Origin of the sequence: Nonlabens marinus S1-08, assembly GCF_000831385.1 — a bacterium.
In the GTDB taxonomy this organism is placed as follows: domain Bacteria; phylum Bacteroidota; class Bacteroidia; order Flavobacteriales; family Flavobacteriaceae; genus Nonlabens; species Nonlabens marinus.
The window spans coordinates 1,036,877-1,152,219 of sequence record NZ_AP014548.1; the positions used below are offsets into that span (position 1 = coordinate 1,036,877).

Annotated in this window: 94 protein-coding genes, 3 tRNA genes and 1 pseudogene (2 of these 98 running past the window's edge); 44 read left to right on the forward strand and 54 right to left on the reverse strand. The window is 40.3% G+C overall.

Annotation, left to right across the window (positions count from 1 at the left end):
- The 4 genes from NMS_RS04900 to NMS_RS04915 form a co-directional block, all read right to left on the reverse strand.
- Nucleotides 1-1,588: the 5' portion of a CocE/NonD family hydrolase gene (locus tag NMS_RS04900; RefSeq protein WP_052476730.1), read on the reverse strand. It extends 323 nt beyond the left edge of the window; only the first 1,588 of its 1,911 coding nucleotides appear in the window; it begins with the start codon at nucleotides 1,586-1,588; its stop codon lies off the left edge, out of view.
- Between the two features lie 90 nt (nucleotides 1,589-1,678).
- Nucleotides 1,679-3,757: a M13 family metallopeptidase gene (locus tag NMS_RS04905; protein ID WP_231862360.1), complete on the reverse strand. Its 2,079-nt coding sequence runs from the start codon at nucleotides 3,755-3,757 to the stop codon at nucleotides 1,679-1,681.
- Nucleotides 3,758-3,983: 226 nt separating this feature from the next.
- On the reverse strand, nucleotides 3,984-7,340 hold the full coding sequence (locus NMS_RS04910) for a T9SS type A sorting domain-containing protein (RefSeq protein WP_041495700.1): 3,357 nt from the start codon (nucleotides 7,338-7,340) through the stop codon (nucleotides 3,984-3,986).
- 269 nt (nucleotides 7,341-7,609) lie between these two features.
- On the reverse strand, nucleotides 7,610-8,104 hold the full coding sequence (locus NMS_RS04915) for a nuclear transport factor 2 family protein (RefSeq protein WP_041497481.1): 495 nt from the start codon (nucleotides 8,102-8,104) through the stop codon (nucleotides 7,610-7,612).
- Nucleotides 8,105-8,148: 44 nt separating this feature from the next.
- On the opposite strand from NMS_RS04915, the gene NMS_RS04920 reads away from it, so the two are divergent.
- Genes NMS_RS04920 through NMS_RS04930 form a run of 3 tightly spaced genes read left to right on the forward strand, consistent with a single transcriptional unit; the run spans nucleotide 8,149 to nucleotide 9,935 of the window.
- Nucleotides 8,149-8,724, forward strand: a complete 576-nt coding sequence (locus NMS_RS04920) for a DNA-3-methyladenine glycosylase I (protein WP_041495701.1) — start codon at nucleotides 8,149-8,151, stop codon at nucleotides 8,722-8,724.
- A complete protein-coding gene (locus NMS_RS04925) occupies nucleotides 8,711-9,295 on the forward strand; it encodes a hypothetical protein (RefSeq protein ID WP_041495702.1) in 585 nt (194 codons plus the stop codon). Before NMS_RS04920 ends, NMS_RS04925 begins: the two co-directional genes overlap by 14 nt.
- Entirely contained in the window at nucleotides 9,276-9,935 is a 660-nt protein-coding gene (locus NMS_RS04930) for a DUF2490 domain-containing protein (RefSeq protein WP_041495703.1), read from the forward strand. The genes NMS_RS04925 and NMS_RS04930 overlap by 20 nt, the downstream gene beginning before the upstream one ends.
- Here NMS_RS04930 and aat read toward each other — a convergent pair.
- The 3 genes from aat to NMS_RS04945 form a co-directional block, all read right to left on the reverse strand.
- Nucleotides 9,927-10,574: a leucyl/phenylalanyl-tRNA--protein transferase gene (gene aat / locus NMS_RS04935; protein ID WP_041495704.1), complete on the reverse strand. Its 648-nt coding sequence runs from the start codon at nucleotides 10,572-10,574 to the stop codon at nucleotides 9,927-9,929. The two genes, NMS_RS04930 and aat, sit on opposite strands and share 9 nt — an antisense overlap.
- 95 nt (nucleotides 10,575-10,669) lie before the next feature.
- Nucleotides 10,670-11,041, reverse strand: coding sequence for a DUF3127 domain-containing protein (locus NMS_RS04940; RefSeq protein WP_041495705.1), 372 nt, complete (start codon nucleotides 11,039-11,041; stop codon nucleotides 10,670-10,672).
- 2 nt (nucleotides 11,042-11,043) lie between these two features.
- Nucleotides 11,044-11,859, reverse strand: coding sequence for a flavin reductase family protein (locus NMS_RS04945; protein WP_052477051.1), 816 nt, complete (start codon nucleotides 11,857-11,859; stop codon nucleotides 11,044-11,046).
- Nucleotides 11,860-12,032: 173 nt separating this feature from the next.
- On the opposite strand from NMS_RS04945, the gene NMS_RS04950 reads away from it, so the two are divergent.
- A complete protein-coding gene (locus NMS_RS04950) occupies nucleotides 12,033-13,178 on the forward strand; it encodes a sensor histidine kinase (protein ID WP_041495707.1) in 1,146 nt (381 codons plus the stop codon).
- Nucleotides 13,179-13,186: 8 nt separating this feature from the next.
- Here NMS_RS04950 and NMS_RS04955 read toward each other — a convergent pair whose 3' ends face one another.
- The 9 genes from NMS_RS04955 to NMS_RS04995 form a co-directional block, all read right to left on the reverse strand.
- Nucleotides 13,187-13,579 (reverse strand): hypothetical protein, encoded by a 393-nt coding sequence (locus NMS_RS04955; RefSeq protein ID WP_041495708.1) that lies wholly within the window; start codon nucleotides 13,577-13,579, stop codon nucleotides 13,187-13,189.
- A 62-nt stretch (nucleotides 13,580-13,641) separates the two neighbouring features.
- Nucleotides 13,642-14,877: an ATP-dependent Clp protease ATP-binding subunit ClpX gene (gene clpX, locus NMS_RS04960; RefSeq protein ID WP_041495709.1), complete on the reverse strand. Its 1,236-nt coding sequence runs from the start codon at nucleotides 14,875-14,877 to the stop codon at nucleotides 13,642-13,644.
- 101 nt (nucleotides 14,878-14,978) lie between these two features.
- On the reverse strand, nucleotides 14,979-15,656 hold the full coding sequence (locus NMS_RS04965; RefSeq protein WP_041495710.1) for a ClpP family protease: 678 nt from the start codon (nucleotides 15,654-15,656) through the stop codon (nucleotides 14,979-14,981).
- A gap of 86 nt (nucleotides 15,657-15,742) precedes the next feature.
- The gene (tig, locus tag NMS_RS04970; RefSeq protein WP_041495711.1) at nucleotides 15,743-17,071 is read right to left on the reverse strand and encodes a trigger factor; all 1,329 of its coding nucleotides are present in this window, start codon (nucleotides 17,069-17,071) and stop codon (nucleotides 15,743-15,745) included.
- A 77-nt stretch (nucleotides 17,072-17,148) separates the two neighbouring features.
- On the reverse strand, nucleotides 17,149-17,496 hold the full coding sequence (locus tag NMS_RS13670) for a phage holin family protein (RefSeq protein WP_084217613.1): 348 nt from the start codon (nucleotides 17,494-17,496) through the stop codon (nucleotides 17,149-17,151).
- Between the two features lie 85 nt (nucleotides 17,497-17,581).
- Nucleotides 17,582-19,105, reverse strand: coding sequence for a lipase (locus NMS_RS04980; protein ID WP_041497482.1), 1,524 nt, complete (start codon nucleotides 19,103-19,105; stop codon nucleotides 17,582-17,584).
- A 10-nt stretch (nucleotides 19,106-19,115) separates the two neighbouring features.
- Nucleotides 19,116-20,363 carry an OmpP1/FadL family transporter gene (locus NMS_RS04985; protein ID WP_041495713.1) on the reverse strand — a complete coding sequence of 416 codons (1,248 nt, stop codon included), beginning with the start codon at nucleotides 20,361-20,363 and terminating at the stop codon, nucleotides 19,116-19,118.
- Between the two features lie 102 nt (nucleotides 20,364-20,465).
- Nucleotides 20,466-21,230 carry an alpha/beta fold hydrolase gene (locus NMS_RS04990; RefSeq protein WP_197539477.1) on the reverse strand — a complete coding sequence of 255 codons (765 nt, stop codon included), beginning with the start codon at nucleotides 21,228-21,230 and terminating at the stop codon, nucleotides 20,466-20,468.
- The gene (locus NMS_RS04995; RefSeq protein ID WP_041495714.1) at nucleotides 21,227-21,940 is read right to left on the reverse strand and encodes a pyridoxine 5'-phosphate synthase; all 714 of its coding nucleotides are present in this window, start codon (nucleotides 21,938-21,940) and stop codon (nucleotides 21,227-21,229) included. The genes NMS_RS04990 and NMS_RS04995 overlap by 4 nt, the downstream gene beginning before the upstream one ends.
- Before the next feature lie 91 nt (nucleotides 21,941-22,031).
- On the opposite strand from NMS_RS04995, the gene NMS_RS05000 reads away from it, so the two are divergent.
- The 12 genes from NMS_RS05000 to NMS_RS05055 all read left to right on the forward strand — a co-directional run bounded on the left by NMS_RS05000 (nucleotide 22,032) and on the right by NMS_RS05055 (nucleotide 33,838).
- A complete protein-coding gene (locus NMS_RS05000) occupies nucleotides 22,032-22,688 on the forward strand; it encodes a CBS domain-containing protein (RefSeq protein WP_041495715.1) in 657 nt (218 codons plus the stop codon).
- Nucleotides 22,688-23,563, forward strand: a complete 876-nt coding sequence (locus tag NMS_RS05005; protein WP_041495716.1) for an NAD kinase — start codon at nucleotides 22,688-22,690, stop codon at nucleotides 23,561-23,563. Before NMS_RS05000 ends, NMS_RS05005 begins: the two co-directional genes overlap by 1 nt.
- Before the next feature lie 67 nt (nucleotides 23,564-23,630).
- On the forward strand, nucleotides 23,631-24,356 hold the full coding sequence (gene porG, locus NMS_RS05010) for a type IX secretion system protein PorG (RefSeq protein ID WP_231862361.1): 726 nt from the start codon (nucleotides 23,631-23,633) through the stop codon (nucleotides 24,354-24,356).
- Nucleotides 24,357-24,358: 2 nt separating this feature from the next.
- On the forward strand, nucleotides 24,359-25,093 hold the full coding sequence (locus NMS_RS05015; protein ID WP_041495718.1) for an isoprenyl transferase: 735 nt from the start codon (nucleotides 24,359-24,361) through the stop codon (nucleotides 25,091-25,093).
- 4 nt (nucleotides 25,094-25,097) lie between these two features.
- The gene (bamA, locus tag NMS_RS05020) at nucleotides 25,098-27,674 is read left to right on the forward strand and encodes an outer membrane protein assembly factor BamA (RefSeq protein ID WP_041495719.1); all 2,577 of its coding nucleotides are present in this window, start codon (nucleotides 25,098-25,100) and stop codon (nucleotides 27,672-27,674) included.
- 33 nt (nucleotides 27,675-27,707) lie between these two features.
- Nucleotides 27,708-28,550: an OmpH family outer membrane protein gene (locus tag NMS_RS05025; RefSeq protein ID WP_041497485.1), complete on the forward strand. Its 843-nt coding sequence runs from the start codon at nucleotides 27,708-27,710 to the stop codon at nucleotides 28,548-28,550.
- Nucleotides 28,551-28,608: 58 nt separating this feature from the next.
- Complete coding sequence (locus NMS_RS05030; RefSeq protein ID WP_041495720.1) at nucleotides 28,609-29,130, forward strand: OmpH family outer membrane protein; 522 nt, start codon at nucleotides 28,609-28,611, stop codon at nucleotides 29,128-29,130.
- A 91-nt stretch (nucleotides 29,131-29,221) separates the two neighbouring features.
- Nucleotides 29,222-30,007 (forward strand): glutamate racemase, encoded by a 786-nt coding sequence (gene murI / locus NMS_RS05035; protein WP_041495722.1) that lies wholly within the window; start codon nucleotides 29,222-29,224, stop codon nucleotides 30,005-30,007.
- 94 nt (nucleotides 30,008-30,101) lie between these two features.
- Nucleotides 30,102-32,720 (forward strand): DNA mismatch repair protein MutS, encoded by a 2,619-nt coding sequence (gene mutS, locus NMS_RS05040; RefSeq protein WP_041495723.1) that lies wholly within the window; start codon nucleotides 30,102-30,104, stop codon nucleotides 32,718-32,720.
- 104 nt (nucleotides 32,721-32,824) lie between these two features.
- Nucleotides 32,825-32,896: transfer RNA gene (locus NMS_RS05045), tRNA-Gly, on the forward strand.
- A 38-nt stretch (nucleotides 32,897-32,934) separates the two neighbouring features.
- Nucleotides 32,935-33,020: transfer RNA gene (locus tag NMS_RS05050), tRNA-Leu, on the forward strand.
- Between the two features lie 281 nt (nucleotides 33,021-33,301).
- Nucleotides 33,302-33,838, forward strand: a complete 537-nt coding sequence (locus NMS_RS05055) for an EF-hand domain-containing protein (protein ID WP_041495725.1) — start codon at nucleotides 33,302-33,304, stop codon at nucleotides 33,836-33,838.
- Between the two features lie 198 nt (nucleotides 33,839-34,036).
- On the opposite strand, the gene NMS_RS05060 is transcribed toward NMS_RS05055, so the two are convergent.
- From NMS_RS05060 to NMS_RS13675, 8 genes and pseudogenes are all read right to left on the reverse strand, one after another.
- Nucleotides 34,037-34,450, reverse strand: a complete 414-nt coding sequence (locus NMS_RS05060) for a DUF6691 family protein (protein ID WP_041495727.1) — start codon at nucleotides 34,448-34,450, stop codon at nucleotides 34,037-34,039.
- A gap of 3 nt (nucleotides 34,451-34,453) precedes the next feature.
- Nucleotides 34,454-35,011: a YeeE/YedE family protein gene (locus NMS_RS05065; RefSeq protein ID WP_041495728.1), complete on the reverse strand. Its 558-nt coding sequence runs from the start codon at nucleotides 35,009-35,011 to the stop codon at nucleotides 34,454-34,456.
- A 55-nt stretch (nucleotides 35,012-35,066) separates the two neighbouring features.
- Nucleotides 35,067-36,395: an MBL fold metallo-hydrolase gene (locus NMS_RS05070; RefSeq protein ID WP_041495729.1), complete on the reverse strand. Its 1,329-nt coding sequence runs from the start codon at nucleotides 36,393-36,395 to the stop codon at nucleotides 35,067-35,069.
- A gap of 58 nt (nucleotides 36,396-36,453) precedes the next feature.
- Nucleotides 36,454-36,849, reverse strand: a complete 396-nt coding sequence (locus NMS_RS05075) for a rhodanese-like domain-containing protein (RefSeq protein WP_052476731.1) — start codon at nucleotides 36,847-36,849, stop codon at nucleotides 36,454-36,456.
- Nucleotides 36,850-36,903: 54 nt separating this feature from the next.
- The gene (locus NMS_RS05080; protein ID WP_041495731.1) at nucleotides 36,904-37,701 is read right to left on the reverse strand and encodes a sulfite exporter TauE/SafE family protein; all 798 of its coding nucleotides are present in this window, start codon (nucleotides 37,699-37,701) and stop codon (nucleotides 36,904-36,906) included.
- Nucleotides 37,702-37,762: 61 nt separating this feature from the next.
- Complete coding sequence (locus NMS_RS05085; RefSeq protein WP_041495732.1) at nucleotides 37,763-38,389, reverse strand: Crp/Fnr family transcriptional regulator; 627 nt, start codon at nucleotides 38,387-38,389, stop codon at nucleotides 37,763-37,765.
- A gap of 190 nt (nucleotides 38,390-38,579) precedes the next feature.
- The gene (locus NMS_RS05090; RefSeq protein WP_041495733.1) at nucleotides 38,580-38,795 is read right to left on the reverse strand and encodes a hypothetical protein; all 216 of its coding nucleotides are present in this window, start codon (nucleotides 38,793-38,795) and stop codon (nucleotides 38,580-38,582) included.
- A 65-nt stretch (nucleotides 38,796-38,860) separates the two neighbouring features.
- Nucleotides 38,861-39,004, reverse strand: a pseudogene (locus tag NMS_RS13675) (DUF4130 domain-containing protein); the annotation flags it as partial.
- Between the two features lie 70 nt (nucleotides 39,005-39,074).
- Between NMS_RS13675 and NMS_RS05095 the strand changes: the two are divergent.
- Nucleotides 39,075-41,981: a T9SS type B sorting domain-containing protein gene (locus NMS_RS05095; RefSeq protein ID WP_084217615.1), complete on the forward strand. Its 2,907-nt coding sequence runs from the start codon at nucleotides 39,075-39,077 to the stop codon at nucleotides 41,979-41,981.
- Between the two features lie 19 nt (nucleotides 41,982-42,000).
- Here NMS_RS05095 and NMS_RS05100 read toward each other — a convergent pair whose 3' ends face one another.
- The 6 genes from NMS_RS05100 to NMS_RS05125 all read right to left on the reverse strand — a co-directional run bounded on the left by NMS_RS05100 (nucleotide 42,001) and on the right by NMS_RS05125 (nucleotide 50,037).
- Nucleotides 42,001-42,786: a TIGR03915 family putative DNA repair protein gene (locus tag NMS_RS05100; protein ID WP_041495735.1), complete on the reverse strand. Its 786-nt coding sequence runs from the start codon at nucleotides 42,784-42,786 to the stop codon at nucleotides 42,001-42,003.
- Nucleotides 42,786-44,045, reverse strand: coding sequence for a putative DNA modification/repair radical SAM protein (locus NMS_RS05105; RefSeq protein WP_041495736.1), 1,260 nt, complete (start codon nucleotides 44,043-44,045; stop codon nucleotides 42,786-42,788). The genes NMS_RS05100 and NMS_RS05105 overlap by 1 nt, the downstream gene beginning before the upstream one ends.
- A gap of 67 nt (nucleotides 44,046-44,112) precedes the next feature.
- Nucleotides 44,113-47,244, reverse strand: a complete 3,132-nt coding sequence (locus NMS_RS05110) for a DNA polymerase III subunit alpha (RefSeq protein ID WP_041495737.1) — start codon at nucleotides 47,242-47,244, stop codon at nucleotides 44,113-44,115.
- Nucleotides 47,245-47,516: 272 nt separating this feature from the next.
- Nucleotides 47,517-48,731 carry a DNA polymerase IV gene (dinB, locus tag NMS_RS05115; protein ID WP_041495738.1) on the reverse strand — a complete coding sequence of 405 codons (1,215 nt, stop codon included), beginning with the start codon at nucleotides 48,729-48,731 and terminating at the stop codon, nucleotides 47,517-47,519.
- 182 nt (nucleotides 48,732-48,913) lie between these two features.
- A complete protein-coding gene (locus tag NMS_RS05120; protein ID WP_041497488.1) occupies nucleotides 48,914-49,198 on the reverse strand; it encodes a hypothetical protein in 285 nt (94 codons plus the stop codon).
- Between the two features lie 11 nt (nucleotides 49,199-49,209).
- Nucleotides 49,210-50,037 carry an SOS response-associated peptidase gene (locus NMS_RS05125; RefSeq protein ID WP_041495739.1) on the reverse strand — a complete coding sequence of 276 codons (828 nt, stop codon included), beginning with the start codon at nucleotides 50,035-50,037 and terminating at the stop codon, nucleotides 49,210-49,212.
- 132 nt (nucleotides 50,038-50,169) lie between these two features.
- Between NMS_RS05125 and NMS_RS05130 the strand changes: the two genes are divergently transcribed.
- Nucleotides 50,170-50,943 carry a LexA family transcriptional regulator gene (locus NMS_RS05130; protein WP_041495740.1) on the forward strand — a complete coding sequence of 258 codons (774 nt, stop codon included), beginning with the start codon at nucleotides 50,170-50,172 and terminating at the stop codon, nucleotides 50,941-50,943.
- Nucleotides 50,944-50,974: 31 nt separating this feature from the next.
- On the opposite strand, the gene NMS_RS13880 is transcribed toward NMS_RS05130, so the two are convergent.
- The 3 genes from NMS_RS13880 to NMS_RS05140 form a co-directional block, all read right to left on the reverse strand.
- Nucleotides 50,975-51,142, reverse strand: a complete 168-nt coding sequence (locus NMS_RS13880; RefSeq protein WP_158448961.1) for a hypothetical protein — start codon at nucleotides 51,140-51,142, stop codon at nucleotides 50,975-50,977.
- Nucleotides 51,143-51,153: 11 nt separating this feature from the next.
- On the reverse strand, nucleotides 51,154-51,381 hold the full coding sequence (locus NMS_RS05135; protein ID WP_041495741.1) for a hypothetical protein: 228 nt from the start codon (nucleotides 51,379-51,381) through the stop codon (nucleotides 51,154-51,156).
- Nucleotides 51,382-51,500: 119 nt separating this feature from the next.
- On the reverse strand, nucleotides 51,501-51,722 hold the full coding sequence (locus NMS_RS05140; RefSeq protein ID WP_041495742.1) for a hypothetical protein: 222 nt from the start codon (nucleotides 51,720-51,722) through the stop codon (nucleotides 51,501-51,503).
- Between the two features lie 120 nt (nucleotides 51,723-51,842).
- Between NMS_RS05140 and NMS_RS05145 the strand changes: the two genes are divergently transcribed.
- On the forward strand, nucleotides 51,843-52,505 hold the full coding sequence (locus NMS_RS05145) for a DUF2461 domain-containing protein (RefSeq protein ID WP_041495743.1): 663 nt from the start codon (nucleotides 51,843-51,845) through the stop codon (nucleotides 52,503-52,505).
- On the opposite strand, the gene NMS_RS05150 is transcribed toward NMS_RS05145, so the two are convergent.
- On the reverse strand, nucleotides 52,502-53,476 hold the full coding sequence (locus NMS_RS05150; RefSeq protein ID WP_041495744.1) for a peptidase associated/transthyretin-like domain-containing protein: 975 nt from the start codon (nucleotides 53,474-53,476) through the stop codon (nucleotides 52,502-52,504). The two genes, NMS_RS05145 and NMS_RS05150, sit on opposite strands and share 4 nt — an antisense overlap.
- Nucleotides 53,454-54,728 carry a 3-deoxy-D-manno-octulosonic acid transferase gene (locus NMS_RS05155; protein ID WP_173405815.1) on the reverse strand — a complete coding sequence of 425 codons (1,275 nt, stop codon included), beginning with the start codon at nucleotides 54,726-54,728 and terminating at the stop codon, nucleotides 53,454-53,456. The genes NMS_RS05150 and NMS_RS05155 overlap by 23 nt, the downstream gene beginning before the upstream one ends.
- Nucleotides 54,729-54,828: 100 nt before the next feature.
- On the opposite strand from NMS_RS05155, the gene NMS_RS05160 reads away from it, so the two are divergent.
- The 3 genes from NMS_RS05160 (at nucleotide 54,829) to NMS_RS05170 (ending at nucleotide 58,179) form a co-directional block, all read left to right on the forward strand.
- Nucleotides 54,829-55,962 (forward strand): DegT/DnrJ/EryC1/StrS family aminotransferase, encoded by a 1,134-nt coding sequence (locus NMS_RS05160; RefSeq protein ID WP_041495745.1) that lies wholly within the window; start codon nucleotides 54,829-54,831, stop codon nucleotides 55,960-55,962.
- Nucleotides 55,963-56,033: 71 nt separating this feature from the next.
- A complete protein-coding gene (locus NMS_RS05165) occupies nucleotides 56,034-57,317 on the forward strand; it encodes a metal-dependent hydrolase family protein (RefSeq protein ID WP_041495746.1) in 1,284 nt (427 codons plus the stop codon).
- A gap of 31 nt (nucleotides 57,318-57,348) precedes the next feature.
- Entirely contained in the window at nucleotides 57,349-58,179 is an 831-nt protein-coding gene (locus NMS_RS05170; protein ID WP_041495747.1) for a M23 family metallopeptidase, read from the forward strand.
- 70 nt (nucleotides 58,180-58,249) lie between these two features.
- On the opposite strand, the gene NMS_RS05175 is transcribed toward NMS_RS05170, so the two are convergent.
- The 3 genes from NMS_RS05175 to NMS_RS05185 form a co-directional block, all read right to left on the reverse strand.
- Nucleotides 58,250-59,590 (reverse strand): ABC1 kinase family protein, encoded by a 1,341-nt coding sequence (locus NMS_RS05175; protein WP_041495748.1) that lies wholly within the window; start codon nucleotides 59,588-59,590, stop codon nucleotides 58,250-58,252.
- 129 nt (nucleotides 59,591-59,719) lie between these two features.
- Complete coding sequence (locus tag NMS_RS05180; RefSeq protein ID WP_052476735.1) at nucleotides 59,720-60,403, reverse strand: TetR family transcriptional regulator C-terminal domain-containing protein; 684 nt, start codon at nucleotides 60,401-60,403, stop codon at nucleotides 59,720-59,722.
- A 216-nt stretch (nucleotides 60,404-60,619) separates the two neighbouring features.
- Complete coding sequence (locus tag NMS_RS05185) at nucleotides 60,620-60,976, reverse strand: toxin-antitoxin system YwqK family antitoxin (RefSeq protein WP_041495749.1); 357 nt, start codon at nucleotides 60,974-60,976, stop codon at nucleotides 60,620-60,622.
- A 231-nt stretch (nucleotides 60,977-61,207) separates the two neighbouring features.
- Here NMS_RS05185 and aspS point away from each other — a divergent pair, with 231 nt between their 5' ends.
- Nucleotides 61,208-62,959: an aspartate--tRNA ligase gene (aspS, locus tag NMS_RS05190; RefSeq protein ID WP_041495750.1), complete on the forward strand. Its 1,752-nt coding sequence runs from the start codon at nucleotides 61,208-61,210 to the stop codon at nucleotides 62,957-62,959.
- Nucleotides 62,960-62,980: 21 nt separating this feature from the next.
- A complete protein-coding gene (locus NMS_RS05195) occupies nucleotides 62,981-63,253 on the forward strand; it encodes a hypothetical protein (RefSeq protein WP_041495751.1) in 273 nt (90 codons plus the stop codon).
- On the opposite strand, the gene NMS_RS05200 is transcribed toward NMS_RS05195, so the two are convergent.
- Nucleotides 63,250-63,699 carry a nucleoside deaminase gene (locus tag NMS_RS05200; protein WP_041495752.1) on the reverse strand — a complete coding sequence of 150 codons (450 nt, stop codon included), beginning with the start codon at nucleotides 63,697-63,699 and terminating at the stop codon, nucleotides 63,250-63,252. The two genes, NMS_RS05195 and NMS_RS05200, sit on opposite strands and share 4 nt — an antisense overlap.
- A 107-nt stretch (nucleotides 63,700-63,806) precedes the next feature.
- On the opposite strand from NMS_RS05200, the gene NMS_RS05205 reads away from it, so the two are divergent.
- Nucleotides 63,807-65,573 (forward strand): 1-deoxy-D-xylulose-5-phosphate synthase, encoded by a 1,767-nt coding sequence (locus NMS_RS05205; RefSeq protein ID WP_041495753.1) that lies wholly within the window; start codon nucleotides 63,807-63,809, stop codon nucleotides 65,571-65,573.
- A gap of 1 nt (nucleotide 65,574) precedes the next feature.
- On the opposite strand, the gene NMS_RS05210 is transcribed toward NMS_RS05205, so the two are convergent.
- Together NMS_RS05210 and dgt are read right to left on the reverse strand one after the other, a co-directional pair.
- A complete protein-coding gene (locus NMS_RS05210; protein WP_041495754.1) occupies nucleotides 65,575-68,385 on the reverse strand; it encodes a T9SS type A sorting domain-containing protein in 2,811 nt (936 codons plus the stop codon).
- 65 nt (nucleotides 68,386-68,450) lie between these two features.
- Nucleotides 68,451-69,782, reverse strand: a complete 1,332-nt coding sequence (dgt, locus tag NMS_RS05215) for a dGTP triphosphohydrolase (protein WP_041495755.1) — start codon at nucleotides 69,780-69,782, stop codon at nucleotides 68,451-68,453.
- A 156-nt stretch (nucleotides 69,783-69,938) separates the two neighbouring features.
- Between dgt and NMS_RS05220 the strand changes: the two genes are divergently transcribed.
- The 3 genes from NMS_RS05220 to NMS_RS05230 all read left to right on the forward strand — a co-directional run bounded on the left by NMS_RS05220 (nucleotide 69,939) and on the right by NMS_RS05230 (nucleotide 76,385).
- Nucleotides 69,939-72,677 (forward strand): TonB-dependent receptor, encoded by a 2,739-nt coding sequence (locus tag NMS_RS05220; protein WP_041495756.1) that lies wholly within the window; start codon nucleotides 69,939-69,941, stop codon nucleotides 72,675-72,677.
- A gap of 81 nt (nucleotides 72,678-72,758) precedes the next feature.
- Complete coding sequence (locus tag NMS_RS05225) at nucleotides 72,759-73,907, forward strand: autotransporter outer membrane beta-barrel domain-containing protein (protein WP_041495757.1); 1,149 nt, start codon at nucleotides 72,759-72,761, stop codon at nucleotides 73,905-73,907.
- Nucleotides 73,908-74,120: 213 nt separating this feature from the next.
- Nucleotides 74,121-76,385, forward strand: coding sequence for an inorganic phosphate transporter (locus tag NMS_RS05230; RefSeq protein WP_041495758.1), 2,265 nt, complete (start codon nucleotides 74,121-74,123; stop codon nucleotides 76,383-76,385).
- Between the two features lie 217 nt (nucleotides 76,386-76,602).
- On the opposite strand, the gene NMS_RS05235 is transcribed toward NMS_RS05230, so the two are convergent.
- The 4 genes from NMS_RS05235 to NMS_RS05250 are packed head-to-tail and all read right to left on the reverse strand — an operon-like array spanning nucleotide 76,603 to nucleotide 83,307.
- Nucleotides 76,603-80,112 (reverse strand): efflux RND transporter permease subunit, encoded by a 3,510-nt coding sequence (locus NMS_RS05235; RefSeq protein WP_041495759.1) that lies wholly within the window; start codon nucleotides 80,110-80,112, stop codon nucleotides 76,603-76,605.
- A gap of 5 nt (nucleotides 80,113-80,117) precedes the next feature.
- A complete protein-coding gene (locus NMS_RS05240) occupies nucleotides 80,118-81,317 on the reverse strand; it encodes an efflux RND transporter periplasmic adaptor subunit (protein ID WP_231862362.1) in 1,200 nt (399 codons plus the stop codon).
- Nucleotides 81,310-82,692 (reverse strand): TolC family protein, encoded by a 1,383-nt coding sequence (locus tag NMS_RS05245; RefSeq protein WP_041495760.1) that lies wholly within the window; start codon nucleotides 82,690-82,692, stop codon nucleotides 81,310-81,312. The genes NMS_RS05240 and NMS_RS05245 overlap by 8 nt, the downstream gene beginning before the upstream one ends.
- Nucleotides 82,693-83,307 carry a TetR/AcrR family transcriptional regulator gene (locus NMS_RS05250; protein ID WP_041495761.1) on the reverse strand — a complete coding sequence of 205 codons (615 nt, stop codon included), beginning with the start codon at nucleotides 83,305-83,307 and terminating at the stop codon, nucleotides 82,693-82,695.
- A gap of 129 nt (nucleotides 83,308-83,436) precedes the next feature.
- Between NMS_RS05250 and NMS_RS05255 the strand changes: the two genes are divergently transcribed.
- Complete coding sequence (locus NMS_RS05255) at nucleotides 83,437-84,420, forward strand: polyprenyl synthetase family protein (RefSeq protein WP_041495762.1); 984 nt, start codon at nucleotides 83,437-83,439, stop codon at nucleotides 84,418-84,420.
- A 4-nt stretch (nucleotides 84,421-84,424) separates the two neighbouring features.
- Nucleotides 84,425-84,724, forward strand: a complete 300-nt coding sequence (locus NMS_RS05260) for a hypothetical protein (RefSeq protein WP_041495763.1) — start codon at nucleotides 84,425-84,427, stop codon at nucleotides 84,722-84,724.
- 33 nt (nucleotides 84,725-84,757) lie between these two features.
- Here the strand turns inward: NMS_RS05260 and NMS_RS05265 are convergent, their stop codons facing one another.
- Both NMS_RS05265 and NMS_RS05270 read right to left on the reverse strand, forming a co-directional pair.
- Nucleotides 84,758-85,813: a hypothetical protein gene (locus NMS_RS05265; protein WP_041495764.1), complete on the reverse strand. Its 1,056-nt coding sequence runs from the start codon at nucleotides 85,811-85,813 to the stop codon at nucleotides 84,758-84,760.
- A gap of 179 nt (nucleotides 85,814-85,992) precedes the next feature.
- Nucleotides 85,993-86,544: a hypothetical protein gene (locus tag NMS_RS05270; protein ID WP_052476737.1), complete on the reverse strand. Its 552-nt coding sequence runs from the start codon at nucleotides 86,542-86,544 to the stop codon at nucleotides 85,993-85,995.
- Between the two features lie 110 nt (nucleotides 86,545-86,654).
- Between NMS_RS05270 and NMS_RS05275 the strand changes: the two genes are divergently transcribed.
- The 4 genes from NMS_RS05275 (at nucleotide 86,655) to NMS_RS05290 (ending at nucleotide 93,201) form a co-directional block, all read left to right on the forward strand.
- Complete coding sequence (locus tag NMS_RS05275) at nucleotides 86,655-89,411, forward strand: 2-oxoglutarate dehydrogenase E1 component (protein WP_041495765.1); 2,757 nt, start codon at nucleotides 86,655-86,657, stop codon at nucleotides 89,409-89,411.
- A 4-nt stretch (nucleotides 89,412-89,415) separates the two neighbouring features.
- Nucleotides 89,416-90,750: a 2-oxoglutarate dehydrogenase complex dihydrolipoyllysine-residue succinyltransferase gene (odhB, locus tag NMS_RS05280; protein WP_041495766.1), complete on the forward strand. Its 1,335-nt coding sequence runs from the start codon at nucleotides 89,416-89,418 to the stop codon at nucleotides 90,748-90,750.
- Between the two features lie 398 nt (nucleotides 90,751-91,148).
- Nucleotides 91,149-92,618, forward strand: a complete 1,470-nt coding sequence (locus tag NMS_RS05285; RefSeq protein ID WP_148311337.1) for a hypothetical protein — start codon at nucleotides 91,149-91,151, stop codon at nucleotides 92,616-92,618.
- Nucleotides 92,608-93,201: a DUF6705 family protein gene (locus tag NMS_RS05290; protein WP_148311338.1), complete on the forward strand. Its 594-nt coding sequence runs from the start codon at nucleotides 92,608-92,610 to the stop codon at nucleotides 93,199-93,201. Before NMS_RS05285 ends, NMS_RS05290 begins: the two co-directional genes overlap by 11 nt.
- Before the next feature lie 130 nt (nucleotides 93,202-93,331).
- Here the strand turns inward: NMS_RS05290 and fabD are convergent, their stop codons facing one another.
- Both fabD and NMS_RS13680 read right to left on the reverse strand, forming a co-directional pair.
- Entirely contained in the window at nucleotides 93,332-94,222 is an 891-nt protein-coding gene (gene fabD / locus NMS_RS05295; protein ID WP_041495769.1) for an ACP S-malonyltransferase, read from the reverse strand.
- A gap of 179 nt (nucleotides 94,223-94,401) precedes the next feature.
- On the reverse strand, nucleotides 94,402-95,328 hold the full coding sequence (locus tag NMS_RS13680; protein ID WP_052476739.1) for a dihydrofolate reductase: 927 nt from the start codon (nucleotides 95,326-95,328) through the stop codon (nucleotides 94,402-94,404).
- A gap of 54 nt (nucleotides 95,329-95,382) precedes the next feature.
- Between NMS_RS13680 and NMS_RS05305 the strand changes: the two genes are divergently transcribed.
- The 4 genes from NMS_RS05305 (at nucleotide 95,383) to NMS_RS05320 (ending at nucleotide 101,041) form a co-directional block, all read left to right on the forward strand.
- Entirely contained in the window at nucleotides 95,383-96,471 is a 1,089-nt protein-coding gene (locus NMS_RS05305) for an aminotransferase class V-fold PLP-dependent enzyme (protein ID WP_041495770.1), read from the forward strand.
- A complete protein-coding gene (locus NMS_RS05310) occupies nucleotides 96,455-98,572 on the forward strand; it encodes a T9SS type B sorting domain-containing protein (protein ID WP_231862363.1) in 2,118 nt (705 codons plus the stop codon). The genes NMS_RS05305 and NMS_RS05310 overlap by 17 nt, the downstream gene beginning before the upstream one ends.
- 186 nt (nucleotides 98,573-98,758) lie before the next feature.
- Nucleotides 98,759-99,232: a hypothetical protein gene (locus NMS_RS05315; RefSeq protein ID WP_041495771.1), complete on the forward strand. Its 474-nt coding sequence runs from the start codon at nucleotides 98,759-98,761 to the stop codon at nucleotides 99,230-99,232.
- Nucleotides 99,233-99,469: 237 nt separating this feature from the next.
- Nucleotides 99,470-101,041 (forward strand): family 16 glycosylhydrolase, encoded by a 1,572-nt coding sequence (locus tag NMS_RS05320; RefSeq protein WP_041495772.1) that lies wholly within the window; start codon nucleotides 99,470-99,472, stop codon nucleotides 101,039-101,041.
- 124 nt (nucleotides 101,042-101,165) lie between these two features.
- On the opposite strand, the gene polA is transcribed toward NMS_RS05320, so the two are convergent.
- Nucleotides 101,166-104,003, reverse strand: a complete 2,838-nt coding sequence (gene polA, locus NMS_RS05325) for a DNA polymerase I (RefSeq protein ID WP_041495773.1) — start codon at nucleotides 104,001-104,003, stop codon at nucleotides 101,166-101,168.
- Between the two features lie 319 nt (nucleotides 104,004-104,322).
- Entirely contained in the window at nucleotides 104,323-105,588 is a 1,266-nt protein-coding gene (locus NMS_RS05330) for an MFS transporter (protein WP_041495774.1), read from the reverse strand.
- 352 nt (nucleotides 105,589-105,940) lie between these two features.
- On the opposite strand from NMS_RS05330, the gene NMS_RS05335 reads away from it, so the two are divergent.
- Together NMS_RS05335 and NMS_RS05340 are read left to right on the forward strand one after the other, a co-directional pair.
- Entirely contained in the window at nucleotides 105,941-107,158 is a 1,218-nt protein-coding gene (locus NMS_RS05335) for a metallophosphoesterase (RefSeq protein WP_041495775.1), read from the forward strand.
- A gap of 101 nt (nucleotides 107,159-107,259) precedes the next feature.
- A complete protein-coding gene (locus NMS_RS05340; RefSeq protein ID WP_041495776.1) occupies nucleotides 107,260-107,559 on the forward strand; it encodes a thioredoxin family protein in 300 nt (99 codons plus the stop codon).
- On the opposite strand, the gene NMS_RS05345 is transcribed toward NMS_RS05340, so the two are convergent.
- Nucleotides 107,556-108,173: a polysaccharide deacetylase family protein gene (locus tag NMS_RS05345; protein ID WP_041495777.1), complete on the reverse strand. Its 618-nt coding sequence runs from the start codon at nucleotides 108,171-108,173 to the stop codon at nucleotides 107,556-107,558. The genes NMS_RS05340 and NMS_RS05345 overlap by 4 nt on opposite strands.
- Nucleotides 108,174-108,175: 2 nt before the next feature.
- Nucleotides 108,176-111,529 (reverse strand): glycosyltransferase family 117 protein, encoded by a 3,354-nt coding sequence (locus NMS_RS05350; RefSeq protein WP_041495778.1) that lies wholly within the window; start codon nucleotides 111,527-111,529, stop codon nucleotides 108,176-108,178.
- A 144-nt stretch (nucleotides 111,530-111,673) separates the two neighbouring features.
- On the opposite strand from NMS_RS05350, the gene NMS_RS05355 reads away from it, so the two are divergent.
- A tRNA-Gln gene (locus tag NMS_RS05355) sits at nucleotides 111,674-111,744 on the forward strand.
- A 166-nt stretch (nucleotides 111,745-111,910) separates the two neighbouring features.
- Here the strand turns inward: NMS_RS05355 and NMS_RS05360 are convergent.
- A complete protein-coding gene (locus NMS_RS05360; RefSeq protein WP_041495779.1) occupies nucleotides 111,911-112,747 on the reverse strand; it encodes a glycerophosphodiester phosphodiesterase family protein in 837 nt (278 codons plus the stop codon).
- A 277-nt stretch (nucleotides 112,748-113,024) separates the two neighbouring features.
- Between NMS_RS05360 and rimP the strand changes: the two genes are divergently transcribed.
- The 3 genes in view from rimP to infB are tightly spaced (at most 28 nt apart) and all read left to right on the forward strand, a layout consistent with a single transcriptional unit that may run on beyond the window.
- Entirely contained in the window at nucleotides 113,025-113,492 is a 468-nt protein-coding gene (rimP, locus tag NMS_RS05365) for a ribosome assembly cofactor RimP (protein ID WP_041495780.1), read from the forward strand.
- Between the two features lie 9 nt (nucleotides 113,493-113,501).
- Nucleotides 113,502-114,734 carry a transcription termination factor NusA gene (nusA, locus tag NMS_RS05370; RefSeq protein ID WP_041495781.1) on the forward strand — a complete coding sequence of 411 codons (1,233 nt, stop codon included), beginning with the start codon at nucleotides 113,502-113,504 and terminating at the stop codon, nucleotides 114,732-114,734.
- Nucleotides 114,735-114,762: 28 nt separating this feature from the next.
- Nucleotides 114,763-115,343 carry the 5' portion of a translation initiation factor IF-2 gene (gene infB / locus NMS_RS05375; protein WP_041495782.1) on the forward strand. It continues 2,251 nt past the right edge of the window, so 581 of the gene's 2,832 nt are visible here — the first part of the coding sequence; it begins with the start codon at nucleotides 114,763-114,765; its stop codon lies beyond the right edge, outside the window.

Sequence of the window (115,343 nt, forward strand, 5' to 3'; positions counted from 1 at the left end):
ACTGCTGGTATCCTGCTAAAGTGATTCCTTCAGGAGTCTTTGGGTCATTTTCCATATCGTCTGGATATACGTCAATCACCTTTACAATAAAGTCTGCATCAGTAATATCTTTTAAGATGACTTCTAGGTTTGCTTGAATTTCTCCAGCCAATCGGGTGTTCTCTTCTAAAATGTCTGTTTGGAATGTCAAAACATCGGGTCTGCGGGAAGCGTGGCGTTGATCGTCTGTCATATAAGCTCTAGGCGTAAACGTCACTGGAGTCACTTCACTACGGAAAGGTACTGGCTTTGCTGGGTCACTTACATAACTAAAGCTAGTATCATCGTCGCTTTCTTCATTGATTAACAACTCTCCATTTTTTCCAAAACCAAAAACAATCTGCTCTTGTTTAGGTGGCCAGACAGAAAATTTCTCCCATTGTTTTAGACCAGTATCAAACATATAAGCTTCAGGAAGTTCTGGGTTTTTCTTTCCTTTTAAGTGGTGCTCAAAAAACGGAGTTTCTATCTCTTTCTGGTAAAATGTGGAAATACTATCACCAAAAACGATGTGATTTACCATCTGGGTTCCAGGCTCTCTAGCCCAGTTGCCATGGCTCCAAGGTCCCATTACTATACTGTTATTTTCATTCTTTGGATTGTTGCGCTCTACGTTTTTGTAGATGGTTAATGGGCCATACAAATCCTCTGCATCAAACCAGCCGCCAACGGTCATTACCGCATGGTTGACATTGTCCAAATGGTTGACGATGGATCTTTTTTGCCAGAACTCATCATAATTAGGGTGTTCTGAAACCTCTTTCCAAAACTCATTGTCTGGATATATGTTTTCAGTTACATTTTTTAGAGGGCCTATTCCCATATTGAAAGCATAGGAATCTTTAGTGTTTCCAGCGGCGCGCATCGCATCCCATTTATCTGTGTACCAGCTCTCCGTTGTTGGTCCTTCCGTTTGATGACCGAAAACGGGATAAGCCATAAGGTAACTCTGCAGCGTGGCTCCCATGTGGTGGAAGTCATCAAAAAAGAAATCACCAATAGGTGCTTGTGGGGAAGAGGCTACTAACGCAGGATGCGCATCAGGCAAAGCAGCCGCGGTGTAAAACCCAGGGTAGGAAATTCCCCATTGACCTACTTTCTTATTAGAGTTTTTCAAGTTATTGACCAGCCAGTCTATAGTATCGTAAGTGTCAGAGCTTTCATCAATATCCTTTTTGTTTTTGACATTGTTACCTGGAATATTGGGTGTCATATTAGTGAATGTTCCTTCACTCATCCATCGACCACGCACGTCTTGATAGACAAAAATATAGCCTTCTTCCATCATGTAAGGGTTTGGGCCTAGAGCCGTTTTATATTCGCCTTCACCATAAGGTGCCACACTATAACAGGTGCGCTGTAGCATGATTGGATATTTCTTAGAGGTATCCTTAGGCGCATAAATGACTGTATAGAGTTTTACGCCATCGCGCATGGTAATGTATTGGACGGTTTTAGTGTAGTTGTCTTTTACATATGTAGATGAAGATTGCGCTTTCGCGAAAGCGAACCCCACCACAAACATCACAGCAACAAATAGATTTTTCATAAAAGTAAAGTTATCCTCTAAAGATACAGAAGTCCACAAAAAAAGACCTCCCGAAATGGAAGGCCTTTTTGAATAAATTTTCTAGGGTGTTTACCAGATGATCACTCGATCTTCTGGTTTTACATACATTTTGTCACCTTCCTTGATATCAAACGCATCGTAAAAAGCTTGAATGTTTTGAAGCGGCACATACCCACGGTACATTCCTGGGGAGTGGGTGTCACCCTTGATACGCTGCTGCAAGGCTTCATCGCGCATTTTAGTGCGCCATACGGTCGCCCAGCTTATGAAAAAGCGCTGTTCTTGTGTATATCCATCTATCTCTTCTTCTGGTCGACCTTTGTCGTCCAACCACATTTGTAAGGCATCATAGGCGGCATTCACACCTCCTAAATCGCCAATATTTTCACCTAGTGTAAACTTTCCATTGATAAATACATCTGGCATTACTTCAATAGCGCTGTATTGAGTAGCAAGGTTATCTCCCAATCCTGTGAACTTCACGTTATCTTCATCTGTCCACCAATTGGTCATATTACCAGCAGCGTCAAATCGAGCTCCACTATCATCAAAACCATGTGAAATCTCATGACCTATCACAGCTCCCATCCCACCGAAGTTGATCGCAGCATCTGCATTATAATCGTAAAATGGTGGCTGTAAAATAGCAGCTGGAAAAACAATCTCGTTGTAATACGGGTTGTAATAAGCATTTACCGTTTGTGGAGACATGAACCACTCACTCTTATCTACTGGCTCACCCAGGTTATCAAGGTTATCCTCACGATTCCATTTGATTACCGCCATCATGTTATTGAACAAGTTCCCGCCTTTTTCAGGGCTAGTGATTTCCATGGCGCTGTAATCTTTCCACTTGTCTGGATAGCCTATCTTGATAGTCATTCCATTCAATTTGTCGATGGCCTTCTTCTTAGTGTCTGCGCTCATCCAGTCTAAGTTATTGATACGCACTTCGTATGCTTTCTTCACGTAGTCAATCATTTCAAGAGCTTTTTCTTTCGCTTCCTTAGGAAACTTTTGCTCCACATACAATTTGCCTAAAGCTTCTCCAACCGTTCCGTTCACAATACCTAAAGCACGCTCATCCATAGGTTCTTGTTCTACTGCTCCACGCATGGTTTTAGAATAGAAATCCCAGTTAGCATCTTCCAGTGCTGTAGAAAGGGAACCAGATGCTTGATTGATCATAGTCCATTTCAAATATTCCTTAATTACAGGAAGATTCTTTTGAGTAAGCATGGGTTGTAAGGCCTTCAAGTAATCAGGCTGAGAAACAATCAGGGTGTCAAAATCCTTTACTCCTAAAGTCTTAAAATAGGCGTCCCAATCCATTGCAGGAACTAATTTCTTGAGGTTGGATTTAGCCATCGGGTTATAGGAAAGCAACGGGTTGCGGCTTGCAACTTTATCCAGTCTTGGCTTGGCTAGTTTGGTTTCAAATGCTACAATGTTTGCCGCTATAGAACGTGCTGCAACGCTATCTGTTCCCGTCATGGACAACATGCGAGCAATGTGTTGTTGGTATTTTTCAAGCTTTTGCTTGCTGTCTGCATCCTGCTCTACATAATATTCTCTAGCCATTCCTAAGCTTCCTGCGCCTAGTTGAGCCACGTTCATGTTAGTATCCTTAGCGTCTGGACCAACTCCAAAAGAGATAAGACCGTTGACACCGTATGCGGCTAACTCACCTAATAATAAAGGTAACTCCTCCATTTTTCGTACCTCATTGATCTGTTGTAAGAAAGGCATCAAAGGTTGGTAACCAGCCTTGTTACGGCTCTCTGTATCGAGAATAGACTGGTACACGTATACCGCTTTGGCTTGATCTGATTTTGGATCTAGGTTCTTGTCGTCCTGTGCTTTATTCAGGATAGCAAGAACATCAGCATCTGTGTCTTTACGTAGTTTGTTGAAACCACCCCAAACCGTCTGGTCTGCGGGAATTTCAGTAGAGTCAATCCAGGTACCGTTTACATAACGGTAAAAATCGTCTTTAGGACTCACCAGAGTGTCCATGGCAGAAAAATCAATTCCTGGGTAGGTTTTATTTGCTGCTACATCTGTTTGTTTGTCGTCTTTACACGATGTAAAAACTGTAATTGCTGCCAGAATCAAAACTGATTTCATAGCTGTCCAATGGTTATTCATTGTATTGATTTTTAGAATAGTAAATTTAATTTGTTTTCAAAAACTACAGCAATATCTTCTTTCAAAATAGAGAACTACTGTTGCTATTGATGTAATTGTTTTGAAGTTCGCTTTCGCGAAAGCGAGCTCTTTTACATCAGTAGCTCTATTTTTAAGTTTGTTACAAAAAAAGGCTCTATCATAAAAAAGATAGAGCCAGGGTACTGTAGAGTAAATAATGGGTTTATTAACGGACGATCAGCTTCTTAGCTGCTGAAGTCCCGTTTGATGTGATTTTTAAAAAGTACATTCCTGTCGCAACACCTGTGAGATCCATCTGTGAAGTCTTAGCATTGCTATTGTCAGATTGTAAAATGATTTTTCCAGTAAGATCACTAACGCTATAGGAGTATTCTGCCTCCATTTGCCATTTGATATTGAACACACCGTTGGAAGGATTAGGGTATACGCTAAAAAGAAGATCTTGTTTAGCAGATTTTTGAGCGGACTTTCCAGTAATCATCACGTTGTCTAGAACTACACCTTCTTGATTGATGGACTGGTCTGAATGGAATACAAAACGAAATACAACACTTGAATTTCCTTCTAGGTCTTTCAACGAAGTCTTGTAATTCTGCATTTGTGTATCAGTTCCAGTCCATTGCCCGCCTTGACAGTTGAAGCAGTTGTTCCCTTCACTATCGCGATTTGAGTTATACCAGTTGTCTTCATAACTTGACCCTAGTAAATTCCAGGTGGTTCCTTTATCGATGGAGTATTGTACATAAAACACATCCCAGTCTTGCTCTAGATCGTAAGCCATGTCAAAAGAGAATTCAGCATCTGTAACTTCTTTCAAGTCATAACAACCCGTATATAGGTAGGCAAGAGTAAGATCAGTATAGTTACCGTCTAGGTTTGTTGCATAAACATTTTTACCACTAGCGGCGTTTTTTAATTGACGGCCATTAGGCATTCCACGTTCCCACAATACGCTGGAACTTTTATCATTCAATGTCACTAATGCGTCATCTTCAAACTCATAGCTTTCACCTACCACCGCATGGCTGTTTTGAAGTAAGCTAATGCTTTTAAAGTTGTTGCTTAAAAACTCATCTTGATCTGTAGTTACATTCAATTTGATTGAGTAAGCACCTGGCTGAAGGTTCAAATCTTTAATGGTGATCTTTGACTCATTTTTAGGTGCTATGTTTACAGAGTAGTCTACAGAAACTTCAGTTCCCTCATTGATGCTATAGGATAGCGTTACTTGAGAAATGGTATTCATACCTGTATTCTCTAATGCAATTTCAATGTCACTCTCTCCACAATCAACAGTTCCACCGGTCCCTTGTGCAGACTTTAAGCTTATATCATTCATAGGTTGTACAAAGTCAATAGCTGTTTGCCACACCCCACGACCATAAGTTCCTGCAGTCATGATCATGTCATTAGGGTTGATCTCTAAATCTCTGACATTGACGTTTGGCAAATTGTTTGAGAAACGCTCCCAGACACCATAAGCATCATTATACTTAAAAACACCTAACGTTGTTCCTACGAACAAAGCATTGTCCGCACTATTTGCAAGGTGTGCTAAAGTGTTTTTTCCTAGATCAGGAAGGTTTGAAGTAATGTCGATCAAATCGGCACCCATATTATCACTGCGCAGCACTTTACCAGTGACAGTGCCTGTAGCAAAATAAACAATGTTGTTATTGTTATTATTCACCTCTATTGCGGTGATGTCTCCTGGAAGTTCTTTGATCCATGTGAATTCTTTCCCTGAATCCGTACTTCTGAACAATTGATTGTCTACCCCTACATACATGATAGCTTCATTGATCGGGTCAATTTCTAAGACATCTATGTTACTATTAAAACTTGAAGAAACTGGAATAAAACTCTCTCCTTCTACTTTATATAATTTTTTATAGCCAGCATATATCGCACCAGTGCTGGTCGTTTTCAATGGGGTGATCCAGTTGCCTTTAGAAGGACCATTGATTCTTCTGGTCAAGCTGTTGCCATCCTCAGTAATAAATAACCCACCACCAAATTGTGTAAAACTGTAACGCAGGTTGGAATCATTTGGATCAATACCAGCTTCCATCCCATCAGCACCGTGAAAGTTTTTCCAAGTATTGTTGTTGCGGGAATAGCCACCGTTGTCTTGCAAACCACCAGCTATATTAGCACTGGATTTTGATCCTACAGCGATACGGTAAAACTGACCTATTTGAAGTCCCCCTGTCAGGTCAGTAAAAGATTCCGCATCATTGCTGCTTCTGTAGACACCGCCATCCGATAAGACAAATACCTCGCCATTAAATTCTCTGATTTGGTGAATGTCAGCATGTGTATACGTAGTAGATTCTGGTGCATCCCATGAATTTACTTGTTCAAAACTAGCTCCTGAATCCATAGATTTCCATACGTTCAAACAACCGGTATAGATAACGTCTGCATTAGTTTGAGAAACTTCTAAGGCTAGATTATACCAGGCTTGAGTCGTTTCGATGATGTCAGTTCCATTGTCCTTTTTAGTAAATGTAACTCCAGCATCATTTGACTGATAAAGGCCTAATAATAAGTTTTCAACTCCTACAGCTAGTATGTATACTCTAGAGAAATCAGCTTTAGTAACTCCTATTACCATTCTAGAAATTCCAGCAGGTAAACCAGAGCTTACCGCATTGAAGCTTTCACCACCATTCTTAGAAATTAGGAAAGATGAAGTGGTTGCTAAATAAATGGTATTGGAATCACCTGGCATCAATTTGATGTCTTTTACGTTACCGTTAAAAGTCTTTTTTGCAGTCAATCCCCCATTAGTGGACTTATAAAAACCTTGATTAGAGGCTACATATAAGGTATTGGTATTGGATGGATCTACGTACACTTCGCTTATGTTAGCTGACGGTCCGTGGAAGGTTATGGCTGTTGTACTGAAATTCTCTCCACCATCTGTAGATTTCAAGACACCTATACTTGCAGAGTCTCCAGCGTCGTCGTCCCCTGTTCCTATATAAACAGTATTTGAGTTGCTAGGATCAACTGCAATGGCGCTGACACCTATTTGTGATAAAAAATCAGTTTGTGGTTTCCAGTCTTGCCCACCATTCGTAGATTTCCACAGCCCACCAGATGGAGCGCCTACATAGTAAGTGTTAGAATTATTAGGATCGACCGTTATAGTATTGATTCTACCTTGACCTGGAGACCAAGAGGTAGAGTTTTCATAATGAAAAGGACCTACAGGATTCCAATTTGAATGATCAGTAGGAGAAGGAGCTGGAATTGTTTTAGCTAACTGAAAAGTTTGTAATGCAGCTTGAACTTCTTCAGGAGATTGAATAGTACCGTCTGCTTTTAGGTAAGGCTTTGATCGCTCCAACCATCTTAGAAATGGCTTGTACCCGCTACCTTTTGCTGATTGATTATGAGTGGACCAGTATTGCTCGCCAGCTTCTTTGATTTGTTTAAAGGTCAGCTCACCAGTACTTTTTTCTACGGCAATATTCTGCATCCATGGCGCATCCGTGCCCAGTTGAGCTGCGGTGGTGATCGTGATCAGAAAAATTGTTAAAGTAATGATTTTCATACGCGTACTGTCCAGTAATGCTGTAGCAAGATAACAGGACAATTAGTTGTACTACGTAAGTATTCTATGGACGGTCGTCATCTAGGTCGAGCGTGTCTTTTACTCGTTTAACGGTTATTGATCATCGCTTTTAATCGGTGTAAATAAGTGTTAAAATGTGTTAATGGAATATATAACATCTCTCGAAAGTCCATTAAATAAGGGAGTTAAGCCCATTTTAGTAAATGCGTCACTTATCGATTCGCAATCATCAATAAGAGGAACGACCTTTACTGATTCCTTAGTTGATCGATGTACTGCATATCCCAATTCTTTTTCAAGGCAGTTAGATTCTCTACATTATCATTAGGTACTGCAATAGAAAGAACGTAGTGTGCAATTTTGTACTTGCCATTTTCTTTGATCAATACACCGCTGCCGCGACAAATACCCATTTGAGTATCTAGCAATTCGTCAAAATAGACCACTTCATTCTCTGAATACACATTGCGTTCTAAAGAGGTAAAAGACCAAGCTTTACCACGATCAAAAAACGGTTGAGCAAAAGCTTTAAATTCTGCAAGTTGCCAGTTTTCAGTAGCGTCCGTTCCTATAAATACCGCGTTGCTAGTCATTAACCCGAAGTATTTTTCAAAGTCAGCCTGCGCGGCAGCTTCATGCCACTGATCGATAGTTTCTTCAACTGCCTGCTTAGGTATCTCCTGATAGTTGGCACAGCTTGTGATTAAACCTGCCAACACTGCTAAAAAAATGAAATTCCTCATAATGTAAAATTGATGTTCAATATAAATAATCCTATTTTCATAAAATGCAAAAGACAAAATTAAAGCAACGTTGTGGTTGGTGCCTAGGCGATGATTTATATGAAGAATACCACGATAATGAATGGGGCAAGCCAGTTTATGATGATGATATTCTTTTTGAATTTCTTATTTTAGAAACCATGCAGGCCGGTTTGAGCTGGATCACAATACTTAAAAAACGAGAAAACTATCGCAATGCACTTGATGGATTTGATTCAATCAAAATTGCTAATTATGATGCAGATAAGGTAGCGGCGTTATTGCTTGATCCTGGGATTATACGCCACAGACTAAAAATCCAAAGCATTATCAACAATGCTCAATGTTTCCTAAAGCTTCAGGAGGAATATGGCAGTTTTTCAAAATTTTTATGGAAATATGTACACTCTAAGCCTATTGTGAATCACGTGAAAGATTATAAGAATGTGCCAGCGACCACCGCATTATCAGACCAACTGGCTAAAGATCTCAAAAAGCGAGGCTTTAAGTTTGTGGGCAGTACCACAATCTACGCCTTTATGCAGGCCGTCGGGATGGTTAACGATCACGAAATCTCATGTTACCGTTATGATGAAGTTTAAAATACTGTTGGTAGTTTTGTTCGCTTTCGCGAAAGCGAACTTCACACAAGCGCAATCCCCAACTCTCAAATTTGAAAAAGAAGAGCGGGTCAAAAAGGAAGAGTTTCCAGCGGATGCATTGCCGTACATTCAGCAACTTGCAGATGGAAGCCGTATCAAATATTATCGGGAATTTGATGGAGAACAAACCAGCTATGAAGCCAAGTTTAAAACAAACAGGAGAAAATACAGTATGGAATATGACCGCGATGGTAACCTAGAAGACATAGAAATCGAAGTCTCAAAAAAGCTGCTGCCAAAAACGGAATGGGAAATAATTCAAAGCAGGTTGAATACATACGCAAAGCGTTGGAAAGTTGAAAAAATCCAGTTGCAATATGTCAACAACAACGATGATAATGACCACTTAACGCTACAGATAGCGAGGAAGAATTATGAGAATATTGAAATGATTGTTGCTTTCAAAGATCAACGTAACATATATAGGAAAGAACTTCTTTTTAATAGAGCAGGAGAGATCTTAAAAGAACGTGATGTAAAACGCAGGGTTTATGACTTCCTATTGTTTTAGAACCCTCATTTTTCTACTACCAGCTTTTGCTGCTGCGCAATGGGTCGATCAAGTTTTAGTGGAGCCGGCAATGAATGTTTCCTGGAACACCAATTCTAGATGGAGTTTAAATACCACGATTGCACAACGCACCCTTACTTATGATAGTATTGATGCTTTACACGTTCAAATAGCGCAGTTTGCTCAATATGAAATAGGGTTTTATTCCCAACTGGGGGCAGGAGTAATGTATAGGGAAGTATCAGAACAAGGTGCTCCAGAAGAGTTGCGGACCACCCAGCAGTTTGTCCACACAAAAACCTACAACGCATTACAAATAGCACACCGGTTGCGCTGGGATCAACGCTGGCGAGATGACCTATTAACACATCGATGGCGTTACCGCATTTCAGGTTCTATACCGCTTGATGGGGCGGTGACTGATGCGTCAGAGTACTATCTTACCGCTGGAGTTGAAACCTTATTCATTGCTGAAATGAACAAACGGCCAGCATATGACCAGCGCATAACTGCTGGGATAGGGAAAAAATTAGGGTCTTCATATAAATTACAGTTCACTACACAGTACCGGTGGGAAGATTTTACAGCTGTTAATGAGAGGCTGCTTTTTCTAAATCTATCTTTATACTATTCACTGTAAATAGGAAAGAAAAACCTCCCGATCGATCTCTACCGCACCTAGACTTGCCAGGTGATCATTATACAGCTGGGCGTCAATAAGGCGATACCCACGAGACTTCAATTGTTCTGTCCAGTACATAAGGGCTACTTTACTGGCGTCTGTACTTTTTGAAAACATACTTTCACCGCAAAAAATACCTGATTCACTCAAATCCACGCCGTACAGTCCCCCTACTAAAATGTCCTCTTGAAAAACTTCAACGCTTTTAGCATGTCCTAATTTGTGCAGTTGTAAGTAGGCAGCAATCAAATCTTCATTGATCCAAGTGCCCGCCTCTCCAGACCTGGATACGTTCATGCATTCCCGCATGACCGCTTCAAAAGAAGTGTTCTCCCGAATCTCATAACCTCGATTGCGCTGACTTTGCCGTAGTGATTTGGAAATCTTCATAGGCTCTGCTTGACTCAAATCAAATACCATGCGTGGATCTGGCGACCACCAGCAAATGGGCTCACCATCGTTGTACCAAGGAAATATTCCAGATTTATAGGCCAGCAGCAAGCGTTCCACGCTCAAATCACCACCTATCGCCAGCATTCCATGTGAGGGAGCTAGGTTAGGATTGGGGAAAATAAGCTGTTTGTCGAGCAAGTACATGAAAAGGGGAAATCGTTTATTCTAAAATAGCGAATGCAGAAAAAATCCCAACAAAGAATTGTTAGGATTTTAAATAATAGTATTTCAGTTATTTCCTAAAAAGGAAGGTCATCATGATCCTCGTCACTAGAATTAGTGATAGGGTCATACTCGTCAAATGGAGGTACATCACCAGCCGGTGCAGTTCCAGTGCCCATTTTTTCAATACGCCATCCAGTAATAGAGTTAAAATATTTAGTCTCACCTTGCGGACTTTGCCATTCACGGCCGCGCAAGTTGATTCCTATTTTTACAGCGTCACCTACATTAAAAGCATCCAGCAGGCTGGTTTTGTCTTGCACAAACTCCACCATGATGGGTTGCGGGTATTGCTCCTCAGTTGTAACTACCATTTCACGTTTCTGGAAACCGTTAGAACCGTAAGTTTTGGTTTCTCCTATTACTTTGATTTTTCCTTGTACTTCCATAGTTATGATAATAAAATTTTCCAGGCTTCGGCAATGGAATTGTTTGCAATTAACTGCTGGGCCTTAAGATGTTTGTCATTAATTGATAAGTGATATAGATTTTCCGCTTTCGCGAAAGCGAGGACTTCATCAGCCTCTGGTACTTTATGAATATTCCCTAATTTTCCTAGATCGTTGCCAGTCAAAACCTGACTATTTCTAGCAAGTTCAGGTAAGGCATCTACACCTACACCATGATTGCGGCTAGGCTTCTCTACCTCAAACATGGCATCTTTGGAACGGCAGTACCAGTTGCTGCCCATACGAGCCACAGTGTCTATTTTGAATGGATCGATGCTTTGATTCTCATCTAGAATCGCATCATTGATATGCATGCAGACCACCTCGCAAATCACGAGATTACCGGCACCACCTTCTGTCCCTAGTTCTTTGATATCTATGACCTTGCATTCAAATTGCACAGGGCTTTCCGCCACTCGTGGGGGTTTGACCACATCACTAGGCACAGCGGTCAACCCAGATTTTACAAATTCATCGACGCCTGTATCATACTCTGTACTAGAAAGTGACATTTGTTGTACGATATCAAAGTTGACTATGTTTATCACTACCTCGCCAGTTTTTTGAACATTGCGCAAGGTGTCCTTGATGGTATTATCCCTACCACGTCGCACTGGAGAAAAAATCAAAACAGGTGGATTTGCACTAAAGACATTAAAAAACGAATACGGAGAAAGGTTGACGGTCCCATGTTCATCTACTGTACTTGCAAATGCAATAGGTCGCGGTTGCACAGCACTTACCAGGTGGCCGTACATTTGTGCATTCTCGATGTCTTCTGGTCTTATTTTCACGGGATTATTGCAAGATTTCAAAGGTAGTATTTCTAGCGACTCCTTCCAATACGATTACCTGGCAATAGGTGTACTTTATGCTAAGATTTCACGTTTAGGGAATAGTTGTATTTTTAAAATTGAACTGAAGCTTCTTCATGAATTTTACCTCAAATAAAAACCTGTTGCGATGGATCATCATCGTTTTTGCAGTTTTAGTGACCTCGCTTATTCTTTGGAATACTTTTATTTTCTTTCAGAAGCTCAAGAACCTAGAGAGGAGAAACATCCAAGAATATAGTATTGCTTTCAAGGATTTAGCAAATCAACCTCTAGATGCTGACTTAGGCGATCTGGGTTATACCGTGATGGGCAATACCACTGGACCAATGATTTTAGAAAATGTGGATGGAAAATTAGAAGCGCGAAATCTTCCTGAAGATATAGTTTCCGATTCCACAAAACTCCGTGAGCTTTTGATAAAGTATCAAGAGCAAAACGAGCCACTGGTAATTACCTACCAGGGGAAACCCTTTACCACTGTTTATTATGGCGATAGCGAGGTGTTGACTAAGTTGAAATACTATCCGCTAGCGTTGTTGTTGATTATGTTCTTATTCGGTGCGGTGATCTTATTTTTCTATAGATCTACTAAAGCCGCAGAACAAAACAAACTCTGGGCTGGAATGGCTAAAGAGAGCGCGCACCAAATAGGTACGCCTTTATCGTCACTTGTAGGCTGGACTGCCATATTACGAGATTCGGAAATTGATCCCACTTATGTGGATGAAATGGAAAAGGACATCAACCGCTTGCAGATGATTACCGACCGATTCTCCAAAATCGGATCCATTCCTAAACTTACAGTGCTTGATATAACAGATCAAACCAGACAAGCCGCTGGATATATAAGTTCCCGCTCTTCAAAACTAATTCAATTTCACATTGAAATACCTGAACAACCCATCCTGGTAGCGATGAATGAGCAGCTATTTGCATGGGTAATTGAAAACCTTATTAAAAATGGTATTGACGCTATGCGTGGCAAGGGAACCATAAACGTGCGTTTGAAAGAAGATGCGCGCCGGGTTCACATTACCGTTTCTGATACGGGAAAGGGCATACCTAAAAGACTTTGGAAACGCATTTTTACCCCAGGATATACCACTAAAAAAAGAGGTTGGGGTCTTGGATTATCACTTGCTAAAAGAATCATTAATGACTATCACAACGGCAAGTTACAAGTAAAGGAAAGCAAGATTAATAAAGGAACAACTTTTGAAATCGTATTGAATAAAGTGTAGACCCGCACTTAATCGACAGGTAAATCTACAGTTTTGAATGCAGTGGGGCTTGATTTAAATCTTATTTGATAATCTCCTTTCTCTCTAGGTGTAAAAGTGTAATCTGCGGTTATTGTTTTAATAGCTTGAGTGCACATACCGTCTTTATAGGATGCTTTTACCTCTAAAGTTATAAGTTGGCCATCTTTTGTTTCTTCAAACTTTTCAAACATTCCACATCCATTTCGCACTTCGAAACTTACATTGATGTTGACTGGCTCATTGACCTTTACAGATGTTGGGGCATCTACCGCGGTTACATAAGCTACTTCATAGGAGTTAGACTCCTCTTTTTCACCGCAGCTATTCACAACTACAAGAGCTATGAAGGTCATTGCTACTAGTACTAGTTTAGCGTTCATTTATATCATTTATGAATGAAAAACTTATCCAACAAGTTTTTCTAAATTAAACTCTATCCTTTTTAAGAAACTGCTTTCAGCTTCTGGATTCCGCTTTTGTCTAATTTAGACTCAGCGTAATGCTTAGTGACTTTAAATTCTTTAGTATCACCTCCAGGCATTTCAAACATGGCGTCTGTCAAAATAGCTTCGCAGAGGGATCGTAATCCTCGAGCACCTAGTTTGTACTCAATAGCTTTACCTACGATGTAATCTAAAGCATCGTTTGTTACCGTAAACTTTATATCGTCCATTTCAAACAGCTTTTCATATTGTTTGATAATGGCATTTTTAGGCTCTGTAAGAATCGCCCTGAGCGTATTTGCATCCAGCGGATTCATATGGGTTAATACTGGTAAACGACCAATGATCTCTGGGATCATCCCGAAATCTTTGATGTCTTTAGGAATGATGTATTGCAAAAGGTTGTCCTTTTCCACTACTTGGTCATTTGACATACTCGCTGAGAACCCTACCGCTTGCATATTCAATCGCTTGCGTATTACTTTCTCGATACCATCAAAAGCACCACCCGCAATAAATAGAATATTCTCTGTGTTTACCTCAATGAATTTTTGGTCTGGGTGTTTGCGACCACCTTTAGGCGGGACGTTTACTACAGTTCCTTCAAGAAGTTTTAATAAGCCTTGTTGTACACCTTCACCAGATACGTCTCTAGTAATAGAAGGGTTATCACTTTTACGAGCAATTTTATCGATCTCGTCTATAAAAACAATACCTGTTTGAGCTTTCTCCAGATTGTAATCAGCAGCTTGTAGTAATCGGGTCAAGATGCTCTCTACATCTTCTCCTACATATCCGGCTTCAGTTAAAACGGTGGCGTCCACTATGGCTAGCGGTACGTTCAACATTTTAGCAACCGTCTTTGCGATTAAGGTTTTACCTGTTCCCGTTTGTCCCACCATTAAGATGTTGGACTTTTGGATCTCAATGTCATCGTTAGAAGATGGTTGCAACAATCTTTTATAGTGATTGTATACGGCTACAGACATTACTTTTTTAGTGAACTCTTGACCAATGATGTACTGGTCTAGAAAATCCTTAATGGCTTTGGGCTTTTTAAGCGTCAAATCTGCTTTGGAAACTCCGTTTTCATCTTCCTTGCTATCCTCTAAAACGATTCCATGTGCCTGCTCTATACAACGGTCACAAATGTGCGCGTCGAGTCCAGCGATCAACAAATTCGTTTCCGCCTTGTTGCGCCCGCAAAAGCTACATTCTAATTGTTCCTTACTCATTCCTCTGATTTTATACCTTCCTGCTATATGAGCTGTGAGGTAAGATGTTGGTGGGGCTTTTTCGCTTTCGCGAAAGCGAACTAACCCTAATTAACGTGCTTCTATTTGTCTCTCTTTAAGACTTCATCAATCATACCGTACTCTAGTGCCTCGTCTGCACGCATCCAGAAATCACGGTCACTATCTTCATTAATTTGTTCATAGGTCTTACCCGTATGTTGAGCGATGATTTGATACAATTCTTCTTTCAATTTGATCGTTTCTTGTATCGCAATTTCAATATCAGACGCTTGTCCTTGAGCTCCACTAGATACCTGGTGGATCATGACGCGGGAATGTGGCAATGCGCTACGTTTCCCCTTTTGTCCTGCACATAATAGAACGGCTCCCATACTGGCTGCCATTCCTGTACAGATTGTTGCGACATCTGGTTTGATGAATTGCATGGTGTCGTAGATCCCCAATCCTGCATAAACGCTACCTCCTGGCGAGTTGATGTAGATTTGAATGTCCTTATTAGCATCTGCACTTTCCAGAAAGAGCAATTGTGCTTGTATGATGTTTGCCACTTGATCGTTGACCCCTGTACCCATAAATATGATACGGTCCATCATCAACCTGGAAAAAACATCCATGGCCAAAACATTCATTTGACGTTCTTCTATGATATTGGGAGTGAGATTATTAGGATACATATTCCCCATAATCTTATCGTAATACATCGGGTTCACACCGCGATCTTTTACTGCGTATTTTTCAAATTCCTTAGCTATATCCATAACCGTAATATTACTTTTTCTTATAATAAAAAGGCGTTAACCTAGTTGTAAAAGTCAACGCCTAAATATAGTGATTATAGAAGGGCTTAGGCGTCGTAAGCTTCTTTTATGAAGTCCTCGTATGTGACCTCTTTAGTTTTCAACTTAACGTTGTCTTTGAAGAATTGGAGCATTTTCTCATTCTGCAATTGCTCACTCATTCTCTTTACCTCTTCTTGATTTTGCATGATGCGCGCGACAATCTGGTCTACTTCTTCATCAGTCGCATCCATATGACCGTACTGCTTCATTTGTTCTCTAATCTGAGCGCTGGCATAAGCTTTCAATTCTTCAAACTTCAATTGCAAGTCTTCATTTGACTTTAAAATGTTTGATTCGATCAACTGGTATCTCAACCCTTTTTCAGAACGCTCGTACTCTGCAGCTGCTTCTTCTTCAGTCAATTCTTTCTCTCCATTATTTGCGATCCATTTTTTAAGGAAATCTGCTGGAAGATCGAATTTTGTGTTCTCGATTAAAGTCTCCGTTACATCAGTCAATAGCTTCTGATCTGTCTGTTGTGCGAACTGCTTTTTAGCATCTTCTCTCAATCGCTCTCTAAGTTCCTCCTCACTTTTGATCACATCTGGACCGAAAAGCTTATCAAAAAACTCCTGGTTCAGGTCTGCTTTCTCACGTTCGTTTACTTCAGTGATTTCAAAACTTACTGTGATATCTAGATCATGAGCTTGATCGTGTTCAATCTTCAAGAAGTTCATCAAGTCGTGATCGTCATTGAAAAGACCCTTAGTGTTCAATTCTAGCGTATCTCCTTTTTTAGCTCCAATGAATTTTTTCTCATTCGTTTTCCCTTTGATCTTGTCAATGGTAAATGTAGCATCAGTATTGATTCCTTCATCATCATTGCGGAAGATTCCAGTCACCTGATCTCCTGCTTCAACTTCAGTCTTACTGATTAACTTACCGTATTGCTCTCTGATGCGGTCAATCTGTTTGTTGATGGTCGCATCATCAGTCTTAATTTCATAGTGGGTAATGGCTTTCTGGCCTTTTAGATCTACCTCAAACTCAGGAGCCATTCCTATTTCAAAATCAAAACTATAATTTTCAGAATTCCAGTCGATTTCACCTTGCTCTACAGGTAAAGGATTCCCTAGCAAATTGAGATTCTCTTTAGAGATGTAATTGTTCAATTGCTCTTGAATCAATTTATTGATCTCTTCTACTAGTATAGGAGTGCGGTATTTCTTATTGATCAAGCTCGCTGGTACGTGGCCTTTTCTAAATCCTGGAATGGTAGCTGTCTTGCGGTAATCTGCAAGAATCTTGTCTACTTTCTCTTTATAATCTGCTTGTGCAACCTCAATAGTTAGGGTGGCAGTAAGTGCGTCGTTGTCAGTGCGCTTGATATTCATTTAAAGACTTTTATGCTGTTAAATTCGGGCTGCAAAATTAACCTTTATTTCCCTCTTAACAAAACTAGATTAGAGTCTTAGCGACCCTTGTCCTCTGTTGTTTTGATTAGGATGGATCTTGCGATAGCTAGTAACAAGGCAAAGATGAGTGCATACCATATGTTTTCTACTTCAAACCCACTCACGAGCCAGTCTGCCATCATTATGATAAATGCATTGATAAACAGTAAAAAGATGCCTAGGGTTAATACTGTTATCGGCAAGGTCAATATGACTAGGATTGGTCTAACGATAAAATTAAGTACAGACAAAGCTAATGCTACCCATACTGCGGTTAAAAACCCATCTGTAGATACCCCTGGAAGTAGGTATGAGAGAAGGATTACTAAAATAGCCGTGAGTAAAAGATTGAGAAGAAATTTCATAGGTCGTTCAGTTTTGCCCAAAAATAAAACATCCGCCAGGATCAAAGTCTTAGCGGATGCTTAATAAATTAGATTATTTGATGTGCTATAAGCCGTTACTAGGTTGTACAGACTTGTATTGTCCTATGTTAACTGATGGGACATTAGAGTTGTACGTGCTATTGATAGCGTTCAAAATAGTGTTTGCAGTAAATGCATAACCTCTAGGTGTAGGATGAACTCCATCAAGAGAGAATGCACCTCCAGAAGCATACGTGCTGGTAAGTACTCCTCCGTTGAAAGATACTCCTGTATCAGCTACAGTTCTCAATGCTGCTTGAGCATCTACTAAAGCTAACCCATTTGCTGCTGCTAGAGCTGCAATAGTCGCGTTGTAAGAATCTTGAGCCGCTTTTACACGAGCTTGTTCTCTTACAGTTAAAACATTTGCATTTGCTAATGGTACCGCAACACCTCTAACCGATGTAGGGTCATTAGGGTTTGCAAGGGTACCTAGAATAGAAGCTGTAGGGAACGTGATTAAATCTTGAGCCGTAGCTTGACGCAGCTTAGGTAACATTTGAGATGGGTTTGCCGGATTAGGTAAAGCGGTAAGGTCATCATCAAGAATTACCACGGCATTTTGACCAGCAGCAAAATTGATTCTTCTTGCGGCAGCTTCTTCAGTAGAAAGTAACGGCGTTTGACCATAACCAGCTATAGCTGCATTATAATTTGCATAACTCTGGTTCACAAAAGCGGCCGTAGGCGCATCTAATGGGATGGCGTTAAAAGGTACCGTTGTAAAGAAAGGAATTGAAGTCACATCTGGTATGTTTATTAAAGCACCCTTAGCTCCATTAGCAGTCAACGCGGTCACGTATCCTGAATAAACACTAGCAAATACATTTGCGTTAGTGATGTCATTACCTCCATAAACAGCAGGATTAAGATTTTCCGGTGCATTAGACGCATTCCGGTTTACACCTGATCCTCCAGAAGTTGCATAACTTAAGATATCATTATTACCTATCCACAACGTAAAGAAAGTCCCATTTGCAGCTGCAGCATCACCAATAACGGTTGCATTCTCATCACTTGCAAAACGCGCATAATAAGGGTTTGCTCTACCTGTAGCTACTCCAGCAACTGAGCCATAGCCAGCAGCTCCCAGGTGAAAACTTTTAGCCCCAGGTACACCGAAGTTATTTAAGGGTCCAGTAAATTTATTGGTTACTTCAGTAGTAGGGGTCCCATTAAGTACAATTGGTCCTGCTGGAATTCCACCATTCGCAGCAAGTACAAACCTGTTTTGAGTGATTTGAGTTCCATTGAGCAATAGACCACCTAAGTTATCATTTACTAAAGGTTGATTGAAAACTCCACCACCTACAAGCTCAAATTGTTGGGCCATGATGTTAGGGAAAGAATTTTGCTGCCCTTCTACATATAAAGCGGCATCTGCAAATCCTGAGGTTAATGAATTACCTACAGCTACATACTTAGAGAAATCAGCCTCTCCAGCAGTATACACATCTCCATTTTCAACAGAGTCTTCAAACTCATTTTCACAGCTCACAAATACAGCGGCAGCTGCAAAAAGAGCTAGATATTTAAAATTGTTTTTCATTTTCATTTTTTTACATGCTATAAGTGATACCGATTCCAGGAATCAGTGCTCTCGATTTATATGTCCCGCGGAATGGCGCTGGTGCCGCACCTGGGTCTGAATAGAAGTCATAAGACTCTGTAATTTCCTTAAATCTCAAATAAAGGAAAGAGGCATCAATGGCAAATCTTGGCGAGAACGCATAAGAGAAGCCGAACGTATAGCCATTAGAATCATTACGTGGAGTCTCTGGAGCAAAAAATCCAGATTGTACTGGAGACTCGTCAAAGTAATATCCAGCACGCAGTGTTAATGCGTCCGTTGCTAGGTATTGCACACCTAAACGGTAAGCAGAAGCATCTTTGTAATTTCTTGGATTGATAGATTCACTACCATCTGCAAACACGATATCTAAGTTTTCATACTCACTCCAGAAAGCACGGTTGTAATCAAAGGCAAACAACCACTTTTCGGTAGTGTATGCAACACCTAAAGTAGCCTCAGCTGGTAAAGGAAGAGTAGCTGTGAACCCTTGAGTTCCATTTGCTGGAACTAATGGGCTGTTAGGGAAATTGCTAAATGTGGCCTCACCATCTTCACTCTCAATGTCTATTAAAGAACGGTAGTTAAACCCAATACTCAAGTTGTCAGTAGGTGTGAAAAGGATACCTGCATTCCAGCCGATACCAGTAACGCCACTATCGCTAATTGCCACGTTAGAACGGTTTCCTTGCTCATCAGTTAAAGAACGGGAAGCGTTTCTATTGAAATCAACGCCACCAATGGCGATCATAGCACCAACACCTAAACTTACGTTTTCAAAGATCTGGTAAGATAAAGTAGGTTGAATGTAGATAGCTTGAAGTTCGATCTCATTTACTAGGTGTGAACCTTCCCAGTCTGTAGGCCAGGTAACGTTACTACCATAAGGAGTGTAGATCCCAAGACCTACTGCAAAGCTGTCGCTCACCGCATAACTGGCATAAGCATAGAACGGAGTTCCTACTGGACTATCAGTCTCAGCAAATGCTCCAGTATTTTCGTTTTGATAATTTACATCAGAAAATACACCGAATCCTCCAACGCTCACATTGAGCTTGTTCTCTAGGTGTACCAACCCAGCTGGATTGAAAAACAGCACATCTGCACTGTTAACCACAGCAACACCAGTATGACCCATGGCCAACTGCTTGTTACTCTGTGTGCTGACACGATATCCACCAGCATAAGCTGCTGCTGATATCAAACAAAGTACAGCGAAAACTTTTAATTTGTTCATATTCAAACGTTTATATAATGAATTTAGTAAAGAGTGGTCAAATTTAATATTAAATTGATATTACGCAAGCGTTTTCGTAATCATTATGCTAGCATAATAAATTTATTTTACGAATTCTTCAACTAGTTTGTTAAACTCCTCCGGTTTCTCTGCATGTAGCCAGTGTCCTGCATTGGGAATGGTGCGAAGTTCCGCTTTCGCGAAAGCGTAATCAATAGCAGGTTTATCAGCATCTAGAATGTATCCAGAATTGCCGCCACGTATGAATAAGGTCGGGATGGTAATAGGTTTATCGATAGCATCGTGCATACCTACATTAGACTGTGCTACGGCTAATGCTGGCAAATTGAACCGCCAGTCGTAGGTGTTTTTAGATTTTCTATAAAGGCTTTTTAATAAAAACTGGCGTGTACCGAAATCCTTGATTCCCTTTTCCAGGGACTCGTCCGCATCGCTCCGAGATTTCAAGTTTTCTAGATTCACCGCCTGTAGGGCGTGGATGATATCGCTGTGATGTGGCGGGTACGCTTTTGGAGCAATGTCTGCGATAATCAGCTTATCGATAAGCTCTGGAAACAAAACGGCACAGCGCATAGCCACCTTTCCACCCATACTGTGCCCTAATAGTATGATGTTGTCTAGTTGATGCTCTTCGCAATAATCTTTGACATCTTGAGCCATCTGATTGTAGTCAAATCCATCGGAATGAAAACTACGTCCATGGTTGCGTTGATCTAACAAGTGGACTTGAAACCCATCCTCGCTCCATTGGGTTCCTAAGGTTTTCCAGTTGTCTGCCATTCCTAAAAACCCATGGAGGATAACGAAGGGTTGTCCTTCTCCTAAAATGATACTGTGAAGAATCATGACAAGCGGTGTTTGTACATATTAACCACATTTTCTAAGCCTAAATAGAGGCTTTCTGCAATTAAAGCATGCCCTATGCTTACTTCTTTTAGGTCTGTTAGTTTCTCGTTGAAGTATTGAATGTTTTCTAGGGAAAGATCATGGCCAGCGTTTATGCCCAGATCTAATTCCGTCGCTTTATGAGCTGCCTTTATATAAGGAGCAATTGCTTTCTCTTTATTATCCGTGTATTGTCTGGCATAATCTTCCGTATACAACTCTATCCGGTCCACGCCTGTTGCTGCAGCGCCTGTAATCATAGCTTCTACTGGATCTACAAAGATGCTGGTACGTATACCTTGATTTTTAAAATGGGCTACTATTTCTTTCAGGTAATCGGCGTGCTTGATCGTGTCCCAGCCGGCATTGGAAGTAATGGCATCAGGAGCATCTGGAACCAGCGTGACTTGTGCCGGCTTGACTTCATCGACTAGAGCAATAAAGCTATCTATAGGATTACCTTCAATATTCAGCTCTGTAGTCACTATTTTTTTTAGGTCGCGTGCATCTTGATATTTGATGTGACGCTCATCTGGACGTGGGTGAATGGTAATTCCTTGGGCGCCAAAACGCTCTAAATCCATAGCAACTTTTAATAGATCTGGAACATTTCCTCCACGAGAGTTGCGCAATGTGGCAATCTTATTGATGTTTACGCTTAGAATAGCCATAGGGTTTGTTTGAGTAACCAAAAATACAAACTAAGGCTTCAAGCTATAAGTAGAGAATTGATTAATTTGCAGGAAAAGTAAGTAAGTAAGGATGGATATCAGAGAGTACATCATCAATGACGTAGAACCACTGGAGTTAAAGGACAGCGTGCAGCATGCTAAGAAGATATTCCAGCAGCTCACCTTTTCTCACATGCCGGTAATGGATGGGGAACTGTATGTAGGTTGCGTGTCTGAAACTGATGCGCACTGTTTTGAAGCCGGTCAAAGTTTGACTGATGTGAAGTATGCCTTTGATGTATTTATGGTCAGAGAAGACACGCACTGGCTAGACGTGCTGGAAGCTTTTGCGCAGCACAACTCAAACGTGATGCCCGTACTGGATGAGAAAAATAAGTACTTGGGATATTATGAGCTTAAGGACATCATGCAGCACTTCAGTGATTCTCCTTTTTTATATGAATCAGGGGCAGTGATTGTTATTGAAAAAGGATCCACGGATTATAGTTTTAGTGAAATTGCACAAATCGTGGAGTCTAACGATTCTAAAATCTTTGGGTTTTTTGTAAGTAATTACAGAGATCATATTAGTGAAATTACCTTGAAGATAAGTCCGGCAAATGTTAATGCGGTACTGCAAACCTTCAGAAGGTATAGTTATGATGTTGTAAGCGCTGCAGAGGATGATTCTTATTTAGACGCCCTTAAAGAACGATCTGACTATCTAGATAAATATTTGAATATTTAATGAAGAAAATTGCTATTTACGGGCAATACGTGCACGATGATGCGCTTTCAACGGTGCAGTCTATTGTTGTGGCATTTGTCAAAGAATCTTGTCAGGTACTCATAGAGTCCGAGTTCTATGAGATGTTAGATGGAATAGAGTTGCCAGAAAGCGTTGCGGTCTTTGAAAAACTAGATTTACACTTTGATATGCTGATCAGCATAGGAGGTGATGGGACCATTTTACGGGCGGTTGCTTACATAGGGAGGTTAGATATTCCTATTCTAGGAGTGAATACCGGCAGGCTAGGCTTTCTTGCAACTGTACAACAAGACGAAATTGACAAAGCTGTACAGCACGTTATTAACGGCAGGTATACATTGACAAAGCGTACCTTGATTACGGCTACCTCAAACCATCCCAATAACCACCTGCCGCCTAATAACTTTGCACTAAATGAGGTGACGGTAAGCCGTATGAATACGACCTCGATGATACAGATCGAAACGCATCTTAATGGTGAGTTGCTTACTTCCTACTGGGCAGATGGATTAATTATTTCTACACCCACAGGCTCCACAGGGTATAGCCTGAGCTGTGGTGGTCCAGTGATTTCCCCAGACACAGATGCTTTTGTCGTCACACCTATTGCACCGCACAACCTCAATGCAAGACCTTTAGTTATTCCAGATCACACCACCATTAAAGTTAAAATTATAGGAAGGGAAGAAGAGTTTCTTGCCTCCCTCGATAACCGTATCGCCTCTTACCCTAATGCTACTGAGATTACACTTAAAAAGGCTGATTTCACCATAGATTTGATCGAGCTACACGATCAAAGTTTTATTAAAACACTTCGTCATAAATTACTGTGGGGAGAAGATAAGCGCAACTAGACAATAATTTGATATTTCAATTGTTCTATCAAGGGGCACAATGCTCCTTGTTTACTCATGCCGCCTAATGAGAATTGTTATATTTGCACGTTTTAAAAAATCCATGCGATTCGTCCTTGCGTTTCTATTTTGTATTGTTTTCGCTTTCGCGAAAGCGCAAACCTATGAATTAGGAGTGTGGGCTGGAGGGTCGAATGTCATAGGAGATGTGGGGAGTACTAATTATGTGAGTCCAAATGCCCTTGCGGTAGGTGGAATCTTTAAATGGAACCGAAGCAGCAGGCACAGCTTTAGAGCAACATTGATATATTCCCAATTAAGTGGAGATGATGCAAAGAGCGACGATAGATCTAGAGAATTGAGGGGATTGAGTTATGAGTATAATGCGCTAGAAGCATCTGTAGGTATTGAATATACTTTCTGGGATTGGGAATTGTATTCTGGACAGCAACAAATTACTCCTTATATGTATAGTGGGATTACCGCTTTGCGACATGGTTCAGAAGCGCTAAATAATAATGGTGAATTGGAGGAGTATGATAAAGACATCACGTTTGCGATACCATTTGTGTTAGGGGTTAAATCTAACCTTACTCAGCACCTGATTCTAGGAGCAGAAATAGGGGCAAGGTTCAGTTTTACGGACAATCTTGATGGGAGCAACCCTACGGGAGAGTTGGAAGATCGAGAAGACTTGAAATTTGGAAACAAGAGTAATAAAGATTGGTATGTATTTAGCGGGATAACTTTGACCTACACCTTTGGTCGCAAACCCTGTTATTGTAATTTTTAGAAATGGAAGAAACTCTACTTGACCCTGCAAAACTGCCACAACACATTGCTGTCATCATGGACGGGAATGGTCGTTGGGCAAAAAATCAAGGATTGATGCGAGTGCGAGGTCATGAAAAAGGGACAAGAGCAGTAAGTCAAACCGTAGAGACCTGTGCTGAATTAGGTATAAAATACCTGACATTATATGCTTTTAGTACAGAGAATTGGAAGCGGCCTAAGCTCGAGGTGGACACGCTTATGAAGATATTGGTATCCAGTTTGCGCAAGGAATTACCTACCTTAAAAAAACATGGAATTTCCTTGAAAGCAGTGGGTTCTCTGCACCTATTACCCCAAAAGGCGCAACGAGAATTAAATGAAGTTATTGAGTTGACTAAGGACAATGATAAGATGGATTTAACCTTAGCACTTAGCTACGGTTCCCGCGAGGAACTCACAAACGCGGTTAAACTAATAGCGCAAGAAGTGGTCACAGGTGATCTAGAACTAGAAGATATTCAAGAAGCCACCATTAACAACCACCTATTTACCAAAGATATGCCAGATGTTGATCTTTTGATCCGTACCAGCGGTGAGCATAGAATCAGCAATTTTTTGTTGTGGCAAATCGCTTATGCAGAATTATATTTTACAGAAGTGCTGTGGCCAGACTTCCGAAAGGAAGATTTCCTGGAAGCATTAAAGAACTATCAGGATCGCGAAAGGCGATTTGGTAAAACGAGTGAACAATTATAACGAGATGACAAGACAGTTAGCACAAAAGCTACTTTTAGTAATAGCCCTATTCATAAGCGCTATATCCTTTTCCCAAAAACCTGGTGACATACCAATTGGAGAATCTACAGAATACATCATCGGTGACATCACGGTTACTGGAGCTAAAAGTTACAATCAAAACACGGTTGTAGCCTTTACCGGTTTACGTAAAGGAGACCGTATCTATGTTCCAGGAGAACGCTTAAGCAATGTGGTTAAAAAATTGTGGGAACTCAAGCTTTTTAGCGATATACGAGTGTATGCTACGGGTATCAAAGGAGATCCAAATGATGGCATCATCGACACCATAGACTTAGAATTCAATATTATTGAAGTTCCTACTTTGAAGTCTATTGAAATAGACGGTTTGTCAAAGAATCGTAAGAAAGACTTATTAAAAGAATTGAATCTTACTAAAGGAACTAAGGCAAACGAAAACCTAGTTACCACCACCAGAAACTTTATTGAAAAGAAATATAAAGACAAAGGTTTCCTTTATGCAGATGCTTTAGTACGAGTACGAGAAGTAGAAGACACCTTAGGAAATAACTTAGTCGACATGAAGATTGAGATCGACAAAGGTGAAAAAGTCAAAATTGCCGAAATCAACTTTGAAGGTAATGAGCAAATTTCTGATAAGAAATTGCGCAAGGCCATGAAAAATACTAAGGAGAAAAACTTCTTGCGTGTTCTAAAAAGATCCAAATATGTTGAAGCAGATTATCAAGAGGATCTAAAATCTGTAGTGAACACCCTAAAAGAAAACGGCTTTAGGGATGCGCGTATCATATCTGATACCTTGACACGTATTAATGACAAAACTATTGCCTTAAATATTAAAGTAGAGGAAGGGGACAAATACTATTTTGGAGATATTAAGTTTGTGGGGAACACCGCCTATACTGATCAGCAATTACAACGTATTCTTAAGGTTGAAAAAGGGGATGTTTATAATGGGGTTGCATTTGACAATCAAATTTCAGATCCTACTGATCCAGATGCGCGTAGTTTAGAGAACGAATATCAAAATAATGGGTATCTATTTTCTCGCATCAATGCTGTAGAAACCAGGGTTCAAAACGATACCATTGATTTTGAAATACGTATTGTAGAAGATAATATTGCCTATTTCAACAATATCTCTGTAAAAGGAAATACCCGTACGAACGATCATGTGATTTATCGTAACATAAGATCTAATCCAGGCGAGAAGTATTCCAAGGCTGCTATTATTAATTCTATTCGAGAATTAGGGCAGTTGGGCTTTTTCAATGCTGAAAAAATCAACCCACGTATTTTAAACCCTTCCCAGCAAGAAGGAACTGTCGACGTGGAATATGAATTAGAAGAAGCAGGAGCTAGCCAGATTGAATTACAAGGTGGTTATGGTGGTGGTGGATTTGTTGGAACCTTAGGTTTAAAGTTCAACAACTTCTCTCTAAGAAATATCTTTAATAAAGAGGCATATACACCGGTACCTCAAGGGGACGGTCAAACTTTAGCGCTTAGAGCGCAAGCCAGTACCATTTTCCGTACCTACTCATTAAACTTTACAGAGCCGTGGTTGGGTGGAAAAAAACCAGTTTCCTTCAATGTATCCTTATCCCGTAGCGAGCAATTCCGCGTGGATGCAAGAGACTTTAGACAAGTGGATAGAAATCAGAAATTCATCATCTCTGGAGCAACAATCGGTCTTGCTAAGCGATTGGAATGGCCTGATCCTTATTTCCAATTCTCACAAGCACTTTCTTTCCAGCACTATAATTTGCAAAATTACCAAACCCGATTGTTTAATTTCCCGAACGGGTTCTCTAACAACTTTGCCTATACGGTAGGTTTGGTACGTGATGATGTGGGTGTCAACCCTATTTTCCCTACCTACGGTTCTAAGTTCTCCTTAACCGCCAAAATGACCTTACCCTATTCCTTATGGAATGGAACTGACTATGAAAACCTAGAGAATAACCCTGATTTTCAAACGAATGGGATGCCAGATCCAGCTAAAATTGATCAAGAACGCTTCCGTTTCTTAGAATATTATAAAATTAAGTTTGATGGTACCTGGTACACACAGCTTTATGATAAATTAGTACTGCAAACTAAAACTGAATTTGGTTTCCTAGGAGCTTACAACAACGATCGTGGACTGGTTCCATTTGAGCGCTTTTTTGTAGGTGGTGACGGGCTAGGAGCATTTTCACTAGACGGTCGTGATATCATTAGAATGCGCGGGTATGAAAACAGCGCCTTGACCACCAGTGGTGATGGAGATACAGTGTATAACAAGTTCTCTCTAGAAGCTCGCTATCCTATCACATTAGAGCAAGCAGCATCGATCTATGTATTGACATTTGCTGAGGCTGCTGGTTCATACGATACTTTTAGGAGTTATAATCCGTTTGATGTACAACGATCTGCAGGTGCAGGGCTACGAGTGTTTATGCCGGCATTTGGTTTGTTAGGAATTGACTTCGGTTATGGGTTTGATCCAGCGCCTTTGTCTAACACATTAGATCCTAGCGGCTGGCAGGTGCATTTTATAATCGGGCAGCAGTTTTAGAATGGCACGGTTATTTCTTTAAAACCTTAGATGATGAGAAACAAGATTTCGTTTTTATTGATGCTGACTTTGTTGAGTTTCGCTTTCGCGAAAGCGCAAAGAGGAATCCGTGTGGGTTACGTCGACATGAATTATATCTTGGAGAGCGTACCTGAGTATCAAAAAGCATCCGACCAGCTGGAGCAAAGAATGCAGTCTTGGAAAGTGGAGATAGAGAAAATGGAGTCTGCTATCAGTCAAATGGAAAATTCATTGAAGAATGAACGCGTGTTATTGACTAAAGAACTGATAGAAGAGCGTGAGGAAGATATCGACATTAAGCGTCAAGAGCTGAGTGATTACCAGCAAAAAAGATTTGGCGCACAAGGGGATTTTATAAAGCAAAAACAGCAATTGATCCAGCCAGTGCAAGATCAAGTGTTCAATGAAATGCAGAAAATTGGACAGCAAAAGAAATACGATATTATTCTAGAGCGATCTGAAGTGACTATGTTGTACAGCGACGATCGTCACGATTTAAGTGACGATGTTTTAAAGGCTATAGGTAGAACAGGAAAAGCAAAAGATCGCGCAGAAGCTAGAGCTACTAAAAATGGACCACCAACTGAGGCTGGAGATGAGCCTTACATGTCAGTTCAAGAAGCAGCAGATGCACAAGAAAAAATCATTGCTAAGCAAGAAGTGGTGGATGAGCGAGCAGCCATAAGAGCAGAGAAAATAAGAGTTCGCGATAGTATTAAAGAGGCTCGAGCACGAGAGTACAAAGAGCGTCGAGAAGAATTGATAAAAGAGCGCGCCCGTAAGAAAGATAGTGTTCTTCAAGCTCGTAGGAAAGCTAAAGAAGATAAGAATAACAACCCACCAGGAGGTAATTAAACCTTTGGAACTCATTATATTTGCAACCCTTAAGTAATAAAAAACAAGAAAATTGAAAATGAAACAAGTGAAGAATTTAATAGTAGTAGCCGCTTTCCTTTTATTAGGATCCACTATAGCAAATGCACAAACTTCTACTTCTAAAGTTGCGCATATCGCATCTCAAGAACTAGTAGAATTATTGCCTAAAGCTAAAGCAGCTGAAAAGCAGTTGAGAAACTATGCAAAAACCTATGAGGCAGAATTAGTTAACATGGACAAGGCCTTGCAAACTAAAGCTCAGGAAGCTCAACAAAATGCTCCAAACCGTTCTAATGAAGAGAATCAGCGTATCCTTGCACAAATTCAAGAAGACCGCAAGAAAATCGAAGACTTTTACACTAAGTCTCAAGAATCTCTTTCTCAAAAAAGAACTGATTTATTGAAGCCAGTTTACAATCAGGCTCGTGAGGCAATCTTCAAAGTAGCTCGCGCAAAAGGTTTTGATTATGTACTAGATTCTACTACAGGAACTGGATTGATTATGGCTGATGGTTATGACCTAATGGCTGACGTTAAAAAAGAATTAGGGATCAAATAAGAGTCTCTTTTCAAATAATATAAAAACCGTCTCTAGTTTCTAGGGGCGGTTTTATTTTTGAAGTACATTGGAAGTTCTAAATAAACTTAGATTGAGTACAGCAGCAATAGGTTTCTTTGATAGCGGTGTGGGAGGTACTTCCGTATGGACGGAAGTTATTCATTTGCTGCCACATGAGAATACCATCTATCTCGCGGATTCTAAGAATGCTCCTTACGGTATTCGTTCTAAAGACGAGATCATTTCTTTAAGCGTTAAGAATACAGATTATTTAATATCTCAGGGTTGTAAACTTATTGCAGTTCCTTGTAATACCGCGACTACAAACGCTATTGATTATCTAAGATCCCACTATGACATACCATTTATAGGGATAGAACCAGCAATCAAGCCAGCAGCTTTACAATCGGATACTAAAAAGATTGGGATTCTCGCTACTAAAGGCACCTTGTCCAGTCAATTATTTAAAACCACACAAGAGCGCTTTACACAAGATATTGACACTATTGAGGTTGTAGGCACCGGTATTGTAGAGTTGATCGAATCTGGAAAGACCAACAGCCTTGAAATGCGGCACTTACTCAAACGCATAGTAGAGCCTTTGCTTATTTCTAACATCGATTACCTGGTATTGGGTTGCAGTCATTATCCGTACATCAAGCATTTACTGAAAGAAATGCTTCCTAATAACGTAAAAATCATTGATTCAGGTACTGCTGTAGCTCGTCAAACCCTCGCGATATTACAAGAACACCAATTGCTGAATGAAAGTAGCGAGTTGGGTCAGCACAGGTTGTATTCTAATGCAGATCTCACTGTCTTAAAAGATATTGTCGGGATGGATGAGTACCGTCAAGTAGCTTATCTAGATTTTTAGAAACCCGCAAAAGATGTTGAAAAGTCACTCTTTTGATTTCTAGGCATCCCTACCGTAAATCGTATTTTTAAAGTTCATCAAAATCACTTAGAATTTGGCATCCACAAGCAAAAAGGTGACCCCTTTAATGCAGCAGTACAATAAGATCAAGACTAAATATCCTGATGCTTTGTTGCTGTTTCGCGTGGGTGATTTTTACGAGACCTTTGGGGCAGATGCCGTTAAAACGGCGCGCATCCTCAATATAGTCTTGACCAACAGGAACAATGGCGGTGAGCGTACAGAGCTGGCAGGCTTCCCTCACCATTCTTTAAATACCTATTTGCCTAAACTCGTTCGCGCTGGCGAGAGAGTAGCCATCTGCGATCAATTAGAAGATCCTAAACAAACTAAAAACATTGTCAAACGTGGGGTGACGGAGTTAATCACTCCTGGCGTGTCGCTCAATGATGAGGTGCTACAGTCACGATCTAATAATTTTTTAGCCGCTGTATCGCTTTCGCGAAATATTTATGCCGTGGCCTTTCTGGACATATCGACTGGGGAATTCCTGATCAGTCAAGGAACACAAGAAGAAGTCGACAAGCTCCTTCAAAATTTTAACCCGAGTGAAGTCCTCGTTTCCAGAAGTAATAAAAAGCAATTGGCTAAGGACTTCCCATATGACTTGCCCTTTTTCTATTTAGAAGACTGGGTCTTCCAGATTGATTATGCTCGAGAAAGCTTGCTGAAACATTTCAAGGTCAATTCCCTAAAAGGCTATGGAGTGGATAAGCTGGATCAAGCGCTTATTTCGGCAGGTGCTGTACTTCATTATCTAGCCGAAACCCAGCATCATAAAATTGATCACGTCGCTACTATTTCTAGAATAGAAGATGACAGCTTTGTCTGGATGGACCGGTTTACGGTGCGCAATCTAGAGTTGTATCAGGCGCTCAGTACCGGCGCGGTAACCTTGATCGACGTTATTGATCAGACAACCACGCCTATGGGCGCGCGATTGCTCAAGCGCTGGATGGCTTTTCCTCTAAAGAATCTAGAACAGATCAAAAAACGTCACGATGTAGTGACGTATTTCAAAGCAGAAACAAAAACGAGATCTACGATCAAGTCGCACCTCAAGACGATGAACGATTTGGAGCGTTTGGTTTCTAAAGTTGCTGTGGGTAAAATTTGTCCGCGAGAGGTGATTCAATTGAAAAACAGTTTACAAGCTATAGTGCCTATAAAGGAGCTTGCTATAGATGCAAAAGACTCCTCTCTAAACACTTTGGGCGAAAGCCTAAACAACTGCACCCACCTCATAGAAATCATTCAAGAGCGTGTGGATGAAGAAGCTCCTGTAAATATTTTAAAGGGAAAGACGATTGCAAGCGGTTACCATGAAGAATTGGATGAGTTGCGAGACCTAGCGACATCAGGAAAGGATTATCTGGACAAAATGCTGGACAGGCATTGTAAAGAAACGGGAATATCAAGTCTTAAAATCTCGAGTAATAATGTTTTTGGATATTATATCGAGGTGCGTAATTCTCATAAGGATAAAGTACCAGATAGCTGGACCAGAAAACAAACCTTAGTAAATGCTGAGCGTTACATCACTGATGAGCTTAAGGAATACGAGGCTAAAATTTTAGGAGCCGAAGAACGTATATATGCGCTTCAACAAGAGTTGTTTGAAGTAGTAGTTCAAGAAATACTGCCTTTTATAAAGCCGATTCAGAACAACGCACACTTAATAGGTCAATTGGATTGCTTGATCTCATTTGCAGATCATGCGGTGGCTTCAAATTATACAAGACCAGAATTATTAGTAAGCGACGAGCTCATCATTAAAGGAGGTCGCCATCCAGTCATTGAAAAAATGTTGCCGGCAGATCAACCTTATATCCCTAACGATGTTCAACTGGATCGTGAAGAACAACAAATCATCATGATTACTGGACCTAACATGAGTGGTAAGAGTGCGATTTTGAGGCAGACTGCCTTAATCGTTCTACTGGCTCAAATGGGAAGCTTTGTCCCAGCAGATGAGGTGAAAATGGGGATAGTCGATAAAATATTTACCAGAGTAGGAGCGAGCGATAACATCTCACAAGGAGAATCTACATTCATGACAGAGATGAATGAGAGTGCCAGCATTTTGAATAATGTCAGTGATCGCAGCTTGATCCTGCTGGATGAAATAGGCCGTGGCACCAGCACTTATGATGGGATTTCTATTGCATGGGCGATTACAGAATACCTGCACGAGCATCCTTTTAAGGCAAAAACATTATTTGCCACTCACTATCACGAGCTCAATGAAATGACAGAACAGTTTGAGCGCATCAAAAACTTCAACGTTGAAGTAACAGAATTGAAAGATAAGGTTCTTTTTATGCGCAAGCTGATTCCAGGGGGGAGCCATCACAGTTTTGGGATTCATGTCGCCAAAATGGCTGGAATGCCGCAACAAGTTATTCGCAAGGCACAGAAGATGCTGAAGACATTAGAGAAATCTCATAAAAGAGAAGAGGCTACAGCCGCTATGAAGTCGAGTCAAGAGGAAGAAATGCAGTTGAGTTTTTTCAATCTTGACGATCCATTGCTGGAAGAAATCAAAAATGAGATCATTCAAGTAGATATTAATACGCTCACTCCAGTAGAAGCATTGATGAAATTAAATGAAATCAAAAGAATGCTGGTAGGAACTGATAAAGGCACGCGATAATTTTACAAATTTTCCTTTGTGGAATAGGGAAAGTTATTAAATTTGCATCCGCTTTGAAATTCTTATTTCAGGTGATCGTTCTTTAGTTCATAAGAATAAACAATGCGAAAGTAGCTCAGCGGTAGAGCACCACCTTGCCAAGGTGGGGGTCGCGGGTTCAATCCCCGTCTTTCGCTCTTTTTTATTACCAATTTTGTGTGCCGCTGGTACATAAGCTCGAGTGGTGGAATTGGTAGACACGTTGGACTTAAAATCCAATGGGTAGTAATGCCCGTACGGGTTCAAGTCCCGTCTCGAGTACTGAAATCCCTTATAATCTTTTGATTATAAGGGATTTTTATTTTATACAGTATTAGGGTTCTTTTTACTTCATTTCAAAAACTCCGTACCGACCGCACTGAGAATAAACTTTTCCATAGAATATTCTTTCACTTGATTTATAAGTTTTAAGAATTTGACAATATTTAAGATAAAAAAATTCAAATACCTGGTTAAAAAGCCGTTAAACTAATAATATCAATAAAGTAGAGAGGTCATTTTTTTTAAATTGAACTAACGTTTAACTATTAAAATTAAATACAATGAAAACTTTAAAATTGATTTTAAGCGCCTTTATTATTTTAGGAACAACAAGTCTGTTTGCTCAGCAAAACTTTGACAATTGGGACAAGGACGGAGATAACCTAATAGAAAAAGAAGAGTTTAAGGATAAGTTTATTAAGGAATATTACTCTCTATGGTCTGAAGGAGCTGAACCTACAGGAATAATAGAAGAAGGATTTTTCAAAGAATCGTATGCAGGGCTAGACACAGATAATGATGGCTTTCTTACCGACGAAGAATGGCTGTTGGGTTACAACTACTTCTATGATGATTATCTGATAAACGAAGAAGTGGGCATGATAGATGTAAATAATGACGGTACCATCGATTATAATGAATATTACGACGTCATTTATAATACTGAATACTTTACAGATGTCGATTTAGACAGTGACAACTTTATCAGTCAATATGAACTTGCTGAATTCGTATTTAATAATTGGGATACTGATGATAACGGTGTTTTAAGTAAATATGAATGGAATAGCTTTAAAGCTTATTATCTAGACGTATAGAAAGCTAGATCATATCCATGAAAAGAGACAATCATTTGATTATGATTGTCTCTTTTTCTGTTATAAGTATTGTCTAAATTCTACTTAGAGTTTGCTAAAGTTATTAAGCCAGTAAGGTATTTAATCAAATATATGAGTCACTTGATAATGGCTAGATTGCACTCTATTATTGTTAAAAGCGACAATATCAGCCAGTAGCTAATGTGGCAACTTACTCCTTAAAAGTCCATATACAAAAGTCCCAAGAAGCGCTCCAACAATTACAATCAATATTGGGGCATAACCAGCACCAGCTAGCACATACATGGGGCCAGGACAAGCTCCAGCAAGAGCCCAGCCTAAACCGAAAATAATCCCGCCTATGAGGTATCGAGCGATTCCTTTGTCTTTAGGTTGCAACTTCAAATTATTTCCTCCGACTGCTTTGACATTTTTAATTTTGAAAAGCTGAATTCCTAGGATACCCAATACTAAAGCAGATCCTATAATTCCATACATATGAAAACTTCCAAACTGGAACATTTCGTAAATACGGAACCAAGACGCAGCTTCTGACTTGAACATAACGATACCGAAGAAAACCCCAACGGCTAAATAAGTGATATATCTCATCTTCTAAAATATTAAGGGATAGAGAAAGTGTACCATTACCAGTCCACCTATAAAAAAGCCGACCACTGCAATGAGTGACGGCAACTGTAAGTTGCTAAGACCAGATATCGCATGGCCTGAAGTACAACCGCCGGCATAGCGAGCTCCAAAACCAACCAAAAAACCACCTACCAACAAGACTCCTATGACAAATGGGTTTGATAATGCTTCTAATGAAAACAACTCTGGCGGCATGTAGCTCGTGCCTGCACTTTCAATCTGATAATCTGCGGCGAGTTGCTGCGCCACCTCAGGATTGATCTCGACAGTATTGTCGCTCATATAGTTTGAGGCAATATACCCGCCTATAACTGCTCCTAGCACCACCATGAGGTTCCATCGTTCTGCTTTCCAGTCAAATTTGAAGAAATCTGCGGCTTTTCCTGCTCCTATGGCAGCACAGGTGGTGCGCAACGGTGAAGACATGCCAAATTGCTTTCCTATCAGCAACAGTAGAAACATGACTAACGCTATTAAGGGGCCTGCAACATACCACGGCCAAGGTTCGTAAATCCAATTCATAATACTAATTTTTGTAAAGATCTCGCTTTCGCGAAAGCGAAATCATTCATAGCTTTTATTTAAAATCCTGTATATCATCACTCAAGTCATACACGGTGACTCCTTCTAATTTATCTTGAAGGATGCTGCTCCCTGCGGCGCTGCGGTAGCCACCGGCACAATGCACCACAATAGGTTTATCAGTAGGAATCTTGCTGGCAGTGTCTCGCAATTCGTTAAGTGGATGTGGTAACGCGTTTTTAAAGAATTTACCTTCATTAATCTCGCTTTCATTACGTATGTCCACAATAGTGTAGCTGCCTGGGTTGTTCTTGAAATGGTCGAGATCTAACTTCTCGGTAGTTTGAAGGTTTTCTTCTGCTAGAGTGATCACTTTTTTAAGGAGCTTTTCATAGCCTATTTTGGCGACTCTTTTTACCAATTTGTCTTTGTTCTCTGGACTATCAATGACCAGTGTGAACTCATCTTCAGGAGTCACGATCGCACCCAGCCAGGTTTCAAACTTGGCAGTATCAGATACTGCTTGAATATTGAAACTCCCTTTTAGGTGCCCTTTTTTAAAGGCTTCCTCGTCTCGCATGTCAATAATAAGACCATTTGCGCTGGAACGTTCCTCAAACGGAACCTTAGCCACGGCAACGTCAAGACTTGCTGCGCCAGCCTTGTTCATGTCCACATCATAACCGAAGTAAGACGGAATGAAAGGTTGTCCATCTAGCAAGGTGCTCATAAATTCCTCTTTGGATTGTTTTTTAAACGCCCAGTTGTGGCGACGTTCATCGCCTAGCGTGCTGCTATTTGCATCACTCATTCCTTTACCACACAAGGATCCCGCGCCATGTGCCGGATATACGATTGCATTGTCTGGCAAGCCGTTGTATTTGTTTTGCATGGTGTTGTACATCATTTCAGCTAGTTCCTCGCGCTTAGCTTTCATGTTTCCAGCGCTTTCTCTTAAATCTGGTCGTCCTACATCGCCAATGAATAGCGTATCTCCTGTAAATAGAACGGTATCTTTTCCATCAGTGGCAACAATGGTAATGCTGTCTGGTGAATGTCCTGGCGTGTTGATTGCCTTTAAAGTAGCGTCACCTAAAACAATGCTGTCCCCATCATCAAAAGATGTATGGGGGTAGTCTGCGCCTAGTTTCTCGCTATTGTAAATAGTAGCACCAGTAGATTTGTGCAGTTCTAAATGAGAACTTACAAAATCGGCATGAGGGTGTGTCTCTAGGATTGCTACGATTTGTGCATTGTTCGCTTTCGCGAAAGCGAAATATTGCTCAGGATTACGTTCTGGATCGATCACTGCCATTTTCCCGTCGCTCACGATAGCATAGGAATAATGCGCTAATGGTTTATATTCAAATTGTTTGATTATCATAACAAATGGTTTTTAATTAATTCTAGCAGCCAAAGAAACTTCATGGCTCCATTATCTTTTATTCTTCAATCTCTTTATATGGCCAGGCCATAAAGCCTCCTTTTAAGTCATAGATTTTTTCAAAACCCATATCTAGCAATCGATTGGCTGCTTTATTACTTCGGTTTCCTGAACGGCAGTATAAAAACACGGGCTTGGTTTTATCTAGTTTTTCGAATTGAGCCTTGAACTTTTCTTCTTCAAAATAGTCGATGTTTCTGGCGTTTTTAATGGCACCTTCTTCAAATTCTTTGCGGGTTCTTACATCAATAAGTTGGACATCATCGTTTTCAATAGCAGCTTTAAATTCTGTCACGGTCAGTACTTTTAATATTCGGTTTTCTTGAGCGTTCAATGTCGCTATGCTTAAAAAGACAAGACTTGCTACTACTGTTTTGATCCAATTTAAATTCATGATATCTAATTTTTATACAAAAAAAAACTTCTTTTTCTTTAAAGGTAACTCCTGTTACCCAGCCAGTTCCTTAAAAATAATATAGATTCCCATAATGAGTACAAACCATCCAAATCCCTTTTTCAACTTCTTACCATCGATGTACCTGTTTAGCCACATACCCAGAAATATTCCAACCACCGAAATGGCAGAAAAGGATACTAAAAACACCCAGTTAATAGCAATATTTTGAACATCGCCCAGGAACCCGATGAGTGAATTGATTGCAATTATGAATAAGGAGGTTGCTATTGCCTTTTTGATAGGAAGTCCAGCTAAAAAGAGCAAGGCGGGTACTATTAAAAATCCACCACCGGCACCTACTAAACCTGTAATGATTCCAATACCAAAAGCCTGTACCATTAAAATGATGTAAGAAGTGTTGTGTTGCTCCTCAATAGTGCTAGTCTTTTTATTCCTGATCATTGAAAGAGAAGCCATCAACATGATCACTGCAAAAAGCACCATGATAAAAAGGTCTTTAGTAACCTCAAAGCTGCCTAGGTAGAATAAGCTATCAGGTATGGCAGGAATTAGAAATGCCCTAGTAAGGTAAACCGCGGTAAAGGCCGGAATTGCAAAAAGAAGGGCGACTTTATAGTTCACCATTTTCCTTTTCATGTGTTGTATAGACCCAGCAAGTGATGTGGTTCCCACTACAAATAAAGAATAACCTGTAGCCACTACTGGATCGAGTGCTATTGCATACACGAGTATAGGAACGGTAAGAATAGAACCACCACCGCCTATAAGTCCCAATACCAGACCTATAAATAGTGCTCCTATATAAGCGAGTAATTCTACGAGTTCCATGGGTTTCAATTGCTTGTAGAACAAAAGTAGAGGACTCTCCCGCTATGTTGAGTAACTATTGTTACAGGACCTCAATAAAACTGCGATGAAGCTTTATCAACTCGTTATTTTCCATTTTTTTGAGTAACCTAGAAACTACCACTCGACTGGTATGCAAGTCATCGGCAATCTGTTTGTGGGTTGTGTAGAGGTGCTTACTATTCTGAATCTTTATTTTTTCATTTAGATAATTTGCCAGTCGTTCATCCATATTGTTGAAAGCTATATTGTCAATACTCTCGAGCAATTCCATCATACGTTCATGGTAACTATTGAAAACAAAATTGCGCCAGGTTTTGAAGGTACTGGACCACTCTTCCATTTTAATGATAGGAATCATGAGCAGTCGAGTAGGGGTTTCTGTAACGGCATGGATTTCACTTTTTGTATTGCCCAAGCAACAAGTCATGGTCATGGCACAAGTGTCGCCTTTTTCAAGGTAATAGAGTAAGAGCTCGTCGCCATCAGCATCTGGTCGCATTATTTTAATGCTACCCGACAAAAGCAGTGGCATGGATTTAATATATTGTCCAGGACGTATAAGGTCATGATTTTCAGGCACCTCTATATAATTGGATGCTTTTTCGATCTCTTTTAATAAATCAGGTTCAAATTGAGAACCATAGGATTGCTTAAGTAGGTCGATCATGTTTTGATTTTGATGCAATTTCGACACTTTATTTTTAACGAGATTATCTCCAACTATCTAAGCTATAGATATCCGTTGAAAATTGACTAAAAAAGAAGCCACTAAAAAACCGTAAGTTTTTAGTGGCTTGATACTAATTTAACGAAGAATATTAAATTTTACTCACGCAAAATTAAAATCTTCAGCTTGACTACATGTCGTCAGCGTCGTTAACTTCGTCTTCAACTTCTTGTTCCATCTCTTCACCTGCAGCTTCGATCTCGTCACCAGCAGCTTCTAAGTTATCTTCTGTGTCTTCAGCAGCAGATTCAATTGTAGTTTCTGCACTTTCTTCTGTTGTTTCACGACAAGAAGTAGTTCCAATTAAAAGACCTGCAGCCGCGAACGTTAATAATACTTTTTTCATTTTTAATAGTTAAATGTGAGTGGCAAATATATTTTATTTTATGGAAATACCACAGTTAACATTTGTTAAGCTACTTTCTCACTCAAATATTTCCAATACCTTCTTGGAACGTGCTGTAGATGCAGCTTCATGTTTTTACGAGACTCAATGTTAGTACTCTTAAAGTACTGATTCCATAGGTCTCTGTAGTTGTTTTCGCTTTCGCGAAAGCGAATGAATGCAATTAGGAAAATTTACCGACTTAGTTTTTTTTGATAAATTGCTATATAGTTGAGCCCTATGATGAAAATACTAATATATAGCATCCTTGCTTTAACCTGCTTTCACACTACTGCGCAAAAAGAAGCTGACAATTGGTACTTTGGTAAAAATGCAGGAATATCATTTACTAATGGAGCTCCAACGGCACTGTTAGACGGTAAAATTGAGGTCGTATATGAAGGTAGTGCTACGATTTCAGACGCTACGGGCAATCTATTGTTTTATTCAGATGGATTGACAGTATGGAATAGAGACCACCAGGTCATGCCCAATGGAACTGGATTGAATGGACATATCTCGAGTTCAAATTCTGCCATGATTGTAAAAAAGCCTAGTTCTGAAACCATATATTATGTTTTCACTCTGGTAGAACAGGGTTATGATGGAGGATTACAATATTCTGAAATCGACATGTCATTGGACGGTGGTCTTGGTGACATTACCAGTGTGAAAAATATTTCTTTAAGAACTAACACGACAGAACATGCAGCCATATTTAAAGTAAAAAATGAAAATGCGTATTGGCTAATAGTCCACGATTGGGATAATGCAAACTTTTTGAGCTATAAAATTTCTTCATCTGGTATTAATGCCACCCCCATAGTTAGTACAACTGGAGTTGTTTTAGGTATGCCTGACAGATTGGAAGCAATTGGACATATGAAAGTGTCGCCTAGAGGAGATCAATTGATTATGACAAGTCCTAAAATTAACTTGGTTCAGTTGTTTGATTTTAATGATCAAACTGGTGTACTTTCCAATGCACAGTCAATTTCTCAGAACTCCTTCAGCGACCCCTATGGAATCGAGTTTTCACCCAACGGCAACCTTTTCTATATTTCAAATACCCTAAATCAAATCAATCAATTTGATCTAAGGGGGTCAATAGAACAAATAAAGAATTCACAATACAACTATGGTAATGACGATCTCATCAACGGAAGCCTGCAATTAGGTCCTGATGGGAAAATATATTTAGCTCAATACGGTGCAGAATACCTCAGTGTTATAAATAAACCTAATGAAAGAGGAGAACAAGCAGATTTCGTAGAAGAAGGTGTCTATCTAGGTGGGAATAACGCTTATTTTGGATTGCCTATTTTCAATCAGGAGATTTTTTACAATGGCTTTCAAACTACGAACAACTGTTTAGGGAGTAACACAGAGTTCGTACTTGGGGATTCAATCGATACATTAGATTCTGTGATGTGGGATTTTGGTGACGGTAGCACTTCCACCACTGAGAATCCAATTCATATGTTTCAGAGCACTGGGACATATGAGGTATCTCTAACACTTTTCTACAACGGTAAATCAAACGTAGAATATCAAAAGATAAAGATTCTTAATGCGCCAGTTGCCAATAATGTTGAGGATTTAAATGTTTGCTCCACTGATGGTTTTCAAATCTTTGATTTGACCACTTTAAAAAGTACTGTTTTGGGTTCACAAGATCCGGACATATACGATGTGAAATTTTATGCGAGTGAAGAAGATCTTGAAAATAATAATCCCATTAATGAGCCCAGCAACTATCAAAATGCAAATGCTTTTCAAACTCAAGAAATTTACGCGACTGTATCTACTGGATCAATAGATTGTACGGACTCAACCTTGTTTAGGATTAACGTATTTGAATCCCCTTCATTACCTGTTGTGCTACCAGAGATGGTAGTCTGTGAAGATGGTGAAGAGATAAGAGATGCTAATGGTGCTATTTTATATGACTTGGATGAGATTGATAAAATGCTTCTCGATTTCTTTACTACTCTTGATTTTGATTTCACTTATTTTTCGTCTGAAATGGATGCTACAAATAGGACCGATCCGCTTTTGGGTATTTATCCATTATCTAGCTCAAGTGTGAATGTTTTTGTAAGAGTAGCAAATCGTCTAAAACCAGATTGTTATGAAATACGACCAGTATCGATCAAAACATACGACACACCATTAGCATATCAAGTAGATACATTGGAGCAGTGCGCGTCTGAAGATGGAGGATCTGTTACCGTAGATCTTACCTTACAGAATCAAAACATTTTAAATGGACAAAGCACTACTGATTACGCGGTAAGTTATTATTTAACTCAAGACGATGCGCTAAGTGCAACAAATGTTTTATCGCAAGGTATTCTGGAAACTAGTGAAACTAAAGAGGTGTATGCCAGAGTGGAGAATGTCCTATCTGATCAATGCTTTTCTATAACCTCCTTCATAACGGAAATAGTTGAACGACCAATTTTAGAATTGGAGGAACAATATTTACTTTGTAATAATATAGGGACATTAGAAATTCAATTAGAAGATCTATACGATAGTATCAGGTGGTCTAATGGTACAACTGCCAATAATATACAAATCAATCAGGCTGGTGTTTATACGGTTACGGTTTATAAAGAATATGACTCTGTTGTTTGTGAAACCTTCAAAGAATTTACAGTTATTGAATCAACACCGCCTCAAATAACAGATTTAACAGTACGCGAATTCTCGCAAAACAGGAATTCAATCGAGGTAATAATGGGCAATACGGGATCATTTGAGTATTCCATTGACAATGTTAATTTTCAGACATCACGGGTATTTCAAAATGTGGAAGCTGGAACTTACGAAGTAATTGCACGGGATGTTTCAGGATGCGGAATTTCAACTCAACTTATTCAAATACTTGATTATCCTCAATTCTTTACCCCCAATGGGGATGGCTATCATGATTTTTGGCATATCAAAAACTCTATTTCAGACCTTGATTCCCTAGTGTTCATTTATGATAGATATGGCAAACTAATTAAGCAATTAACACCTCAAGAGGAAGGTTGGAACGGCACATCCAACGGTGTGCCAATGCCTTCATCTGATTACTGGTTTGAATATAAGAAATCAGATAATACCAGTATTAGAGGACATTTTTCTCTTAAACGTTGATGCTTATCTAGATATGATCTTAAGCCACCTTTTCACTCAAATATTTCCAATACCTTCTTGGAACGTGCTGTAGATGCAGCTTCATGTTTTTACGAGACTCTATGTTAGTGCTCTTAAAGTACTGATTCCATAGGTCTCTGTAGTTGTTTTCGCTTTCGCGAAAGCGAGATTCCTTCAAGCCGCCCGTGTTAACGATGCCGCGCTGCGACCTGGGATCCTTGAAATTGATGGTAACTTCTACTACTTCATGAAGATCGTAGGAGATGCCGAAATCTCTTTTAAGATCATAGATCACCCATTTCTGGTCGGCATAGCGGTTTTTGAAATGTGAAGCGATTAAAGGCAGAACATTGAAATCTGGCTCACAGTTCGCATAATACAAATCGTCCTCAATTAAGTGAAAACGTATAAAAGCTTCCATGCGGTGTTTCTCGCGGCCCACCATTTTGGCGGCTTGGGATATTTTAAGAATGATGCTGTTCCCATAATCACCAGAGGGTGCTTTTCCTGCTTCAAAAGTTTGTTGGCAATATTGAAACAAGGTGTTTTCTATACCGATGACCTCACTTAAAAAAGCTTTGTAAAACTCCCTCATGTCCTGTGGTGTGCTCAGTTCATTCATGCGTTTCAAGACACGATGGGCCTTTTCAGGTTCTGTAATCACCTCATGAGCAGTCCCGAAAATGCTGCTTTGTTGCTGTGCAGGTGCTTGGATGATTGGGCTCTTGATCTTGTGCTGGTAAATGGTAAAGATGGTAGTCAACAAACCATCAAAACTTCCGTCATATTGTAAAACGCGTTCCATTAGAAAAGGCTTAATTGGTTAGTGAAATTTTTACTGTATTTGCTGCTCCCAGATAATAGAATCTGACTCTTGATCTGTATAGGCGTCAAGTCGCGGCTCTCAAATTCTCTAGAACTGCAGGTAATAAAATATTTAGACCGATTCATGGAAATACCTATTGCCTTCAAGTGATCCCAGCCCAATTTTCTATAACGACGGGCACTTAAAATCTTGCCTACAGACTTCATTCCCACTCCTGGAATGCGTGCTAGCATTCGTTTTTCCGCTCTATTGATGTCAATGGGGAATTGATCCAGATTGCGTAATGCCCAAGAAAGCTTAGGGTCGATATCCATATCCAGATTTTGATGATGTTCGTTTAGGATCTCTCGTACATCAAACCCATAAAATCGCAGCAGCCAGTCGGTTTGATAGAGTCGGTTCTCTCGCATCATAGGAACTTCAGTACCTATAGCTGGTAATCTGGAATCGTCTGCCACGGGTATGTAACCCGAATAGTACACCCGCTTCATCTGAAATTTATTGTAAAAGAAGTTGGCACTGTACATAATATCCCGATCGCTTTCTCCAGTTGCACCTACAATCATCTGGGTACTTTGGCCTGCTGGCGCGTAAATAGGAGTGCTCTTGATGATCTCCTTTTCAGATTTATACAGGTCAATGGCATTCTTTACCGCCTTCATAGGCTGTATGAAATCTTTGTGGTCTTTATCTGGCGCTAGGAGTTTTAATCCTTCTTTAGTGGGAATTTCTATATTGACAGATAAACGATCTGCATACAATCCAGCTTCTTGCATCAGTTCATCACTGGCGCCTGGTATAGATTTCAAATGAATGTAGCCATTGAAGTTTTCTTCTAGGCGCAGTTTCTTGGCGACTCTTATCAGGCGTTCCATCGTGGCATCTGGACTTGTAAAAATCCCAGAGCTTAAAAACAATCCCTCAATATAATTGCGTCTGTAAAAATTGATGGTAAGATCCACCACTTCCTGTACCGTAAAACCAGCACGTTTGATATCATTAGATTTACGAGTCACGCAGTAGGCGCAATCAAAAATACACACATTAGTAAGCAAGATCTTGAGCAGGGACACGCAACGGCCATCTTCCGTATAGCTGTGGCATATGCCCATACCACTGGAATCGCCCAGTCCTTTATTTTTATTTTGCCGTTTGCTGCCGCGGCTGCTACAACTCACGTCATACTTAGCAGCATCTGCCAGTATTTCTAACTTCTCTTTTATTCTTTCGTAGTTCATAATTCTAATTCTATTGTCATGGCGCCGTAAGACGGTATCAATCGTATTTTCTTAATTTCCCTGGCTCTTATTCTCTAACTTTTCCAGGTTTACGCGAGCCGCCTGGCTGATGTATTTCTACTTTTTCATGAGGTAACTCCTGCCTGCGATACCCGTTGCCGTTACCCATGCGGCGTTCTCGCAAACTGGCTTGTTTGTCCAGACGCTGCATGGTCTGCGGGTTATCCTCTGCATAGCGTGGATCTTGTATATAATCTGCCTTCTCCATGTTTTGTACTTCAATCGAGTAGAAGTAAAACTCTTCTACCACTTTCCCATAGACGGCATAAATACCGCTTCCGCGAAAGGTGATTCTTGCCGCCACCGATGGAAACATCACGGTATCAAAAAAATGACCATCACGATCTATAAATGTCCCGAACTGCATACGCATACCCTTTCCTGTATGGGTAGTTTTTATATTGATTACATATCCATAAATAAGGATCATACTATTGAGGTGGGCCTTGAGATCCTTACGGGTCTTATTGTTGCGAGTCGGGCTTGCCAGTAAATCAAAATGAGAACACAAGGGAAAACCGAGCAGCTCAATTTGCTCAAAAGCTAGTTCTTGCTGTGTTGTAGTAAGCCGCGGTATGTGAGATTCTTTATATTTAGGAACAAACAATTGTTTCTGAATCACCTTTTTGGGATTTTTATCCATTTTAAAAAGTGCCTGCCACAACAGTTCATACCTATCCATGCCGGTAAAGCGGAAAGCGTTGATGCGTATCAATATGGAAATCTGATCCACACTTATCAGCACCCGATTTATAAAATCTTCTAAGGATTGAAAAGCACCATCTCGCCATCGGGCCTCGACAATGTGTTTCATGGTTTTATGCTCCAGTTCCTTCAGGTAGCTGTACCCTAAGTAAATGGTTGTTCCTTCTATGGTATTAGCAATATCGCTGTGATTGATGCAGGGCGCCTCGATGGTGGCACCACACATTTTGGCTTCATGAACGTAGAGTTCTGGGCGGTAAAACCCACCACCATTGTTTAGTGTTGCGGTCATGTACTCTAGTGGGAAGTACCGTTTTAAATATAAACTTTGGTAGCTCTCTACGGCATAGGAGGCGCTATGACCTTTCGCGAAAGCGTAACCCGCAAAACTCTTGATTTGATTCCAGATTTCTTGAGACTCTGCTGGATCGTAACCTTGGTCAAGGCAGTTTTGATAGTATTTCTGTTCTACTTTTTGAAACTCCTCTCTAGACCGGTATTTACCGCTCATACCTCGTCGTAATATGTCTGCCTCGCCCAGATCGAGCTTTGCATAATAGTGCGCCACTTTGATCACATCTTCTTGATAGACCATGATGCCATAAGTTTCAGGCATGATGCTTTGCATGATGGGATGCGCCTCTGCACGTTTTTCTGGGTAACGGGTGCGCAAGATGAACTCGCGCATCATCCCACTTTGTGCCACACCTGGTCGTATAACAGAGCTTGCCGCGACAAGACCTATATAATCGTCAGTGGCTAGCTTGCTCAATAACATGCGCATGGCAGGCGATTCTACATAAAAACAACCGATGCATTTTGCCTGTGAAATCATAGCATTAATGCTCGCGTCTTTCATGAATTTTTTAGTGTCCCGGCGCACATCTGCTACCTGTGCCTCTGGTTGATTCTTTTTGATGATCTGTATCGCATCTCTAATTTTCCCTAGTCCGCGCTGGGCTAAAATGTCAAATTTGTGGATGCCGGCATCTTCTGCAATGTGCATGTCAAATTGTACGGTAGGGAAACCTTTAGGCGGTAAACTGGTAGCACTGTAATAATGCAATGGTCGCTCTGTAATAAGGATTCCGCCAGCATGAATGCTCGTGTAGTTGGGTTTATCCTTGATGTGATGAGCGTACTTCAATACCAGGCGATGCATTTGATCGAGCTTAGAATGCCGCAAGTCTCCAGTACTCAGCTGGTCAATATCTGCCTTAGGCAACCCAAACACTTTGCCCAACTCTCTAATTACTGCACGGTATTGAAAGGTGTTGTAAGTGGCGAGTAGCGCTACATTATCAAAACGATCAAAAATGAAACGCGTTACATCCTCACGATCATCCCATGAGAAATCCAGATCAAAATCTGGTGGACTGCTGCGGTAGTCATTGATAAACCGCTCAAAATATAGATCGAGTTCTATAGGATCTACCTCAGTAATCTGTAGTAAATAAGCGAGGATGCTGTTAGCCCCACTGCCTCGACCTACATAGAAATAGCCTTTATCACGAGCGTACTTGCAAATCTCCCAATTAATTAGAAAGTAGGCGACAAATCCCTTTCTAGCAACTGTGGTAATTTCCTTTTCAATACGCTGTACAATGTCTGGAGTTGATTGTTCATAACGGTAAGGAATCCCTTCTTGTGCGAGTTGCTTCAATAGCTCTAGATCTGCAGCAACATTATTGGCGCGGTCGCGATGGTATGTTTTCTGATTAGCATTGAGCAACGATTTGTCATAGTCAAAACAGATGCTGCACTCTTCCAGCAATTGAGTCGTATTTTTTAGGATATAGGGATACTCCTCAAATACTTTTTCTAGATTAACTAGCGGTATCATCTGGTCTTGTATTGATCCTTGCTGGTCTTCCGGCAATTGACTCAGCAGAATGTTGAGGTCAATGCATCGCAGCAAACGGTGCGCATTGAAATCCCTTTTATTACGGAAACTCACAGTTTGCAGCACCACCAGTTTGTCTTTCAACTTAATATAATCGGTAAAAGGTAGTTTTCTTAAAGCTGCAATGGAGATGCCTATGAATTCGCTTTCGCGAAAGCGAATTTTCTTCATCTCCATCACTTTCTTCAATGGATAGATGACAAAAGAGTTTTCAAATTCAGGCGCCTGATCCGGTATGGGAATTTTGTTCTCTAGGTGGAAAGAAAGGTGGCTGTTCATTTCCTGAAACCCAGCGTTATTTTTTGCAATGGCAACGTACAACGCTTGATGATCCCTGCGGAAGTCAATGCCTATCACAGGTTTTTGAGACTTTCCTTCCAGCAGTCGTACAAAATTTAGGCAAGCGCTGGTGTTGTTGATATCTGTCAGCACAATGGTTTGTAGCCCATTTGCCACTGCAAGATCGATCAGCTCTTCTTCTTTAAAAGTGCCGTATCGCATGGAATATTCTGTGTGGTTATTGAGGTACATATTTAAAAACAAAAACAAAAACAAAAACAAAAACAAAAACAAAAACAAAAAAAGAGAAAGACCAGCTTTAAATCACAACCTATTAATAGTGTTGATTTCCTTCTGAAATCTTTTATTGCGGATCACCTATTACTATTAAAAACTTCATTTATTCTCCTAACTCCTAACTCCTAACTCCTAACTCCTAACTCCTAACTCCTAACTCCTAACTCCTAACTCCTAACTCCTAACTCCTAACTCCTAACTCCTAACTCCTAACTCCTAACTCCTAACTATTGCTTCCTATGCGCCAGCACCACCGGCGGTAAGCCATTGAATGGATTTGTCATGCGCCCTATGGTTTTAGCTCCTAGCCCAGAGGCTCGCACCACGCTGCGGTCACCATATTTCTCTCTCATTTTGTCTAGTGCATTGTACAAGTTCAAGGCACTTTCAGTATCGTCAAAAAGATTGATCTGATAATTTCCACTTACTAAATGGGAGAAGCGGATGCCTATCAAACGCACCAGTAATCGCCGATTATAAAGACGTTCGAACAGATCCAGAATCTTTGGAATCAAGATGTGGTCTGCACTGCCGTAAGGAACTCGCAATTGTTTAGAGTAGGTGTTGAAGTCAGAGTATTTAATCTTGACATTGATGCAGCCGGTAAGTTTATCGCCTCTTCTCAGTTGGAACGCCAGGTTTTCTGTCATGGCGATCAATATAGATTTCAATTTATGGACGTCGATGGTATCTTTATCAAAGGTCCGCTCTGTACTAATAGATTTACGTTCATTGAAAGCGACGACGGGCCTATTGTCCACACCTTGCGCCCGTCGCCAGATCATGCTCCCATTTTTTCCTAGTACCCGTACCATCATATCTTCTTGCATTTCTTGTATGGTTTGTATTTTACGTACGCCTAGATGTCTTAAGGTTTGATAGGTTTTATCACCCACTTGCGGAATCTTTTTGATGGAAAGCGGTGCCATAAACTCTTTCTCACAACCGTCATTGATCATGAGCTGGCTGTCTGGTTTTGCCTCGCCTGTAGCAATTTTAGAGACTACTTTATTGATGGAAAGACCGAAGGATATAGGCAGTCCGGTTTCTTTGATGATCTTATTCCTTATTTCTGTGGCTAGTTTATAGCAACCGTAAAACCGGTCCATACCAGTAAGATCAGCATAGAACTCATCGATACTAGATTTTTCAAAAAGAGGTGTTTCTTGTTTGATGATTTCAGTGACCTCATCTGAATGTTTAGAGTAGGTTCCTGCGTTGCCTCTTATAACAATAGCTTCTGGGCACAGTTGTTTTGCTAATTTCATAGACATACCACTATGAACACCATAACCTCTAGTTTCATAACTGCAAGCCGCTACCACGCCACGATCACTAGTACCTCCTACAAGAAGCGGCTTGTTCCTAAGGCGGGCATCCATTTTACGTTCTACGGAAACGTAAAATGTATCTAGATCCAGATGTATGATTTGCTTTTTCATGAGGTTTATACTCCTTTAGTATTGATTGATGACCGAACCGAGGTCCTTAAGATCACCTGCTTTATTTCTTTAATTCTACTGTTAGTGGGGCTTGTGGCTTTTTTAAATCTAGTGGTTAAAAAACCTCACGAGGTTTCCCTGTGAGGTTGAGTTGGTTTCAAGATGAATATTATACTATATGGCTAATCTTCTATATTTCGTAAGACGATATCATGCACCGTTGGCTCTAAATCACTGATTAAGCTATCGTATTCTAGAGAGTTGGTTAGCTGTATGCCATTGCACTGCAAGACTTCATTTAAGGTATCGTAAACTTTTTTAATAAGGTCTTCCGTGTCAGCTACTTTGTCATGCCAGCTTTTTACAATCGCACTGCTTTGAGATCCTTTTGTCATAGATTGCTTTCTAGAATCCATTACTCGTTGAACTCGTATGGCGAGATCTTTTTTTATTTTTTCAATATTCATGGCTTTCAATTTTAAAAGAGTACAAACTGGTCACCCTCTACCAGGCGCTCTTCTCTAATGTTCAAGGTATCTTCACTGGTATATTTAAGACGCTCATAAAGACATCTATCGTAATCTTTAAACAGCTTTTCACCTATAGGCTTCAATAACTCTAATCCATTCGCATCTGGATTTTTAATTTTTTGTGAGATCGGATAGGCGTTGAACCCTTTAGAGTTGAATGGCTTCATTATAGCAGATAGCTCTTTTACAGAAAGATCCTGATCTAGCCATTGTTCTTCTTGTTCTCTAGAGAGTACTAAGGGACCGCGATGATGTCCTATACGTTGTGTCAACCTGTTTGAACCAGTTGTTACAATGGCAACAGTATGATGCAGCTCTCCAGTTAATGGGTGTTGCCACGTGTCATATATACCAGCTAGGGCGAAAGGTCCACGATCTCTATTAGGATATACTAAATAGGGTTTGTTGAGCTTTTCTTGTTTCGGACCCTCAATAAATGCGTCTACTAACACAAGACACCGCTGTGATTTGATGGCATGCCGAAACATTGGTTTTTGAAAAATGCCCATTGGACCTGTGTAGGCTGGATCATTTTCTGGATTGTAACTTCCTTCCGCACGGGCATTAATCATGTAGGTTTGCTTGTGTGCCCAATGAGGAGTGTATCCTAGCGTAAATGTTTGTATGTGGTTAGGCATAGCGCTAGTGATCACTGGTATTTTATTACCTGCGCTGATGTTTACATTCTCTTCTAGATGAACCCCTTTCGCGAAAGCGGCATTAAAACGTTTCTCTAAAAGTGCTTCTGGTGTTATTACGGACGCTCTACCACACATAATTTTTTTGTTTTAGGAAATATTCCAAGTCTTATTCCTGATTGAGTTTCAAAAGTATGGAATAATTCCTAATAAATGGAAATAATCCAATGTTAAAATTGGAATTATTCCTAAAAAGAATATATTTGTCTCATGGCACAAGACATCTCAACTGAGGCAAAGCGATTCAAACAGGTACGTGAGGATCTAGGAAAAACACAAAGTGAGTTTGCAGACTTACTTGATGCAGGGAGTACAACGGCAGATATTGAACGCGGTAAAAAGAAAATTACCGGTAAGATCGTAACAGAACTGTTACGGCAGTTTCACATCAATCCATTATGGTTGTACGGTACTAGTTTCAATAAGTATTTAGAGACGAGTCAGAATACGGCGCCTAAGATTATTACTATGGACGCCAGTGAAAGGGAAAACATGATTATGGTGCCTATCAAAGCCAGTGCAGGATATGCCAGTAATGTACTAGATACAGACTGGTATAATGAGCTTCCCGCATTTAATATTCCTTTACCTCAGTACAAGGAAGGAAGTTATAGAGCTTTTCAAGTGAATGGTGATAGTATGTTGCCAGTGCTTCAACCTAATGAATGGGTCATGGCGCGCGCTGTGGAAAATGTGCGACAAGCAAATGACAATAAAATTCATGTGGTGGTGACACCAGATACTGTAGTTGTAAAAAAGCTGCGAAAAACAGAGTCCCCTGAAAGTATATTGTTAATATCCTTAAATAGAGATTATCCAGTAATTGAACAAACTGTGGCTGAAATCAATGAGCTTTGGGAGGTCAATTCAAAACTAAGCTTTGATTTAGATGTTTATGAGGGACAAGAGGCGATGATTTCGCTCAAGCAGGGTCTAGATAGTTTAAGAAGTGAAATTGCCAGCATAAAAAAAGGAACCGTTTAAGGTTCCTTTTTGAAATATGCATGGAAATCAATCAATCTGGGTCACCAGCAGTAGGATTGGTATCATAACTTTCATCATCGTCGCTATCTTCAGCGTCTGGCGCTAGTTCTTCAACCTCTACAGTCTTTTCTTCGCGACAACTAGATAATGTAGGTATTGCGATGGCAATAATTGCCAGTGTTAAAATGATTTTTTTCATGTTATTTTAATTTATGCACCTTCTTCAGTGCTCATTTCTGTGTCTTCCATGTCGTCTGCTGCGTCTTCCATATCGTCAGCTGCTTCTTCCATGTTGTCTTCCATATCGTCTGCCGCATCTTCCATGTCGTCAGCCATTTCTTCCATTTGCTCTTCAGCAGATTCGTTTTCTTCTCTACAAGATGTAGTAAACATAGATACCGCGAATAAAGCAATAAATACTAGAGTTAATTTTTTCATTATTAAAAGTTTTTAGGTTAAGGGGTTAAATATAAAAATGATATGGTGTAAACCATAGCTTTTATGAGAAAAAGCTACTTGAGTATCACCATTTTAATTAAAAAGGTGGATAAACTCGATTAGTTATCGTCTCCTATCTTGTCAATCTCTTCATTGATTTCTTTGTTGACTTCATTGTCAACTGCCTCGCCAGCTCTTTCTAAAACACCACCTGCTTCATCAGTAGTGTCTTCTGTAGTTACTTCAACTTCCTTGATGATAGTTTCTGTTTCTTTTTCAGATTCACGGCAAGAAGTGAATGCAGCAGCTCCTATTACTAGAGCAAATATGATTTTTTTCATGGTTAAATGATTAAATGGTTAAGGCGGCAAAAGTATTTTTTTAGCAGATCCCAAATACTAATGTTCTTATAATTTATTAACAATGCAACTGTCTCATTTTTATATTTATAGAAAAATAATATGAGTTTTCACAAAATGTTTTCTTTCTTGAGAGCACTTCAAAAAAATAACAACAAAGACTGGATGGATGAGCACCGGGATGAATATCATGAGGTAAGGGATTGGTACATCTCATGGTTAAATGAATTGGATGGCAAATTAGGTAAGGTAGATCCCGACTATCACTCTACTACGGGCAAGCGTGCTATCAATCGTATCAATAACAATTTAATGTTTCATCCTGAAAAGCCGGTTTATAAAGATCACTTTGGTGCTGGGATGGATATATCAGACAATGGAAAACAAGGTGATTTTTATATTCATCTGGGAACTAACGGCTCTTTTATTGCCGGCGGATTTTATAAACCGAAGAAGCAAATACTAGATTCTATTAGAGATGCCATCGATTATAACGGCAAAGAATTGAAAAAAATCCTCAATAAATCATCGTTTAAAAACACATTTGGAGAATTGATCGATGATGGGGACTCTCTAAAAACCTCTCCTAAAGGATATTCAACAGATCATGAGCATATTGATTTGTTAAGGCGCAAGACCTTTGCAGTGCAACACGATGTCACTCAAAAAGAGGTCATGCAAGAGGATTTTCAGGCTAAATGCGTAGAAATCTATAAAGAAATGCTGCCCTTTAGAAAGTATCTGAACAAGGCAGTCACTGTTTAATCTCTAGGTTCGTACACTTTAAGTACAGCCCCCATACCGTAATTATCATGCCCTGATCGTACCAGTTTGCTGTTGGGATTGTAGGATAATTCGAACAATTGCCAGGTTTTATTATTGAAAAAGATTCGTCGTACCCAGGTTTGCTGGCCGTTAATCTCGTCCGTAAAGGGTAATAAAGGTCTATACGTGGTAGACACTTTTTCCATTCCACTTCTAGTACGAATTTCTCTGTATTTTTTGGCGTCAATGAGTCTGCCGTCAGGATAGGTATAGCCCAATACTTGGATGGCTGCAAAAATACCTTCTTGGGGGATTTGAATACCTAATTCTTCTACATCTAATTCGTAAACCTCTTCACTCTTTTGAGTGATAATGAAGGTTTGTGTCGGGTAGGAGGACTTTTCCATAGGAGCTCCAGCAGTATTTACATTGTAAAATTGCATCCTAAAAAGAGTAGAAAATGCGCACAGCTTCCCTTTTTTACTGCTTTGGCTTTCTTCCAGTACAATAGGGATCAACAAAGTCTTGAGCTTAGTCGGGTTGCCATCCACACGCTCAAACTTCACAGCAATTTCAGATTCTACTGTAGGCAGCCAGCAATCAAAATAATTATCGTGAGCAATGGCATCTATATCTTCTTCTTTAAACTTTCCATCAAGTCGTGCCTGTACCACCACCGCTTCAAGTTCTGCGGTTGACGGATTCAAATATAAAACGGGAGCAATTCCATTCGTGGCCACAGTTAAGTCTTCATAACCTATGGAAGATATTGTTAGTGAATCCACGTCTGGGTATCGCTTTCGCGAAAGCGAAAAAACACCATCGCCATCTGCAAAGGTTCCAAGTCCATTACCGAAACTAATGGTTGCAAACGAAACCGGTTCTTTAGAATCCCGATGGAGTAAGGTGATTTTTTGAGCCGTGGTGGACCAAAAGACCATAAATAGACTAAGAAATAAGAAGCTCTTCATCAATAGTTTTTAAGTGTTCCAGTACAAGATCTGTCGCGCCCGTATTGCTGTTGACCCAGTGCCCACAAATCATGCCTGTTTTATCTCTTAAAAAATCATCCTTAAAAAGACGATCCATAGTTTCTTTGAATTCAGTAGGATTGGTAACCGAAAATAGACCGCCTAGATCTTCTAGTTTTCCAGCTTCTGGATATTTTTCGTAGTTCTTGCCTATCACTACTGGTACTCCAAAAGTAGCTGCCTCAAGTATGTTATGTAAACCAGAGGACCCCATAGAACCTCCCACATAAGCCACATCTGCATAACTGTATGCTTTAGTTAAAAGTCCAATGGTATCAATAATCAAAACACTGGTATTAATGTTCAGCAGTTTTTGATGCTTCCTTGTCTCTGTCCAGCTGATGGTGTCAAAGGGGAGCGATTGTTCTAATTCATCGATTTGTTCTTCACCCACCTCATGCGGTGCGATGATTACTTTAATATTTTTAGTCTTGTCATTTTCTACAAGCCAAGATTTCATCACTTCGATATCTTTAGGCCAACTACTACCAACGACCAGGCAAGGCTTCCCTTCAATGAATTCCTCCAATTGTGTAACGCGATTGTCGCGCTCAATAAGCTGGCTGGCGCGATCAAAACGAGTATCCCCACTGACGCTTGCATTTTCAAAGCCTAGTGCTTTTAATTCTCGTAGAGAAGATTCATTTTGAAGGAAGAAATGTTGGAAAGCTTTTAAAGAGCTGGTCATCCAGGAACCGTACCATTTATGAAAGCTCATCTTTTCGCGGAAGATCCCGCTTACTAGTAAGGTGGGAACCTTGTTAGCCTTGAGCGCATTTAAATAATTGGGCCAGAATTCGTATTTCACCATAATTGCCAGTGACGGGTCAACCAGTTGCATGAATTTTGAAACGTTAGAAACGGCGTCTATTGGTAAGTAGCAAACGACATCTGCCAGCTTGGTGTCCTTTTTATTTTCATAGCCAGAGGGCGAGAAAAAGGTAAGGACGACTTGATATTTCTTTCGGTTGAACTTTTCCAGTACGGGAACAATTTGCTCGTATTCCCCTAGAGAAGCGACATGCACCCATATTTTAGGTATGGTGCTCTTTACTTTGGTGTCTAGAATATCCCAGGAACGCTCCCGCCCCTGAGAACCTAGCTGCAATTTCTTGTTAAAGAAACCGGCTAATGGTAGGCTCGCTTTCGCGAAAGCGGAACCCGTATCGTAAATACTTTTCAAAATAGGCATAGTTCCAAAAATAGCACAAATTAGCCGTTGGGCGATGCGATACTTATATCGTACTTTTACAAGAATACCGCTGTTTACAGCTATAAACTAGATAAAACCCATGCGTAAAATCCAGATGGTGGACCTCAAAGGTCAATATGAAAAAATAAAAAGTGAAGTTGATGCAAATGTCATGGAGGTCATCGAGACCACGGCGTTTATCAATGGCCCTGAAGTTCACGCATTCCAAAAAGAGTTGGAAGATTACCTGAATGTAAAACATGTGATCCCTTGTGCTAATGGTACAGATGCCTTGCAAATTGCTATGATGGGTTTAGGCCTTCAACCAGGTGACGAGGTTATTACTGCAGATTTCACATTTGCGGCTACCGTTGAAGTCATTGCTCTATTGCAACTAACTCCAGTTTTAGTAGATGTGAATCCGTTTGATTTTAATATAGATATTGACGCGGTAAAGCGAGCCATTACTCCTAAAACTAAAGCTATTGTACCGGTACATTTATTTGGACTTGCTGCAAATATGGATGAAATCATGAAACTGGCAGAAGAGCATGAATTGTATGTAATTGAAGATAATGCTCAAGGTATAGGTGCAAATTACATGCACAGTAATGGTTCCAAATCTAAAACAGGAACTATAGGCCATGCGGGAACAACCTCATTCTTTCCTTCTAAAAACCTAGGCTGTTACGGTGACGGTGGAGCGATTTTTACTAACGATGACGACCTCGCCCATACCATTCGTGGGATCGTAAATCACGGAATGTACGAGCGCTATCACCATGATGTTGTGGGCGTGAATTCGCGTTTGGATTCCATGCAAGCAGCCGTGTTGCGCATCAAGCTGCGCAATTTGAATGATTACAATACGGCCCGTAGAGATGCCGCACGCAAGTATACGGCAGCATTTGCCCAAGAGGAAAAGATCATCACACCTCTCATATGTGATAATTGCGATTGTCATGTTTTCCATCAGTACACCTTAACTGTAAAGGGTACAGACCGCGATGCGCTAGTAAAGCACTTAAATGAAAATGAAATTCCCTGCGGTGTTTATTACCCGATTCCATTGCACAAGCAAAAGGCTTATCAGGACGAGCGTTACAACGAGGCCGACTTCCCGGTAACTAACCGTCTGGTTAAAGAATGTATCTCTTTACCTATGCATACAGAGCTGGACGATGATCAAATCGAATTTATTACTAAAACAATTATAGAGTTTGTTAACCGGTAGGTAGGCCTTTCCGCTTTCGCGAAAGCGAAATTCAACTCAAATTCATTACAACCTTGAAAACATCGAGCACCATGAAAAAGTTATTCGTATTAAGCCTTGTTATTTTAATGAGCTTCTTGACATACGCACAAGAAACCACCACATTCATTCATGCGGGTCATTTACTGGATGCCTCTACTGGAAAATGGATGGATGAAGTCACTATAAAAGTGAATGGATCAGAGATCACCGATGTTTCAAAAGGTTATACGACCATCCCCCAAGACGTCAAATATTTTGATTTGAAGAATCAATGGGTATTGCCAGGACTGACGGATATGCATGTGCACATGGAAACCGAGTACAATCCGCAGGCTTACATCTCAAAATTTGTGGATGACCCAGCAGATGTGGCTTATAACAGCGTCGCATTTGCAGAAACTACCTTGATGAAAGGTTTTACCACCGTAAGAGATCTAGGCGGGAGCGGAATTAATATTTCCTTACGAGATGCTATCAATAAAGGAAAACTAATAGGTCCACGCATATTCACTGCCGGCAAGTCCATTGCAACCACGGGCGGTCATGCCGACCCAACTAATGGAGGTAATGCAGCATTTATGGGTGATCCAGGACCGCGAGAAGGTGTGGCAAATGGAACGGATGAGGCTAGAGAGGCAGTACGGCATCGTTATAAAAATGGCGCCGATTGTATCAAGATCACTGCTACAGGAGGAGTATTAAGTGTTGCAAAAAATGGAAGCAATCCACAATTTACCCTAGAAGAAATAAAGGCAATCACTAGCACTGCGGCAGACTATGGATTCCATGTGGCTGCACATGCTCATGGTGATGAAGGAATGCGCAGAGCGGTAGAAGGTGGTGTTAAAACGATAGAGCATGGAACTTATATGAGTGAATCTACCATGGACTTGATGAAAAAAATGAATTGCTATTTAGTTCCAACCATAACTGCAGGAAAAGAAGTAGCACTAAAAGCTGAGGAAGAAGGCTTTTATCCGGATATCGTTGTTCCTAAAGCTCGTGAAGTAGGACCTCAAATTCAAGGAACATTTGCTAGAGCTTATAAGCGTGGTGTCCCAATTGTTTTTGGAACTGATGCTGGAGTTTTCAAGCATGGTAAAAATGCCATGGAGTTTGGTTATATGGTGGAAGCTGGAATGCCAGCCATGGAAGCGATTCAAAGCGCAACTATTACACCAGCAAAAATCCTTCAAATGGAAGGACAAATAGGTCAAATAAAAAAAGGCTTTTTTGCCGATATTATTGCTGTATCTGAAAATCCAGAGAAAAACGTGAAGGCATTAGAAAGCGTGAATTTTGTAATGAAGGACGGGAAGGTTTATAAGAACTGATCAAATAGAGTTCTGTTAGAATAAAGGTACTATGAGAATATTTTTAAGTATTTCATGTCTTCTAATTTGCTTGCAAGTATATGGGCAAAAAAATGCATGGAAGAATAAATCTGAAGCCAGATGGGAAAATTTTGAAAATGGAACAAGGCTATTAGCGTCTAATGATAATTTGCTGCCGGTCACTTACATCGTTGATGTTAAAATTAAAAACCTTAAGCAAAGCGTTTCAAACGGGACTCTGGTAGTTATACCTCCTGGAGCTTCAGATTCTGTAGTTTTTGAATTTATAAAAATTGACCCTAAGAAAGGTTGGGATGTAAAAAACAACACGTTGAGTTATTATGGCGATTTATCAGATACCGAATACGACGCTGATTATGTATATGACTTGCCTTTTGAAAATGGTGCCTCATTTAAAGTGGCACAAGGTTACGGCGGCACAATTTCACATCAAAATAAGTTTGCTATTGACTTTAATACGCCTGTGAACACAACGGTACATGCAGCAAGAGAAGGCCTGGTTGTTGAGGTGGTAGAGAATAACGTTAGAAGCTGTGATCAACCTAGTTGTGCAGATTTTAATAATTATGTGAAAATCTTACATAGCGACGGCACTATTATGCAATACCTACACCTAAAGAGAAATGGATCAGCGGTTAAGGCTGGAGAGATGGTTAATAAGGGAGACTTAATCGGTTATAGTGGTAATACCGGTTGGAGTACAGGGCCACACCTACATATCGATCTGTACCTGACGGGTAAGGATAATAAATATCAGACACTAAAGACCAAGTTCAAGATTCAGAAAGGTGAGATTTCAGAAGAGCTGATTAAGGGAGAGATCTATACCAAAGACTACTAGAAGAGTTCTTCTTGTTGTAATCAAAAACGCCGCTATCAGCGGCGTTTTTAGTTTGTTCATATTTGTAGTTCTACAAAGCAGGATGATTACTAAAACCTTTCTCCTCTAAGTACTTTACATAATCTCTAGTATTTACAGTTGCTTTCAGATCATGCAATAAATTATAAAGACCAAAGAATGTACGGTTGATGTATAAGAAGTGCTTGCTCCCGCGATTTCCATTCATTTTTCGCAACTCTTTATCGTTACTGTACTTTTCACTCAGTGAACTGATTTGATCCCAGAAAGATTCATCTGCAAAATCGAATGTTTTTTCTTGAAACGGCTTTGTGAATAAACTCAGCATTTCATGAAAAAGGGTGGAAAAATAGTTGATTTCCTTATCGCTATCCTCTTTACGTAAAATTTCCAGTTGGAATAATTTCTCTCTGAAGATCTCTGGATTATTGATGCTCGCAGGAACAGCTAGTTCAAAATATGGGACGTAAAACTCATCCGGTATTTGCTTGATACAGCCGAAGTCAATCGCGATTAATTCTTCCTCTTTAGAGATCAAAAAATTCCCTGGATGTGGGTCCGCATGGACTGCCTTCAACCCGTGCATTTGGAACATATAAAAATCCCACAGCGTTTGGCCTAATTTGTTCCCAGTTTCTTGAGAGAATTCAACAGCTGCAAATTCGCTCAAGTGTTGCCCATTCATCCAGTCCATCGTGATGATGCGTTTGCTGGACAGATCTGGGTAATATTGCGGGAATTTTAGATTAGGGATATGAGAACAAGCCTCAGTCATAGCGATACTTTGTTCCACTTCCAGTGTGTAATCCGTTTCCTCTAAAAGCTTGTCTTCTACCTCAGCAAAATAGCGTTTGGAGTCCTCTCCTTTAAGGTTGAACATTTTGATGGCTATTGGTTTGACCATCGCAAGATCGCTACCTATGGAGTCTGCTACACCAGGATATTGGATTTTAACCGCCAGCTCCTTGCCGTTTTTAGTAGCTTTATGAACTTGGCCTATGCTTGCTGCATTTACTGAATCTTTAGAGAATGTATCATAAATCTCTTCAGGAAAAGCCCCTTGGTATTTCTTAAAAGTCTTACGTACTAACGGTGCAGACAAAGGCGGCACGCTAAACTGTGCTAGACTAAACTTCTCCACATAGGCTCCAGGAAGCAAGCTTTTATCCATAGAAAGCATTTGAGCTACTTTCAAAGCACTGCCTTTTAGGTTTTTAAGTCCGTCATAGATATCGGTAGCATTGTCTTCGTCCAACTCGCTGCGATCCATTGCTGGATTCACGGCTTTCTTAGAATAATATTTCAAATAGTTCCCGCCTATTTTGACACCAGTTTTCACGAGCTCAGTCGTGCGGCCTATTTTACTGGTAGGAATTTTATCTAATGTTTTCATGATTCTAGTTGAAATTCAGAAACCTGAATGCTACGATTTAGTGAATAGTTATTTCGCTTTCGCGAAAGCGAAATAACTATTCATAAGATGCTGCTCTAGGCTCATTTTGAACTTGGCAGCGTTTTTATTTTATGCTTTACGTTCCTTCCAAAGGAATTTTCCGAAATCCAACACCGCATCTAGAGGAGTATTATCAAAAACATCAAATATGGTGTTTACAGATTTCTCTATAGCCATATCAGTTTTTTCAAACCCAGCGCTGTCGTCGTCCATCCAAAACTTGAGTAAGAATAGCATTTGTACCCATGCACCCTCACTATAAATGGTTTCAGACCGCTCCAGTAGGATGTTGGTCTTGCTTTCATTGCGCTCTTGGATCAATTCCTTTGCAAACCCTTTAACGTGTTTGCGCAGGCCTTTAAGTTGCTCCATTTTACTCATCATGTGCTGGTTCTCTTTCAAAGTATAAAGCACATAGCTACGGTTGAGTGTCAATAATTCAAAGAAGGTGTAGAAGAACGTCAACATTTTCTCACGGTTGGAGAAACTGTGGTATTCATCGCTTTTATGAGCTACATCCATAGTCATAGTGAAGAATGTGTTCCATATTTCCTTGCGCAATCCATCAAAACTCCCGAAGAAATTATAAAATTCCTGCTCGGTCATATTATTATCCTTTGCAAACTTGAAAACACTCTTAGGAGTCTTCTCATGTTCTAGAACATATTCCATGTATATCGTAATCACATCTTGACGGGTGATTTCCTTCTTTTTAGTTGCTTTTTTAGCAGTGGTTTTTTTAACAGTGGCCATAAAATCAAAGATTTAGGTAAAGATACAATCTGTTTAATCTTTATAGTAAAGGTCTTAAACAAAACTATGTTAATATTAAGTCGTTACTCTCGTCGAAAAATTGCAAGAAATCTTCTGAATATTGAAATTTACTCGACTGAAATTTTAAAATTTAAGGTACAAAAAAACCATCCTATGAAAGTAGGATGGTTTTTGAAATTCTTTAGTAAGAAGTACTTACGGTCTATTGCTTGCTACAGGGTTTTTATTGACCCAAGTGTTGACTGCAGCAATTTGATTATCAGCATAATCTACTTCAGTTAATTTATCATCGCTCCAGATGAACCATTTTCCAGTTTTCACACCTTTATTAAATTCTGCCTGAGCTGTTTTCTCTCCTTTGACGTTATAACTCGTCCATTCTCCGTGACGCTTTTTATTTAAGAAAAATCCTTGTTGAGCAACTTCTCCATTTTCATGAAAATAGGTAGCTTGAATTTTACCGTCTTCCAGTTGTTCAAACTTAGGTTTTACTTCTTGTGCATAGGAAATCATTCCTATCAACATCGCGCTCAATAACATTAAATTTTTCATAGTACCGTTCTTTATACATAACAAATTTAAACATATATAAACATTCAAACAACAATTAGGTAACATTAATTTTACATACAAATTATAAAACACTGAAAAACAGTGGTTAAAAGGATGATCAAGGTTTTGATTTAATCGATTTAACCTACAATTTAGTAGCTATTAAGTGTAAAAGAGTCGGGTAATGATAAGAATCGGCTTATTTTTGCACGCTTATTAGAAGATTTAATTATGTATAGATCACACGATTGTGGGAGCCTGCGCGCCAGCGATATCACTAAAGAAGTTACACTTGCCGGATGGGTACAAAAATCCCGTGATAAGGGTTTCATGGTATGGGTGGATTTAAGAGATCGTTATGGTGTGACGCAGTTGATCTTTGACGAAGAGCGTACGGATAAGCAAGTTCTTGAACAAGCGCAGAAACTAGGTCGTGAGTTTGTCATCCAAGTGAAAGGAACCGTGATAGAACGCGAGTCCAAAAACGACAAAATGCCTACGGGCGATGTTGAGATTTTGGTTAAGGAATTAAAAGTCTTAAGTGAATCTAAAACGCCTCCTTTTACAATAGAAGATAAAACGGATGGTGGTGAGGAACTGCGTATGAAATACCGTTACCTAGACATACGTCGCAATCCGGTACGTGAGAATTTAATTTTTAGATCAAAGGTTGCCATGGAGGTCCGTAATTTCCTTGCAGGCAAGGATTTCGTTGAGGTAGAAACTCCTGTACTAATTAAATCTACTCCAGAAGGTGCTCGTGATTTTGTGGTGCCTTCTAGAATGAATGAAGGTCAATTTTATGCCTTGCCGCAATCGCCACAAACCTTTAAGCAATTGTTGATGGTTGGTGGAATGGACAAATATTTCCAGATTGTCAAATGCTTCCGTGATGAGGATTTGAGAGCAGACCGTCAGCCAGAATTTACACAGATTGACTGCGAGATGTCTTTTGTTGAACAGGAAGACGTCTTGAATACTTTCGAAGAAATGACACGTCACTTGCTTAAGAAAGTAAAGAACGTGGATGTAACAGAGTTTCCTCGCATGACCTATCAGGAAGCGATGGAGAAATATGGAAATGATAAGCCGGATATTCGTTTTGGGATGGAGTTTGGAGATATTTCCGCTTTCGCGAAAGCGAGAGACTTCAAAATCTTTAATGAAGCAGAAATCGTTGTTGGGATCGCAGTTCCAGGCGGTGCTGGTATGACTAGAAAAGAAATTGACGGGCTTATCGATTGGGTAAAACGACCGCAAGTAGGCGCTATGGGAATGGTGTATGCAAAATATAATGAGGACGGTAGTTTCAAATCCAGCGTGGATAAGTTCTACGATCAAGAAGATCTAGCAAAATGGGCAGAAGCCACTGGTGCACAACCAGGAGACTTGATTTGCGTGCTATCTGGTCCTGCAGACAAAACCAGAGGACAATTGAGCGCCTTGAGAATGGAGCTGGCAGAGCGATTAGATTTGAGAAAAGCTGACGAATTTGCACCCTTATGGGTTGTAGATTTCCCATTGTTAGAATGGGATGAGGATACCAATCGCTACCACGCGATGCACCACCCATTTACATCGCCTAAACCAGAAGATATTGATAAGCTAGCTACTGATCCTGGAAATGTAAGAGCTAATGCCTATGATCTTGTGATGAATGGGAATGAAATAGGAGGTGGGTCTGTGAGAATATTTGACAAAAAGCTACAAGCCTTGATGTTTGACCATTTAGGATTTACACCAGAGGATGCTCGAGCACAATTTGGTTTCTTGATGGATGCTTTTGAATATGGAGCGCCACCACATGCAGGACTGGCGTTTGGGTTTGATAGATTAGTGGCAATTTTAGGTGGACAGGAAACGATACGTGATTTCATCGCTTTCCCTAAGAACAATAATGGCCGCGATGTAATGATCGATGCACCATCAAAGATTGATCAGGAGCAATTGAAAGAACTTAATTTAAAGGTTACGGTAGAATAATCAGCACTATATTTACTCACAATGATCAATGCCACTAAAATCTTAGGAATTTTACTACTCGCTACGCTAGCAGTAATTGGAGTAGGCTTTTATGTCATCCATAGTGGCGATTCATTGGAAGGCAATAAGATTATAGGGTTTGCCACCGCATTTCTATTTCTCATTTTAATGCCAGCCTTCATCTTTGTGCGCTATAGAAAAAAGGATTTATCTAAGTTCAATTTTCACAATAAAAGCGAACAGGAAAAGAAGGAAGAGGAAGAGGATTGGGATGATAAGAGTCGATGGAATTAATTCAAACGTCTTCTAGCTTTAAAGAAATCATCTAATATTTTTGAGCATTCTTCCGCAAGGATTCCGTGAGACACCTGTGTTTTAGGATGCAGTTGTGTTCCCATCTTGCGGTAGCCACGATGTTCATCGCTCGCGCCAAACACAATCCGAGAGATCTGTGACCAGTATAAAGCGCCGGCGCACATTTGGCAAGGCTCTAGGGTCACGTAAAGCGTACAATCTTTTAAATATTTACCGCCTAGAAAGCTCGCTCCGGCAGTGATGGCTTGCATCTCCGCATGCGCTGTAACGTCAGTTAAGGTTTCGGTAAGATTGTGACCCTTAGCAATAATGCGGTTGTCTGTCACAATGATAGCGCCTACAGGGATTTCATCACGATCAAAAGCCGCTTCAGCTTCCTGAAGAGCTTTTTGCATAAAGTAGGTGTCGTCGTATGGTTCTATCATTTTTCAAAAATACAGCGAATTCAACGACTAAGAATCAACAGCTCGAAATGAGATCTATTTTTTAGATTCCAGTTCACATTAAGCTGCATTACAATTACCTTTGAATCATGTCGCACGATTTACTTTCTCAAATTGATTTACCAGCTGATTTAAGACGCTTTCGCGAAAGCGAACTGCTCCAAATAGCACAGGAATTAAGAGGTTTTATCATTGATGCAGTAGCGGCCAAAGAAGGGCACCTGGGTGCCAGTCTAGGTGTGGTAGAGTTGACAATCGCATTGCACTACGTGTTTGATACACCTAATGATTTACTGGTTTGGGACGTAGGCCATCAAGCCTATGGACACAAAATATTGACGGGAAGGCGTGATGTTTTTGATACGAACAGAGAATTAAATGGGATCTCTGGTTTCCCGAAAAGAGCGGAAAGTGAATACGACACCTTTGGTGTAGGTCATAGTTCCACTGCTATAAGTGCCGCTTTAGGAATGGCGATGGCAAGCCAGTTAAAAGGAGAAAAGCACAAACATATTGCTATCGTGGGAGATGCGAGTATTGCTAGTGGGATGGCTTTTGAAGCTTTAAACCATGCAGGGGTGAGCGGTGCAGATCTACTCGTTATTTTAAATGATAATGCCATAGGGATTGATCCTGCGGTAGGAGCCCTAAAGGATTACTTGACGAAGACGAAGAGCGGGAAAGAGACCGGACGCGATAATATTTTTGAATCCTTGAACTTCGACTATTCAGGACCCATAGATGGGCATGACCTTCCTAAACTAATTGCAGAATTCCAACGGCAAAGTGGTCTTTCTGGTCCACGCTTACTTCATGTGAGAACCGTGAAAGGTAAAGGCCTAAAACAAGCGGAACAAGATCAAGTGCGTTATCATGCCCCAGGTAAATTTGATAAGATAACTGGAGATATCCCAGCTAAAGATGAGAGCCAGTTACCACCTAAATTTCAAGATGTTTTCGGACATACTTTAGTAGAACTCTCGCAGCAAAATGAGAAGATTGTTGGGATAACACCAGCCATGCCCACGGGAAGTTCCATGAAAATTATGATGGATGCATTTCCTAAACGCGCATTTGATGTTGGTATTGCTGAGCAGCATGCGGTGACCCTAGCCGCAGGAATGGCTACTCAAGGGGTAGTGCCATTTTGTAATATCTATTCCACTTTTCTACAGCGTGCTTACGACCAGGTCATTCACGACGTCGCGCTGCAAAAACTTCCCGTTATTTTCTGCCTCGATCGAGCAGGACTGGTAGGTCAAGATGGAGCAACACACCACGGTGCTTTTGATCTTGCTTATCTTAATTGTATCCCAGACCTGATCATCGCAGCACCTATGGACGTTGTGGAATTGCGTCACATGATGTACACGTCACAGCTAGGGTTACCATTACCCATCGCTATAAGATATCCTCGTGGCCGTGGGCATATAGTGCAATGGCAATTACCTTTTGAGAAAATAGAGTTAGGAACGTCTAGACTGCTCAGTCAAGGAAATCGAATTGCTGTACTCAGTATAGGATCTATCGGGTTGATGGTTCAAGAACTCATTCAGCAGGAACAATTAGACATCACTCATATAGATATGAGGTTTTTAAAGCCTGTGGATGAGACTCAAGTTTTGCGCGTTTTAGAAAATCACGATCATGTGATTACCATTGAGGACGGCACTATTTTAGGTGGTTTAGGCAGTATGGTGGGGAATCTCGCTTTCGCGAAAGCGAACAAACCATTACCTCAATTGCATGTACTAGGAATTCCTGACTCCTTTATAGAACATGGCCCCACTGCCGACTTGCATCAACTTGCAGGGATCGATCGTGGGGCCTTGTTGCAACTCATCCAGAGTTTATAATCTATTCTTTTAAGAATTTAGTGGTTTGATTGATACCGTCACCAGTGACTTTCAGTAAATAGAATCCAGTGCTTAATGCCGAGATGTCTATGCGCTGCTTACTTCCACTTAAGGATTTATTTGCTTTGTAAACTTGTTGACCGTTGAGGTTGTAAATAGTGATTAAGGTGTTGCCGAAATCTCTATTACTATCAACGAAGATCTCTGTACTCGCCTGAGTAGGGAATATCTTAATCGGTTTCTCTCTGATATCATTTGTTATGCTCGCTGTAGTGCCGTCAAATTTACCCGTAAACATACCACGACCGTGTGTCGTAGCTAATACGGTATTGTCTGCCGTTCTTAAATCAAGATCATAAACAGGAACGCTGGTCATCCCATTCATAGTTTGCACCCATGTAGGACTTGGGCTGTCAAAATCTGTAGTGGCATAAATTCCATTTTGAGTTCCAATAATTACTTCATTAGCAACTAATGGATTTTGTAAAATGGCCTTAACGGGAATGTCCGGTAAATTTCCGTCTTTTTGGGACCAAGTAACTCCACCATCGTTAGTGTACCATACATTGTTGACACCATAGTTATGCATAGTTAAGAAAATCTCTAACTCACTCGCTCCAAATTCAATATCAGAGACGCTACCTAGGAAGTCAGGACTGCTCAAACTTGTAATCGAATTTGCTGTGGAATTGGCGTTGTCAATCCTAAATAATCTTGAGTCCTGTGATCCTACGTATAAGGTTGGAGATACAGTGGAAAAAGGAGAAGCTTTCATTGCAGTTGGTCGTCCATTCGCAATTTCACCCCCTGTAATCTCAGTGCAGTTTGCTGAACTCGCTCCCAACTCACAAGCAGTTATAGAATTTTGATTTCCTGCAGTTCGTGAATTGGCATAAAACACATCGAAAGCAGAATCCAATTCTCCAACATTGATGAAATCACCATCGTTTTCATTTGAGATAAAATATCTAGATCCATTATTATTAATAGGATATGATAGGTATATGTGGGTTCTACTCGTATAACCTAAAATGGCGTAAACTCCCTCATCATCAATGGCAGAAAAGGAACCGTCACCACCGGTAGGGTCAAAGGAAGAACTAAGACCATTACCAATGACTGAATTATTTATTACTGGTGACCCATTATCTTGGGTACCTCCTATAAAGTCATCCCCATCTTCAAAATCGATCTGGTTGATATCTCCATAATAGAATTGGGTAACATTGTAACCATTGTTTCTCGTCTGTATGGCATTAGAATTAGATCCAGCTTGACTTATGGCACTAGCAAGAGATACACCGCCATCTGACCCAATCAATGCGCGGTCATTGTTATTAGGTTGGAAAGTCAAAGCGTGGACATCAGCATGTACAAATGGAATCTGCAATAAATTCATGTTAGGATTCTCTGACCATTTAGATATTTGCTGCCAGACAGCACCACCATCTTCTGATCTATGGATATTGATTCCACCAACATATATAGTTTCATCATTATTTGGAGCAACTTCAATAACTAAGTCATAAAAAGACTGACCGCGAGTAAAATCGGAATCTGGAATTCCGTTATCTGCATCTTGAGGCTCCTCGACATCTTCAATCGTTAAAAATCCATCGAGAGTTTTAAAAATTTCTGCCTCACCACTTACGCTTGCTAATACATAAAGCTTGTTAGCATTTGTTTTAGATGCTGCTAATTCTGTTCTATTTCCATTAACGTTTTGAAGTAATGTCCAGCTGGTTCCATTTGTAGTACTGTATATACGTCCACCGCCGGCTCCAAAACCAGGAGAATGTATGGTGCTCATGTAGATTTTGCCATCAGCGGCTAGTTCAAAATCGTTAGGTACAACAGGAAAGGTACCATCTGTGGTAAAAAATTTCAGGTTAAAATCTTCGTTTCGAGACCAAGTGGCACCATTATCAGCGCTGCGATAAATTCCTGCGCTTTGTGAGCCCAGAAAATTTAATGGATTACGAATGGTAAAATTAGGACTAAAATATCTAGATGCTCCTACGCCCACATAGACCTCAGTCGTACCATTGACATCTCGCGTCAATATATCATTGATATGGAAGATACCTGCTTGAAATAAGTTGCTGCCATCTTGAAAATCTCCTCCTCCTGCTACGGGTATATCAACCGCTGCCCATGTAGCGCCACCATCGGTTGATTTATAGAGCCCATCACCTATGGCTGCTCCATCTGTGTACTGTTCACCAGTTCCTATATAGATCGTGTTCGAATCATTAGGGTCTATTGCATAGGCGCTTACCGAAAGGTTAGCTGCTATTCCTGGAACTATTTTCCATTGTCCTATGACATTATTAATATTTTCATTTACCCACAACCCACCGCCGACGGCTCCTGCAAAAACACGGTTATAATCGACTCCATCACCATTATTAGCTCCTACATCATTAGGGTCAAAAAAAACGACCCGAGTACGACCGCCTACATTTAAAGGTCCACGCTCAATCCATGGGGATGTCACAGTTCCTGGTGTTCCTTTGGCTAGACTTAATGGAAACTTAGTAGGCTCTACTAAAAAAGGAGTGGGATAACCTAAATCAGGATTCATCGTTAATTCCCACATGCGCTCATTGTACGCGTTAGGTGGTAAACCGAGTTCTCTACGTTCTTTACTGCTCAAATTTTTGGTGTCATTAAATGGAGAGTCGGCTAGAAACTTTTCATGTTTCTGTCTCTTTTGCTCCATCAAGCTCAGTTGCTGTTCCTTGGGAATAATGAGATAAATAATAAATGCAATAAGGGCGAGAGCAACAGAATATAGAGCAAACTTTTTCATGAGTAGAATTAAGGGATGATAAATATACGGCGTGAATCCCATTTAAGTTTCACGATTTGAAGCGATTAAATGCGGCCGTTGATGATTTCAAATAATTTTACTGATTTAGTATCAGTCAACGAGGCTACATAGCCACATGCAGCAAGAAGGCGATCGTACAAGTTTTCTGAAGCTAAAACTTCATCTGGAGTAAGTTGTAGTATTAACTTATCATAACTGCTTTCTTGACCATGAAGTTCATTCATGCTTGCCGTGATTACGGCATCTAGGACCTCACGAAGAATCTTATAACCTGCAACCTCCTTTTGTACCACATCTGGATGTTGGTAGAGGTTTTCGACAGTTAAGGCGAGTATATCATCAATTTGCGGTTTGTATTTGGAAAGATCGGTCAGGGAATGTGATAGAGTTCCGGCTAGTATTTCTTTCTCATGTTTCATGAAAGTTTCCACGCAATCTGTGATCAAAGTGCCTATGGCAAGCGCTCTTAAATAAGCCAAGCGTTCAGAGGTAGATGATAAGATAGAGTAGGTTTCTGTTTTTATATTGTCGCGCACTAGATTGATTAATTGTTCTAGAGCATGATCCTCAGGAATGTTCCCTAGGTTGATCGCATCTTCAAAATCAATGATGGTATAGCAAATATCATCTGCTGCTTCTACCAGATAAGTCAATGGGTGGCGGTGGTATGCCTCACCAGTCTCACTGGTATTTTTCAGTCCCATGTCCATTGCCACGTCCTCAAAATGTGGGACATCTGATTGAAAGATTCCGTATTTTTTTTGAGAAATATGGCTTGTTGGCTTTTTAGGTAAGGACTCTTTCGGGTATTTTACAAATGCTCCTAAAGTAGCATAGGATAATCTCAAACCTCCAGGCGATCCAGGTTTGTTCATGTTCAACAATCTATAACCATTAGCATTTCCTTCAAAATCGAGAAGGTCTTGTTGTTGCTTTCGCGAAAGCGAACTCATTACAGCATTCCCTTTCTCACTGGAAAAATAACTACCTATGGCTTTTTCACCACTGTGACCGAATGGTGGGTTTCCAATGTCGTGCGAAAGAGCCGCTGCAGCTACGATTGCTCCAAAGTCTTGATGCTTATATCCTAGATCAACAAGGTCTGGATGCCGTTCCAGAATCTTTTGCCCTGCCATACGACCTAGAGACCTACCTACTACAGAAACCTCTAGACTGTGTGTGAGTCGCGTATGAACAAATCCAGTTTGACTTAAAGGAATGACCTGAGTCTTGTCCTGTAGGCTGCGAAATTGTGAGGAGAATATGATACGGTCATAATCCACCTCAAAGCCTAACCGCAGTTCGTCTTGTTGATTTCTTAGTCGTGGGGCAGTATCGCCGTGTTTTTTAAGCGAGAGCAGTTGGGGCCAGTTCATTTTGAATATTTTGATTGCAATATAGAAACCTATGTTTGAAACAGGTTATGTAACACGGGTAACTATTTCTTAACAATCCAGCTTAAAAAGACAATAGTAAATTAACCTGGTAAGCTGGATTCTAATCGTTCATTTGCAAATTCTAAAACACTTGTAATGAACAAATTAGTTTTTATACTTTTTTTACTTGTAACTGCCTTAACCACAGCTCAAACCGGTAAGGTAAACGGTACCATCATTGATAAGGATGCTACTACCGAAAATGAACCTGTTGCCTTCGCATCTGTGGTTCTTAAAGGAACCAACTATGGAGCGCAATCTGATTTTGATGGTAATTTCAGTATTTCAGCTCCAGCAGGAACTTACACTCTTGTGGTTTCCTTTGTCGGCATGAAAACTGTAGAAATTCCGGAAGTAGTGGTACGCAATGGATTTACCACAACCGTAAATGTGGAAATGAGTGCAGAAGCTGCTTCTCTTGAGGCTGTATCTATTGTGGTCGCTAAGTCGCGTGAAGGAACTGATGTATTGTTAGAGGAGAAAAAGAATGCAGTAACCATCAAGCAATCGATTGGTGCAGAAGAGCTTTCCCAAAAAGGAGTGAGCGATGCAGAAGGTGCAGTAACTAAGGTGAGCGGTATTAGTAAGCAAGCAGGAGTGAAGAATGTTTTTGTTAGAGGTCTCGGTGATCGCTACAATTCTACCACATTAAACGGTTTGCCTTTACCATCAGAAGATCCAGAGTACAAAAATATCTCACTGGACTTTTTCGGCTCTGATTTGATCGAGACTGTGGATATCAATAAAGTATTCAACGCTGAACTCACAGGAGATAATGCCGGTGCAAACATAAACATTGACCTTAAAGGTTTGACAGGTCGTCAAGCTTTAGAAGTTGGTGTTTCTACAGGGGCAAATCTACAGACATTAGGAGAAGACTTTAAGTCTATTGATGGGCCGGGTTACTTCGGCTTTACGAGTCCAGATTTACCTACTGACAACCTAAGACAATATACATTTGATAATACTATTAACGGTGAGGATCAAAATGGACTGGTAAACTTAGGCTTCTCTCTTAACGGTGGGAAACGTATCGACATAGGAGATAATTACCTTAATATATACGGGCTTTTGACTTTTGATAATGGATATCGTTTTGTAGAGGGAACTGTTAGAAACACTACAAGTGCTGGTACTCTTTATTTAGATCAAGACTTTGTGAGTTATGAATATGAAACTTCACAAATAGCACAGATTGATCTGGATTACCGATTTAATCGTAACAACATTGAGTTTTTATCAATGTACATTCACAAAAATTCACAGGATTTTCAAGAATTCCAAGGAATAGATAATCCTGAGCAAACGGGAGATCAAGTTTTTGTAAGAAGACAACAGACTAACAACAACAATCTTTTTGTTAACCAATTGCTTTCAGAGATTAATCTGAGCGATAAATTGGTCTTAAACGTCAAGGGATCTTTTAATGCTATTAGAGGTAGTGAGCCAGATAGAAGAAGTTTTGAATACTTGTTTAGAGATGGGTTCTATTCTCCAAACTTAGATTCTGGAGGTAACAACCAGCGCTATTTTAGTGAAGTTCAAGAAAATGATTATAATGGAATCGCTAGTTTAAAATATAACTTTGCTAGTGATGACAGCGATAGATTAAATTATATCACTTTAGGTGGAGAGTACAGGTTGACCCACCACATTTTTAAAGCCACCACGTTCAATCATACTTTTGATCAGAGAGTTGAAGTCGATATCAATAACCCAGACGGTATTTACAATCAAGCCTCTCTGGATGCTGGAAATTTCAGATTAGAGACAGGTCGCGGATCCATATTAAATCCAAATGCCTTCGTTCCTTTTTATTATATAGGCGATAAATATGTCGCCGCTGGACAAGCTACTTATGTAAAAAACCTGACTGATAATCTTTTAGTTACCGCAGGTGCACGATTTGAAAATGTACGTCAGGAGGTAGAGTATAACACGAATATTGCTAATAGTGTTTCTGGTGGTCCTGCTGAGATTGATGAAAACTTATTCTTACCTAGTGTAGGTTTTAAGTATAATGTGAACGAGGATAATATCATTCGTCTAGCGGGAAGTAAAACCTATATCTTACCTCGATTCAAAGAAATAGCACCTTTCCGTTATGATAATCCAGGAGGAACTTCCACACAAGGAAATCCAGATCTTGAGATTTCAGAGGTTATCAATTTGGACCTTTCTTATGAGTTTTATCCTAATAAAGGAGAGATATTCTCAATTACAGGATTTTATAAAAACATCAACGATCCAATTGCACGAACTGAAATTCCAAGTGCAGGAAACACACTTACATACTTAAACGTAGGTGGTACAGCAACTGTTATAGGAGCAGAGTTGGAGATCAGAAAAACTTTATTTGAAAACGAATTGACTTCCCTTGAGGGATCAGATAAGGATCGCAGTAATAGTCTTGCCGTAGGTTTCAACGCATCTTATATATACAGCAAGCAAGACCTTGAAAATCCTTTAGCTCAATTTACAGATGACAGCACGCAATTACAAGGTGCGGCTCCATTCCTTACTAATTTTGATGTGAACTACAACACATTTTTAGGGAACAACAATGTGAACACCGCTTTAGTATTTAATTACTTTACAGAGCGAGTGTACTCAGTAGGAACACGTGGATTTGCTAATATTAAGGAGATCGGTGTTCCAACGTTGGATTTTGTTGGATCTATTGGTGTAGGGGATAACGGTAAGCTTTCTCTAAAGGCTAAAAACCTATTGAACCCTGAGTATCGACTAGAGCGTGATGGTGATTCTAATAACACAGTGTTAAGCGAATATAAACGTGGGCTTGACATTAGCTTAGGATACAGCTATAAGTTTTAATTTTTTGGTAAACTAGGCTTAACACATGCCGCAAAAGCTTGCCTTTACTTTACGTCAACAAACTAATTTAAAACTTTCAAAATGAAAAATCTGATTTTATCCATGTTGGCAATTGCTGCTATAACCATCACCTCCTGTTCTACAGACGATGATGTTTCTGGACCTACAACGCCTACTGATGGACTAAACCTATCTGGAGATATTACTTCAAATAGAACTCTTAGCGCCGGTAATGCTTATGTATTAAACGGACCACTTTTCGTAAAAACTGGAGCTACACTTACTATTGAAGCTGGGACGACTATAACTGCAAATGCAGGTGGTACAGACGTTTATTTACTAGTAGAAAAAGGAGGTAGAATAGTAGCTAATGGAACTGCTGCTGCACCTATTCGCTTTACAAGTACTTCAACAACTCCGGCTGCCTGGGGTGGTGTGATAATTAATGGAAATGCCTTTATCTCTGGTCAAAATCCACAAGGTCAAAATGTGGCTGGAACTGAGGTGAATCAAGCACTTCTTTTCGGTGGTAATAACGATACTGAATCTTCAGGAATCTTAAATTATGTGATTATTGAGTATACTGGTGCCCGCATCGATGGAGAGGCAGAGCACAATGGTCTTACTCTTAATGGTGTAGGTTCTGGAACAACACTTTCTAACATCTGGCTTGCTAATGGTGACGATGACGGGATTGAATTCTTTGGTGGATCTGTAAACGCTTCTAACATCTTTGTATTGAATGCTAAAGACGATATGTTTGATGTCACTCAAGGGTATAGAGGAACGTTGACTAACATATTCGGTGTTCGTGAGCCTGGTTATACCGCTGTAACTTCTGATCCACGTGGGATTGAAGCTGACGGTAACCTTGACGGTAATTCTCCATCAGACAACACCCAGTCCGTATTTACCATAAACGGTGTGACTATTCAAAATCGTGGTGATAACGTAGAGTTTTCAGATTTGATCAAAGTACGTCGTGGAGCAACAGCCACCATTACTAATGCACTAGCAGGTACTTTTGGTACTGCAACTGCAGCAGACTTCATAGATCTTGAAGATTCAAAAGGGAACGCAACATCAGCCACCCAAATCACAGCTACCGCTAGCGGTACTGCAGACGGGTCTGACATTAAGAATGCACCTAACGCGACAGTAACTGTAAATGCTAATCAGACTGGAGCTAACGCAGCTGCTTTCTCTTGGACTGGTTACAACTTTCTATAGTAGCCCGATATCATTTATCCATAAAAGCTGTTCTTAGGAACAGCTTTTTTTATGCGTTGAAGTGAAATGCAAGTTCGCTTTCGCGAAAGCGAAACAATCACAGCTAGTTTGCCGTCTCAATTTATTTATTCAATAGTAATCACATTAATAACTATATAATAACGTACAACTGTGCGGAATATAGCATTTTTGCAGCTTAACAATTTTTGAAAAATGGGAGACATTTATATCTACATGCTCATTATCCTAGCGGGTCTGGCGATTACAGACTTAGTTGTTGGGGTTAGTAATGACGCGGTAAACTTCTTAAATAGTGCCATAGGGTCTAAGGCCATCAGCTTTAAAACCATCATGATCATTGCGAGTTTAGGTATCGCATTGGGAGCGCTCTCCAGCAGCGGTATGATGGAAGTTGCGCGTAAGGGGATTTTCAATCCAGGCGAATTCTATTTTGACGAGATCATGATTATTTTCATGGCGGTGATGATCACTGATGTATTGCTTCTGGACTTTTTCAATAGTCTGGGGTTGCCTACCTCTACCACGGTTTCCATTGTTTTTGAATTGCTAGGGGCTGCGGTGTGTGTTTCTTTATTGAAAATAGGAGAAAGCGAGACAGAAACATTTCTTGACTTGGGTAGATATATCGCCAGTGAGACGGCCATAGAGATTGTGACCGGTATCTTGCTTTCTGTGGTTATTGCATTTACCATTGGGGCGCTGGTTCAATTCCTTTCCCGTTTGATGTTGACCTTCAATTATAGAAAACGCCCAGCATTCCTTGCAGGGATTTTTGGAGGATTGTCGCTCACCAGTTTGTACTATTTTATTATCGTTAAAGGATTAAAGGGCGCTGATCTAGGCGGGCTGAATTTCATATTTGAATACACCACAAACGTTTACACCACTCTTGGGTACGGTTTTATTTTCTGGATCATTTTCAGTTTGATATATGTTTATGTGTTGAAGTGGGATATTTATAAATTGATCATTATTCTAGGGACATTTGGTCTTGCTATGGCTTTTGCGGGAAATGACTTAGTCAACTTCATTGGGGTGCCTATAGGTGCTTATGATGCTTATAATATCTGGATGGATGCTGGAGCTGTAGAAGGGTTTAGAATGGATGCCCTAGGTGGTAAATTACCTAGTCAAAAATGGCTCTTAATCCTTGCAGGTGTCGTAATGATTTTGACGCTTTGGTTTTCTTCTAAGGCGCAAGCGGTGGTTAAGACATCAGTTGATCTAGCACGCCAGGATAGCGGTATAGAACGCTTTAAAGCTAATTTCCTCTCTAGGTATTTGGTGCGTTATTCGATCATGACAGCAGATGGTATTCAGCGCGTCATGCCTAAAAGCGCTACAAATTATATCTCTAAACGATTTGAAAAAGTACCCTCGTTAGGACTAGTTACTAAAAATGCAGATAAGCCTGCTTTTGATTACGTACGTGCTTCAGTAAATCTAATGGTGGCTAGTGTGTTGATCTCTGTAGCCACTTCTTATAAGTTGCCATTATCTACCACATATGTCACGTTTATGGTAGCGATGGGAACCTCGTTAGCAGATCGTGCCTGGGGAACTGAAAGCGCGGTTTACCGTATTGCGGGAGTTTTGAATGTGATAGGTGGTTGGTTTTTTACCGCTTTTAGTGCATTTACTGCGGCTGCGATTTTTGCCTATATCATTTATTTGGGTGGTTTTTATGCGATCATAGGTCTAGTCGTTCTGGCTGTAGTGCTTATTACTCGCAGTTTCATCATGCACAAACGTTCACAAACTGAGCAAAAGATCACTGACGAGCTTCACAAAGCAGAAAGTAAGACCATTCAAGGAATCATCGAGGAAAGTTCTGATACAGTAGCTACGGTATTCAAGAGGTCTAAAAACATGTATTCCAAAACCCTAGAAGGTTTGATCAATCAAGATTTGAGCGCTTTGAAATCTGCTCGTAAAGACAGTAAGAAACTAGGGGTTGAGGTAGATGCCTTGCGTAACAATATATACTTTTTCATTAGAAATCTAGATGAACAAACTATAGGAGCAAGTAAATTTTATATAGACGTTTTGGGCCACCTACAGGATATTTCTCAATCGCTCGAGTACATCTCTAGATCCAGTACAGACCACATTAATAATAATCATAAGAGCCTGAAATTTACTCAAATCAAGGATCTGAAAGAAATCATCAATCGCATTCATGATATTTTTGAAGAATCTGAAAATGTGTTTAAAAACAAGGACTTTATCAGGTTAGAGTCCATCATTAGTAAAAAACGAGAGTTGCTAGAACTGGTGGATAGCAAAATTGAAAAGCAAGTAAAACGCACTAAGAATACGGACGAATCTCCTAAGAATACGACCTTATACTTCGGTCTATTGCTAGAAACCCGTGATCTGATGAATACGACTACTCAAGTTGCAGAACAGTATTTCACAGAGTATGATTCTAATCAATTTGATACTGAGAGTGAGTAATTCTTAAAAGAGTTCGCTTTCGCGAAAGCGAAATAAACCGAATCATAAACCTTTAAATGCCTCTTACCTAGTGAGAGGCATTTGCTTTTCCTTAAAGGTTGTGATGTGTTTGTGTAAATGCTTTTTGGAACTGGTTTTTCAGCGGTTGTAATTGTGGTTACATATAAAAAAACGCCCTCTGTAGAGAGGGCGTTTATAAAATGTGGTACCGCTACTTTTAAGCAGCTTCCTCTGACGGGATTTGTTCTCCTTCTTCTGGTTGATCACCAAATTTTCTTTGGAATCGTAGCTTGGCTCTATGCACTAAATACAATAGAACAGGGACAATAATCAAGGTCAAGAATGTTGCGAATATTAACCCGAAGATTACCGTCCAGGCCAGTGGTCCCCAGAAAATAACGTTGTCTCCACCCATGTAAATTTTGGGATCAAATTCGCTAAACAGGCTAAAGAAATCGATGTTCAATCCTATCGCTAGCGGTATCAAGCCTAGTACCGTTGTGATTGCTGTTAATAATACAGGACGCAACCTTGCTTTCCCAGCTTGGACGATCGCTGCAAAAGAATCTTCCTTACTAATTAGATGCTTGTCGTCATCGATTCCCAATTCTTCACGTCTTCTTAATTTCAAGATATCTACATAGTCAATAAGAACAACGCTATTGTTTACTACGATACCGGCCAGAGAAATGATTCCCATCATGGTCATCATGATGACAAATGGCCACCCAGTGATCATTAAACCTAAGAATACACCTATGAAACTCAAGAATATGGAAACCATGATAATCGCAGGTTTTGAAACCCCACTGAACTGGAATATTAAGATGAAAAATATCAGTGCAAGCCCAGCCATCAATGCGGTCATCAAGAATGCCTGTTGTTTATTCTGCTCTTCCAGTTGTCCCGTATAATCGATATTGATGTTATCCGGCAGGTTTTCAAAGTCCAGCATTTCATTCTGTATTTGTGCTACTGCTGCACCAGCATCACTGTAACCAGGCTTTAAGGCACTATAGACCGTTACTACACGCTTGTTGTCTTTATGCTTGATGGCACTAAAACCTGAAACGTTCTGCTGGGTCGTTACGGCACTGACGGGAATTTCCCTGATCTGTCCAGATGCCATGTCCCGATAGGTGATTCGTTGGTTAAATAATGCACTGCGATCATATCTATCATCTTCATTAAAACGCACGTAGATATCATAATCTTCACCTTCCTTTTTGTAGACACCTGCTTTTTCTCCAAAAATAGATCGACGCAATTGCTGTCCTACTTGACCTGCGCTTATACCTAATTCACCAGCTTTTTCACGATCTACCTTGACCTGCAAGGCAGGTTTGCTTTTGTTGACATCGATCTTGAGTTCATCAACTGGCGCAATGTTCTTCTCGTTCAGGAATTTCACCATACGCTCTGCAGTCGCGATCAACTCCCCATAATCTTCTCCTTGCAATTCAATATTTACTGGATATCCAGCAGCTGGTCCCGCTTGATCTTTTTCCACACTAATAGCAATTCCCGGGAATTTTCCTTGAACAGCTTCTTGAACCTTTTTGCGCAGGATCTCGCTGTCCTTTCCTTGCCTGAATTTATATTCTCTCATGGAAGCCGTGATTTTACCTTTATTAGGCATTTCAGCAGCGCTTCCACCATCAGTCTGCGGATTCCCAGCACCTTCACCTACTTGAGAAACGGCACTTTCTACCATGAAATTTCTACCATCTTCCCTGTATTCTGGATCGTTAAGGACATCATAAACGACACTTTCTATTTCTTTTGTCGTTCTATTGGTTTTATCAATAGAGGTACCTTCTGGATATTCTATATAAACTATGATCTGGTTAGGTTTGTTTTCCGGAAAGAACTCAACTTTTGTTCTACCAGAACCTACAGACCAGCCAAAATACAATGCCAAGACTCCCACAAACATCACAAGCATACCACCGGTAAACCAATAAGGTGTTTTTCCTCTCAATGCAAACTTTAGAAAACGTTCATAGGCATTGTCCAGCCATTTGAGCGTATTTCTTTGAAAAGCTAGCGTCCATCCTTTTACAGCATATTTATAAATCCATAATAGCAACACGGTAACGACCATGACGCTTCCAATACCGCGAATTGCTCCACCAAAAATCATAATGAGTAAGCCTATGCCGCCCATAATTGCTGTAATCCAAATGAGTTTTTTGAGAGGAATATTCTTCTCATCTACACTCATGAATTTAGAAACTAACATGGAGTTAAAGAAAATGGCAACGATTAATGAACTACCCAAAACAATAGAAAGAGTAATTGGGAAATATTTCATGAACTCACCCATAATACCAGGCCATAAACCTATGGGTACAAAAGCAGCAACAGTGGTTAGTGTAGAAATGATAATGGGTACGGCGATCTCGCCTATACCGACTTTAGCAGCCTTGATTCTAGGCATTCCTTCTTCATCCATCAAGCGATACACGTTTTCAACAACCACAATACCGTTATCTACTAACATTCCCAATCCCATAATCATGGCAAAAAGGATCATGGTGTTCAATGTATAACCCAATCCGTTCAAAATGATAAAGCTCATCAACATGGACATGGGAATAGCAAACCCAACAAACAATGCATTTCTAAATCCTAGGAAAAACATCAATACCGTTACAACCAGTATTACCCCAAAAATGATGTTGTTTACCAGGTCATCCACTTGATTTAGAGTACGCGTGGAACCGTCATTGGTTATAGAGATCTCTACATTTTCTGGGATCTTGCCACTTACCTGAGATTTTTTAATGATGTCACGTATACTTTCTGCAGCCTCTATGGTATTTTTCCCAGACTGCTTTTTAACATCAATCATCACAACAGGATCCCCAAACTCGCGTGCAAATGTCGTTTTGTCTTCTTCTTGAAAATTAACCTCGGCAATGTCAGTGAGGTAAATTGGGCCATTCTCATTTTTTACCACAAATCGCTCTAGTTGCTCCGGTCTGCTGATCTCACCTAAAATCCTGATGGTGCGTCGTTGGTTTTCAGTCTTGATATTTCCAGCGCTTAGGGTAGAGTTCCCACCACGAACGGCATTTATGACATTGTCAAAACTAACTTTGGCCGCTGTCATTTTATAAATGTCAACAGCAACCTCAACCTCTAATTCTTGAGCACCACGTATGCTTGCTTCTTTAATTTGTTCTAGAGCCTCAATTTCATCCTGTAGATACTCTGCAAATACCTTAAGCTCCCTAACGGTGTAATCACCACGCAGGTTGATGTTCATTATAGGGATTTCCTCACTGATTTTCAGGTCAAAAATATTGGGTTCAATCTTGGCATTATTGAATGTAGGCCAGTCCTCGCTTGAGGTTTCTACATCAACCTCATCCTTGACTTTCTGTTTGGCGTCCTCAACAGCTATTTTTTCATTGAATTCTACTGTAATTATGGAATAGTCTTCCTGAGACGTGGAGAGTATTTCTACAACATTAGAAAGGTTTTTCAATTTATCTTCCAACGGCTCTGTGATGAGGCGTTCAATATCTTCAGCAGTGTTACCTGGATAGACACTGGATATGTAGATCTTGGTTTCTTTTACCTCTGGATAATCTTCCCGTGGCATTGCAAAATAGCCTGATACCCCCAGAACGAGAACCAAAGCAATAATGATCCATATGACTGTGGAATTGTTGATGGCCCATGAGGACAGTCCAAATTCCTTTTCGCTTTTCTTTCCCATTGCAGTTATGCTTTGATTCTAATTTTTTGATCTTCCTTGACGCTACGAGCACCTTCCACTATAATCAGATCTCCAGTTGCAAGACCTTCTGTGACTTCTATCATGTTGTCGCTTGTTTTGCCGGTCTTGATCAACTTCCTTTTCGCGACAGCTTCATTAAATTCTTCTCCTTGGCTAAGGTTGCTGGCCACCATCACGTATTGCTCACCATCTTGATTCTCGCTAATAACAGATAACGGCACAAGAATCGCATTCTTGCTGGTGTAGTCATTGATTTTTAATTTTGCGGTAAGATTGGGCTTTACATTTCCAGCTGGGTTCTTGACTGGTACTTCAATCTTGAAGGAACGGTTTGCTGGGTTTATGAAGGAACTGCTCTGTCTTACCTTACTGATTGACGTCTCGTTAAGAACCGGAAAATTGATTACAACTTGTGTACCTTCATTGACTGATGCGATATAGGTTTCTGGAACTTCTACCTCAATATACATGTCGCTTAGGTTGACCAGACGAAATAATTCTGTCATTCCTGGCGATACAACATTTCCTTGCTCTGTAATCACGTTATCAATCACTCCAGAAAACGGAGCGGTAACCACGCTTTTTGCGAGCTGCTGCTGCATGGATCTGATGGCGCTTTGTTGGGCCTCATAATTCGCTTTAGCCTGTAGGTACTGGATTTCTGACCCTATGTTTTGATCCCAAAGTCTTTTTTGTCTCTCGAAGGTAGTTTTGGCAAGTTGTGCTTGAACTTTCATTTGTTCGATTTGCTGGGCGATACCACCATCATCGATTTTGGCAAGGCGTTGACCTTTTGAAACTCGTTGGCCTTCAGTAACATAAACATTAGTAAGGACACCAGCGGTTTCTGCCATTAAGGTGATGTTTTGCTTAGTATCAACACTTCCTTGTAGTTCTATGTAATGGTTAAAAAGCGTGTCAGTAAGCTTTTCAACACTTACTAGAGAACCTTCTTTTTGCTCCGTGTTATCATTCAGGTATTTTTCTATACTGCTTATCTCGACCTCTAGTTCTTTTTTCTCATTAAGAAGCTCTGTCTTGCGCTGTGTGATGGCATCTGTGTCACCGGCCGCTATTAGGTCGTCAATGGATTGCTCACCACCGCCACAGGCGATTAACAAAGGCAATAATAGTAAGTAGGCAAATTTATTTTTCATGGTAGTATTCGTGTTATGGTCAGTCATTTCTAGGTGATAAATAATTAGGCGTGTTCAATACAGTCTCTAGAGCTGCCTTATTGGTAATTACTTGAAACATGCTGTTGAGGTATTCAGATTGTGCTTGGTAAAGTTGGGTTTGTGCCTGTCTTAAATCAAAGCTGGTAGATATACCTTCCGTAAACTTTATCTGGTTCTTGTTCTCAATACGTTCTGCCAGTTCCAGATTCTGCTTATTGGTATAATAGGTATCAATCGCAAGCTGATAATCGTTCACGGCGGTTTCATAATCCAACCTGACCTCTTGTGAGGTGCGTTCTAGATCAGTTTCCGCTTGACCCCATGCGATTTTTGCACGTGCTGTACGCGCTTTTCTGCCGAAGGATGTAAAAACCGGCCAGTTGATACTCACACCAGCGATGGATTGCTGGAACCATTGTGTATTGTTGTTGAAGAACACAAAGTTATTATCAAATGCCTGCGTTCCATAATTGACAAAGCCAGTTACGGTAGGCAATGCTTTGCTGCGCTCTAGCTTATATTCCAGACGTCGCTGTTCTGTCATATTATAAGCAATCTGATAATCAACTGACTTTTCCAAAGTCAGGTCTTGAGCAGGTAGTGCAAGATCAATAGTTTTTACCGCAAGGCTTTCCAGATTATCTGTTAGGAAGACATTAGTTGCCAGGTCAAGTCCTAGGGCAAGTTGGAACATATTTATTGCAATCTCTGTTTGACGTTTTGCGCTGTTCAATTGATTGGTCAACTGCAATGTAGTAATCTGCAATTGTTCCACATCTTCTTCTTCAGTCAGGCCGTTTTCAAAGATCTTTCTGGTCTCCTCCAGATTTTCCTTGACAGTTTCTAGGTTTTTGGTAATGATATCCACATTTTCTTGGGAAAGCAACACACCACCATAGGCGTTAATAACACCTTTGCGTACTTCTAGCTTTGTTTTGTTATTGGCATTTTCAGAAAAGTCCAGAAAGGTTTTAGATGCTTCCAGTGCAACAATGTAACTGCCGTCAAAGATGATCTGGTTCAATGTCGCAGTAAGATTGGCACTTTGTTTAGGGGAAAAGGCCACCGGTACAAATGTTCCAGGTTCTCCACCTGCAATTTCAGCGGGTAATGGCGTGATGGGCTGCTTCAATTGATTTTGATAATCAGCGGTTCCCGTGATTTGTGGCAATCCTGTAGCTGTGGTTTCCCATTTTTGCTTTAATGCTTTGACAATATCTCTTTTGGCGTTGATCGCTTGATAGTTATTTTCCAGAGCAAAGTTGATTGCTTCTTCTACTGTGAAACTATAGTTGTTAGGTGTTTCTTGAGATTCTTGTGAGTTCGCTTTCGCGAAAGCGAAAAAAACCAGAAGCACTAAGGTGTTTTTGATTATTGACATTTAATCGTGGTTTGATTGGGTAATTTCATTTAAAATCTGACGTCCTGCAGGGGTGACAATCCCGCGCAGATGGTACTCTAAATACTGATCGTACAATTCATGAACCGGATATTGATCTGGAGGGAAAACGGTAATTTCCTTAATGCCCTGAAGGCCTATAAAGTACATACGGGCAATGAATCCAGTATCTATGTTATCCCGATAAAGCCCCAGTTCCATACCTCGCTGCACATTTTTCTGGATACATCCATTCATGTGGTCAAACTGCATAAGCTCTACTTTTTTATGAACCTCAGGATAGTATTTCTTAAGTTGATAAATAGGTGAGGTGTTGTCGCCTTTAAGTTGCTGCATGACAAATTTCTTGACATCGTACAACTCTTCAATAGGGTTAGCACTCTCTGACGCAGAAATGGCATCCACACCGTCGCAAACTTTAGTGCAGAAATGTAGAGAAGCATCATGTACTAAAGATGCTTTAGTCTTAAAATGGGCGTAGAGCGTTTTCTTGCTCATACCAATTTTACTGGCAATCTCGTCCATAGTCACACTCTTAAACCCTAAGGTCAAGAAGAGATCCATCGACTCTTTTAATATTAAATCTTTTGTTTCCATAAAATTGAGGTGCAAAAATACACTAAGGAAACTTTTAAAACTACTAAAGTTTCCAAAGTTTTAAAATTGTTTAACGATAGCCTTCACTTTCCCACTATGAACTAGGGATCCTTTCCTATTTTTGAACTCATGATAGGGATAGAAAATTTGAGAACAGAGTTTCTCGAGCATTTAAAGCGCACGGTCAACCATTCTAAGCCAGAGGGACTTTACGAACCGGTACAGTACATATTAGAATTAGGCGGGAAGCGATTGCGACCGGTACTCACATTAATGAGTGCACAGATGTACGGTGGCAAAGTAGAGCAAGCTATGGACGCTGCGGTTGCAGTAGAGGTGTTTCATAATTTCACCTTGCTGCATGACGACATCATGGATGCGGCAGATTTGCGTCGAGGACAACCCACCGTACATAAAAAATGGGATGTCAATACGGGCATTTTAAGTGGCGATGCCATGATGATTCTAGCTTACCAGTGTTTTTTGAATTATGAGGTACAGACATTTTACGATCTGAATCAACTATTTTCTAAAACGGCCTTAGAAGTTTGCGAGGGTCAACAGTACGATGTAGACTTTGAAACCAGAACAGATGTGACGGTGGAAGAATATTTATTAATGATCAAATTGAAGACCTCAGTTCTTGTAGGTTGCGCTCTCCAGATGGGAGCCATCATTGCTGGAAAAGAAATGAGCGAACAGCAAAAGATATACGATTACGGTATCCAGTTAGGAATGGCATTCCAGCTTATGGATGATTATCTGGATGCATTTGGTGATCCAGAGACATTTGGGAAGGAAGTAGGAGGAGATATACGAGAGAATAAGAAGACTTATTTGTATTTAAAATCCATTGACAATGCAGACTTTTCTGAAGAGTTACAAACCCTGTTTAAGCAAGATTACCAGGATCTAAATGAGGATCAAATAGAACAAAAGAAAGAGCGGGCGAAAGAGTTATTTGTCAATAGTGGTGGTGCCAACCGCACTCTTGAAGCGATTCAAGAATATACAGAGAAAGCTTTAAAAACCATAGAATCCTTAGACATGGAAGCCTCACACAAAAAGGTTCTCAAACAATTTTCAGAAGATTTGATGTCTAGAATCAGCTAGTGCTATGGAACTCGCTACAATACAAGAAAAATTAGAGGCAAAACACCACGTTTTCATGGTGTACCGCAATCAGGTCAACAAAGATCTGGAACGATCTGGTTTTGAAACTATAGAAGAAAATGAGCCGAATGCCTTCCTGCAAGAATTGGTTTCCGTTTTAAGTGAAGCTATTGAAGACAGCAACCCTAAACTGCAACAATTGTATTACCTGGCAGATGTACAAGAAAAAAACCTAGAACAAGGGATTGTTCTAGGCTTCTTAACTCGTGAGTGGGTTAAAATTAGATTTCGTTTAAATCAGTAAGTACTGCGAAATCTAACTTTTCATAAAGGAAATTTATTTCTGCATCTCTTCATTATACTCTTCCGTAGCGTCTCTTAATCGCTCTTTCATGGTTTGATTGGAATTGCTGTTGAACTCTTCCATAAATTCCTCGATAGCATCATTTTTGCGATCGTCATATTTCCTACGTGACTTCAATAACTCTTTATTAAGGTCATATAATGCTTCATCAATTTCTTCAAGGTTTTCTAGTTGTTCGTCAAGATCGACATCGGCTTGAGCTTTTTCAGCCTCGTATTCTTTCAACTCTTTTCTGACGTCAGCAACAGCGTCCATAACATCATCAATTTTCAAATAGGCTGGCATTCTCGCTACCATATTGTTGAAACTATTACGTAAGCTTTGCTCATACGTATCTTTGTCAGCAGTAGCAGCAGTAATCAACGCCTCCCAATCATTTTGTACCTGCCCATATTCTTCAAAATTGATAATGGTAATGTACCCTTGATCATCATAATTTACATTGTCGACAAAAGAACGGTAGGCATCAAAGTCAATAGTATTATCAGTTTCTAGACTCAATCGAACATCAACGATTTCATTGTTCAAATCTTCTACAGCTTCCTTAACTTTAGAAATATGTCTTTTAATAGTAGCTTCAGAAGTTGTGTTATCCTTTAAGTCTGCATTTAACTTATTCATAGCCATTCTTACATCGGCCACTTCTTTCATGACGAGATTCGTTTTTAAATAGGCCGGCATTTCACCTACAAAATATTCAAATGCCTGGTACGCTTCCTTACCAGACATCACTTCTCTGGTATTTGGTTTTACCGATAAATTTCTTACTTGGTTTTGAAGTTGTCCGTAGGCTTTAAAACTTTTAATAGAGACTTGGTTATTCTCATCTAGCACCACATTCTCGCGCATGTCATTTGCCATAGTTTCAGCCTCTTCTCGAGTCACTACAACTACCGCATCTACTTCTTCATCTATAACTTCTTGTTCTGTTTCATATTCAGAAACGGTGAGATTATCTTTCTTTTTATTGTCATTACATGCTATAAGGGCTATTGATATAGCGAGCATGCTCCATAGTGTCTTCTTCATTGTGATTGACTTTTTCACAATTTAAGTGAGAGGCAAGTCAGATTTTCCCAAGTATTCATTAATCCTTCTGAAATTTTGCTTAAAACCTCCTAAGCTTAACCTTTTTTTGAAAAGCGTTTGATTTTAATTAAGACTTTAAAAGAATAAGGAGCGGGTTTTCGCTTTCGCGAAAGCGAACTCTAGAACAAGACTCTTACAAATGGTTGGATTCCATTGCGATAGATGCTGCGACCTTCATTGTAGAGAATATCATAACGAGCGCCAAAAACCACAGGGCCAGTAGCATAGCCAGCACCTAAGAATAATGCCGGCACCCAGTAATTATCATCGCGGAACATAGGGTCTTCAAAATCCCGATTTACATTCAAATATTCAAAATCAGTACTCAATTGAATTTCAGGAATAGGCTGAACGATTCCTATAATGCTACCGCCTAGAATGGTGCTGGAATAATCTAAATTATCGCTAGCAAACCCGTTGTTGCGATCAAAGTTGCGATTGACATAACTTCCATTAAGTCCCAAACCTACGCCTACAATAGGATTCACCTGATAGACTGCCTGAGGAGCTAGCTGTACGGCCGTATAACCTGTGCCAAAACTTAACCCTAGATTGCCTCCATAGCGCACTTGATTCCAAAAGTCAGTGGAGCCTGTTTGAGCAGTACTAAAAAAGGACAATAAAAACACTCCTAACAGGGTTGTTAAAAAATTAAAACAGGTGCAATTCATCGGTATATCTTTCGGGCAATCGTTATAAATATACAAAAGGTTATGTGGTACAATGCCAATTCTTTACTTTTGCGAGAACTATTGAACACGGGAAACCTCCCGACAGATTTATGGACAGATTTTCTTTTCTGAATGCAGCGCACACTGCATACTTTGCACAACTTTACGATGAATACTTGATCAATCCTGACCGCGTTGAGCCGTCTTGGCGAGCCTTTTTTCAAGGTTTTGACCTAGGAATGGAAACTGCAGGCGATGGGGAAGTTCAAGTAGTATATGAAGATCGAGGAGAAACTAAAAGCGTAGACGTATCTGAAAAGATGCGTAAGGAGTTTGAAGTTGTTCAGCTGATTGATGGTTATAGAACTCGCGGACATTTGTTTACTAAAACAAACCCAGTACGCGAGCGTCGCAAATATGAACCAACACTAGAATTAAGCAACTTCGGTTTATCAGATGCTGATTTGAATACGGAGTTTGAATCCGGTGAATTGATAGGTCTAGGAAAAACCAGTCTCAAAAATATCGTCGATCACCTAAAGCAGGTGTATTGTGAAAGTATAGGAGTAGAGTACATGTATGTGCGCTCTCCAGAGCAAGTGAAATGGATTCAAAGCTGGTTGCACCGCAACAACAATCATCCTGAATTTGAGAATTCACAAAAAATACAAATACTTAAGAAACTCAATGAAGCAGTTGCTTTTGAATCCTTTTTACACACTAAATATGTAGGTCAAAAGCGATTTTCCCTAGAAGGAAATGAATCTTTGATTCCTGCACTAGACAGCCTTATTGAAAATGCGGCTGACAAAGGTGTCAACCAGTTTGTACTAGGTATGGCGCACCGTGGTCGTTTGAATGTGCTCTCAAATATCTTTGGAAAACCAGTTTCTGATATATTCTCTGAATTTGATGGGAAAGACTACGAGCAGACTATTTTTGATGGGGACGTAAAGTATCACTTAGGATATACCAGTAAGCGCAAAACAGATAACGGGAATCAGATCAATATCAACATTGTTCCCAACCCCTCACACCTAGAAACCGTTGGTGCCGTAGTAGAAGGTATCGCCCGTGCGAAACAAGACATGCACACTCCAGACGATTTTTCTAAAGTACTGCCTATCGTATTACACGGAGATGCTGCTATCGCAGGTCAAGGTATCGTCTATGAGGTCGTGCAAATGGCCAAGCTGGATGCATATAAAACAGCTGGTACCATTCACCTAGTAGTGAATAACCAGGTAGGATTTACAACCAACTACTTAGATGCAAGATCCAGTACGTACTGTACTGATATTGCAAAAGTGACTCTGTCACCAGTTTTACACGTGAATGCAGATGATGCAGAAGCCGTAGTTCACGCCATGAACTTTGCATTAGAATACAGAATGCAATTCCAGAGCGATGTATTTATTGACCTTTTGGGTTATAGAAAATACGGTCACAATGAAGGGGATGAGCCTAGGTTCACACAACCACAATTGTATAAGGCGATTAGCAAGCATGAGAATCCGCGAGATATTTATGCAGATAAATTGTTGAAGGCAGGTATTATTGAAGAAGGAACAGTTTCAGAAATGGAGAGCGCCTTCAAAGAAAAACTGGAAGACCAACTCGCTACCTCAAGAAAACAAGAGAATACTGTCATTACACCATTCATGCAAGATGAATGGGAAGGCTATGAAACTGCAGACGAGGACATGATGATGCTCAAGGTCGAGACGGGTGTAGCAAAGGAGAAGCTGGAAGAGGTGACTAAAGCTATTTCTTCCTTGCCAGAAGGTGAAAACTTCATCCGTAAGATTAAGAAGATTGTAGAGTCTCGTCAATCCATGTGGGATGACGGTAAGCTAGACTGGGCGATGGGTGAACACTTGGCTTACGGTACCTTGATGCAAGAAGGTTACAACGTTCGTATGAGTGGCCAGGATGTGGAGAGAGGGACTTTCTCTCACCGTCATGCAGTTGTGAAATCAGAGAATCACGAGAATGAATTTATACTCCACAACTTACTCGATGTAGAAGGAGTGATGGAGATTTACAATTCCCACTTATCTGAATATGGAGTGGTAGGATTTGAATATGGTTACGCCATGGCGCGACCAGAAACTTTGACGATATGGGAAGCGCAGTTTGGAGATTTCTCTAACGGTGCCCAGATCATGATTGACCAGTACATTAGTGCTGGCGAGGACAAGTGGAAAAACCAAAATGGACTGGTTCTATTGTTGCCCCACGGCTATGAAGGTCAGGGAGCAGAGCATTCCAGTGCACGTATGGAGCGTTATTTGCAATTGTGTGCAAAGGACAATATGTGGATGGCAAACTGTACCACACCGGCAAACATGTTTCACTTGTTGAGACGTCAAATGTTGGTGAATTACCGCAAGCCTTTAGTGGTTTTTACTCCTAAGTCGCTCTTGAGAAGCCCACGTGCAGTGAGCAGTGTTGATGATTTCATTACCGGTCATTTTCAAGAAGTGATTGATGTGGATGGTGACGCTTTCGCGAAAGCGAAAACCCTAGTCTTCACCAGTGGAAAATTCTACTATGACCTATTGGAATATAGAGAAGAACACGATCGCCAAGACGTAGCCTTAGTAAGAGTAGAACAATTATTCCCATTACCCATTAAACAAATTAACGAAGTCATTGAAAAGTACGGGTCTAAAGACATCGTATGGGCTCAAGAAGAGCCACGCAATATGGGAGCTTATGCCCACCTATTATTGCACATGACTGAAACCAGAAACTGGCGCGTATGCTCCAGGAACATGTATGCCGCTCCAGCCTCAGGAAGCTCCACGAGATCTAAGGCGAGACAGGCACGAGTAATAGAAGACGTATTTAATACCAACAAATAATATTATGGCTCTAGAAATGAAAGTGCCTTCACCAGGCGAGTCGATTACAGAAGTAGAAATAGCAGAATGGTTAGTCGCTGACGGCGATTGGGTTGAAAAAGACCAAGCCATTGCAGAGGTTGATAGCGACAAGGCGACACTGGAACTTCCAGCAGAAGCCAGCGGTATCATTACCCTAAAAGCTGAAGAAGGCGATGCTGTAGCCGTAGGCGAGGTAGTTTGCCTGATCGATACTGAAGCAGAAAACCCGAACAAAGGTGGATCTACTGATAAAAAATCAGAAGCGGACAGCAACGAGAAAGATGCTAAAAATGCTCCATCCTCAATGGGTAAAGGCGATGAAGGTGGTGGTTATGGTGGTAAGCCAGAACAGGAAATAGCAAAAAAGGACAATAAAACAGAAGACAAAAAGGATTCTGAAAAAGCACCACAACCTAACGATGCCAAGAAAACTTACGCCAGCGGCACGCCAAGTCCTGCGGCAAAGAAAACACTGGACGAGAAAGGTATCGATGCAGGATCTGTAAAAGGAACTGGTCGTGATGGTAGAATCACAAAAGATGACGCTGTAAAAGCAGAAGGAAAACCATCCATGGGAACTCCTGGATCTGGATCTCGTGGCGAGTCTCGTTCTAAGCTATCCATGTTGCGTAGAAAAGTGGCAGAACGTCTGGTTAGTGCCAAGAATAAAACCGCCATGCTAACGACCTTTAACGAGGCGGATATGAACGCGATTTTCGCTTTACGTACGGAATATAAAGATGCATTTAAAGCAAAGCACGGTGTTTCACTAGGATTCATGTCCTTCTTTACTAAAGCAGTCGTGAGAGCGCTGGAACTATATCCAGCAGTCAACTCCATGATTGATGGTAAAGAGATGATTTCTTACGATTTCGCTGATATATCCATAGCGGTTTCAGGACCTAAAGGATTGATGGTACCGGTAATTAGAAATGCGGAAAACCTTTCTTTTAGAGGAGTAGAGCAAGAAGTAAAACGTTTGGCATTGCGCGCGAGAGATGGTGAGATTACTGTTGACGAAATGACTGGTGGTACGTTTACTATTACTAATGGTGGAGTTTTTGGAAGTATGATGAGTACACCAATTATCAACCCGCCACAAAGCGCAATCTTAGGTATGCACAATATCATCGAGCGACCAGTAGTTATCGATGGCGACATCGTTGCACGACCTATGATGTACCTAGCGGTTTCTTATGATCACAGGATCATTGACGGTAAAGAATCTGTTGGATTCTTGGTAGCGATTAAAGAAGCATTAGAAAACCCGATTGAGTTACTGATGGATAATGATGTCAAGAAGGCGTTGGAGCTATAAGCTCGCTGCGTTCACAAGTTTCAAATCCCAAGCTCCAAATTTCAAATTGGAGCTTGGGATTTTTGTTTTCAGTCAGGCGAGTATTGGTGTTTTATCGATTGCCAAAATGCTTTTAAACCAGTATCGAGCGGCAGTCGAGATTTGGTTTTATTAGAATTCCTATCATATAGATACCGCTCTTTCTCGACTGCCGCTCGAAACGGCTAATTTATTAGGTCTTTATAGTGTAAAAGAGATGTTTGATCGAGCTTAGTTGATGTCGTTTTAGTAGTACTTAGTTCAAGGAATTCTCCTAATAAAAATTTGTTAACGATTTCTTAACCTTGAATAATTCACATTTAAATCCCTAAATCCCTAAATCCCTAAATCCCTACATTTCAAATATCAAAACCAACCAGATGATTTGGAATTTTAAGTTGCGTAACTGTTTTGTTGCGATTTTAGCAATTTGCTGTTTGATTTCTTGCGAGAAGGATGAGATACAGATCGTAACAGAAGAATCCATATTTCCAGAAATAACGGGAAGGGTTATTTCTGCTAAAGATTTGGCTTCAAAGCCTATCGTCTATAGTCGATTAATGGATTATTTGCAAAAACCAGTGGCAAAATCGAGTTCTGGTATAGAATTGGACACTTCTTACATTAAGGTTATGGAAACAGATCGCTATACCTCTTTTACCTTTAAGATTAAACAGGATTCTATGGAACGTCAACATGTTCTTAGAAACTTTATGCTAACCATGGTTAATGATACGATTCAAATACAGCATCTGGTGGACTATTCAGTTTTAAGTGATGGTAGTTTAGATATGAATAATATTCAAATGAAACGTCTGGTTGGAGAAGAGCTTTTAAATTTATGGCAGCCTAAGTGTGGAGGTACTACCGTTCGGTTTGAGAGCTATATGTCATGTTTTATGTCGCCATGCAGCTCTAGGTACGGTCACACGGATCCATCAGAGTGTGATTTCGCCAATTCTTCTTATGTTGGATCAGGTATCCCGCCAACGGAAGTTTGTATTGAGCTTTGGAGAGAAGTTTCTATTAGGGAGCCACGATGCATTGATTCCGGACCGAGCTCAACAGCTGGCGGTGAAGGCGATGGTAGCAACGGGCCTGGTGGATCGGGCACCGCAGCAGATACTGATGAGCAGCCAGATGAAGATGATGATATTTTAATTGGGATGGATCCTAATGATGGTCCGGACAAAGAGGTTATAGAAAAAGATTGCATCAATGTTGGAGAAAAATTCGGTGAGCCAAAGTTGAAAGCCGAATTAGACAAATTAAAACAAAATACACGATTGAATCACGAAACAGGAATTGATTTCCAGTCAAATGGTGAAGTTAAAAATCTTGAAGTGAATGGGAGGAATAGAGTAACGTTTATTCCTAATTTACAATCTTTAATTGCTGGACATGTACATGTAAACCAGATGATTGTTGGTGATAAACTGGAAACACAAATCCCTATATTTTCACCTGCCGATTTCAATAATTATTTACTCTGGTTGAAGTACGCCAAAAATAGCGGAATTGACATTTATTCAATAATTCCTTTCTTAATAATCGAAACTAGAGATATTAGAGGTAATCCAACTGGTAATTATGAAACGCTGGTTATTAAGTACAATGGTAGAGTTGAGGATTTACCTAATGCATATCCTTATACACCGGATCAAGTCAAAAAGTATGCAAAACGAGTTCCTAAATCTTTAAAGCGAAATTTTTTGAAGTTTTTAAAAAATGAATCAAATACAAACTTAGATAAATTTAATTTTTATAAAATTGATAATCAAGGAGAAGTTAGTGAGTTTTATCTTGACGATGAGAATATTCTTAAATCTAAAAAATGTTATGAAAACTAAATATCTTATACTCGTAATAGTTCTAGCTAATTCTATTCACTCAACCTTTTCTCAAACTTTAGACCTTAAAGTTTATTATGATTATATCTCTACAGGTAATGATTTGCCAGAAAATATCAGTCGCATAGAGGATCGAAGTGGGATATTAAATCCATTTATAGGTGTTTGGAAAGGTACTATTAACGATAGACAGATAACTCTAAAAATCGAAAAAGGCACTTACTTTGATGATTATTCTAATTCTACGGAAGATGTCTTATTAACGAGATTTCTTTTAAGCGATAGGAACGGTTTAACCATTTCTTCCACCTTCGATTTAAATAATGACGAGATATCTGTTATTCAAAGCAGGTATTTAAGTGACGGGATAATGTACAATGATTTTTACGAAGGAGGCGCTTGTGGCAACTGGGTACAATTAGATTATAAATTTCTTGGCAAGGATCCTACGACCACAAAAATAATGATGCAAGTAGGAACAGTGGTACGATCAGAAGAGATCGCTGGAGCCACACTTTGCACAAGCGGATTTCCGCAACCATCATTTCCAACGGGAGAAGATATCATTTTTACCAAGCAATAGCTTGGCTCTATGCAGACTATAATGTTTTCTTGATTAAGATATTTGTATCCTAAAATATAGAGGCGTACCGCTAACCTTAATATTGGTAAATGTAATCGTTCCCAATTTAGAGAAATCTAGATCCTTAAAATTAGATCCCTGGAGCCTCGGCTTGACTCACTGGAACACTACGGTCAATTTTCCCAATCATTCCTTGCAATGCTTTTCCTGGTCCTACTTCAATAAATTCAGTCGCACCGTCCTTGATCATTTCTTGAATGGATTGGGTCCATTTTACAGGTGCTGTGAGTTGGTAGATGAGGTTTGTGACAATATCATCTGTTGCTGTAGTAGCAAGGTTCGTTACGTTTTGGTAGATAGGACATAAAGGTTTTTCAAACTCGGTAGCGTCAATTGCTTTTGCAAGACGTTCTCTAGCAGGTTCCATAAGTGGGGAATGAAATGCACCACCTACAGGCAATACAAGGGCTCTTTTAGCGCCTTTGTCTTTAAGGGTAGCACAGGCTGCTTCAACTGCTGGAATTTCCCCAGAGATGACAAGCTGGCCAGGACAATTGTAATTAGCTGCCACTACCACTCCGCTTGTATCGCTGCATACCTTTTCTATTACATCATCTTGCAACCCTAATATTGCCGCCATGGTACTGGCTTGCATCTCGCAAGCATCTTGCATGGCAAGAGCACGCTCACTTACAATACGCAATCCATCCTCAAAGCTTAAGGCGCCTATTGCTGTTAACGCACTCAGTTCGCCTAGACTGTGTCCTGCAACCATATCTGGCGCAAAATCCTCTCCCATGACTTTAGCAAGAATCACCGAGTGCAAGAATACTGCAGGTTGAGTCACTTTAGTCTCTTTTAATTCGTCTGCCGTTCCTTCAAACATGATTTTAGAAATATCGAATCCTAGGATTTCATTGGCTTGATGAAAAAGGTCTCTAGCCACTTCAAAATGGTCGTACAAATCTTTTCCCATTCCTGTAAATTGTGCTCCTTGACCTGGAAATACGTATGCTTTCATGTTAGTTGTTTGTGTCTACAAAATTAATGGTTTGTGTCTTTATCAACGAGTACATTGATGTTTGAAAGTCAATATTTTTTTAACTTCCTAACTGTTCTCCTGCCTGCCGGCAGGCAAGCAACTGCGCTTGAATTGACATTTTTCTTAACTCTTAACTCTTAACTCTTAACTCTTAACTCTTAACTCTTGACTCGTTCCCAGGTCTCATAATCAAAGGAGTAATCGTGGCGCTCATCTTTCCCATGCGGTTCACTGCTTATGAGCTTCCAATGTTTAGTATCAATGTTTGGAAAATAAGTGTCGGCATTAAAAGTTCCATGAACCCTTGTTAACTCAATCTGGTTAGCGTAGGGCATTCCTAGAGAATAAATCTCTCCACCACCTATAATAAATGGATTTTGATCAGATCCTGTAGCGGCAAGTGCGGTCTCCATATCGTGAACTACAATGGCATTGTCACTTTTATAAGATTTGTCTCTAGTAACTACAATATGGGTACGATTAGGAAGTGGCTTGTCAAAGCCAGCGAAAGTCTTACGACCCATGATGATATGATGACCTGAGGTCAATGCTTTAAAACGTTTGAAATCATCTGGTAAATGCCAGACCAAATCTCCGTCTTTTCCCAACTCATTATTTTCTCCAGCGGCAGCTATCATGGTGATCTTTCTTTCAGTCTTAGCAGGTGCTATCACAGTTTTCGTTTCAGACATTGGAAAATTTTTATCCACCTTCACCTGCAATTGCTGAATGCGATCTTTTTGTTTTTGAACCAGTCGCTCGTATTGTCGCTTTTCCCATTCAGGTCCTAAAATTCTTTTGGTAATGAAAACACTGAAGGCATGATACACCAGAATCAAAACCCAAATCATAATCAACCAGATCCACCAGTCAGTTTCCAGCAAACTCTCACGTTCCAAAATAGGCGAACCTTCTACCGAATCTTGACGCACGCCAACAACTATCAAAGCCACAGACCCTAGAAGAAAGATCACAAAGTGAGTAAATAAGCCTCGCTTTTGCTTTATACGTATTCGTGCATTGTCAATCATCTCCTTTTGGTCGGGATCAATTGCCCCACCCGTTTTTTTCTTGCTACCAAACATTGCTTTACATTTATGTCAAATTTAATAGATACAAAGCCGCCTTCCTCTTAACCTATGCATAATTTAAAGAAGCTTTACCTAGCGCTGAATCATTATACGTACCTTGACACTGCTACCCACGGCCTGTTGAGTACTACGCTAGTGGAGCATAAGAGTAAGCTTCATCAACAATTAGCTGTAGGTGGGAGTATATACGCCGCAAATGCAGAAGAATTGATCCATAACGCGCGTCATACCCTTGCAAACTTCTTAGATGCTGCACCGCAGTTAACGGCTCTGGTTCCTAACTTCTCACTAGCGTTCAACGCTTTACTAGAAGGAATCTCATCTTCCCATACTTTTTTACTGGTAAAAGGAGATTACCCATCAGTGAATTGGCCTGTGGAAGCACGAGGTTTCAACTGCTACTATGCCACACTCAATGCGACTCTCGAGCAAAACATTTGGCAAGCTTGTGAAGAGCACCAGCCTGATTTTTTGGCGCTTTCGCTGGTGCAATACATTAGTGGTATAAAAATCAATTTAGATTTCTTAAAAGAACTCAAGGTGCAATTCCCTGACTTGATCATTATCGCAGACGCAACGCAGTTCATAGGCGTGGAAGAATTTCGCTTTCGCGAAAGCGGAATAGACATCATCGCAGCAAGTTGCTACAAGTGGCTCAATGCAGGCGATGGTAATGCATTTATGGCATTTAAGGAAGAAGTGGCAGAGCGAGTAAAACCAAAATATACCGGGTACAACAGCAAGCAAGGGTTTAAAAACGACCGTGGATCGTTCATGGGTCATTTTGAGCCTGGACATCAAGACAGTGCTTCATTCAGCGGCCTTGAGAAAGCAATTGAGTTTGTGAACGATTATAGTATTCACAACATCTGCTCTAAGATTCAACACTTAGCGACGACCGCTAAACATCGGTTTGCAGAATTAGATTTGATACAGCCAGAAGTTGTATTGCGAGAGCAGCATTCATCTATTTTTAATATATCAGGAGACCAACGGCTGCATGATAGGTTGAGAAAAGAAAACATATTGACAGCTATGCGTGGTCCAGGTATACGAGTGAGTTTTTCTTATTACAATGACGAGTCTGACTTAGATCAGTTGATCGAGTGTTTGAAAAAATATGATGACAGGTATTAGGTATATAGGGATACTAATTTTGTTTTTAGCATTACCGATCCTGGTGTGTTCACAACGAGCACGTCCCGACCCTAATGATTGTCGTGGCGCCATATTGATTTGTGGTGATACAGAATTAGGGCTTACCCCCAACGGTGTGGGCTATAATGAATTTGAGGATCCAGGAAACCCCACGCCAACTTGTTTAGATTTTGGGTCTTTTGCACAAGCTTGGTTCAAAGTAGAAGTAGGGTCAGATGGAACTTTTGAATTTGTTATAGAGCCAGACGACGGTGTAGCAGATTATGATTTTGCCGTGTTTGGTCCAACAACCGATTGCAGTAATCTAGGCGCAGCGATTAGATGCTCGAGTACGAACCCGCAAGCTGCCAATGTGCCAGCAGCTACAGGCTTAAACGCTACATCGACTGATGTTGAGGAAGGTCCAGGTGGAAATGGTGATGGGTTCTTAAGACAACTTGATGTGCTGGCGGGTGAAACTTATTATATCGTAGTAGCGTTGGCGGTTGGTGAAGGAGGTTTCTCCATAAATACAGGTGGAACAACCACATTCCCTCAGGCCGCATTTGCAAATGATGTACCTGATATTATGGAATGCGACGACGACGACGGCAGTCGGGATGGATTTAAAACTTTTGACTTTACTTCATTAAATGATGATATTTTGAACGGTCAAATGAATGCTGTTGTTTCCTTTTATACATCTTTAAACGATGCTAACATTGGAAACAATCCAATTAGCTTTCCTTTTACTAATACTACAAATCCTCAAGAAATCTTCTATCGTGTGGAACGCACAGATTCTGAATGTGCTGATTTCAATCAGTTTGAAGTTACTGTAGATGACAGTAGAATTGACACAGAAGCTGATGAAATTATAATTTGCTCGACGCAAGCCAGTGAAAATTTTGATTTAATATCTATTATAGATCAATTAGTTCCTAACAGCAATCTTTTTAATATCACGTATCACAACTCCCTAAATGATGCAATTATTGGTAGCAATGCTAGAGTAGAAATGGTTACAGTAACTCCCATACCACAGTCGATATACATTAAGGTGACTGACCCTATAGGAGCTCTTTGCGATGCGGTAATCAGTGTGCCGTTACGTTTAATGAATCCACCAGTAATTACAATACCTGCAGATCTATTTGTTTGTGACGATGATTTTGATGGGTTTGTAACCACAAATTTGAATGTGCAAACTACTGAAATATTGAACGGACTGGATCCATCAGATCATAATGTTAGGTACTATGCAAACGCAGCTGATCGAGATACAGGAATGAATAGTGTGACCAATTTTAGGAATACAATCAATCCGCAAACCTTATTCACAAGAGTTACTCAAATTTCAACAGGTTGCACGTCAGATGTAGAATTTCAATTGTTGGTAACTACAAAACCGACGCTCGCCATTCAAGAGCCTAAGATTCTTTGTTTAAATGCTGTTGACCCTATGCCTCTGACTGTAGAAACTGGCTTTGATCTGTATGAATGGAGCACAGGAGAGAGCGGCGCCAGTTTAAATGAAATTTTAATTGGTACTCCTGGAGATTATACAGTAACAGTTACCAATAGGTCTGGTTGCCAATCCTCACTTACGATGACCGTCAATGCCTCTGACATTGCTGTGCTAGATAGTATAGATGTTACAGACTTCCAGCGTGGGAATAATAGTGTGACTATTAATGCGACAGGACCAGGTGATTATGAGTTTGCAGTTGATAATGATGTTTTTCAAGATAGTCCAGATTTTACAGGGTTAGCTAGTGGCTATCACAATCTACAGGTGCGGGACAAAAATGGATGCGGAGTATATAGTTCGCAATTTGCCATACTCGATTTCCAAACATTTTTCACTCCTAACGCAGATTCCTATAATGATTTATGGACTCTTGATGCATTGTCAGATTTTCCAGAAGCCAGATTGCTGATTTACGATCGTTACGGGAAATTGCTCAAGCAACTTTCTCCAGATTCAAGTGGATGGGATGGTACATTCATGGGCGAGCCCTTACCTTCCAGCACGTATTGGTTCACTCTAGAATTACCAGACCGCCCTATAGTTCGTGGGTATTTTGCGCTCAAGCGATAAATTTTCTAGACTTAACTTTTTTGTGCCGTTCATTCATAGGCTTTATCTTAATTATAAATAGGCTTAAAATGAGAATCGATAAGATTATTGTGTTAATAATTGTGAATTCCAGTTAAAAGCTAGTGAATTACCTACAATTACATAATTTGATTTTTTAAATTAGGTAAACAATTTAAAATCAACACTATGAAGTATTTAATAACAGCCGCAGTATCTGTATTTTTATTTAGTACTCCACTGCAGGCACAAGACAAACTGGAGAATAAAACAAAAGAAACTAAAGTCACTGAAATAACCCAAGGCGGCGAAAAGATTTTTGAGTCTAAAGTAGTCAGGGAAGAAATCCAAAAATTAAAATTTACAGAGTCAAGTGAAGGTTCTTATGAAAAGGATTTGGATTTAGATGGATCGCCGTTTAAAGTCATAAAAACGGTTTGGATAGATAACGATATGGACAATCGGTATGATAAAATGATTCGTCTCTCCTATGATAAAAAATTTGATGAACAAGTGACTTTTGAACCTACAGCTGATGGTCTTTTATTTAAAGATGATGAAGGACATAGCATGCTAGTAACAGACTACGGGTACTACGTAATGAATTCTGGTCAAGATGACGAGATTTTAATTACCGTGGATCCTTCAAATGAAACTTACTAATTCTTAAATGCTTAATTTCTAAAGAAGCTGGGAGTACTACTTCCAGCTTTTTTTATGCCAATACTTTGTGAAATATTTGATATTTAACGACTTACAGTCTTAAGTATTTGAAATTGCCATTAACTTCCAATCTGCGTAACATCTTCTTTTTCAGTCGCATTTTTGGATTCTGGTGCGTGAATTTCAGAAAAACATGATTTTGTCCAGTATATTACTAGTTTAAAGATAACTCCCATCATGCCAAGATTTTTACTAAGCCTGTTTCTTATTATTGCTGCCACGTTTTCAGCGTTTAGCCAGCAAATGCCTATTGACTTTTCAGACAGTCAGGATGTCTTTACAGGTTTTTCAGGAGCTTCTTTTTCACAAGCGTCCGATCCACAAGATGGATCGAATAGGGTTGGAAGATTCCAAAACTCAGGAAACGACCTATATGAAGGTTTTTTTATCGATTTAGACAGGCCTGTGGATACCAATACTGATAAGATTATAAATACCAGGGTTTATGTTTTCGACAATCAAGCGCATAGTATTCTCATCAAATTAGAGCGTGGAACAGAAAACGATGTTGAGGTTCCTAAGGGAATACCAGCGGGTATGGCAAATCGTTGGGTAGATTTAAGTTTTGATTTTGGTAATGCTGTGGTCAGTGGTACAAGTACGGTGATCAATGCAGATGGTGCTTACGATAGGTTGACTGTTTTCTTGGAACCCAACGAGAGTAAGTCTGGAGTTTTTCTAATTGATGACATGGATGACGGTTCCACACCAACAAATCAAAATAGGATTGATGTCGAATATACAGAGCTTGTTTGGAGTGATGAATTTGAGACTACTGCTGGATCTAAACAACCTATCAATCCCAACAACTGGTTCCATCAAACAAAATTACCGTCTGGAGGCAGCTGGTTCAACGGCGAGGTACAGCATTATACAGACCGTATTGAAAATTCCTATATGGAAAATGGATTTTTATACATCAATGCCAAACGAGAGACCTTTACCGATCAAGGAGAAACCAAGCAATTCACGTCAGCACGCTTGAATTCAAAATTTGCTTTTACTTACGGAAGGATTGATGTAAGAGCAAAATTACCTTTTGGCGATGGTACCTGGCCTGCGATCTGGACCCTTGGAAAAAACATAAATGAAGATGGTGGCTATTGGGACGATCAATTCGGTACCGTAAGCTGGCCGGCTTGTGGCGAAATTGATGTCATGGAACACGGCCTTGCTGCCCCTAATGAAGTTTCCAGCGCATTGCATACTCCTAGTAGTTTTGGTAACACGGTGAATGTCAAAAAGCGCATGCTGGATGATGTGGCCAATAATTTTTATGTGTACTCCATGAACTGGTCTCCTAACCAGATTACGTTTTTAATTGATGACGTTCCCTATTATACCTATAACCCTACCGTCAAGGATAATAGTAATTACCCCTTTACAAAAGATCAATATATTCTACTTAATGTCGCTATGGGCGGAATCGCGGGAAACATTGATCCAGGTTTTACCCAGAGCCCAATGGTTATTGATTATGTGAGGGTATACCAAGAAAATACGGCAAGTGAGGACGATATCAACGGCTTTGAGTTTATACTTTATCCTAATCCAGCTGCGGATCTAGTACAGATCAAAGCACAACAGAACATAGATACTGTTGAATTATATAATTTGCTGGGATCTAAAATTGAAATCTCATTAAGCACTGACAATAGCTTTTCAGTAAACGAGCTTTCTAGCGGGATCTATTTTCTTAAGGTTTATGCAGGAGCAGCTGCGACTACTAAACGATTACTGGTGAAGTAGATTTGCTTTCGCGTAATTAATTATACAAAACCCCAGAAGCATTTGCTTCTGGGGTTTACTTTCAAAGAACATTTCGTTACAGAATTAGTAATTCTCTAGAACAGATATCATTCTGCGCAGGGATTTAATGCGCCTCCAACCAGTCTTCTCCAACGCCCACCTCCACATCCAGCGGTACAATCAATTTATAAGCATTTTGCATTTCTTCCTGGATTAGTTTTTTCATGTCGTCCAGTTCATCTTTATGGATGTCAAAAACCAATTCATCATGCACCTGCAAGAGCATTTTTGATTTGCATTGCAGCTCTTCAAACTTCTTAAAGATGTTGATCATGGCAATTTTAATAATGTCAGCAGCACTTCCCTGAATAGGTGCGTTCACTGCATTACGCTCCGCTGCGCCTCGCACAACTGCGTTAGAACTGTTGATGTCTTTTAAATAGCGACGTCTTCCCAGTACGGTTTCTACATAGCCGTTCTCTCGAGCAAAATCTACCAATTCATCCATGTAGGAGCGCAATTTTGGATAGGTCTTGTAATAGGTTTCAATCAGTTCTTTAGATTCCGTTCGATCCAGGTCAGTTTGATTGCTTAGTCCAAAAGCGGACACTCCATAGATGATCCCAAAGTTTACTGTTTTAGCATTGCTACGCTGTTCTCTTGTTACATCTTCTAGTGCTACATCAAATACTCGAGCAGCGGTGGAAGAGTGAATGTCTGCACCGCTCTTAAAGGCTTCCATCATGTTGTCTTCTTCGCTTAATGCGGCAATGATGCGCAATTCAATCTGCGAATAATCTGCTGCGAGCAAGACATAATTCTCATCTCTAGGCACAAAAGCTTTACGTACTTGACGTCCACGCTCCGTTCTGATTGGGATGTTTTGCAGGTTAGGATCTGTAGAACTCAAACGTCCAGTAGCTGCGACCGTTTGCATGTAGTTCGTATGTATGCGCTGGGTTGTGGGATTCACTTGATGAGGCAAGGCGTCGACATAAGTACTTTGCAATTTAGCCAGGCCACGATATTCTAACACATCTGCAATGATTTGATGGTCTGTCGCTAGGTAGCTCAACACATCTTCTGCAGTTGAATATTGACCGGTTTTGGTCTTTTTAGGCTTGTCTACCAGTTTTAACTTACCGAATAATATTTCTCCCAATTGCTTCGGTGAACCTATGTTGAATTCTTCTCCTGCTTCTTTAAAGATATTTTCTTGTAGTGATGCAATGTCTTCTGTTAGCTTTCGCGAAAGCGAACTTAAATAATCTTCATCCAGATTGATGCCTTCAATTTCCATCGCTGCGAGTACTTTGAGCAATGGGATTTCAATATCGTGGAAGAGTTTGTCTAGGTCTGCGGCTTTTAATTCTGGCGTGAAATGCTGTTTAAGCTGGAACGTAATGTCTGCATCTTCTACCGCGTATTCCTTAACTTTTTCTACGGCAACATCACGCATGGATTTTTGGTTCTTACCTTTTTTACCTATCAATTCCACAATGGATTGTGGGGTGTAGTTGAGGTACGTCTCTGCCAGAATATCCATGTTGTGGCGCATGTCTGGGTTGATCAAGTAGTGTGCGAGCATAGTGTCAAATAGCGGGCCTTTAACTTCCACACCGTACTTGTCTAGCACTTTGATGTCGTATTTTAGATTCTGCCCGATTTTCTCAATGCCGGTACTTTCAAAAAATGGCTTAAGTTGATCAACAATCGCTTGTGCTTGCTCACGATCCTCAGGAATAGGCAAGTAATACCCTTTTCCTTTTTCCCAACAAAAGGCAATCCCAACAAGCTCTGCCGCTAGCGGATCTAATCCTGTGGTTTCCGTGTCAAAACAAACGCTAGTTTGTTTCATCAATGTTTGTAGGAACAATTTGGTTCCCATTCCTTCTTGAACTGTTTGATATAGATGATCTGTTGTAGCTAGCGTTTGACGGCCCGTAGCTTGGGCTTCAGCTTTTGTGCCAGATCCTGGCGCATCGAATAGGGAGAATTGACCAGAGCCGGCTCCATTTGAACCGGTCTCGGCTGGGCTCGAACTTACATTTTGCTCTAAAACCTCTTTAGAGAAAATCTTAGCGAGTGTCTCTTTGGCTCTTCTAAATTCAAGTTCGTCAAAGATCACATGAACGGCCTCCACATCTGGATCGTCGAGTGTGTATTTTTCGGCACTAAATTTTACAGGGCAATCGAGCTTTATAGTGGCAAGTTGTTTAGAAAGTCGACCTAGCTGGGCATTAGCCAAAATTTTCTCACCCAGTTTTCCTTTAATATTGTGCGCATCGTCAAGGAGCGCTTCCATGGAACCGTATTGTTTGATAAATTTCTTAGCCGTTTTATCTCCCACACCAGGCAATCCCGGAATATTATCACTGGCATCACCCATCATTCCTAGGTAATCGATTACTTGTTCTGGATGTTCTACTTCAAAACGTTTTTGAACTTCAGGAATTCCCCAGATCTCGATGCCATTACCCATACGGGCAGGCTTGTACATGTAAATATTTTCTGAAACCAGCTGTGCGTAATCCTTGTCTGGCGTTACCATGTATACGGTAAAACCTTCTTTCTCAGCTTGTTTAGAAAGTGTCCCGATCAAATCGTCAGCCTCAATACCTGCTTCAACGACGATAGGAATGTGCATGGCTTTAAGAATACGCTGGATGTATGGAATGGCGAGTCTAATGGCTTCAGGCGTCTCATCGCGGTTGGCTTTATAGTCTTCATAAAGCTCCGTACGCTCAGCACTTCCTTCTTTGTCAAAAGCGACGGCTAGATATTCAGGTTTTTCCCGGCGTATGACATCAAAAAGCGAGTTGGTAAAACCCATAATGGCACTGGTGTCCATTCCTTGAGAATTGATGCGTGGATTCTTGATCAGCGCATAATAACCTCTAAAAATCAGCGCATAGGCATCTAGTAAAAACAGTCTTTTATCGTCAGTTCCGTCGTTTGTCAAAGTGTAGAAATTTTGTGGAGGCTAAAGATAAAATTCTCATGGAACTTAAACTTGAATTTGAACTCGAAGTTGAAAACTATGCTTGACTGTGCGCGCAACACCCATTGCCTTCGGCATTTCCCTCAAGGGAAACAAGTCGGATAGTTATTTTGAACATTTATTTTAATAGTACTTATATATCCTCTTCCCTTAAGGGAAGACCGAGATGGGTGTTGGTGAGTGATTATTTTTGATCAAAGTCCGCTTTCGCGAAAGCGAACTAACTAGAACTATCCTGCAGGAAAGAGTCTTTTTACTTAATACTCAGTACTTGATACTTTTACTCCTTATCATTCTCCTCAAAATCCTTTCTCAAATCAAGTTTTCTGAAGGTAGGAGAGATAACTCCAGTAGTCACTACGGTAATCAAGGTCATGGTGCCACCAAAAACAACTGCCGTTACTGTTCCCATAAGTTTTGCAGTAACACCGCTTTCAAATGCGCCCAGCTCATTAGAAGAGCCTACAAACATAGAATTGACACTTGCAACACGGCCACGCATATGATCTGGTGTTTTAAGTTGTAGAATGGTTTGCCTGATCACCATGGAAACGCCATCAGTTACACCGCTGAAGAATAGAGCCAGCAGCGATATCCAGAATATTTCTGATAAGCCGAACACGATGATGCAAATCCCGAAACCGAAAATCGCAATCAACAATTTCATACCTGCATTTTTACTAATAGGGATGTATGCTGTGGCAATCATAGTCAAGATTGCGCCTACTGATGGTGCGGCTCGTAAAATGCCAAAACCTTCAGCACCTACTTTCAAAATATCCTGCGCAAAAATGGGCAGTAGTATTACCGCGCCTCCAAAAAGAACGGAAACCATATCGAGCGTCAAAGCTCCTAGAATTGCTTTAGTTCTAAAAACAAAACTCAACCCTTCTTTTAGGCTTTGCTTGATAGGTTCGTTGATTTTGGTATTGAGAATGGGCTTTTTAGCAACACCAAAAACGGTCAGCAACGCCAGCATCACAAGGCTGAAAACAATCAATAATGACCAATGAACCCCAAACCAACTGATCGAAAATCCTGAAAATGCCAATCCGACGACAGATGCAATCTGCCAGGAAGAACTGCTCCAGGTCGCAGCATTAGGATACACCTTTTTAGGAACTATAAGTGCAATAAGTGAGAATAGAATAGGTCCAAAAAAGGAGCGCATAAATCCACCGAAGAAGACCAGTGCATAAATCAAATACAATATGGTATTTGTTGACTGACCTTCAACGACCTCTGGCCAGGTCAAAAGGAAGAGCCCTAAACTGATCAAAGAAAAACCACCTATACATAAGGCGAGAAGGTTGCGTTTTTCACGTTGATCCACGATGTGTCCCGCAAACAATGCCATTCCAAAAGCAGGAACAAATTCCACTAGCCCAATAATGGCTAGTGATAGAGGGTCTTTAGTCAAGGAATAGACTTCCCATTCAATGACAATAAACTGCATCGACCATCCAAAAACCAGTAGAAACCGCATCAATAGAAAAGTGTTGAATTCTTTGTAGCGTAGTGCTGCGTATGGATCGTTTTTGGCCAATGCGCTGTTGATTTGAGTGTGAAATTAAAACATAGCTTCCAGCCAAGAGCAGAAAATCTAGCTCGCTTTTCTCGACACTTCGACAATACTCAGTGCAGCGCTGTCAGTCGAAATGGCTTGTTCCCTAATTTTACACGGATTCTGTAAATTAGTATCAAGCAGCAGTCTAGATATGGTTTGGATTTCAACTTCCTGTTTTACCAATACGTTCTTGCAGGCGATTTGTGAATTATTCCGCTTTCGCGAAAGCGAAAAACCGTTCAAAACATCCGTACGTCAATAGGTATCAATTTATGACAAACTTAAGTAGCGCTCGAGTGAATGGCATGTTTATTCATAGTAGTTTCGCAACATGAGATGGATTGTAGCCTTACTAGTAGTAATTGTATTTGAATTTTATTCATTCCAATTAATTAGAACTTTATCACGCGGCCATTGGTGGAAATGGGTTTATTTGGCCATCGCTATAGGTGTTTTTGCTAATTTGATACTGCAATTTTACCTGAATCCGGACCGGTCTGTCATATCTGATTCCCGGGATTTTGCAATCACTTTGTTTCTTGCTTTTTTACTAGCTAAGGTGATTTTCATACTTTTTATGTTAGGAGAGGATATTTACAGGATTGGTAAAGGCCTGGTAGGTAAAATCACGGGTGGCAGTGCAGAAAGCAGTTTTATGCCTGACAGGCGTAAGTTTATTTCAATGATAGGTTTAGGAATTGCAGCTCTTCCATTCGGCGCTATTCTGTATGGAGCTTTTAAAGGAAAATACAACTATCAAGTACGGGAATATGAATTGTCTTTTAAAGACTTACCAGATGCTTTTGATGGATATAAAATTACCCAGATCAGTGATATACATGTGGGCTCTTTTGATGATCGGGAAGAGGTAGCCTATGCACTGGATTTAGTCAATAAGCAGGAGGGTGATGTGATTCTTTTTACGGGAGACCTGGTCAACAACGTTTCTGAAGAGATGAATGGTTGGGAAGAATTATTTGGTTCACTTAATGCAAAAGATGGCGTTTTTTCAGTGCTAGGGAACCATGACTATGGTGATTACGCAAGTTGGGAATCTGCTGCAGCCAAAGAACAAAACATGCAACAACTGTATGCTATCCAAGAAGGAATGGGCTGGAGATTATTATTGGATGAGAATGTCTCCATTGACCGTGGGTCTGATTCCTTGAAAATAGTAGGTGTTCAAAATTGGGGTGGTGGTCGTTTCCCTAAATATGGTGATCTCAAAAAGGCTTCCGTAGGATTGCGACCAGATGATTTCAAAGTATTGCTATCTCACGATCCAACGCACTGGGACGAACAAGTCAAGAATAACGATACAAATTTCCATTTAACACTAAGTGGTCATACGCATGGAATGCAAATGGGAATCGAGATTCCTGGCTGGATCAAGCTGAGTCCTGCCTGGTTTGTTTATAAAAAGTGGGCGGGTATCTATAAAGAATCCGACCGCTTTCTGAATGTGAATCGAGGTTTTGGGTTTTTAGGGTATTCTGGTCGTGCTGGGATCTGGCCTGAAATTACTGTGATAAATTTGAAGAAAGCTTAAGTCTTACAAAGCATTACAAATCGAATGATTGCTTCATTAAGAAGACCTTTAGACACTAAAACCCATTTTTCATTACATTTACCTTACTAATAGGACTTTCTATGTCAAAATTTGGTGATTTAATCAGTGCAAATGTACCTGTCTTATTCAATTTCTTTACAGAATGGAATGAAGAAAGCGTGAGCATGCATCCAGTGCTGCGAGATGTGGCAGCCGCGGTAGGGGACAACGCTCGCATCATTAAGATCAATGTAGATAAAAACCCTGAGCTCTCTGAAGCGTTACGAATCAAGGGTTTACCTACCTTAATTATCTACAAACAAGGGGAGATGAAGTGGCGACAAAGTGGCGTTCAAGATGGTGACTCATTGATCAACTTACTCAATAAATACACGTCTTAGAACAATTGCGTGCGATAGCCTTCACAGGTTAACCATTCTAAATATTCAGGCAGTACTTTTTTCAATATTGGAAACGCTTTTACACTATCGTGAAAAACGATAACGCTCCCATTCTTTGTGTTTTTCTTTAGGGATTTAAGACACTTTTCAGGAGACCTGCTTGAGTCAAAATCTCCAGACAACACATCCCACATCACGATTTTGTATCCTAAATCTCTAATCTGTTTTGAGATTTTTATTGTGATTCTTCCATACGGCGGTCTGAACAATTCAGAATCTATAATTTCGGCAGCCTTTATTACATTGGCGACATATTCCTCACTGGAAGTTTTCCATCCATCTAAATGATTGTAGGTGTGATTCCCTATTTGATGGCCAGATTCTAGCAGTCGATTTTTTAAAAGAGGCTCTCGCTTTACGCAATCACCTATCAAAAAAAAAGTCGCTTTAAAACCGTATAAATCTAACTGTTGCAATACAAAGTCGGTCACTAGAGGTGTAGGTCCATCATCAAACGTAAGATGTACACAAGGGAAATCTCTAGTAGCATGCCAGATGTAATTAGGAAATAACCTACTAACGACACCTGGGATGTGATCAGGATACCAAGCCACTGCTATAGAGAATCTCCTAAAGGTTCTACCGTTCGCTCCGCATCTGCATTATCAATCTCTGTCTTTATTAAATCAATTAGTTCATCCTGGCCAGGCGCATCTGACATTTTGAGTTGTTCTTCAGGACTGTAGAATCTTGGAAACGCCATGACATATTCATTGAATGCGTCAAAGTGCTTTTCAATCTCTGGGTCGTCCTCATATTCTAACGCAGTTCTAACAAGTCCTCGATATCGCTCGATAGCTGTGATGACTTCTTGACCTATTTGCGCTTGTTCCTCTAATGGTAAACTCTTGTAATAATCTAATTCTCCTTGATATTTTAGAATCACCGAGTCTAGCAGCTTTCCAGCTTTGGAAACATTTCCTAATTCATAGTAACCTCTAACAAAAGGCTCTATCATAGAATAGTGACGGAAAAATTCCAACGGCATTTTTTCCATCCCTAGATCCAGTAATTCTTCGGCTTTTTTGGTTTGACCATCTTCAATTAAAGCCATTGCTGCTCGTGTTACATTACTACGGTACCCTACACTATTACGTCTGGTTTCCACGTCATGATAGATATCTGGACTTCCGCTATTACCCCAATCCCATCCTTTAATAACTTTATAAGCATAATCAGGGTCCACACGTCCCATATCAAATGGATCCCTATCGTTAGAGGGAGGTGTATAAATAGGAGTCAATCGATAAGCACAACCGTCCAACTGCAAGTAGTCTTTCATCCAGATGTAATCTTCATCGCCAAAAGCTCCTCCAGAAAAGTAAATAGGACGTTCCCAGTTGTTAGCGTTGATGATATCCAGCATGAACATGCGGTTTTTGTAAACCAGTTGTGAGTTGATATTTATGATGATCTCGTCCACAATCTTATCCGCATCTTTAGCGGCCACCACCCCATTTTTAAGAACAGCCTCCTTGTTTACTGGTATGCGAATCGCTCTTGTAGGGAACGTATGTTCGTAATGATCGTTGCGCATCAACTCTTGAGTAATCTTGTTTTCACTTGCGACCCATTCCATCCATTTGTCCAGATTCATAGTGTCTGGAAAAATATAGTTAGGATCTTGTTGCGCCTGTCTTAGACGCTCTTGAATTCGACCATTCTCGTTCCCGTACCACAAGGCATCTCTAGTCCCGTAGGAATATTTGTCATGGGTAAGCGTGGAAGGAACAGGCTCGCTCTCATAGGCTTGTTTCTTCATATCATCCATGTACCAGTCGGTACTAAGTAAAGAGGTACATACCACACGCACATCCGTGCGGTAGCCTTCTACCTCTTGAGCATACCATAAAGGAAAGGTGTCGTTATCACCAATGGTAAATATGAGTGCGTTAGGCAAACAACTATCTAGGTATTTTTTGGCACTAGCAAGAGCCGTATATTTTTCAGACCGATCGTGGTCGTCCCAATTTTGAAAACCCATCAATAGAGGAACGGCTAGGAAACAAACTGCTAGTGTGGCATACTTGACCACAGGCTTGTTAAATTTCTCTCGGATTCCATCAAATAAGGCATAGACACCTATACCTATCCACATAGCAAAAACTAAAAAGGATCCTACATAAGCATAATCACGCTCGCGCACTTGGAACATGCTTTGGTTCAGGTAAACTATGATAGCTAATCCTGTAAACAGGAATAACATTAAGGTTACAAAGAAAGATTTTGGATCTTTTTTAGCATGGAATACGGCTCCTAAAACACCCAACAGTAAAGGAAGGAAAAAATAAAAGTTTCGGCCTTTATTGGTCTTCATGTCTTCGCTTAAGTTGTCTTGTGAACCTATACGCCAGGAATCAATAAACGGAATCCCGCTCATCCAGTTTCCATCAAACCTGTCCCAATTGCCTTGTTCATCGTTTTGTTTCCCGACAAAATTCCACATGAAATAACGCAAATACATATAACTCACCTGGTAACTCACTAGATAACTCAGATTATCACCGAAGGATGGTTTTTGAATCTCAACCGCCTCACTTAAAGAAGCAATGGTTTTAATATACTCGTCTGCAGTAATGCGCCCGCGTTCAAACTGGCGTTCATAATCGTCGAGAACACTTAGTAACTCTTGATTTCCTTGATATCCAGGTTTGATAGTATAATCCAGTCCGCCCATAAAGTCCACATAATTACTTGCACGACTGGCGTCTGTCATTCTAGGAAAAAATCCTTTGTGGGCGTCATTGGTATTTTGAACTGCATTTTTGTAATCATTGACAATTACATATTTACCCGCTCCATAGTCGCGCTCATACTTCGGTTTTTCATCAATGTAAGGCTCATCTGGATCTAGACCGGCATACATATCAGTAAATGCCTCTCCATAGAAAAGAGCAGGAGCAGGGTATTGCTCTCGATTGTAATAAGCTAATAAAGCACGGGCATCGTTTGGATTGTTTTCGTTAATCGGTGTTCCGGCATTTGCTCTGATAGGTAGCATCGTCCAGCTGGAAAAGCCTACCAATACAAATAGAATACATAAAGTAATGGTGTTGAGTAGTGGTTTGTTACGCTTTCGCGAAAGCGAAATTAACCACACAAACACAACCACGATCAAGATGAATGCGATGATGGTTCCACTGTTGAAAGGCAAACCTATGTCGTTGACAAAGAAAACCTCTAGGTAACCAAAAATACTGAGCGTGGTAGGCAGGAGCAATTTGAAAACGAAAAGCAAAACTGCAGTCACAGAGACAACGGCAACGATGAAATTGAATGGTGTGACTTTTTTATAATGTCTGAAATACCACAACATTCCTATCGCCGGTATGGTCAAAATTCCTAAAAAGTGAACCCCAAAGGAAAGTCCAATAATAAAAGACATGAGGATCAACCAGCGATTCCCTCGTGGCTCCATCATATCGCGTTCCCACAATAACCCCAGATAAAACATGCTGCTCATGATTAATGCCGCTGGAGCGTATACTTCTGCCTCGACTGCATTAAACCAGAAGCTATCTGATACAGCAAACGCAAGCGAGCCTATAAACGCTGCGCCTAGGATCATGGTTTTATCCATGCGTTCCTTAATAATGTGCCTTTTTAATAATAAAGTAAGCGACCAAAACATGAACAATATGGTAAACGCACTCGATAGCGCTGCCATAAAGTTGACCATGTAAGCGATATTTGAAGCCTCAGTAGCAAATATGGCGACCGCAGCGACCATCATTTGGTACAATGGTGCTCCAGGTGGGTGACCTACTTCAAGGTTAGATGAGGTGGCTATATATTCTCCTGCATCCCAAAAACTAACCGTAGGTTCCAGGGTCAACCAGTAGATAACTAGAGCGATAACAAAGACTGTCCAGCCTAAAACTTTATTCAATTGTGGGTAACTTAATTTCATGGGCATTTTTAACAGCTGCTAAAATAGTAATAATAAAAAGACACAGTAGTAGTACAACGTGCGTAGTCCATTTTCATTTTACAAGAATTAATTTTTTAAAAGGGTTGCATAAAAACAGAATTGTTTTAAATTTGCACCCGCAATTGTCCCATGGTGTAATGGTAACACTACGGTTTTTGGTACCGTCATTCAAGGTTCGAATCCTTGTGGGACAACTGATAAGATTCCGATTCATTTATTTGAATCGGAATTTTTGGTTTTAGATGTTTTGTAAATTAGAAAGATAGCCTTGAATCGCTCGCTTTCCCCTTGTGCCAAGTTTAATGGATGATACCTCGATATAATGAGGGAGGTTTCTGGGAAGTGTAATTAATGGAACACCTACTGAAGTCCTTGTTTTAGGATTTGAGTCAATCGTCCAGGGTAATCGGTAATGATACCATCGACGTTTATCGATAACAAATACTCCATGTCTTTGCGCTTATTGACTGTCCAGGGAATTACTTTCATTCCATGCTCTTGTGCTTGAGCAACTAGTCCAGGTGTTAGGATTTTAAACGCAGGGCTAAAAATATCAGGATGACAATCAGCAAGCATTAAATGTTCTGCTAAAGATTTACTGCCATCCGCAGTAAGGTAGGCGATGCTAATTTCTGGAAAGGAACGCCGCACTTCTTGAATTTGCCGTACATCAAAGGACTGCAGGCAACAACGATCAGCTACTTTAAGTTTCTCAAGTACGGCCGCCACTTGAGCGACTAGCTGCTCGGGTTCGGGATGGTAGGTCAGATCAGTTTTAGGATCAGATTTAATTTCAATAGTATAGAAAACGGGCTCCCGTTGTTCTCTGGTGGTAAAGTCTTCTACAGCAGTGATCAAGTTTTTTAGCGTGGGTATGGAAACTTTTACCTTCTCTTGCTTTGGGAATCCAGCATGAAACTTACTGCCGACATCGTACTGTTCTATAGCAGCGTAAGGCATTTGACTGAAGTATGAGGGCTTGTCCGGCAATTCATTTCCATACTTGTCTAGGGTAAATTTTGAATTCACATATGGGTCGTGAGCTACGATCACCTTGCCATCACCGGTAAACTGGATATCCATTTCTAGCATTTCGGCACCATCCTCTACGGCTCGAATCATACTGGGAATCGTATTTTCTGGCAACAGCCCTCGAGCGCCTCGATGGCCAATAGTAATAAAGTCAGGCAGCTCCATTGCTTTTATTCAAGTAGTTTGAAGTATTCTGGTAAAAGTATTGCTTTTCGGTTTTGAAAATGGGTTCGAGTTTAAAGCTGTTTGTGATGAGTTCGCTTTCGCGAAAGCGAAAACTATCTCATCATCTTTGCACCCATACATAAGGGGCAATAGATAGCTAATTTCAGTACCAGCGTGTATTGCACAAACCTTATCTTGCAGAACCTCAAAAAAATAGTATCTTTGCACTGTATTTGAGCAATATGAGGGGACAAAAAGTCCCCTCTTTTTATAAAATATGTTGGAAAAACGAGTTGTGGAGCTGCTAGATGCGGCATTTGAAGAGCGGCCAGATTTATTTTTAATAGATCTGGATATCAGTACTGGTAACGTGATTAAAGTCATAGTGGATGGAGATCAAGATGTTAAGGTTTCTGATTGTATTTTTGTATCAAGAGCTGTAGAGCATCAACTGGACCGTGAGGAACAAGATTTTTCTCTAGAAGTGACAAGTGCAGGAGTAGGTAAGCCGTTGAAAAATTACCGACAGTTTGTGAAGAACATTGGTAGAACGCTGGAAATCACAGATAGGGAAAAGACCAAAGAAACTGGTGTCCTGGAAAGTGCCGATAAGGATCAAGTAACCATTACATGGAAAGCTAGAGAGCCTAAGCCGGTCGGGAAAGGAAAAGTTACAGTTGAGAAAAAGTGGTCGATAGCCTACGAGGATATCAAACAAGCAAAAGTTGTTATAACATTTAATTAAAAAGTGAATATGGAAAATCTCGCATTGATCGAGTCTTTTTCTGAGTTTAAAGATGATAAAATGATAGATCGCGTCACCTTGATGGCGATCTTGGAAGATGTTTTTAGAAGTGCTCTAAAAAGGAAATATGGTGAGGATGACAATTTTGACATCATTATCAATCCAGACAAGGGTGATTTAGAAATATGGCGTAATCGCGTCGTGGTAGCAGACGGAGAGGTTGAAGATGAAAATTCAGAAATTTCCCTTACTGAAGCTCGTAAGATTGAGCCCGATTATGAAGTTGGCGAGGATGTGGCGGAAGAAGTAAAGTTGATCCAGCTGGGTCGACGCGCGATTCTTGCATTGCGTCAAAACTTGATCTCTAAAATTCATGAGCATGACAATACTAATATCTTCAAACACTTTAAAGAGTTAGAAGGTGAATTGTATAATGCTGAGGTACATCACATCAGACATCGTGCAATTATCTTACTGGATGATGATGGTAATGAAATCATCATGCCTAAAGACCGACAGATACCATCTGACTTCTTCCGCAAGGGTGAAAATGTAAGAGGTATTATTGAAAGTGTTGAGTTAAGAGGTAATAAGCCTAACATTATTTTGTCGAGAACTTCTCCTAAATTTTTGGAGAAATTATTTGAACAAGAAATCCCTGAAGTATTTGATGGTTTAATTACTGTTAAAGCGGTAGTTCGTGAGCCGGGAGAGAAAGCTAAAGTAGCTGTAGATAGTTACGACGATCGTATTGATCCTGTAGGAGCTTGTGTAGGAGTAAAAGGAAGCCGTATTCATGGCATTGTTCGTGAGTTAGGAAATGAAAATATTGATGTGATCAACTGGACAGCAAATACGCAACTCTATATAGGTAGAGCGTTGAGTCCAGCAAAAATTGTCTCCATCACTATTGATGAAGAAAATAAAAAGGCTGAGGTTCGCTTGAATCCAGAAGAGGTTTCTAAAGCCATCGGTCGTAGAGGTCATAATATTAGATTAGCCGGTAAATTAACAGGCTATGAAATTGATGTGATCCGTGAAGGAGTAGAGGAAGATGTTGAGTTAACAGAATTCTCTGATGAAATCGAAGGATGGATTATTGAAGAATTAAGTAAGATAGGTCTAGATACTGCAAAGAGTGTATTGGAGCAGGATGTAGATGATTTAGTAAAGCGTACAGATCTGGAAGAGGAGACCATCGTTGAATTGATGAACATCCTTAAGTCAGAATTTGAAGATTAAGAATTAAAAGACAACCCATAGGTATTTTATGGCCGAAGTAAAAAACATGAGACTCAATAAGGTGCTGAGAGAATTTAATATCTCTCTAGACCGCGCTGTGGAATATCTCTCTGCCCAAGGCATTGAGATCGAGGCTCGCCCTACCACAAAAATTGACGCGTCCGTCTATCAAGCATTAGCTGATGAGTTTCAAACAGACAAAAGCAAAAAAGTAGCTTCTAAAGAAGTTGGTGCAGAGCGTCGTAAAGAGCAGGAAGAACTGCGCTTACAACGCGAGCAGGAACAAGAAGAGCGACAACGCAAGCAGCAGGAGGTCGTCAAAGCCAAGGCTGAAGTTACTGGTCCTAAAACTGTGGGTAGTATTGATCTGGATGCCGGTAAAAAAACGGCCCCAGAAAAAACCACCGATAACGTTGAGGTCAATAAACAACCAGAAGAGAAGAAAGCGGAAGCTGTAAAAGAAGCGGTTCAGGAACCTGAAGTTGTTTCTAATAGGCCTAAAGTTTCTGGAACGACGGTTAAAGGTAAAATTGATCTGGATAAAGGAAAGCCGAAAGCAAAGAAGGAAGAGCCTAAAGCCGCTCCTGTAGCTAAAGCTGAACCTGCAAA

Coding starts and splice junctions, on each gene's coding strand:
- NMS_RS04905 (WP_231862360.1), bottom strand. CDS start 3,757: ATGAATAACCATTGGACAGCTATGAAATCAGTTTTGATTCTGGCAGCA.
- NMS_RS04910 (WP_041495700.1), bottom strand. CDS start 7,340: ATGAAAATCATTACTTTAACAATTTTTCTGATCACGATCACCACCGCA.
- NMS_RS04915 (WP_041497481.1), bottom strand. CDS start 8,104: ATGAGGAATTTCATTTTTTTAGCAGTGTTGGCAGGTTTAATCACAAGC.
- NMS_RS04920 (WP_041495701.1), top strand. CDS start 8,149: ATGCAAAAGACAAAATTAAAGCAACGTTGTGGTTGGTGCCTAGGCGAT.
- NMS_RS04925 (WP_041495702.1), top strand. CDS start 8,711: ATGATGAAGTTTAAAATACTGTTGGTAGTTTTGTTCGCTTTCGCGAAA.
- NMS_RS04930 (WP_041495703.1), top strand. CDS start 9,276: ATGACTTCCTATTGTTTTAGAACCCTCATTTTTCTACTACCAGCTTTT.
- aat (WP_041495704.1), bottom strand. CDS start 10,574: ATGTACTTGCTCGACAAACAGCTTATTTTCCCCAATCCTAACCTAGCT.
- NMS_RS04940 (WP_041495705.1), bottom strand. CDS start 11,041: ATGGAAGTACAAGGAAAAATCAAAGTAATAGGAGAAACCAAAACTTAC.
- NMS_RS04945 (WP_052477051.1), bottom strand. CDS start 11,859: ATGTACGGCCACCTGGTAAGTGCTGTGCAACCGCGACCTATTGCATTT.
- NMS_RS04950 (WP_041495707.1), top strand. CDS start 12,033: ATGAATTTTACCTCAAATAAAAACCTGTTGCGATGGATCATCATCGTT.
- NMS_RS04955 (WP_041495708.1), bottom strand. CDS start 13,579: ATGAACGCTAAACTAGTACTAGTAGCAATGACCTTCATAGCTCTTGTA.
- clpX (WP_041495709.1), bottom strand. CDS start 14,877: ATGAGTAAGGAACAATTAGAATGTAGCTTTTGCGGGCGCAACAAGGCG.
- NMS_RS04965 (WP_041495710.1), bottom strand. CDS start 15,656: ATGGATATAGCTAAGGAATTTGAAAAATACGCAGTAAAAGATCGCGGT.
- tig (WP_041495711.1), bottom strand. CDS start 17,071: ATGAATATCAAGCGCACTGACAACGACGCACTTACTGCCACCCTAACT.
- NMS_RS13670 (WP_084217613.1), bottom strand. CDS start 17,496: ATGAAATTTCTTCTCAATCTTTTACTCACGGCTATTTTAGTAATCCTT.
- NMS_RS04980 (WP_041497482.1), bottom strand. CDS start 19,105: ATGAAAAACAATTTTAAATATCTAGCTCTTTTTGCAGCTGCCGCTGTA.
- NMS_RS04985 (WP_041495713.1), bottom strand. CDS start 20,363: ATGAACAAATTAAAAGTTTTCGCTGTACTTTGTTTGATATCAGCAGCA.
- NMS_RS04990 (WP_197539477.1), bottom strand. CDS start 21,230: ATGATTCTTCACAGTATCATTTTAGGAGAAGGACAACCCTTCGTTATC.
- NMS_RS04995 (WP_041495714.1), bottom strand. CDS start 21,940: ATGGCTATTCTAAGCGTAAACATCAATAAGATTGCCACATTGCGCAAC.
- NMS_RS05000 (WP_041495715.1), top strand. CDS start 22,032: ATGGATATCAGAGAGTACATCATCAATGACGTAGAACCACTGGAGTTA.
- NMS_RS05005 (WP_041495716.1), top strand. CDS start 22,688: ATGAAGAAAATTGCTATTTACGGGCAATACGTGCACGATGATGCGCTT.
- porG (WP_231862361.1), top strand. CDS start 23,631: ATGAGAATTGTTATATTTGCACGTTTTAAAAAATCCATGCGATTCGTC.
- NMS_RS05015 (WP_041495718.1), top strand. CDS start 24,359: ATGGAAGAAACTCTACTTGACCCTGCAAAACTGCCACAACACATTGCT.
- bamA (WP_041495719.1), top strand. CDS start 25,098: ATGACAAGACAGTTAGCACAAAAGCTACTTTTAGTAATAGCCCTATTC.
- NMS_RS05025 (WP_041497485.1), top strand. CDS start 27,708: ATGAGAAACAAGATTTCGTTTTTATTGATGCTGACTTTGTTGAGTTTC.
- NMS_RS05030 (WP_041495720.1), top strand. CDS start 28,609: ATGAAACAAGTGAAGAATTTAATAGTAGTAGCCGCTTTCCTTTTATTA.
- NMS_RS05055 (WP_041495725.1), top strand. CDS start 33,302: ATGAAAACTTTAAAATTGATTTTAAGCGCCTTTATTATTTTAGGAACA.
- NMS_RS05060 (WP_041495727.1), bottom strand. CDS start 34,450: ATGAGATATATCACTTATTTAGCCGTTGGGGTTTTCTTCGGTATCGTT.
- NMS_RS05065 (WP_041495728.1), bottom strand. CDS start 35,011: ATGAATTGGATTTACGAACCTTGGCCGTGGTATGTTGCAGGCCCCTTA.
- NMS_RS05070 (WP_041495729.1), bottom strand. CDS start 36,395: ATGATAATCAAACAATTTGAATATAAACCATTAGCGCATTATTCCTAT.
- NMS_RS05075 (WP_052476731.1), bottom strand. CDS start 36,849: ATGAATTTAAATTGGATCAAAACAGTAGTAGCAAGTCTTGTCTTTTTA.
- NMS_RS05080 (WP_041495731.1), bottom strand. CDS start 37,701: ATGGAACTCGTAGAATTACTCGCTTATATAGGAGCACTATTTATAGGT.
- NMS_RS05085 (WP_041495732.1), bottom strand. CDS start 38,389: ATGATCGACCTACTTAAGCAATCCTATGGTTCTCAATTTGAACCTGAT.
- NMS_RS05090 (WP_041495733.1), bottom strand. CDS start 38,795: ATGAAAAAAGTATTATTAACGTTCGCGGCTGCAGGTCTTTTAATTGGA.
- NMS_RS05095 (WP_084217615.1), top strand. CDS start 39,075: ATGATGAAAATACTAATATATAGCATCCTTGCTTTAACCTGCTTTCAC.
- NMS_RS05100 (WP_041495735.1), bottom strand. CDS start 42,786: ATGGAACGCGTTTTACAATATGACGGAAGTTTTGATGGTTTGTTGACT.
- NMS_RS05105 (WP_041495736.1), bottom strand. CDS start 44,045: ATGAACTACGAAAGAATAAAAGAGAAGTTAGAAATACTGGCAGATGCT.
- NMS_RS05110 (WP_041495737.1), bottom strand. CDS start 47,244: ATGTACCTCAATAACCACACAGAATATTCCATGCGATACGGCACTTTT.
- dinB (WP_041495738.1), bottom strand. CDS start 48,731: ATGAAAAAGCAAATCATACATCTGGATCTAGATACATTTTACGTTTCC.
- NMS_RS05120 (WP_041497488.1), bottom strand. CDS start 49,198: ATGAATATTGAAAAAATAAAAAAAGATCTCGCCATACGAGTTCAACGA.
- NMS_RS05125 (WP_041495739.1), bottom strand. CDS start 50,037: ATGTGTGGTAGAGCGTCCGTAATAACACCAGAAGCACTTTTAGAGAAA.
- NMS_RS05130 (WP_041495740.1), top strand. CDS start 50,170: ATGGCACAAGACATCTCAACTGAGGCAAAGCGATTCAAACAGGTACGT.
- NMS_RS13880 (WP_158448961.1), bottom strand. CDS start 51,142: ATGAAAAAAATCATTTTAACACTGGCAATTATTGCCATCGCAATACCT.
- NMS_RS05135 (WP_041495741.1), bottom strand. CDS start 51,381: ATGAAAAAATTAACTCTAGTATTTATTGCTTTATTCGCGGTATCTATG.
- NMS_RS05140 (WP_041495742.1), bottom strand. CDS start 51,722: ATGAAAAAAATCATATTTGCTCTAGTAATAGGAGCTGCTGCATTCACT.
- NMS_RS05145 (WP_041495743.1), top strand. CDS start 51,843: ATGAGTTTTCACAAAATGTTTTCTTTCTTGAGAGCACTTCAAAAAAAT.
- NMS_RS05150 (WP_041495744.1), bottom strand. CDS start 53,476: ATGAAGAGCTTCTTATTTCTTAGTCTATTTATGGTCTTTTGGTCCACC.
- NMS_RS05155 (WP_173405815.1), bottom strand. CDS start 54,728: ATGCCTATTTTGAAAAGTATTTACGATACGGGTTCCGCTTTCGCGAAA.
- NMS_RS05160 (WP_041495745.1), top strand. CDS start 54,829: ATGCGTAAAATCCAGATGGTGGACCTCAAAGGTCAATATGAAAAAATA.
- NMS_RS05165 (WP_041495746.1), top strand. CDS start 56,034: ATGAAAAAGTTATTCGTATTAAGCCTTGTTATTTTAATGAGCTTCTTG.
- NMS_RS05170 (WP_041495747.1), top strand. CDS start 57,349: ATGAGAATATTTTTAAGTATTTCATGTCTTCTAATTTGCTTGCAAGTA.
- NMS_RS05175 (WP_041495748.1), bottom strand. CDS start 59,590: ATGAAAACATTAGATAAAATTCCTACCAGTAAAATAGGCCGCACGACT.
- NMS_RS05180 (WP_052476735.1), bottom strand. CDS start 60,403: ATGGCCACTGTTAAAAAAACCACTGCTAAAAAAGCAACTAAAAAGAAG.
- NMS_RS05185 (WP_041495749.1), bottom strand. CDS start 60,976: ATGAAAAATTTAATGTTATTGAGCGCGATGTTGATAGGAATGATTTCC.
- aspS (WP_041495750.1), top strand. CDS start 61,208: ATGTATAGATCACACGATTGTGGGAGCCTGCGCGCCAGCGATATCACT.
- NMS_RS05195 (WP_041495751.1), top strand. CDS start 62,981: ATGATCAATGCCACTAAAATCTTAGGAATTTTACTACTCGCTACGCTA.
- NMS_RS05200 (WP_041495752.1), bottom strand. CDS start 63,699: ATGATAGAACCATACGACGACACCTACTTTATGCAAAAAGCTCTTCAG.
- NMS_RS05205 (WP_041495753.1), top strand. CDS start 63,807: ATGTCGCACGATTTACTTTCTCAAATTGATTTACCAGCTGATTTAAGA.
- NMS_RS05210 (WP_041495754.1), bottom strand. CDS start 68,385: ATGAAAAAGTTTGCTCTATATTCTGTTGCTCTCGCCCTTATTGCATTT.
- dgt (WP_041495755.1), bottom strand. CDS start 69,782: ATGAACTGGCCCCAACTGCTCTCGCTTAAAAAACACGGCGATACTGCC.
- NMS_RS05220 (WP_041495756.1), top strand. CDS start 69,939: ATGAACAAATTAGTTTTTATACTTTTTTTACTTGTAACTGCCTTAACC.
- NMS_RS05225 (WP_041495757.1), top strand. CDS start 72,759: ATGAAAAATCTGATTTTATCCATGTTGGCAATTGCTGCTATAACCATC.
- NMS_RS05230 (WP_041495758.1), top strand. CDS start 74,121: ATGGGAGACATTTATATCTACATGCTCATTATCCTAGCGGGTCTGGCG.
- NMS_RS05235 (WP_041495759.1), bottom strand. CDS start 80,112: ATGGGAAAGAAAAGCGAAAAGGAATTTGGACTGTCCTCATGGGCCATC.
- NMS_RS05240 (WP_231862362.1), bottom strand. CDS start 81,317: ATGACTGACCATAACACGAATACTACCATGAAAAATAAATTTGCCTAC.
- NMS_RS05245 (WP_041495760.1), bottom strand. CDS start 82,692: ATGTCAATAATCAAAAACACCTTAGTGCTTCTGGTTTTTTTCGCTTTC.
- NMS_RS05250 (WP_041495761.1), bottom strand. CDS start 83,307: ATGGAAACAAAAGATTTAATATTAAAAGAGTCGATGGATCTCTTCTTG.
- NMS_RS05255 (WP_041495762.1), top strand. CDS start 83,437: ATGATAGGGATAGAAAATTTGAGAACAGAGTTTCTCGAGCATTTAAAG.
- NMS_RS05260 (WP_041495763.1), top strand. CDS start 84,425: ATGGAACTCGCTACAATACAAGAAAAATTAGAGGCAAAACACCACGTT.
- NMS_RS05265 (WP_041495764.1), bottom strand. CDS start 85,813: ATGAAGAAGACACTATGGAGCATGCTCGCTATATCAATAGCCCTTATA.
- NMS_RS05270 (WP_052476737.1), bottom strand. CDS start 86,544: ATGAATTGCACCTGTTTTAATTTTTTAACAACCCTGTTAGGAGTGTTT.
- NMS_RS05275 (WP_041495765.1), top strand. CDS start 86,655: ATGGACAGATTTTCTTTTCTGAATGCAGCGCACACTGCATACTTTGCA.
- odhB (WP_041495766.1), top strand. CDS start 89,416: ATGGCTCTAGAAATGAAAGTGCCTTCACCAGGCGAGTCGATTACAGAA.
- NMS_RS05285 (WP_148311337.1), top strand. CDS start 91,149: ATGATTTGGAATTTTAAGTTGCGTAACTGTTTTGTTGCGATTTTAGCA.
- NMS_RS05290 (WP_148311338.1), top strand. CDS start 92,608: ATGAAAACTAAATATCTTATACTCGTAATAGTTCTAGCTAATTCTATT.
- fabD (WP_041495769.1), bottom strand. CDS start 94,222: ATGAAAGCATACGTATTTCCAGGTCAAGGAGCACAATTTACAGGAATG.
- NMS_RS13680 (WP_052476739.1), bottom strand. CDS start 95,328: ATGTTTGGTAGCAAGAAAAAAACGGGTGGGGCAATTGATCCCGACCAA.
- NMS_RS05305 (WP_041495770.1), top strand. CDS start 95,383: ATGCATAATTTAAAGAAGCTTTACCTAGCGCTGAATCATTATACGTAC.
- NMS_RS05310 (WP_231862363.1), top strand. CDS start 96,455: ATGATGACAGGTATTAGGTATATAGGGATACTAATTTTGTTTTTAGCA.
- NMS_RS05315 (WP_041495771.1), top strand. CDS start 98,759: ATGAAGTATTTAATAACAGCCGCAGTATCTGTATTTTTATTTAGTACT.
- NMS_RS05320 (WP_041495772.1), top strand. CDS start 99,470: ATGCCAAGATTTTTACTAAGCCTGTTTCTTATTATTGCTGCCACGTTT.
- NMS_RS05335 (WP_041495775.1), top strand. CDS start 105,941: ATGAGATGGATTGTAGCCTTACTAGTAGTAATTGTATTTGAATTTTAT.
- NMS_RS05340 (WP_041495776.1), top strand. CDS start 107,260: ATGTCAAAATTTGGTGATTTAATCAGTGCAAATGTACCTGTCTTATTC.
- NMS_RS05350 (WP_041495778.1), bottom strand. CDS start 111,529: ATGAAATTAAGTTACCCACAATTGAATAAAGTTTTAGGCTGGACAGTC.
- NMS_RS05360 (WP_041495779.1), bottom strand. CDS start 112,747: ATGGAGCTGCCTGACTTTATTACTATTGGCCATCGAGGCGCTCGAGGG.
- rimP (WP_041495780.1), top strand. CDS start 113,025: ATGTTGGAAAAACGAGTTGTGGAGCTGCTAGATGCGGCATTTGAAGAG.
- nusA (WP_041495781.1), top strand. CDS start 113,502: ATGGAAAATCTCGCATTGATCGAGTCTTTTTCTGAGTTTAAAGATGAT.